This is a genomic window from Photorhabdus bodei (assembly GCF_003287735.1).
GTDB classification, from domain to species: Bacteria; Pseudomonadota; Gammaproteobacteria; order Enterobacterales; family Enterobacteriaceae; genus Photorhabdus; species Photorhabdus kayaii.
The window spans coordinates 57,672-173,014 of the sequence record NZ_NSCM01000002.1 but is presented as its reverse complement, the minus strand read 5'-3'; the positions used below and the strand labels follow the sequence as shown (position 1 = coordinate 173,014).

At 41.8% G+C, this 115,343-nt stretch carries 111 protein-coding genes, 2 tRNA genes, 5 pseudogenes and 1 riboswitch (1 of these 119 only partly in view); of the genes and pseudogenes, 42 read left to right on the top strand and 76 right to left on the bottom strand.

Annotated features, from left to right (window positions below):
- Positions 1 to 103: 103 nt before the first annotated feature.
- The 10 genes and pseudogenes from CKY02_RS02695 to CKY02_RS23465 all read right to left on the bottom strand — a co-directional run bounded on the left by CKY02_RS02695 (position 104) and on the right by CKY02_RS23465 (position 10,960).
- Positions 104 to 1,519, bottom strand: a complete 1,416-nt coding sequence (locus CKY02_RS02695) for a tail fiber assembly protein (protein WP_112894129.1) — start codon at positions 1,517 to 1,519, stop codon at positions 104 to 106.
- 469 nt (positions 1,520 to 1,988) lie between these two features.
- Positions 1,989 to 2,822, bottom strand: a complete 834-nt coding sequence (locus CKY02_RS25465; protein WP_238399028.1) for a gp53-like domain-containing protein — start codon at positions 2,820 to 2,822, stop codon at positions 1,989 to 1,991.
- Between the two features lie 1,084 nt (positions 2,823 to 3,906).
- A complete protein-coding gene (locus CKY02_RS25460; RefSeq protein WP_238399027.1) occupies positions 3,907 to 4,929 on the bottom strand; it encodes a hypothetical protein in 1,023 nt (340 codons plus the stop codon).
- Positions 4,930 to 5,170: 241 nt separating this feature from the next.
- Complete coding sequence (locus tag CKY02_RS02680; RefSeq protein WP_112878655.1) at positions 5,171 to 5,809, bottom strand: hypothetical protein; 639 nt, start codon at positions 5,807 to 5,809, stop codon at positions 5,171 to 5,173.
- 818 nt (positions 5,810 to 6,627) lie between these two features.
- Positions 6,628 to 7,185: a cob(I)yrinic acid a,c-diamide adenosyltransferase gene (gene cobO, locus CKY02_RS02670; RefSeq protein ID WP_112894128.1), complete on the bottom strand. Its 558-nt coding sequence runs from the start codon at positions 7,183 to 7,185 to the stop codon at positions 6,628 to 6,630.
- Positions 7,186 to 7,254: 69 nt separating this feature from the next.
- Positions 7,255 to 7,884: pseudogene (locus CKY02_RS02665) on the bottom strand (NAD(P)-dependent oxidoreductase); the annotation flags it as partial.
- Between the two features lie 19 nt (positions 7,885 to 7,903).
- Complete coding sequence (locus tag CKY02_RS02660) at positions 7,904 to 8,764, bottom strand: GHMP family kinase ATP-binding protein (RefSeq protein WP_146747384.1); 861 nt, start codon at positions 8,762 to 8,764, stop codon at positions 7,904 to 7,906.
- Complete coding sequence (cobD, locus tag CKY02_RS02655; protein WP_112894126.1) at positions 8,757 to 9,830, bottom strand: threonine-phosphate decarboxylase CobD; 1,074 nt, start codon at positions 9,828 to 9,830, stop codon at positions 8,757 to 8,759. Before cobD ends, CKY02_RS02660 begins: the two co-directional genes overlap by 8 nt.
- Before the next feature lie 31 nt (positions 9,831 to 9,861).
- Positions 9,862 to 10,644, bottom strand: coding sequence for a uroporphyrinogen-III C-methyltransferase (gene cobA, locus CKY02_RS02650; protein ID WP_112878671.1), 783 nt, complete (start codon positions 10,642 to 10,644; stop codon positions 9,862 to 9,864).
- Complete coding sequence (locus CKY02_RS23465; RefSeq protein WP_146747383.1) at positions 10,637 to 10,960, bottom strand: hypothetical protein; 324 nt, start codon at positions 10,958 to 10,960, stop codon at positions 10,637 to 10,639. Before CKY02_RS23465 ends, cobA begins: the two co-directional genes overlap by 8 nt.
- Before the next feature lie 124 nt (positions 10,961 to 11,084).
- On the opposite strand from CKY02_RS23465, the gene eutA reads away from it, so the two are divergent.
- Genes eutA through eutC form a run of 3 tightly spaced genes read left to right on the top strand, consistent with a single transcriptional unit; the run spans position 11,085 to position 14,748 of the window.
- Complete coding sequence (gene eutA, locus CKY02_RS02640; RefSeq protein ID WP_112894124.1) at positions 11,085 to 12,497, top strand: ethanolamine ammonia-lyase reactivating factor EutA; 1,413 nt, start codon at positions 11,085 to 11,087, stop codon at positions 12,495 to 12,497.
- A 12-nt stretch (positions 12,498 to 12,509) separates the two neighbouring features.
- Positions 12,510 to 13,871, top strand: coding sequence for an ethanolamine ammonia-lyase subunit EutB (locus tag CKY02_RS02635; RefSeq protein ID WP_112894123.1), 1,362 nt, complete (start codon positions 12,510 to 12,512; stop codon positions 13,869 to 13,871).
- 22 nt (positions 13,872 to 13,893) lie between these two features.
- Positions 13,894 to 14,748, top strand: a complete 855-nt coding sequence (eutC, locus tag CKY02_RS02630; RefSeq protein WP_112878648.1) for an ethanolamine ammonia-lyase subunit EutC — start codon at positions 13,894 to 13,896, stop codon at positions 14,746 to 14,748.
- A 90-nt stretch (positions 14,749 to 14,838) separates the two neighbouring features.
- Here eutC and CKY02_RS02625 read toward each other — a convergent pair whose 3' ends face one another.
- The 7 genes from CKY02_RS02625 to CKY02_RS02580 all read right to left on the bottom strand — a co-directional run bounded on the left by CKY02_RS02625 (position 14,839) and on the right by CKY02_RS02580 (position 21,372).
- A complete protein-coding gene (locus CKY02_RS02625) occupies positions 14,839 to 15,489 on the bottom strand; it encodes a hypothetical protein (protein ID WP_112894122.1) in 651 nt (216 codons plus the stop codon).
- Between the two features lie 1,694 nt (positions 15,490 to 17,183).
- Complete coding sequence (locus tag CKY02_RS26170; protein WP_275658196.1) at positions 17,184 to 17,486, bottom strand: DUF4225 domain-containing protein; 303 nt, start codon at positions 17,484 to 17,486, stop codon at positions 17,184 to 17,186.
- A 17-nt stretch (positions 17,487 to 17,503) separates the two neighbouring features.
- Positions 17,504 to 18,139: a DUF4225 domain-containing protein gene (locus CKY02_RS26165; RefSeq protein WP_112894118.1), complete on the bottom strand. Its 636-nt coding sequence runs from the start codon at positions 18,137 to 18,139 to the stop codon at positions 17,504 to 17,506.
- 7 nt (positions 18,140 to 18,146) lie between these two features.
- The gene (locus CKY02_RS02595) at positions 18,147 to 18,626 is read right to left on the bottom strand and encodes an Hcp family type VI secretion system effector (RefSeq protein WP_011147197.1); all 480 of its coding nucleotides are present in this window, start codon (positions 18,624 to 18,626) and stop codon (positions 18,147 to 18,149) included.
- Positions 18,627 to 19,151: 525 nt separating this feature from the next.
- Complete coding sequence (locus tag CKY02_RS02590; protein WP_112894117.1) at positions 19,152 to 19,466, bottom strand: hypothetical protein; 315 nt, start codon at positions 19,464 to 19,466, stop codon at positions 19,152 to 19,154.
- Between the two features lie 234 nt (positions 19,467 to 19,700).
- Positions 19,701 to 20,750 carry a nicotinate-nucleotide--dimethylbenzimidazole phosphoribosyltransferase gene (gene cobT / locus CKY02_RS02585; protein ID WP_112894116.1) on the bottom strand — a complete coding sequence of 350 codons (1,050 nt, stop codon included), beginning with the start codon at positions 20,748 to 20,750 and terminating at the stop codon, positions 19,701 to 19,703.
- 4 nt (positions 20,751 to 20,754) lie between these two features.
- Positions 20,755 to 21,372, bottom strand: coding sequence for an adenosylcobalamin/alpha-ribazole phosphatase (locus tag CKY02_RS02580; protein WP_112894115.1), 618 nt, complete (start codon positions 21,370 to 21,372; stop codon positions 20,755 to 20,757).
- Between the two features lie 377 nt (positions 21,373 to 21,749).
- On the opposite strand from CKY02_RS02580, the gene CKY02_RS02575 reads away from it, so the two are divergent.
- Both CKY02_RS02575 and CKY02_RS02570 read left to right on the top strand, forming a co-directional pair.
- On the top strand, positions 21,750 to 22,046 hold the full coding sequence (locus tag CKY02_RS02575) for a type II toxin-antitoxin system RelE/ParE family toxin (RefSeq protein ID WP_112894114.1): 297 nt from the start codon (positions 21,750 to 21,752) through the stop codon (positions 22,044 to 22,046).
- Positions 22,047 to 22,055: 9 nt separating this feature from the next.
- On the top strand, positions 22,056 to 22,361 hold the full coding sequence (locus tag CKY02_RS02570; RefSeq protein WP_112894113.1) for a HigA family addiction module antitoxin: 306 nt from the start codon (positions 22,056 to 22,058) through the stop codon (positions 22,359 to 22,361).
- A gap of 43 nt (positions 22,362 to 22,404) precedes the next feature.
- On the opposite strand, the gene cobS is transcribed toward CKY02_RS02570, so the two are convergent.
- From cobS to CKY02_RS02495, 15 genes are all read right to left on the bottom strand, one after another.
- Positions 22,405 to 23,151, bottom strand: coding sequence for an adenosylcobinamide-GDP ribazoletransferase (gene cobS / locus CKY02_RS02565; RefSeq protein WP_112894112.1), 747 nt, complete (start codon positions 23,149 to 23,151; stop codon positions 22,405 to 22,407).
- Positions 23,148 to 23,693 carry a bifunctional adenosylcobinamide kinase/adenosylcobinamide-phosphate guanylyltransferase gene (gene cobU / locus CKY02_RS02560; protein ID WP_112894111.1) on the bottom strand — a complete coding sequence of 182 codons (546 nt, stop codon included), beginning with the start codon at positions 23,691 to 23,693 and terminating at the stop codon, positions 23,148 to 23,150. Before cobU ends, cobS begins: the two co-directional genes overlap by 4 nt.
- Positions 23,690 to 25,228 (bottom strand): cobyric acid synthase, encoded by a 1,539-nt coding sequence (locus CKY02_RS02555; RefSeq protein ID WP_112894223.1) that lies wholly within the window; start codon positions 25,226 to 25,228, stop codon positions 23,690 to 23,692. Before CKY02_RS02555 ends, cobU begins: the two co-directional genes overlap by 4 nt.
- Before the next feature lie 312 nt (positions 25,229 to 25,540).
- Positions 25,541 to 26,254, bottom strand: a complete 714-nt coding sequence (locus CKY02_RS02550; protein ID WP_112894110.1) for a cobalt-factor II C(20)-methyltransferase — start codon at positions 26,252 to 26,254, stop codon at positions 25,541 to 25,543.
- Entirely contained in the window at positions 26,254 to 27,048 is a 795-nt protein-coding gene (gene cbiK, locus CKY02_RS02545; protein ID WP_112894109.1) for a sirohydrochlorin cobaltochelatase, read from the bottom strand. The genes CKY02_RS02550 and cbiK overlap by 1 nt, the downstream gene beginning before the upstream one ends.
- 13 nt (positions 27,049 to 27,061) lie before the next feature.
- Positions 27,062 to 27,847 carry a cobalt-precorrin-6A reductase gene (locus CKY02_RS02540; protein ID WP_112878631.1) on the bottom strand — a complete coding sequence of 262 codons (786 nt, stop codon included), beginning with the start codon at positions 27,845 to 27,847 and terminating at the stop codon, positions 27,062 to 27,064.
- Positions 27,844 to 28,569: a precorrin-3B C(17)-methyltransferase gene (locus CKY02_RS02535; protein WP_112894108.1), complete on the bottom strand. Its 726-nt coding sequence runs from the start codon at positions 28,567 to 28,569 to the stop codon at positions 27,844 to 27,846. Before CKY02_RS02535 ends, CKY02_RS02540 begins: the two co-directional genes overlap by 4 nt.
- Positions 28,563 to 29,624: a cobalt-precorrin 5A hydrolase gene (cbiG, locus tag CKY02_RS02530; protein ID WP_112894107.1), complete on the bottom strand. Its 1,062-nt coding sequence runs from the start codon at positions 29,622 to 29,624 to the stop codon at positions 28,563 to 28,565. The genes CKY02_RS02535 and cbiG overlap by 7 nt, the downstream gene beginning before the upstream one ends.
- Positions 29,605 to 30,378 (bottom strand): cobalt-precorrin-4 methyltransferase, encoded by a 774-nt coding sequence (locus CKY02_RS02525; RefSeq protein ID WP_112894106.1) that lies wholly within the window; start codon positions 30,376 to 30,378, stop codon positions 29,605 to 29,607. The genes cbiG and CKY02_RS02525 overlap by 20 nt, the downstream gene beginning before the upstream one ends.
- Positions 30,371 to 30,940 (bottom strand): decarboxylating cobalt-precorrin-6B (C(15))-methyltransferase, encoded by a 570-nt coding sequence (locus tag CKY02_RS02520; protein ID WP_112894105.1) that lies wholly within the window; start codon positions 30,938 to 30,940, stop codon positions 30,371 to 30,373. Before CKY02_RS02520 ends, CKY02_RS02525 begins: the two co-directional genes overlap by 8 nt.
- Positions 30,930 to 31,532, bottom strand: a complete 603-nt coding sequence (locus CKY02_RS02515; RefSeq protein WP_112894104.1) for a cobalt-precorrin-7 (C(5))-methyltransferase — start codon at positions 31,530 to 31,532, stop codon at positions 30,930 to 30,932. Before CKY02_RS02515 ends, CKY02_RS02520 begins: the two co-directional genes overlap by 11 nt.
- Entirely contained in the window at positions 31,529 to 32,665 is a 1,137-nt protein-coding gene (gene cbiD, locus CKY02_RS02510; RefSeq protein WP_112894103.1) for a cobalt-precorrin-5B (C(1))-methyltransferase CbiD, read from the bottom strand. Before cbiD ends, CKY02_RS02515 begins: the two co-directional genes overlap by 4 nt.
- Positions 32,662 to 33,294 carry a cobalt-precorrin-8 methylmutase gene (locus tag CKY02_RS02505; RefSeq protein WP_112894102.1) on the bottom strand — a complete coding sequence of 211 codons (633 nt, stop codon included), beginning with the start codon at positions 33,292 to 33,294 and terminating at the stop codon, positions 32,662 to 32,664. The genes cbiD and CKY02_RS02505 overlap by 4 nt, the downstream gene beginning before the upstream one ends.
- Before the next feature lie 14 nt (positions 33,295 to 33,308).
- A complete protein-coding gene (gene cbiB, locus CKY02_RS02500; RefSeq protein WP_112894101.1) occupies positions 33,309 to 34,268 on the bottom strand; it encodes an adenosylcobinamide-phosphate synthase CbiB in 960 nt (319 codons plus the stop codon).
- The gene (locus CKY02_RS02495; RefSeq protein WP_112894100.1) at positions 34,265 to 35,647 is read right to left on the bottom strand and encodes a cobyrinic acid a,c-diamide synthase CobB; all 1,383 of its coding nucleotides are present in this window, start codon (positions 35,645 to 35,647) and stop codon (positions 34,265 to 34,267) included. The genes cbiB and CKY02_RS02495 overlap by 4 nt, the downstream gene beginning before the upstream one ends.
- 14 nt (positions 35,648 to 35,661) lie before the next feature.
- On the opposite strand from CKY02_RS02495, the gene CKY02_RS26160 reads away from it, so the two are divergent.
- The 3 genes from CKY02_RS26160 to CKY02_RS02485 all read left to right on the top strand — a co-directional run bounded on the left by CKY02_RS26160 (position 35,662) and on the right by CKY02_RS02485 (position 38,928).
- Positions 35,662 to 35,784, top strand: coding sequence for a hypothetical protein (locus CKY02_RS26160; protein ID WP_255562387.1), 123 nt, complete (start codon positions 35,662 to 35,664; stop codon positions 35,782 to 35,784).
- Positions 35,749 to 35,934, bottom strand: a riboswitch (cobalamin riboswitch). (Overlaps the previous gene by 36 nt.)
- Before the next feature lie 461 nt (positions 35,935 to 36,395).
- A complete protein-coding gene (locus CKY02_RS02490; RefSeq protein WP_112894099.1) occupies positions 36,396 to 36,992 on the top strand; it encodes a molecular chaperone TorD family protein in 597 nt (198 codons plus the stop codon).
- A 421-nt stretch (positions 36,993 to 37,413) separates the two neighbouring features.
- Complete coding sequence (locus CKY02_RS02485) at positions 37,414 to 38,928, top strand: trypsin-like serine peptidase (protein ID WP_112894098.1); 1,515 nt, start codon at positions 37,414 to 37,416, stop codon at positions 38,926 to 38,928.
- A 431-nt stretch (positions 38,929 to 39,359) separates the two neighbouring features.
- Here CKY02_RS02485 and CKY02_RS23455 read toward each other — a convergent pair whose 3' ends face one another.
- Positions 39,360 to 39,539: a hypothetical protein gene (locus CKY02_RS23455; protein WP_146747382.1), complete on the bottom strand. Its 180-nt coding sequence runs from the start codon at positions 39,537 to 39,539 to the stop codon at positions 39,360 to 39,362.
- 211 nt (positions 39,540 to 39,750) lie between these two features.
- On the opposite strand from CKY02_RS23455, the gene CKY02_RS02480 reads away from it, so the two are divergent.
- Both CKY02_RS02480 and CKY02_RS02475 read left to right on the top strand, forming a co-directional pair.
- Positions 39,751 to 40,029, top strand: a complete 279-nt coding sequence (locus tag CKY02_RS02480; RefSeq protein ID WP_011147220.1) for a type II toxin-antitoxin system RelE/ParE family toxin — start codon at positions 39,751 to 39,753, stop codon at positions 40,027 to 40,029.
- Positions 40,029 to 40,319, top strand: a complete 291-nt coding sequence (locus CKY02_RS02475) for a HigA family addiction module antitoxin (RefSeq protein WP_011147221.1) — start codon at positions 40,029 to 40,031, stop codon at positions 40,317 to 40,319. The genes CKY02_RS02480 and CKY02_RS02475 overlap by 1 nt, the downstream gene beginning before the upstream one ends.
- An 85-nt stretch (positions 40,320 to 40,404) precedes the next feature.
- Here CKY02_RS02475 and CKY02_RS25440 read toward each other — a convergent pair.
- Positions 40,405 to 40,661 (bottom strand): annotated as a pseudogene (locus tag CKY02_RS25440) (IS4 family transposase); the annotation flags it as partial.
- Between the two features lie 73 nt (positions 40,662 to 40,734).
- On the opposite strand from CKY02_RS25440, the gene CKY02_RS02465 reads away from it, so the two are divergent.
- The 5 genes from CKY02_RS02465 to CKY02_RS02450 all read left to right on the top strand — a co-directional run bounded on the left by CKY02_RS02465 (position 40,735) and on the right by CKY02_RS02450 (position 43,944).
- Positions 40,735 to 41,034: a hemolysin XhlA gene (locus CKY02_RS02465; RefSeq protein ID WP_112894097.1), complete on the top strand. Its 300-nt coding sequence runs from the start codon at positions 40,735 to 40,737 to the stop codon at positions 41,032 to 41,034.
- Positions 41,035 to 41,509: 475 nt separating this feature from the next.
- Positions 41,510 to 41,638, top strand: a complete 129-nt coding sequence (locus CKY02_RS26155; protein ID WP_274382133.1) for a hypothetical protein — start codon at positions 41,510 to 41,512, stop codon at positions 41,636 to 41,638.
- Between the two features lie 52 nt (positions 41,639 to 41,690).
- Entirely contained in the window at positions 41,691 to 42,041 is a 351-nt protein-coding gene (locus CKY02_RS02460) for a hypothetical protein (RefSeq protein WP_238399026.1), read from the top strand.
- 449 nt (positions 42,042 to 42,490) lie between these two features.
- Positions 42,491 to 43,318 (top strand): phage tail protein, encoded by an 828-nt coding sequence (locus CKY02_RS02455; protein WP_240001979.1) that lies wholly within the window; start codon positions 42,491 to 42,493, stop codon positions 43,316 to 43,318.
- A complete protein-coding gene (locus tag CKY02_RS02450) occupies positions 43,318 to 43,944 on the top strand; it encodes a tail fiber assembly protein (protein ID WP_112894096.1) in 627 nt (208 codons plus the stop codon). The genes CKY02_RS02455 and CKY02_RS02450 overlap by 1 nt, the downstream gene beginning before the upstream one ends.
- A gap of 184 nt (positions 43,945 to 44,128) precedes the next feature.
- Here the strand turns inward: CKY02_RS02450 and CKY02_RS02445 are convergent, their stop codons facing one another.
- Together CKY02_RS02445 and CKY02_RS25435 are read right to left on the bottom strand one after the other, a co-directional pair.
- Positions 44,129 to 44,755, bottom strand: coding sequence for a tail fiber assembly protein (locus CKY02_RS02445; RefSeq protein ID WP_112894095.1), 627 nt, complete (start codon positions 44,753 to 44,755; stop codon positions 44,129 to 44,131).
- Positions 44,755 to 45,801, bottom strand: coding sequence for a tail fiber protein (locus CKY02_RS25435; RefSeq protein WP_240001978.1), 1,047 nt, complete (start codon positions 45,799 to 45,801; stop codon positions 44,755 to 44,757). Before CKY02_RS25435 ends, CKY02_RS02445 begins: the two co-directional genes overlap by 1 nt.
- A 308-nt stretch (positions 45,802 to 46,109) precedes the next feature.
- Between CKY02_RS25435 and CKY02_RS02435 the strand changes: the two are divergent.
- Together CKY02_RS02435 and CKY02_RS02430 are read left to right on the top strand one after the other, a co-directional pair.
- Positions 46,110 to 46,264, top strand: a pseudogene (locus tag CKY02_RS02435) (type II toxin-antitoxin system HicA family toxin).
- 24 nt (positions 46,265 to 46,288) lie between these two features.
- Positions 46,289 to 46,678: pseudogene (locus CKY02_RS02430) on the top strand (type II toxin-antitoxin system HicB family antitoxin).
- A gap of 90 nt (positions 46,679 to 46,768) precedes the next feature.
- On the opposite strand, the gene CKY02_RS02425 reads toward CKY02_RS02430, so the two are convergent.
- Positions 46,769 to 47,512, bottom strand: a complete 744-nt coding sequence (locus CKY02_RS02425) for a glycosyltransferase family 25 protein (protein WP_112894093.1) — start codon at positions 47,510 to 47,512, stop codon at positions 46,769 to 46,771.
- 605 nt (positions 47,513 to 48,117) lie between these two features.
- Here CKY02_RS02425 and CKY02_RS02420 point away from each other — a divergent pair.
- The gene (locus CKY02_RS02420; RefSeq protein WP_112894092.1) at positions 48,118 to 49,095 is read left to right on the top strand and encodes a glycosyltransferase family 2 protein; all 978 of its coding nucleotides are present in this window, start codon (positions 48,118 to 48,120) and stop codon (positions 49,093 to 49,095) included.
- A gap of 259 nt (positions 49,096 to 49,354) precedes the next feature.
- Complete coding sequence (locus CKY02_RS24240; protein WP_158536537.1) at positions 49,355 to 49,513, top strand: hypothetical protein; 159 nt, start codon at positions 49,355 to 49,357, stop codon at positions 49,511 to 49,513.
- 32 nt (positions 49,514 to 49,545) lie between these two features.
- Here CKY02_RS24240 and CKY02_RS23450 read toward each other — a convergent pair whose 3' ends face one another.
- Positions 49,546 to 49,752 (bottom strand): hypothetical protein, encoded by a 207-nt coding sequence (locus tag CKY02_RS23450; RefSeq protein WP_146747380.1) that lies wholly within the window; start codon positions 49,750 to 49,752, stop codon positions 49,546 to 49,548.
- Positions 49,753 to 50,380: 628 nt separating this feature from the next.
- Here CKY02_RS23450 and CKY02_RS02410 point away from each other — a divergent pair.
- The 4 genes from CKY02_RS02410 to CKY02_RS02390 all read left to right on the top strand — a co-directional run bounded on the left by CKY02_RS02410 (position 50,381) and on the right by CKY02_RS02390 (position 55,719).
- On the top strand, positions 50,381 to 51,466 hold the full coding sequence (locus CKY02_RS02410) for a glycosyltransferase (protein ID WP_112894091.1): 1,086 nt from the start codon (positions 50,381 to 50,383) through the stop codon (positions 51,464 to 51,466).
- Between the two features lie 321 nt (positions 51,467 to 51,787).
- Positions 51,788 to 52,543 (top strand): glycosyltransferase family 25 protein, encoded by a 756-nt coding sequence (locus tag CKY02_RS02405; protein WP_112894090.1) that lies wholly within the window; start codon positions 51,788 to 51,790, stop codon positions 52,541 to 52,543.
- A gap of 619 nt (positions 52,544 to 53,162) precedes the next feature.
- On the top strand, positions 53,163 to 54,713 hold the full coding sequence (locus CKY02_RS02395) for a phosphoethanolamine transferase (protein WP_112894089.1): 1,551 nt from the start codon (positions 53,163 to 53,165) through the stop codon (positions 54,711 to 54,713).
- 100 nt (positions 54,714 to 54,813) lie between these two features.
- Positions 54,814 to 55,719, top strand: a complete 906-nt coding sequence (locus CKY02_RS02390) for a GNAT family protein (protein ID WP_112894088.1) — start codon at positions 54,814 to 54,816, stop codon at positions 55,717 to 55,719.
- Positions 55,720 to 55,833: 114 nt separating this feature from the next.
- On the opposite strand, the gene CKY02_RS02385 is transcribed toward CKY02_RS02390, so the two are convergent.
- The 17 genes from CKY02_RS02385 to CKY02_RS02310 form a co-directional block, all read right to left on the bottom strand.
- Positions 55,834 to 56,460, bottom strand: a complete 627-nt coding sequence (locus CKY02_RS02385; protein ID WP_112894087.1) for a tail fiber assembly protein — start codon at positions 56,458 to 56,460, stop codon at positions 55,834 to 55,836.
- Positions 56,460 to 57,845 carry a tail fiber protein gene (locus CKY02_RS25130; RefSeq protein ID WP_112894086.1) on the bottom strand — a complete coding sequence of 462 codons (1,386 nt, stop codon included), beginning with the start codon at positions 57,843 to 57,845 and terminating at the stop codon, positions 56,460 to 56,462. Before CKY02_RS25130 ends, CKY02_RS02385 begins: the two co-directional genes overlap by 1 nt.
- A 2-nt stretch (positions 57,846 to 57,847) precedes the next feature.
- Positions 57,848 to 58,408, bottom strand: a complete 561-nt coding sequence (locus CKY02_RS02375) for a DUF2612 domain-containing protein (protein ID WP_238399262.1) — start codon at positions 58,406 to 58,408, stop codon at positions 57,848 to 57,850.
- 8 nt (positions 58,409 to 58,416) lie between these two features.
- Positions 58,417 to 59,610, bottom strand: coding sequence for a baseplate J/gp47 family protein (locus CKY02_RS02370; RefSeq protein WP_112894084.1), 1,194 nt, complete (start codon positions 59,608 to 59,610; stop codon positions 58,417 to 58,419).
- Complete coding sequence (locus CKY02_RS02365) at positions 59,603 to 59,950, bottom strand: contractile injection system sheath initiator (RefSeq protein WP_112877504.1); 348 nt, start codon at positions 59,948 to 59,950, stop codon at positions 59,603 to 59,605. Before CKY02_RS02365 ends, CKY02_RS02370 begins: the two co-directional genes overlap by 8 nt.
- Positions 59,947 to 60,702, bottom strand: a complete 756-nt coding sequence (locus CKY02_RS02360) for a phage baseplate assembly protein V (protein ID WP_112894083.1) — start codon at positions 60,700 to 60,702, stop codon at positions 59,947 to 59,949. The genes CKY02_RS02365 and CKY02_RS02360 overlap by 4 nt, the downstream gene beginning before the upstream one ends.
- Complete coding sequence (locus tag CKY02_RS02355) at positions 60,699 to 61,655, bottom strand: phage protein (protein WP_112877508.1); 957 nt, start codon at positions 61,653 to 61,655, stop codon at positions 60,699 to 60,701. The genes CKY02_RS02360 and CKY02_RS02355 overlap by 4 nt, the downstream gene beginning before the upstream one ends.
- Positions 61,656 to 61,746: 91 nt before the next feature.
- Entirely contained in the window at positions 61,747 to 62,052 is a 306-nt protein-coding gene (locus CKY02_RS02350) for a phage baseplate plug family protein (RefSeq protein WP_112894082.1), read from the bottom strand.
- Entirely contained in the window at positions 62,037 to 62,642 is a 606-nt protein-coding gene (locus tag CKY02_RS02345; protein WP_046395661.1) for a phage baseplate protein, read from the bottom strand. The genes CKY02_RS02350 and CKY02_RS02345 overlap by 16 nt, the downstream gene beginning before the upstream one ends.
- A gap of 2 nt (positions 62,643 to 62,644) precedes the next feature.
- Positions 62,645 to 64,696 carry a hypothetical protein gene (locus tag CKY02_RS25125; RefSeq protein ID WP_193493035.1) on the bottom strand — a complete coding sequence of 684 codons (2,052 nt, stop codon included), beginning with the start codon at positions 64,694 to 64,696 and terminating at the stop codon, positions 62,645 to 62,647.
- Positions 64,686 to 64,811 carry a DUF6889 family protein gene (locus tag CKY02_RS26150; protein WP_255417038.1) on the bottom strand — a complete coding sequence of 42 codons (126 nt, stop codon included), beginning with the start codon at positions 64,809 to 64,811 and terminating at the stop codon, positions 64,686 to 64,688. Before CKY02_RS26150 ends, CKY02_RS25125 begins: the two co-directional genes overlap by 11 nt.
- Positions 64,812 to 64,888: 77 nt before the next feature.
- Positions 64,889 to 65,299 (bottom strand): phage tail assembly chaperone, encoded by a 411-nt coding sequence (locus tag CKY02_RS02335; RefSeq protein WP_112894081.1) that lies wholly within the window; start codon positions 65,297 to 65,299, stop codon positions 64,889 to 64,891.
- 113 nt (positions 65,300 to 65,412) lie between these two features.
- The gene (locus CKY02_RS02330) at positions 65,413 to 65,853 is read right to left on the bottom strand and encodes a DUF3277 family protein (RefSeq protein WP_112894080.1); all 441 of its coding nucleotides are present in this window, start codon (positions 65,851 to 65,853) and stop codon (positions 65,413 to 65,415) included.
- 9 nt (positions 65,854 to 65,862) lie between these two features.
- Positions 65,863 to 67,332 carry a DUF3383 domain-containing protein gene (locus tag CKY02_RS02325; protein WP_112894079.1) on the bottom strand — a complete coding sequence of 490 codons (1,470 nt, stop codon included), beginning with the start codon at positions 67,330 to 67,332 and terminating at the stop codon, positions 65,863 to 65,865.
- Between the two features lie 3 nt (positions 67,333 to 67,335).
- Complete coding sequence (locus CKY02_RS02320; RefSeq protein WP_420899232.1) at positions 67,336 to 67,884, bottom strand: phage neck terminator protein; 549 nt, start codon at positions 67,882 to 67,884, stop codon at positions 67,336 to 67,338.
- Positions 67,885 to 68,291: 407 nt separating this feature from the next.
- Positions 68,292 to 68,711: an antiterminator Q family protein gene (locus CKY02_RS02315; RefSeq protein WP_112877524.1), complete on the bottom strand. Its 420-nt coding sequence runs from the start codon at positions 68,709 to 68,711 to the stop codon at positions 68,292 to 68,294.
- Between the two features lie 1,245 nt (positions 68,712 to 69,956).
- Positions 69,957 to 70,032: transfer RNA gene (locus CKY02_RS02310), tRNA-Thr, on the bottom strand.
- 729 nt (positions 70,033 to 70,761) lie between these two features.
- Here CKY02_RS02310 and CKY02_RS02305 point away from each other — a divergent pair.
- The 9 genes from CKY02_RS02305 to CKY02_RS02265 all read left to right on the top strand — a co-directional run bounded on the left by CKY02_RS02305 (position 70,762) and on the right by CKY02_RS02265 (position 77,898).
- Positions 70,762 to 71,127 carry a Dabb family protein gene (locus tag CKY02_RS02305; protein WP_112877528.1) on the top strand — a complete coding sequence of 122 codons (366 nt, stop codon included), beginning with the start codon at positions 70,762 to 70,764 and terminating at the stop codon, positions 71,125 to 71,127.
- On the top strand, positions 71,117 to 71,539 hold the full coding sequence (locus tag CKY02_RS02300) for a DUF2000 domain-containing protein (protein ID WP_112877530.1): 423 nt from the start codon (positions 71,117 to 71,119) through the stop codon (positions 71,537 to 71,539). Before CKY02_RS02305 ends, CKY02_RS02300 begins: the two co-directional genes overlap by 11 nt.
- Positions 71,540 to 71,552: 13 nt before the next feature.
- Entirely contained in the window at positions 71,553 to 72,956 is a 1,404-nt protein-coding gene (locus tag CKY02_RS02295) for a phenylacetate--CoA ligase family protein (RefSeq protein ID WP_112894077.1), read from the top strand.
- On the top strand, positions 72,953 to 73,900 hold the full coding sequence (locus tag CKY02_RS02290; protein WP_112894076.1) for a branched-chain amino acid transaminase: 948 nt from the start codon (positions 72,953 to 72,955) through the stop codon (positions 73,898 to 73,900). Before CKY02_RS02295 ends, CKY02_RS02290 begins: the two co-directional genes overlap by 4 nt.
- A 21-nt stretch (positions 73,901 to 73,921) precedes the next feature.
- Positions 73,922 to 74,500, top strand: a complete 579-nt coding sequence (locus tag CKY02_RS02285) for a prephenate decarboxylase (protein ID WP_112894075.1) — start codon at positions 73,922 to 73,924, stop codon at positions 74,498 to 74,500.
- Between the two features lie 56 nt (positions 74,501 to 74,556).
- Entirely contained in the window at positions 74,557 to 75,099 is a 543-nt protein-coding gene (locus CKY02_RS02280) for a carboxymuconolactone decarboxylase family protein (protein WP_112894074.1), read from the top strand.
- 21 nt (positions 75,100 to 75,120) lie between these two features.
- The gene (locus CKY02_RS02275; protein ID WP_167405254.1) at positions 75,121 to 76,068 is read left to right on the top strand and encodes an ornithine cyclodeaminase family protein; all 948 of its coding nucleotides are present in this window, start codon (positions 75,121 to 75,123) and stop codon (positions 76,066 to 76,068) included.
- A 151-nt stretch (positions 76,069 to 76,219) separates the two neighbouring features.
- Positions 76,220 to 76,846, top strand: coding sequence for a LysE family translocator (locus tag CKY02_RS02270; protein ID WP_112894072.1), 627 nt, complete (start codon positions 76,220 to 76,222; stop codon positions 76,844 to 76,846).
- Between the two features lie 380 nt (positions 76,847 to 77,226).
- The gene (locus CKY02_RS02265) at positions 77,227 to 77,898 is read left to right on the top strand and encodes an RES family NAD+ phosphorylase (RefSeq protein WP_112894071.1); all 672 of its coding nucleotides are present in this window, start codon (positions 77,227 to 77,229) and stop codon (positions 77,896 to 77,898) included.
- Positions 77,899 to 77,937: 39 nt separating this feature from the next.
- Here CKY02_RS02265 and CKY02_RS02260 read toward each other — a convergent pair whose 3' ends face one another.
- Both CKY02_RS02260 and CKY02_RS02255 read right to left on the bottom strand, forming a co-directional pair.
- Entirely contained in the window at positions 77,938 to 78,564 is a 627-nt protein-coding gene (locus CKY02_RS02260; protein ID WP_112894070.1) for a DNA-binding protein, read from the bottom strand.
- A gap of 326 nt (positions 78,565 to 78,890) precedes the next feature.
- A tRNA-Ser gene (locus tag CKY02_RS02255) sits at positions 78,891 to 78,978 on the bottom strand.
- Between the two features lie 213 nt (positions 78,979 to 79,191).
- Here CKY02_RS02255 and rcsD point away from each other — a divergent pair.
- Positions 79,192 to 81,882, top strand: a complete 2,691-nt coding sequence (rcsD, locus tag CKY02_RS02250; protein WP_112894069.1) for a phosphotransferase RcsD — start codon at positions 79,192 to 79,194, stop codon at positions 81,880 to 81,882.
- A 4-nt stretch (positions 81,883 to 81,886) separates the two neighbouring features.
- Positions 81,887 to 82,540: a response regulator transcription factor RcsB gene (gene rcsB, locus CKY02_RS02245; RefSeq protein ID WP_112877544.1), complete on the top strand. Its 654-nt coding sequence runs from the start codon at positions 81,887 to 81,889 to the stop codon at positions 82,538 to 82,540.
- An 86-nt stretch (positions 82,541 to 82,626) separates the two neighbouring features.
- Here the strand turns inward: rcsB and rcsC are convergent, their stop codons facing one another.
- Together rcsC and gyrA are read right to left on the bottom strand one after the other, a co-directional pair.
- Positions 82,627 to 85,443 carry a two-component system sensor histidine kinase RcsC gene (gene rcsC, locus CKY02_RS02240; RefSeq protein ID WP_112894068.1) on the bottom strand — a complete coding sequence of 939 codons (2,817 nt, stop codon included), beginning with the start codon at positions 85,441 to 85,443 and terminating at the stop codon, positions 82,627 to 82,629.
- Positions 85,444 to 85,600: 157 nt separating this feature from the next.
- Positions 85,601 to 88,237 (bottom strand): DNA topoisomerase (ATP-hydrolyzing) subunit A, encoded by a 2,637-nt coding sequence (gene gyrA, locus CKY02_RS02235; protein WP_112894067.1) that lies wholly within the window; start codon positions 88,235 to 88,237, stop codon positions 85,601 to 85,603.
- Positions 88,238 to 88,406: 169 nt separating this feature from the next.
- Between gyrA and ubiG the strand changes: the two genes are divergently transcribed.
- The 4 genes from ubiG (at position 88,407) to yfaE (ending at position 93,198) form a co-directional block, all read left to right on the top strand.
- A complete protein-coding gene (ubiG, locus tag CKY02_RS02230) occupies positions 88,407 to 89,129 on the top strand; it encodes a bifunctional 2-polyprenyl-6-hydroxyphenol methylase/3-demethylubiquinol 3-O-methyltransferase UbiG (RefSeq protein ID WP_112894066.1) in 723 nt (240 codons plus the stop codon).
- A 368-nt stretch (positions 89,130 to 89,497) separates the two neighbouring features.
- A complete protein-coding gene (gene nrdA / locus CKY02_RS02225; protein ID WP_112877551.1) occupies positions 89,498 to 91,789 on the top strand; it encodes a class 1a ribonucleoside-diphosphate reductase subunit alpha in 2,292 nt (763 codons plus the stop codon).
- Positions 91,790 to 91,801: 12 nt separating this feature from the next.
- Positions 91,802 to 92,932: a class Ia ribonucleoside-diphosphate reductase subunit beta gene (gene nrdB, locus CKY02_RS02220; RefSeq protein ID WP_036781046.1), complete on the top strand. Its 1,131-nt coding sequence runs from the start codon at positions 91,802 to 91,804 to the stop codon at positions 92,930 to 92,932.
- Positions 92,932 to 93,198 carry a class I ribonucleotide reductase maintenance protein YfaE gene (yfaE, locus tag CKY02_RS02215; protein ID WP_112894065.1) on the top strand — a complete coding sequence of 89 codons (267 nt, stop codon included), beginning with the start codon at positions 92,932 to 92,934 and terminating at the stop codon, positions 93,196 to 93,198. Before nrdB ends, yfaE begins: the two co-directional genes overlap by 1 nt.
- A gap of 115 nt (positions 93,199 to 93,313) precedes the next feature.
- Here yfaE and CKY02_RS26145 read toward each other — a convergent pair whose 3' ends face one another.
- From CKY02_RS26145 to CKY02_RS02205, 4 genes are read right to left on the bottom strand one after another with little or no spacing between them, the layout of a single operon-like run.
- The gene (locus CKY02_RS26145) at positions 93,314 to 93,442 is read right to left on the bottom strand and encodes a hypothetical protein (RefSeq protein ID WP_275658195.1); all 129 of its coding nucleotides are present in this window, start codon (positions 93,440 to 93,442) and stop codon (positions 93,314 to 93,316) included.
- Positions 93,439 to 93,570, bottom strand: coding sequence for a hypothetical protein (locus CKY02_RS26140; RefSeq protein WP_275658194.1), 132 nt, complete (start codon positions 93,568 to 93,570; stop codon positions 93,439 to 93,441). Before CKY02_RS26140 ends, CKY02_RS26145 begins: the two co-directional genes overlap by 4 nt.
- Positions 93,558 to 93,977, bottom strand: coding sequence for a type II toxin-antitoxin system VapC family toxin (locus CKY02_RS02210; protein WP_112894064.1), 420 nt, complete (start codon positions 93,975 to 93,977; stop codon positions 93,558 to 93,560). Before CKY02_RS02210 ends, CKY02_RS26140 begins: the two co-directional genes overlap by 13 nt.
- Entirely contained in the window at positions 93,974 to 94,213 is a 240-nt protein-coding gene (locus CKY02_RS02205; RefSeq protein ID WP_011147275.1) for a FitA-like ribbon-helix-helix domain-containing protein, read from the bottom strand. The genes CKY02_RS02210 and CKY02_RS02205 overlap by 4 nt, the downstream gene beginning before the upstream one ends.
- 136 nt (positions 94,214 to 94,349) lie before the next feature.
- On the opposite strand from CKY02_RS02205, the pseudogene CKY02_RS26135 reads away from it, so the two are divergent.
- Both CKY02_RS26135 and CKY02_RS02200 read left to right on the top strand, forming a co-directional pair.
- Positions 94,350 to 94,460, top strand: a pseudogene (locus CKY02_RS26135) (Gfo/Idh/MocA family oxidoreductase); the annotation flags it as partial.
- A gap of 24 nt (positions 94,461 to 94,484) precedes the next feature.
- Complete coding sequence (locus tag CKY02_RS02200; protein ID WP_275658198.1) at positions 94,485 to 95,111, top strand: Gfo/Idh/MocA family protein; 627 nt, start codon at positions 94,485 to 94,487, stop codon at positions 95,109 to 95,111.
- Between the two features lie 389 nt (positions 95,112 to 95,500).
- Here the strand turns inward: CKY02_RS02200 and CKY02_RS02195 are convergent, their stop codons facing one another.
- The 6 genes from CKY02_RS02195 to CKY02_RS02175 all read right to left on the bottom strand — a co-directional run bounded on the left by CKY02_RS02195 (position 95,501) and on the right by CKY02_RS02175 (position 104,405).
- Complete coding sequence (locus CKY02_RS02195) at positions 95,501 to 96,007, bottom strand: contact-dependent growth inhibition system immunity protein (protein WP_112894063.1); 507 nt, start codon at positions 96,005 to 96,007, stop codon at positions 95,501 to 95,503.
- 163 nt (positions 96,008 to 96,170) lie between these two features.
- Positions 96,171 to 96,671, bottom strand: coding sequence for a contact-dependent growth inhibition system immunity protein (locus tag CKY02_RS02190; RefSeq protein WP_112894062.1), 501 nt, complete (start codon positions 96,669 to 96,671; stop codon positions 96,171 to 96,173).
- A 163-nt stretch (positions 96,672 to 96,834) separates the two neighbouring features.
- Entirely contained in the window at positions 96,835 to 97,341 is a 507-nt protein-coding gene (locus CKY02_RS02185; RefSeq protein ID WP_112894061.1) for a contact-dependent growth inhibition system immunity protein, read from the bottom strand.
- Entirely contained in the window at positions 97,341 to 101,696 is a 4,356-nt protein-coding gene (locus tag CKY02_RS02180) for a DUF637 domain-containing protein (RefSeq protein ID WP_240001976.1), read from the bottom strand. The genes CKY02_RS02185 and CKY02_RS02180 overlap by 1 nt, the downstream gene beginning before the upstream one ends.
- A gap of 189 nt (positions 101,697 to 101,885) precedes the next feature.
- Positions 101,886 to 102,665 carry a filamentous hemagglutinin N-terminal domain-containing protein gene (locus CKY02_RS25430; protein ID WP_240001975.1) on the bottom strand — a complete coding sequence of 260 codons (780 nt, stop codon included), beginning with the start codon at positions 102,663 to 102,665 and terminating at the stop codon, positions 101,886 to 101,888.
- Between the two features lie 60 nt (positions 102,666 to 102,725).
- Positions 102,726 to 104,405 carry a ShlB/FhaC/HecB family hemolysin secretion/activation protein gene (locus CKY02_RS02175; RefSeq protein WP_112894060.1) on the bottom strand — a complete coding sequence of 560 codons (1,680 nt, stop codon included), beginning with the start codon at positions 104,403 to 104,405 and terminating at the stop codon, positions 102,726 to 102,728.
- Positions 104,406 to 104,707: 302 nt separating this feature from the next.
- On the opposite strand from CKY02_RS02175, the gene tyrP reads away from it, so the two are divergent.
- Positions 104,708 to 105,913: a tyrosine transporter TyrP gene (gene tyrP / locus CKY02_RS02170; protein ID WP_112894059.1), complete on the top strand. Its 1,206-nt coding sequence runs from the start codon at positions 104,708 to 104,710 to the stop codon at positions 105,911 to 105,913.
- Positions 105,914 to 105,969: 56 nt separating this feature from the next.
- Here the strand turns inward: tyrP and CKY02_RS02165 are convergent, their stop codons facing one another.
- Positions 105,970 to 106,512: a YfaZ family outer membrane protein gene (locus CKY02_RS02165; protein WP_112894058.1), complete on the bottom strand. Its 543-nt coding sequence runs from the start codon at positions 106,510 to 106,512 to the stop codon at positions 105,970 to 105,972.
- Positions 106,513 to 106,797: 285 nt separating this feature from the next.
- Here CKY02_RS02165 and CKY02_RS02160 point away from each other — a divergent pair, with 285 nt between their 5' ends.
- A complete protein-coding gene (locus CKY02_RS02160; protein ID WP_112894057.1) occupies positions 106,798 to 108,246 on the top strand; it encodes a catalase in 1,449 nt (482 codons plus the stop codon).
- 92 nt (positions 108,247 to 108,338) lie between these two features.
- Here the strand turns inward: CKY02_RS02160 and menE are convergent, their stop codons facing one another.
- From menE to menF, 6 genes are all read right to left on the bottom strand, one after another.
- Positions 108,339 to 109,739: an o-succinylbenzoate--CoA ligase gene (menE, locus tag CKY02_RS02155; RefSeq protein WP_112894056.1), complete on the bottom strand. Its 1,401-nt coding sequence runs from the start codon at positions 109,737 to 109,739 to the stop codon at positions 108,339 to 108,341.
- Positions 109,727 to 110,698 carry an o-succinylbenzoate synthase gene (gene menC, locus CKY02_RS02150; RefSeq protein ID WP_112894055.1) on the bottom strand — a complete coding sequence of 324 codons (972 nt, stop codon included), beginning with the start codon at positions 110,696 to 110,698 and terminating at the stop codon, positions 109,727 to 109,729. Before menC ends, menE begins: the two co-directional genes overlap by 13 nt.
- Entirely contained in the window at positions 110,698 to 111,555 is an 858-nt protein-coding gene (gene menB / locus CKY02_RS02145) for a 1,4-dihydroxy-2-naphthoyl-CoA synthase (RefSeq protein WP_112877582.1), read from the bottom strand. Before menB ends, menC begins: the two co-directional genes overlap by 1 nt.
- A gap of 10 nt (positions 111,556 to 111,565) precedes the next feature.
- Complete coding sequence (gene menH / locus CKY02_RS02140) at positions 111,566 to 112,336, bottom strand: 2-succinyl-6-hydroxy-2,4-cyclohexadiene-1-carboxylate synthase (protein ID WP_112894054.1); 771 nt, start codon at positions 112,334 to 112,336, stop codon at positions 111,566 to 111,568.
- Complete coding sequence (gene menD / locus CKY02_RS02135) at positions 112,333 to 114,027, bottom strand: 2-succinyl-5-enolpyruvyl-6-hydroxy-3-cyclohexene-1-carboxylic-acid synthase (protein ID WP_112894053.1); 1,695 nt, start codon at positions 114,025 to 114,027, stop codon at positions 112,333 to 112,335. The genes menH and menD overlap by 4 nt, the downstream gene beginning before the upstream one ends.
- Before the next feature lie 105 nt (positions 114,028 to 114,132).
- On the bottom strand, positions 114,133 to 115,343 hold the 3' portion of the coding sequence (menF, locus tag CKY02_RS02130) for an isochorismate synthase MenF (RefSeq protein WP_112894221.1). 109 nt of this gene lie beyond the right edge of the window; 1,211 of the gene's 1,320 nt are visible here — the last part of the coding sequence; its start codon lies off the right edge, out of view — the gene reads right to left on this strand; the stop codon is at positions 114,133 to 114,135.

The following is a 115,343-nucleotide window of genomic DNA, read 5'->3' as shown; positions in this document are numbered from 1 at the left end:
ATAATTAGCAACAATAAACAAGCCGATATATACCCCTCTGGCACGAAAAATAAGTCCATCATTCCACAATCCTACATAATCTGTTTATTCAGATCATTTTTCATTATTTCGGCTGATCCGGCCATTCAACATCAGGAGCCAATGAAATGTCAACTTTGCTCAACATTACTCTATATTTCTTCCATTCCAGTAGAACTGCTTTTTCTGCTTCGGAAGCAACGTCCAAATCAACAGCGTCTTGTAGTGGAGCGATAAGATTATTAATTTTAGTCAATAATTGAGACTTATCATGTTCTGCTTGCTGTATTAACTCCTCTTTGGTTGCAGCATAAATACTATCAGATCCTACTGCCGTACTCTCCCCAACAACCTTGTCAGAAGGTTTATTCAACGAGTTATATTCTTGCGCCCAAGGCGTCCACGGATTATCGTGAAATTGGCTACGCGTATATACCCGGCTACTGTTATAAACAAAATAACGTTGAATAACGCCTGCCGCTTTCAACACAATAAGCGAACCAGAAAGCGCTTCAGGGTAATTAACGCCATTTTTAGCATGAGCATTATAATCCTGATAATAAATTCCTGGTGTTTTACAGTGATCTAAATTTACATTATCACCTAAACTAATTGCCTGCCCATTCAAAATATCCTGAGAAGTAATAGTGACATCCGTAACTAAAGATTTTCCATTCACCCTGCGAATTCCCGCAATATATCGAGAATCAGATTCTATTTTTGTATATGCACCAATCTCATCAGCGGTCGGTTTATTCAGCGTATTATATTCTCTAGTCCAAGGTGTCCACGGATTATCATGAAACTGACTACGTGTATATACTCGACTACTATTATAGACAAAATAACGTTGAACGGTCCCTGCCGATTTCAATACAACAAGGGCGCCGGCGAGGAATTCAGGATAATTAAGACCATTTTTGGCATGAGCATCATACTCTTGATGATAAATTCCCGGTGTTTTATAGCTATTTAAATCTGCCTTATCACCTAAACTAATCGCCTGCCCACCCAAAATATCCTGAGAAGTAATAGTGATATCCTCAGACAATGATTTTCCATTAATTTTTCGGTTATTGGATACCTTAGCATTAATACTTTCACGCAATGAATTTACTATTTCCTGAGCAAGCTTTTGCGTAACAGCTAATGTGTCACTATCGCCCAGCACATTAGTAAGCTGAACAACGCCCTTTTGTGCTAATGAGGCATTTGGAACTTCTGTTGTGATTTTTTGTTTTAAAGCCTTATTTAATTGCTCGGTAAGTTTAGCTACATCACCATCATCCAGAACATCACCGCCAGATTGTGTCGCAATAAAATTAGCCACGATAGATGCGATTGTTGACGATTGACGTAATACTTTGTTTAGCAGATTACTAGTAATATTATCTGGTGGAAACCCAACCTGCAAATTCTGATCTTTCTCATATTTCTCTTGACTCACTACATTAGCATTATTACTAATAGAAAAAGCCTTAAAATCATTTTTAGTACTCATATACACCCCTTAGATTAAATAGCATCATCTATACCCGTCATCTTTCAAGTTGCCTCTTTGTTGGCTTCGCTCACTCACCCCGGTCACATGGTTATCCATGCTCCCGGGGATTCGCGCCCTTGCCGTCGCGATCCATCTTGAAATCCATAGGGTATATAATCAATATATTGAATTATTATTAAAGTAATCATTCATAATTTAAAGCAGCCATAGTTTAATTCATAAAAATAATAATAAAACGTTCTTCTAACTTAGAAGAATAATTATTTTTATATCATTAGTGGTAAGAAAAAACCCCAACAACTTTCATCTGTAAATATATTCAAGTCATTCATATTCAATATATAAATTATTTCAACCCGTCATTACTTATTTTTATATTTCAACTTCAGAACAAATAAAACCACAGTATAAATGGCCTGTTTATTCAGGCCATTTCCGTTATTTTGGCTGTTCCGGCCATTCGATATTAGTACCCAATAGCCATCCAATGGACCCAACGTGACCGGAAATCAGTGTTTAGCGCACCAATAGTTGTTGCTGTAAAAGATACCTGCGTAATATCACCCACTTCAACAAAACAACGATGCCCGATCGAAGATAAAGATTTTCTTTTACCATCAGTTGTCGCAACCACAGTTGTACACGCATTAGGAAAACTAATAGGGAAATTCACCAGATAATCACCATCACCCTGTAAAATACCCCACTGACAGATTATTCCTGTATCACCACATTTCCACCAGCCATTTGCAGATTTTAAGGCTGTATTTTTATTACCATATCGAGCATCACATTCAGATTTAGTATAACTCCCCACATCCCCAGCATTCAGGCTAATATCATTCGACAGTACTTTCCCATTCACCTTACGACTATTAGGTACTCTGGTATTAATATCTCCACGTAATGAATTTACTATTTCCTGAGCAAGTTTTTGTGTCACTGCCAATATGTCACTATCACCAATGACATCAGTAAGCTGAACAACGCCTGATAGGGTTAATGAAGCACTGGGAATTTCTGTTGTGATTTTTTGTTTTAATGCCTTATTTAATTGCTCAGCAAGTTTAGCTACATCACCATTATCCATAACATCATCGCCAGATTGTGTCGCAATGAAATTAGCTACAACAGATGATATAGTTGACGATTGACGCAATACCTTATTTAATATGTGCGGGGTCATAGAAGATGGTGGAAAACCAGTTTGCAATTCCAGACTCTCTTCATATCCTTTCTGACTTATAACATTAGCATTACTATCTGTAGAAAAAGCTTTAAAATCATTCTTAGGACTCATATGTCCTCCTTGAGTTAAATAACATCATTTTATAATTAACATATTAAATTATTGTAAGGATGATCTATCAAAACTCATATCAGTTAAAGTCTAGTTCAAAAAACAATAATAGAATTTTATTTTCAATTAAAGTATTGACTATTTTTTCATGATTGGTAGTAATAAATAACGCAATATTTAAAAAATACTCTTCCTAGATTCCTATGATTTTTTCTGATAATGCTTATTAAATTAATTAACTAAAGAAATAAGAATGACTTATTATATCGTAGAGATATTTTTAACATGCCAGTAAGCTCATTTTTTACTTTTTGCCTAATCTTTTATTGGATAAAAATACTCGCTAATCTTTGGAGAAAACCCAAAATACAAGATTGTTTATAGCGTATAACACAGGTGAATGAAAATAAAGATTCGCTCACTTTACCACCTAAAACATTGATGCAAAATTATTTTAATCTTTAAAATAATTTTTAAAAACTGCTTGTACTCTGAAGTTTTTCTGATTAAAATCACAGCCACAATTTAGATTTTCGTGAAACAAATTACATTTTATCAATAAAGAGAGTTCATCATGAAATCTGTTACATCTTTCATATCAAGTGTTCATCGTGTTGTTGTCTATTTGTCAACACCTTGCTTTCTGTAAGTCTGCTTTTTAACCGATGCGTGTAAGGCCAGTTTCCAAGCTGGCTTTTATGTGCAGGACTTAACCCCCAGCCAAATTAAATAAGTTTTCATAATTATGCTCCACTTCCAACCAGCCCTTGTGTACCAAGACATACAGCCTTTTCATCCAAGTGGTCCGTAGAATCAATGAGATAGGCTACAGAACCAATATTGTTCAAAAAGAAAACAAAAGGCATAGGTGTATCGGTATTATGGAAAGCTATTTAACCGGCTAATCCATTTTTTTATTTCCTGATTTCGTTTCAGCATTCTGATAATGGTTGATGGACTTCAGTGCATTTTCCTTTGGAAAAGGAAAGATGTTAAGGTAATAGCAACCCACCTTCCCTCCTGAAAATGCACTTATTAGTTTCGCCGAATCCATTTGTTATTAATAATCCAATGCGTTAAAAATTCACTTCTTCAACAAAGCAACTTCATCCGCATTTTTCTGGCACAACAGAGTAAGATGAGTAATAGAACGGGTAAGATTATCTATAGTACTCTCCAGCTTTTTAATATCCATTTCCAGTTGCTTATTTTTTATATCCAATGCATTCATTCTTGCCAATTCAGCATATAATTGCTGGCCATTCACCGCCTCCGTACTGTTCTTGGAAATATCCCCGGCAGCAACATTCACAATCTTACGTTGATTACCCGGTCTTCCTACAGAAACAACATTCGATTTGCTGGCAACAGAATTTGCGCCTAATGCAATACCCCCGCTTGCTGTTACAGAGGCGTTTTGACCAATCGCAATTCCCTGAGACGCACTAATACTCACCTTTTGCCCCACGATAATAGAAGACGGAGAGCTGGATTTAGAGTCTGATCCTAATACAATACCCCTACTTCCTGTTACAGAAGAGTTTTGACCAATCACAATTGCCTGAGACCCACTGGCAGAAACCTTTTGCCCCAGAGCAATAGAAGACGAGCCGCTGGATACAGAACTGTCTCCTAATGCAACGCTAGCACTTCCTGTCGCAGAGGAATTTTGACTAATTGCGACTGCCTGATTCCCCCTGGCAATCGCTTTTCCCCCCAGAGCAATAGAAGCTGAACCACTGGATATAGAGCCTGATCCCACTGCAACACTCGAACTTCCTGTTGACGTGGAGTTTTGACTAATCGCTACTGCCTGAGTCCCACTAGCAACAACCTTTTGCCCTAGGGCAATAGAAGCTGAACCACTGGATACAGAATCAGCGCCAATCGCAATGGGCCATTTGACTTTATCATTCTTATTCTCTTTCTCTTCTCTACCCGCCAGTTGATTTTGCCCAATAGCAATAGCACCCTCACTAATTGATTTAGAAATTAGTGGTGAAGCACCAATCGCTATAGCGTATATTGCTGGTGCTTCTGCATTCCCAACAACAACGGAATCTTTACCAACTTTTTGATCAGTTATATTCATATCCTCTGTAGACATATATACCTCTTAATTCAGGAATTAAATTATTATCACTTGGTATTTTTCATCAAGAATAATCCAATAATACATTTACCTAAGAAAATGAAGTTAGTATGTTAAATCGAGCAGGAAAATTATTCTATTATTCACTGAGACATATCCCATAAATCATTATCAAACAATAATCCTACCACCAAATAATTCATCATATATTCTCAGCCTTATAGCCAAGAATATATGAAATAACAACCAACAGACATTAATAATTCAATGCATCGAGAAGCCGTTTCTTCAATGATGCAACATCATCCACGCTATTCTGAACCAACAGAGTAAGATTAGCTATATCACTTTCCAGAGATTGGATCTTCTCTTCCAATTCCTTATTCTTTGCATCTAATAATATGTCAATCCTTGCCGATTCAGCATATAACTGCTGACCATTAACCGCCTCATTACTGTGATTTGAAATCTCCCCGGCCGCAACATGTATAATTTTACGTTCATGGCCGGTTTTTCCTACAGAAACAACATTCGGTTTATTAGCAATAGAATCTGCGCCTAATGCAATGCTCCCTTTTTCTGTTGCAGAGGAGTGTTGACCAATCGCCACGGCCTGAGCCGCACTAGCAGTCACCTTTTGTCCCAAAGCGATAGAAGCCAGGCCGTTGGATACAGAATCAGCACCAATCGCAATAGGCCAAACGACTTTCGCATCACCTTGTTTACCCGCAATTTGATTTTGCCCAATCGCAATAGCCGCTTCACTGATTGTTTTAGAATTTCGGGGTGAAGCACCAATTGCGATAGAATGTACTGCTGGCGCTTCCGCATGTCCAAGTACAACTGAATCCTTGCCAGTTGTTTGTTCAGCTACATTGGTATTTTCAATAGACATATTAAACCTCTTAATTTATAAATTAAATAACCATGCGTTGTTTGAAACTTAATAAAATGTGCAACAGAATGTGATATGGATTACGTGAACGCATTTCACATATCAAAACTTAAATTAACGTTATACTTATTCCACCGACAATATTAGATATAAATTCCAACTTGTAAATAAATTAAAATTATTGGATAGTGGAATACATTGCATGGAATTTATTTCATGTATTATCAAGCTTTATAGAATATATATACCCTATGGATTTCAAGATGCATCGCGGCGGCAAGGGAGCGAATCCCCGGGAGCATAGATAACTATGTGACCGGGGTGAGTGAGTGCAGCCAACAAAGAGGCAACTTGAAAGATGACGGGTATATTCTATAAAGTTCATCATAACCAATTAACTAATCACCACAATATTAATTGATTTTTATATATTTAATCTAAGTAAACACAGAAGAAAATTTCATTGTTGATTTTAAATTATTTAAAAAAATAATTATCCAGTATATGTTCAACACTATAAAAATATAATCGCATTTGGTTAATTATAATTTTAATAATAAATACTCTCAATGAAAATTTTTACCACTGATGATTTCGCAGTCTTCATGGATGATAATTCACTAACCAAAGAAATTCCCAATAAGCTGTTGAAAGTTTATAATCTATTGGTCAAAAATTTTCTTAATATCAATGGCAGAGCGTTTTCACAAATCTGGCACAATATCAAATATAACTATGAAAAAAATTAACGTACTGGTTAAACAAGATAAAAACGTGAATCACTCTTTATCTGATGTGATAACTGTAAAACGCATAATTTAAGTGAAAGCATGTCTTACAGATCGCATTTCACTAACCGTATCAGCCAGTTCAATTAATTCAGCAGGGTAATCTTGTCCGGTAATAATCACTGTCTGATTAATTGGCCGTCCGTTTAATGCCTTAATAATTTCATCAAGTAATAGATAACCGTTATTTATCGCGCAAGCCAATTCACTCAGCACTACCAATGATAATTCAGGATCACGCATCATGCGCAACGCATGCTGCCAAACCTCAGTACAAGCGGCAATATCCTTAGCACGACTTTGCATTTCTCCAGTCAAGTTCATTGATATTAGTTGAAATTCTACCCCATGCGGCTGCAACAAAACACGCTCACCGGCTGACCATTCATCCCTAATAAATTGGATAACGCCAGCCTTTAATCCATGACCCAATGCTCGTGTAACCGTTCCCATTGCTGCGGTGGTTCTCCCCCTGCCATTACCGGTATAGATAATGGCAATTCCCCGGTTTTCCTGAGCGGCTGCAACTTGTGCCATAAATCTCTCTTTTTGCCGCTGTTTTCTCTGTTTATATCGCTCCTCACTCATTTGTCCGGCTCCAATATATTAGTCAGTCACAGAACAACTGTTTGTTTTGTTTGTATTCGCTTGAGATGACTCAGAGAATAATGTTTCTACCACCCGATCAACTTGTTGACGATCTTGACTGACCAACGATTGCATTAATCGCTCATTAGTGAAAAACCGCTCCCAAAAGTGACGACGTGCCGCCAAATGATGAAAATGTCGTTTTACCCGCTGGCGAAGTGTTCCACCGTAAGCGGCCAGACGACCAAGATGCATCGGTAGCAGCCGTTCGAGTTTTTCACGCCATAATCTGACTAATACCGGCGCATTCCCCCCGGAGGAGATAGCTATCACCAAGGGTGAGCGATCAATCACTGACGGTGTGATAAAACTGGCTTGCTGTGGCTCATCCACCACATTACAAAAAATGCGGCGCTCCGTCGCACAATCACACACATAGCCATTCACCGCCGCATCATTAGTAGCAGCAATAACCAGCCAACAATGTTCAAGCCAGTGAGGCTCAAACTCACCGCGAATGAGTGTCACTTGGCCGTTATCCCCCCATATCTCAAATTGCGGGGTAAATTCCCGTGCGTTAACTAATAGATGTGCGCCAGCATCTAATAACAGACGCGCTTTACGCTCGGCTACCTGACCTCCTCCAACCAGCAGACAGGTTTTATCCCGGATCTGACAAAACATCGGCAAATAATCCAACATAAGTCTCCTCCTACAGTTAACGCACACCACCCGGTATCATGGTCAGCAAGTGCTGACGAGGATAAAAACGAATTATGTCCTTCTGTTTCAGCCACCAGCATAGGTACTCAACATCATGATGGTGGCGATCACACAATAACCCGACGACACTGCCACTATGAGCAACATTCAACCCATAGATCCCACTCCGCTCCACCAATTCCAACAAACTGTCAAACGCCGGTTTTACCAACAACTTTTGACTGGCCAGTGCACTGAGCGTCGTGGCTTCTCCCAACCGCCAGTAATTCCGAGTCGTCACAGCCTGACAAAATAGTTTCCAAGCATGCTCTAGCACTGCGGCATTTTCCAATAATACCGGATGGCGATCTAAACGGTGATAATCAGCCGTGATCAGGGTTTCCGGGCTTTCCAATAACAAAATGTCTATAGATGGCTGCCAGTCACAAGCAATTTGAGTGGTACCTGTTTGATGATCGAACAAGGTAAGCCGGCTGAACAACGTGCTATCCGTAGGCTCAAGCTGTACGCAAAAGCTAGCCAGTGTCGTTTCATCAAGTGTTTTCCCCAAATAACGCGCCGTCGCCAGCGCTGTAGCGGCAATATCAGCGGTACTACTTGCCAGCCCTTTTGCCATCGGGATCGTGGAAGTCAAGGCGATCCGTAAACCTCGCGCCATCTCCACCGACAAACCAAAATACGCCAGGACAGTTTTCATCACTTGGCGCATACGGGGACGTTCATCTTTTCCCGGCACGCCATCTGTAACAGACACCTCGCTGAACCAATTCACCGGACAAGAGATCAATTTCTCACCACCAAGAATCCACCCTTGGATAAGTTCACCACACGATGCAGGACAACGCGCTTCAGCCATAACCGAATACCTGACGTAACGCCGATACCAGACGGCGATTATCATGCTCGCCCTTGATGGCGACCCGATAATGAGCCGCGTTCAAGCCCGGATAATTAGCACAATGGCGAATTAATATTCTCTGTTTCAGCAATACTTGTTGAAGATCGATTTCTGGGCGCAGGCAACGCAGGAAGATATAATTTGCCGCGGGAGGCCAAACACGTAATGCCGGTAATGCAGCCAATGCCTGATAAAGCCAACGTTGTTGCTCAGCTAACCAGCGGTGTGTTGCTTGAATGTAAGCGTTATCATTAAGAACAATTTCACCAGCCAACGCCGCGAAAGCATTAATGGTCCACGGCTCCCGCCAGCGCTTCATTGCCCGAATCCCCGTTACATCACTGCTAACCAGATAACCAAGACGCAACCCCGGAATAGCAAAAAATTTCGTTAGTGAACGCAGAATATAAAGACGAGGAAAATGCGCTATCTGAGGAATAAATCCAGCAATATCCGGGAGAAAATCGATAAACGCCTCATCAACAATCAACGCAATATTATGCTGACGACAACGTTCAAATATCGCCTGCAATAGCACAGCATCTGGCATCAACCCCGTCGGATTGTTCGGTGTCGCAAGAAACAAACAGTCAGGCCGATGGCGCTCTAATGCCATCAACAAGCGTTCATCAGGTTGATAGCTATCAGCTTCACTCATCACATACTCATCAATCTGACAAGCCACTCGCTGCAAGGCGCGTCGATATTCAGCAAATCCCGGTATCAACAACATGGCTCGGCGCGGCTTAAGATAATTCACCACAGCATAAATCAATTCAGTAGCACCATTACCCGCCATCAGGTTTTCGACAGTGCAATGATGAGCCTGCGCTAACGCTGCATGTAACCGGCGATATTCTGTATCAGGATAGTACTCTGCGCATTGCAATTGGTCGATAATGGCCGTTTTCAGGGATTCCGGCATTCCTAACGGATTGATATTCGCGCTGAAATCAATCATCTCTTCGACTGTAACACCGATTTTCAGCGCCATTTCCAGCACATTACCGCCATGTTCGCTCATCAAATAGTATCCCCAAATGTTAAACAGAGAATCAGAGTGCCATCAGTGATGGAACAGAAGACAACAATAGATGATCCCGGCTAAAAGCCAGTGTTTCCCGCAAACGCACCACATCACCAATCACAATCAATGCTGGTGCAGTCAATCCCTGAGCGGCTACCCGCTGAGCCAAAGTGAGCAGGGTTGCGCTGGCAACCTGCTGTTGCTGATGGCTAGCATACATCACAACCGCCGCCGGCGTTGTCGGCGCTTTACCGCCTGCGATCAATTGCTCACAGATACTCGCCAGTTGAGTCATTCCCATTAAGATCACCAACGTACCTTCCAGCTTTGCCAGCGTCGCCCAATCCTGTGATTCATTTCCCTGACGCAAATGGCCGGTAATAACATGAAAACCTGATGCATAATCACGATGGGTGACCGGGATCCCGGCACAAGCCAGACCACCAATGGATGAACTGATGCCCGGTACCACTTCAAAAGGGATTTTCGCCAGTGCCAAAGCTTCCGCTTCTTCACCACCACGGCCAAACACATAGGGATCTCCCCCTTTCAGCCGGACGACATTTAACCCTTGTTGCGCACACTCTACCAAGATTTGATTAATTTGCCGTTGCGGCACTGGGTGATAGTTCGGCGTTTTGCCGACATTAATCATTTTGCAATCATCAGGTGCTTCGGATAACAGCTCCGGGCTGACTAATCGATCATACACCAGCGCCTCAGCCTGACGGATACAGTGTAATCCTCTGACAGTAATTAGCGCCGCATCGCCGGGACCGGCACCGACCAACCAAACTTTTCCGCTATTCATCATTTTTCTCACCCCGTAACGAAAGTCTGTTGGAAGATATATAACCGATAGCCAGCAACGCGATCTGGTGTAAGATCAATAATTCTTCATTTTTGTTAATGTATTGATGATAACCCTCTGTCCTGACATCCTGGAGCCTTATCTGCTTGTTTCTCTTAGCAACTTCGCCCTGTATCTTGTATCTATACCCTATGGGTTTCAAGATGCATCCCGGCGGCAAGGGAAAGAATCCCCGGGAGCATAGATAACGATGTGACCGGGGTGAGTGAGTGCGGCCAACAAAGAGGAAACTTGAAAGATGACGGGTATACGCCATTTTTATTATAACCCCTAATATTTTTGTGACTACAGTTGACTTTTCGACCAAATTGCCGATATTTAATACTGGTTAATAAAAAAAAATGCCAACATACGCCTTATTGCAGACAAGAGGCGTAGCGATGGAAGCCAAGGAGTTATTTAGTGTCGGTATTGACATCGGCACCACCACCACACAAGTGATCTTTTCGCGTCTGTCACTGGTGAACCGTGCAGCGGTATCACAAGTGCCACGCTACGAGTTTGTTAGCCGCGAGATTATCTGGCAAAGCCCGGTGTTATTTACCCCCGTAGACTTCGCCGGACAATTACGTGAAGACGAACTGTTCAGTCTGATCCAAGCACAATATCAAGCCGCAAACATCGATCCGAAAAGTGTCGATTCCGGTGCAGTGATCATTACCGGTGAAACCGCGAAAACATGCAATGCACGCCCTGCAATTATGACGCTGGCACAAAAATTAGGGGATTTTGTTGTCGCAACAGCGGGACCCCATTTGGAATCGGTGATTGCCGGTTTGGGCTCCGGCGCTCAAGCTCTTTCACAGCAGAAAATGACCAGAGTGCTCAATATTGACATCGGCGGCGGTACAGCCAACTACGCGCTATTCGATGCCGGGCGGCTTATCGCCTCCGCTTGCTTAAATGTCGGCGGCCGCTTATTGGAGACCGATCTTCAAGGGAACGTTTTACGGGCACATCCGCCCGGAGCACTCATCGTTGATTCACTGTTTGGCGAAAACACAGATATTCAACATCTGACAGCCACGCAATTACAGCAAATTGCCATGCGGATGTCGCAATTGTTGTGGGAAGTCGTCACCGGGCAACTCACACCTCTGGCGCAACAATTACTGATGACCGAGCCACTGCCAAACTGTGATCAACTCTACGCCGTCACCCTCTCCGGCGGGGTAGGAGAATGTTATCGTGAAACATCGGATCATGACCTATTCCGTTTTCACGATTTAGGGCCATTGCTGGCACAAGCTATCCATCGTGATAATGATTTCGCCAAACTGCCGCTGCAAATGCCAAAACAAACCGTACGCGCTACCGTCATTGGTGCCGGCGCTCATACATTATCGTTATCCGGCAGCACTATCTGGCTCGATGCACTATCGCTACCACTGCGCAATATTCCCGTCGTCCATCCTGACACAGAAGCCACTGAGTCACTGGCAGAAGCCTGGCAACATGCACTCACACAAATGGATCTGAATGCCGAGCAGGATCTATATGCATTGGCCCTACCCGACGCCTTGCCGGTGAATTATGCCGCCGTGCAGACATGCATTACCGCTTTACAGAACTTTGCCAGACGCTATCCCTCTTCTCACCCGCTGCTCATCGTTGCAGGTCAAGACTTTGGTAAGGCATTGGGTATGCTGTTACATCCTCTGATGGGAGAACGGCCGCTGGCGGTTATTGATGAAGTTATCACCCGCACCGGGGATTATATCGACATTGGCACGCCACTATTTAATGGCACTGTGGTTCCCGTCACTATCAAATCACTGGCTTTTCCTTCCTGAGAGAGCGTAAACATGAAATTGAAAACTCAGCTTTTTGGTAAGACCTATCAGTTTAAAGATGTCAAACAGGTGCTGGCAATGGCTAACGAATTACGTTCCGGGGATGTGCTAGCCGGGGTGGCTGCCGAAAGTTCCCAACAACGCGTAGCGGCTAAACATATCCTCTCGGAAATGACGATTGCGGATATTCGCATGAATCCGATCATTCCTTATGAAGAAGATTGCGTGACTCGCATTATTCAGGATGACATTAATGAAATTGCCTACGCCCGCATAAAAAACTGGAGCATTGGTGAACTGCGTGAATACATACTAAGCGATGATACCAGCGTGGATGATATCGCCTTTTTGCGTAAAGGAATCAGCTCCGAAGTCGTTGCCGCCGTGGCAAAAATCAGCTCCAATGCGGACCTGATCTATGGCGCGAAAAAAATGCCCGTGATCAAAAAAGCCAACACCACCATTGGGACGCCGGGAACGTTCAGCGCCCGGCTGCAACCTAACGATACCCGCGACGATGTACAAAGCATTCTGGCCCAGATTTACGAAGGGCTATCATTTGGCGTGGGTGATGCAGTCATCGGCGTCAACCCGGTAACCGACGATGTAGAAAACCTCACCCGTGTACTAGATACCCTCTATGAGGTAATCGATAAATTCTCCATCCCAACACAGGGCTGTGTCTTAGCCCATGTCACGACCCAGATAGAAGCCATTAAGCGTGGTGCACCGGGTGGTTTGATTTTCCAAAGTATTTGCGGCAGTGAAAAAGGGCTAAAAGAGTTTGGCGTAGAATTGGCTATGTTAGATGAAGCCCGTGCCGTTGGCGCGGAATATTGCCGTCTTGCTGGCGATAACTGCCTCTATCTTGAAACCGGACAAGGCTCTGCTCTCTCCGCTGGTGCTCACTTTGGCGCTGATCAAGTGACGATGGAGGCACGAAACTACGGTTTGGCGCGCCACTATGACCCATTTCTGGTCAATACCGTTGTCGGTTTCATCGGGCCAGAATACCTCTACAATGATCGCCAGATTATCCGTGCCGGATTAGAAGATCACTTTATGGGAAAACTCAGCGGCGTTTCAATGGGATGTGACTGCTGCTATACCAACCACGCAGACTCTGATCAAAACCAGAATGAAAACCTGATGATCCTGCTGGCAACAGCAGGATGTAATTTCATCATGGGAATGCCGCTCGGTGATGACATTATGCTCAATTACCAGACATCCGCTTTCCACGATACCGCCACTATCCGCCATCTGCTCAATCTGCGCCCGTCACCGGAGTTTGAACGCTGGCTGGAACAGATGGGGCTGATGGCAAATGGCCGCTTAACATCACGTGCGGGCGATGCATCGTTCTTTTTCTGATTCTTTGCTGAGATAAATCATCATGAACCAAAAAACAATTGAAGAGAATGTAAGCGAGCGGGTATCTAACCTGAAACCCCATGCATCCCCTGAAATCACTAACGAAACTGAAAGCTGTACGCCGGATTTAGGCTCCTTAGAAGCCAAACAATGGATCGGTGTCCAAAACCCGAACCGGATAGAAGTATTACAGGAATTACGCCGCAGCACTGTGGCGAGAGTCGGTACCGGCCGCAGCGGCCCACGCCCACGTACTCAGGCATTACTGCGTTTTCAGGCTGATCACTCCCGTTCTAAGGATACGGTGTTAAAAGAAGTCCCGGTTGAATGGATAGAAAAACAAGGATTGCTAGAAGTGCAATCTCAAGTCAGCGACAAAAATCTCTATCTGACTCGCCCGGATTTAGGGCGAAAACTCAGTGCGAATGCGGTAGAAACTTTACTGACACAGTGTAAAACAGCGCCCGATGTACAAGTTGTTATCTCCGATGGCCTGTCTACCGATGCCATTATCACCAACTACGAAGATCTTGTACCACCCCTGCTAAAAGGGTTGGAACAAACAGGAATGTGCATCGGCACACCGTTTTTTGTGCGCTATGGTCGCGTCAAAATCGAAGATCAAATTGGCGAGTTACTCAAAGCTAAAGTGGTTGTTTTACTGATTGGAGAACGCCCCGGATTAGGGCAATCGGAAAGTCTCTCCTGCTATGCCGTTTACCAACCGACTGTAGAAAAAACGGTTGAAGCTGACCGCACTTGTATCTCTAATATTCATCATGGCGGCACGCCACCAATCGAAGCTGCGGCAATTATTGTCGATTTAGCTAAAAACATGCTGGAACAGCAAGCTTCCGGCATTGCTCTTAGTCGTTGATGGAAGGGTATATACCCCTTTTACCTCGTTAAGAAAATCATCAATATAAAGATAAAAAATAGGATGGCAGGCCAGAACCTGCCCCCTGATTTATTCATCATAGCCCAACAATAAATGCGATATAACTTCAAGTTCTACATTTTGAACATAGTTACTTATGTTGGTGAATACAATTTTATAGTAATTAATAATATTAGGAGGTGATGCAAGTATTTCAGTCTTACCGGGGGAAATATCAACATAGCTATACATATTATAATTCCCAAGTGGACCAGCCCAAAAATTTACAGCCCTAATATATGCCACGCTATTGTTTTTTATAATTGCGTCAGCGAAATCAGTGGGGAGTATTGCATTACCCTTACTATAAAATTCAAATGGCTCGTTAGAGTTCATATATACCTTTTTTGATGGCATTCCATATTTGTTCCACAAAGGGTCCATTACAAATTCAATTTCTGCATTTTCGGTATTGCTAAGATTGGAGACTACAATTTTATAGCGGTAAAAAAGGTTCTTTGGTCCTACGAATATTTTAAGTTCGCCAGGATAAACATCAACATGACTATACTGCTGATAATCTCCAATCAAACCAGCCCAATAATTGATAGCCCTAATTGGTACCATACTCTTGTTTTTTATAATTGCCGTTGGGGCAACACTTGGCATTACAATCTCGCTATTACTATAAATCTCAACGGTTCCAAGAGGAGCTATAGATATAGTTTTTTTCAATGTCATTATTCTTTCCCTCATTATTTATGTTATTTAGTAATATATATAACCGGTAGTTTTACTTGTAAAATTTAACTTAACACTTTCCACAAATAGTTAAATGTTGAAATTTGTCAGCACAGTGAAAAAATACAGCCAACGAATTCATTATATATAATTTATCATTCATCATGTAATAAATAATAACCGAAATCAGATACTGTTTTTTCCGCTTTATTTATTATGATAACACTTTTTTCTCTCATTTCTATTACAATGGCAGTACCATACTACTGAGTACAACAAATTTTCTAAAAACAGATCTAAAGAAAGCATTTATTAGGTATAATAATATAATAATTATGTTATACTAATTCATTATATCAACAAAATATTATGAGATTGAATAGATGGATTTGGAAAAATTAAGAAAATTAACACTCAGTAGTGGATTCACATTTAAAGAACTTCTTATGCTGCAAAGAACCTTTAAAAATCTTGACGATGATGAAAGAAGATATGTAATAAAGTATTATACAAAAAGCGATAACATTTACAACGTTATAATAGTGCTTGCTGAAGATGCCGGCGATCCCGTGTTGTTTTTTTCTCTCATGTATGTAGGTTGCATAATAATGGAGATTTTCCTCTATGACGAAAATTCAATATCCTATTTATCATTAATATCGATCATTTATATCATTTTAACAATAATATGCATATGCTATAAATCTTTTTATCACCGCTATCGTTATAATTTTTTCACATGCATAAAATTAGTTATTTTATATATTCGTTTAAAAATAAAATAAAACTTCAAACAGTTATAAAGAATAAGTATTTTACGGTAAGCAATTTATAGAGTTAGAAAAATGAGTTTAATTGATTTAAGAAAATTAATATTAAATAGTGGATTCACCCTAAAAGAATTGCTTAGGATAAAGAGAAACTTTATTATCCTACACAAAGATGATCCTGATATTTATGATAAATATCAAAGCAAAACAGATTGTTTTTGTCAGTATCTATTACTTATAGCTGACGAAATAGCCATACCTTTAATATATTTAACCACAATTTATTTATGATATTAGGTATGTTTTTCAGTGATATGGCATATGGAGTGCCATTAATGTTTTCAATTTACTTATTCTTTGCGATCTCTGCTTTTATTTATTACAGATTCTCCGTTAGCTGTAATTTAATTACAGGTTCAAAATTGTTAATTTTCTATATTCGTTTTAAAATAAAAAACAAATTAAATCGTTGAAACAATGAATTAAATATGATAAAAATAACCATATAATCAAATAAATAGAGCCAAAAAAAATGAACCTAACCGACTTAAGAAAATTAATATTAAATAGTGGATTCACCTTAAAAGAATTACTTAAGATAAAGCGAAACTTTATTATATTATATAAAGACGAACCTGATATTTATGATAAATACCAGAGCAAAACAGATTGTTTTTGTCGTTATCTGTTACTTATAGGTGAAGAAATCGCCATACCATTGATATATTCAACACTAATTAACTTATTTATAATATCAGGAATGTTTTTCAGTGGAAAAGCATATGGAATTCCATTGATGTTTTTTGTTTACTTATCAATAACGATATCAGCTTTATTCTATTTCAGCTACTCCGTTAACTGTAATTTCATAACAGGATTAAAATTAGCAACATGCTATATTCACTTTAAAATAAAAAATAAATTTCAATCATCATGAAGTTTATTTATGTCATCTATCAAAAGTTTGACTTTATATCCACTACTTAACACTTGAATGGTTAACATAGGCTTTGGTGTTAGCTGCCATTTTCTGGCAAGATCCGAATTAATATATCTGAACAATTTCCCTGTCCCCGGCTTGACAGAATAGCCTCCTGATATATTATTCTTAGATTTAACCGGTTTAAGCTTGAGCATTCCATACGTTCCATATAAACTTACCGCGAAATCGAATGAACTATACCTGTCATCCTTCAAGTTGCCTCTTTGTTGGCTGCACTCACTCACCCCGGTCTCATAGTTATCTATGCTCCCGGGGATTCGCTCCCTTGCCGCCGCGATGCATCTTGAAATCCATAAGGTATATAAGCAACATCAGCTACATCATCACCATAACCTAAAGCATGAGAGATGTGTCTATATCCCTCCCTAACCCAGCCTATATCTTGATTTTCATAAAGAATCGGACTAATAGATTCATAAAAGTTATTAGCTCCATGAGCAGCCAAAACAACACCTATTGATTGAACTGTCCTAGATTTTACAATTCTCCCTGAATTAATTACAGCAAAACCAGAAACCGCTTGAACAATACCAGCAACAACCCCACCGCCTATTTTTGCGTATTTAACTACGCCCTGATCTTCAAATATATCGGTTACAATATATTTGGTATAATCCTTACGCCTTAAAGCCTGATATTCTTTTTCCGTTATTTCATATTCATCTTTTACTGCATAAACCAATCTCTTTTTTTCATTTACATCAAATGTATTTTTAAATTCACGTGTTTTTATATTAACAAAGTCATCAACCTCTTTTAAATATGACATTCTCAATTGGCTATCTTCTATAAAAAAGCTAGCAGCCAAGTGTGCTTTACGCTTCAATGACGAAGCGTAATTATTTAAATCATAAGAAAGATGAGATATCCCTTTCATAAAATCCTCAGTAAACGTTGTCTTCCCATATGCTATATGCACTGGTGCCGGACATAATATGTTCCCACGTTATTGATTTATACATCAAAGATAAACTCTCCTGTGGCTGACATTCATTATGCGTAGATGAGTTTGGATAAAAGCCATTCAATGCACAGATATATGCACCAGTGAGTTTTATTTTATAATAGAGCTCTAAACCACCTTTAGTGGATGTTCTATAAAAATAAAAAATACATTGTAGCGATTCTTTATTCGTTATAGCCAATCCCAGCAGAGGAGAAGATTTATCTATTGGCTTTCTTATCTCAACCGGCTGATGGTTAACATGTTGACCTCTGGTTATATTGGAAGTCAATTCATAAACAAATATATGGTCTTCATGACCAAGCTGACATGTGTTACCAATAGAATCAACCGTTGAACATCCTTGTGATATCAAACCTTGCTTATCACCCTTAATTTCCAAATAGATTATATTCGCCATAGAAAACCATCAATTAGTCAATATTCAAAAACATGAATATACCCGTCATCTTTCAAGTTGCTTCTTTGTTGGCTGCACTCACTCACCCCGGTCACATAGTTATCTATGCGCCCGGGGATTCGCTCCCTTGCCGCCGCGATGCATCTTGAAATCCATAGGGTATATATATTATCTTGAGAAGAAATATAATATAGATATTGGGTTCATTGTCAAAGAATGTGATAAACCGCATAATAAGAAAAATTCAGATAATCATTTTGTGTTAGGAATAGAATTCAATTACTGTAAATATTCTACTTAAATCAACCTTGAAACCCAAAACAACTACGTATGATGAAAGTCATTGGCAAGAAAATATTACGAGATATATTTACCTGAAATGCTTAAAGTTATTATTCAAGAATAAACAAATCAAAAATAGCGAAATTTAGTATCAACTAAAATAGAGGATGGCAGGTTAAAACCTGCCTCCTGCTTAGTTTGGTAAATAGTGAAACTCTTAAAATATGGTCCATGAAAGTTCAACTACCAATTCCAAAACTGCGATGTAACTTCAATTTCCGTGTTGTAAATAGGATTAAGATTGGTTACTATAATTTTATAGAAATAAACAGCGTTAACAGGTGCGAGAAGCGTTTTCGTCTCACCGGGGTAAACATCAATATAGTTATATTGATTATAATCTCCAATCGGAGGAGCCCAGTAATTTATCACCCTAATGGATGCCGGGCCATTGTTTTTTATAATTGCCTCAGGATAGCTATTGGGAAATATTATATTTCCGTGCTTAAAGATTTCAAAAGATTGATTAGGGTTTATATATATAATTTTCGATGACATTTTATTTCTTCCTTATTATAGCTGTTATTTGTCGGCATATAGGCATATATAACAAGTGATTTTACCTATGAAATTTAACTTAACACTTTCCATGAACAGTTAAATATTGAAATTTATCAGTGAAGTAAAGGAAATACGATATACGAATTCATCGTATACGAGATCTCACTCAACAGAACGGAGGAGTTTCATATTTGCCAGCAATCAATATGGGTTATTAAATTACCCTGATAATTAACACGGCAACACAATATTACTTTCAGCGAGTAGTCCCATATTGTTATACATAGCGCAAGCCGCATCCACCAGATGCATCGCCAACGCAGCGCCACTCCCCTCCCCTAAACGCATGTCCAAATGCAAATAAGGCTCTAATTGCAGGTGTTGCAACGCAATAATTGAGCCTTTCTCTGCCGATAAATGCGAAGGAATTAGGTAATGACGCACATCGGGTACAATTCTGCAAGCGGCCAACGCCGCCGCATAAGAAGGAAAACCATCCAGAATCACTGGCAGCCCGACAGAGGCAGCACCAAGCATTACGCCCGCCATACCCACCAAATCATAACCACCAACCTTTGCCAATACATCGATGCTATCTCTGGCATCAGGCCGATTGATTTCAATCGCTTGTCGCACAACCGCCACTTTATGATGCAGGCGTTCACTTGGGAAGTTAGCCCCAATGCCGACAATCTGTTGTGGATCGTTGTCCGTAAAGACGCTGACCACAGCCGCCGCCGGCGTAGTATTCGCCATACCCAATTCGCCCACACCAAACAGTTGCACGCCATTTGTAATCTGTTCCAGCGTTAAACATGCGCTTGCCAATAACAAATCTTCGGCTTGCTGGCGGCTCATTGCCGGCCCTTGAGCAATGTTGCCACTGCCACGCTCCACCTTCATGTTCACTAATCCCGGCACAGGATCACTGTCAATGCCCACATCCACAACTTTTACATCAGCACCCGCATTTTCCGCCAACACGCAAACACCGGTAATCCCTTTCATCATATTCTGTGCATGAATAGCCGTTGCTGATTTGGGCGATATGGTCACGCCTTCGTCATAAACCCCATGATCAGCGACCATCACAATAATCTGCTTACGATCAATATGATGACCCGATAATCCCCGCATGCCGGCAAGCTGAATCGCCAGATGTTCCAAACGTCCGAAACTGCCTGTTGGTTTAACCAGCCCATTCAATCGAGTAGCAGTACGCGCCATCGCAACGTTATCCAACGGCACAATCGCATTAATGATCGATGAAAGTGTTTGCATGATGTTATTTCCGTGTCTCAAGCTGCCAGTCAGTCCGGTTATTAAATGTTCGCAAGGTAGTAAATCCATGTTGGATTTCCACGACACTGTATGTTCCTTGTTCAAAATGAAAGTGCCACATAGCAGCAGGCGGCATAGCCAGCAAACGCGCCAGCAACAAGCCCAATACCCCCTGATGAGCGACTAATAACAGATTATGCTGACTTTCTTGTATCAGCAGATGCTGAACCACATTTTCTATCCGGGCCGCAAATGCCGGAAAGGTTTCCCCTCCGGTCGGTGCTGCCTGTTGCCAATCCGCTAACCAAGCAGCCCAAGCTTCGGCGTCTTCATGTTGCAAATCGCGGTGATGGCGCATTTCCCATACGCCAAAATGCATCTCATTGAGTTGCGTATCAATGGTAGCTGACAGCGAATGACCGGCCAGAATAATCTCCGCAGTATGACGCGCCCGCCGTAACGCGCTGCTTATCGCTTGCGAAAATGTCACTGACGATAGATAGCGGGCAACTTGCCGAGCCTGATTGATCCCCGTTTCAGTCAACGCCACATCCGTCATACCACAGAAAACACCACTCAGATTCGCTTCCGTCTGACCGTGCCGAACCAGAAATAGTCGCATTGTTGTTACTCTACCTCAGATGTGTTTTAGAGCTGTTAATTCAAACTCGTTTTTTTAGATTGATAGGTGACAACCACTCCGACTCCCCTCCAAGGGAAAAAACTTATTTGAGAATGTTTTTTAACCGGCCAAACATTGCTTCTATAGGATAACGTTTTCTCAGAATGCCCTATCCTAATAGCGATAGCACCTTTTTCATCAGGTGAGCATAAAACGCTGCGAGCTATGTCACTGCTCATTCGCACAGATAAAGTATTTCTGTTTTACAATTCCAGCGTATCATATGTTTTTTAGGGGCATTTTGTTCCTTTTTGGTTTCACTACGCTTCCATTTTGGGTACAATTCTTTTATCAAGAGTGAACTAGAGGAAAGGCCAATGATTGGTAGTTTTAGGGATGGAAAAACAGGCTCATTGGCAAAGTTCTACTTTGACAACATTCGAGGAGGAGACATACCCGCTACTATCATAAATCCTTTACGTAGAAAGCTTTCTCTTCTGGAGGCCTCCACTACAGAGAAATCACTGTTTTCTCCTCGTAGTAATAACTATGAGCGCCTTTCAGGAAACTTAGATGGATGGTCTAGCATTCGTGTATCTATTCAATGGAGGCTCATTTTTCGCTGGCGTGATGGCCATGCTTATGATCTTTATCTTGATCCGCACAAATACTAAGGAAGCTTTATGGATACCAAAACAGCAGAACCTACCACTGTAGGTGAAATGTTGACTGAAGAGTTTTTGAAACCGTTGAAAATAACTCAACAACAGTTGGCGAATGCGATGGGTGTTTCTCGCAAGGTTATTGGCCAAATTGTGAATAATTCCCGTCGCCTATCCGTTGCAGAAGCCACACAATTGGCCGGTTTATTTGAAACGGATGAGGATTTTTGGATTAACCTTCAAGCAGCTCATGATCGCTGGGAAAGTCGCCAGATTTCCGCCCGTAAGCAATATGCACCTATTACTGTTATTCTTTCAGCCAGCTAACACTTAGCGAGAATAGGGGTTGGGTATTTTGCTAAGCAATTACTCACAATAGCGCCAGTAAAAACACCAACTCCCCGACTTCCACTGATGCACCAAGGGTATCACCGGTCTGACCGCCTAAACGGCGGTGCAGATACATTGCCAGCAACCCGATAACCAACAGCGTAATCGCCAATGCCAACACACCAGGCCACCGCATCAGTAGAGCAATCAATATTGCCCCACCTAACAATGTCAATAGTGTCTGATAACCGTTAACCCGACCGATATAGAGATTCCCCAAGCCGCTCCCTTCACGAGCACAACGCTGGCGGTACATTAACAAGATAATCGCACTCCTGCCGGCGACAGACGCGGCAGTCAAAGCCATTAGCATAGAAGCGCCACGCAGAGATAATTCGCTCACTACCAGCACTTTCGCCAAAATAAGCAAGATCAACGCCAACCCGCCATTTGTTCCCAAACGGCTATCACGCATAATCTCTAGCATCCTTTCCCGCTTACGGGCAGAAAATACGCCATCACAGGTATCCGCTAAACCATCAAGATGAAGAGCCCCGGTTAACAACGCCAGCGCTAATACGTAACCCAGCGCCGCCAAAGGCACGCCACTCCAGGGAGCCAGCAAGGTAAAAACCGGCGCTGCAAGCATACCAACAATCAATCCAACCAATGGGAAACTCGCTATGCCACGCACGTACTGATCGATTTCTAATCCCTGTGTCCAGCGCGATGGTACTGGAATGCGGGTCATAAATTGTAAGGTGGCAAGAAACAGACGCAGGCTCATTTAACTTTTACCTCAATCCCCGATATCATCAGAAATACTTCACTGGCAGCCGCCGCCAGCCGCTGGTTAACCCTTCCAGCAATGTCGCGGAAATGGCGGGCCAGACGGTTCTCCGGCACAATGCCCATTCCCAGTTCATTAGTAACCAGATATATCGGGGAAGTCATGCAAGTACAAGCCGCTAACAGATCGCTAATTTGCTGCTGAATCCCCACCTCTAATACAGCAAAGTCCATTTGTTCAGGTGGCGTCTCTCCAGCTTGCTCAAATAATAGGTTGGTAATTAAGGTGGTGATACATTCCAAGATAACCGCTTCTCCCGGTCGGGTTTGCGTCGTGATAACTGCACCGAGATCGCGATAGCCTTCCCATGTACGCCAATGAGCCGGCCGATTTTCGCGGTGCAGTTGTATACGTTCAGCCATTTCACTGTCTGTCACTACGGCAGTCGCAATATACAATACCTGTTCACTCGCTTGTGTCACCAGCCTCTCTGCCAGCGCACTTTTACCACTTCTAGCTCCCCCAGTGATTAAGATCACGGAGCCGAACCTTGTCGATGGGTTTTCATACACTGATAAATCCGTTCTATATCCAGATGTTCACGCATGGCTTTCGCCAGGAGGTCAAACTGCGTCTGTTTGTAGTGAGTATAATCCAATGTTTCCCCTTGATAAGCCGCTAATCCTTTACGCCGACGCAAAGCATTAAGCAGCGCACGGGTAAAATTAGCGCTATCAAATAAGCCATGAATATAACTGCCCATCACATTGCCCTCTCGATTAACCGCACCATCACACCAACCACCAGATTGGCCGTTACGCTCGGTAATACAGGCAAACGGGGTTGCATCCGCTCCCAGTAATGAACTGCCCATATGAATTTCATAACCGCGAATAGGTTGCTCAATGCAATCTGACAACAAGCCCGGCAATGCCAACAAGCAACGACCCTTTATTCTGGTTGTCACTTTTTCATGGGCAAAGCGAGTTTCCATATCCAGCAATCCAAGACCATCCATCTGTTCAATACCCGACTCCACCCCATCAATGATCCGTTTCCCCAGCATTTGATAACCACCGCAGATACCGATAACAGGAACACCAGCCTGATGTGCCGTTAACAAGGCATCCGCTAACCCGTTCTGTCTCAGCCATTGCAAATCTCCCAATGTGTTTTTGCTACCGGGCAAGATAATCAGATCCGACGGCTGCAACGCTGATGGTTGAGTCACATAACGCAAGCGAACATCCGGTTGCACCGCCAGCGCGTTAAAGTCAGTAAAATTAGCAATATGAGGCAAACGAATCACCGCAATATCCAGCGCCTTTTCTGTTGCGCCATCATATTTGCCCGTTTGTAGCGCTACGCCGTCTTCATCTTCCAGATCAATATTCAACCAAGGCATGACACCCAATACAGGCACTCCAGTTAAAGCTTCAATCTGTTCAATACCCGGCTGGAGCAGGCTGACATCACCTCGGAATTTATTGATGATCACCCCTTTTACCCGCGCTTTCTCCTCCGGGCGTAACAGTGCCAATGTGCCATAAATGGCCGCAAATACGCCGCCGCGATCAATATCCGCTACCAGCAACACAGGGGCATCCACCATCTCCGCCATTCCCATGTTAACAATATCTCGATCTCGCAAGTTAATCTCCGCCGGACTGCCAGCCCCTTCCAGCACAATGACGTCATATTCACGAGCCAGACTGTGAAAAACTTCACAAATTTGCTGCTGTAAACTGGGCTTGTACTGGTGATACTCCACCGCATTCATGCTACAGGCCACTTTTCCCATTAACACCACTTGCGCCTTACGCTCGCTGGTGGGTTTAAGCAATACCGGGTTCATCCGTACATCAGGTTCGATACCCGCCGCCTCTGCCTGAAAAATCTGCGCCCTGCCCATCTCTTCACCGTTACTAGTGATACCAGAATTCAACGCCATATTCTGTGATTTAAACGGCGCACAGCGATAACCATCCTGAACAAAGATACGGCACAATCCTGCAACCAGTACACTTTTCCCAACATCGGATGCTGTACCCTGCAACATTAAAGACAAGCCCATCATGCTATCTCCTTTATATTGGTGTAGCAGAGCAAAAAGCGGCTCCTCAGTTTTATACCCGTCATCTTTCAAGTTGCCTCTTTGTTGGCTGCGCTCGCTCACCCCGGTCACATAGTTATCTATGCTCCCGGGGATTCACTCCCTTGCCGCCGCGATCCATCTTGAAATTTATAGGGTATATACCGCAGCGCTCTTAGTTCGCAATCACCCCTTATCTGATGGAAAGGGTTGACCCGGCGAAAATGTATCCAATTAGTCAATATTCGCCGCCATTGCCAACCCAATGAATATTTTTTGCTGCCATACCAGCACTTATTTCTCAGTATGCCACTGTTTATTCACCAGAATGGTGGAGAAATAAGGTAATTTTTGATCGGCGTCTATCTGATCCAAACGGCGCCAGCACTGTTCACTTGGTAATGTAGCATCCGCCATCAATAAAGCATGTTCAAACAAATTCAGGCGCGCCAACAACGCACTCACGGTGGTAAAACGGTTATAAACTTTCATCAGCACCACGCAATCATGCGTTTGCAGTGCCTGCTCCAGCTCGGCTTCCGGCGCAGTACAAGACATTATCGCCATTGATTGCTGTTCCATCGCCAGTGGTAATACGGTACGCGCGGCAATCGCAGCAAAAGAGGTAACGCCAGGGACAATTTCCAGCCACTCTTGCCGACCAATTCGCGCCAGCAAAAAGACCCAAGTACTGAACAACATGGCATCACCCAACGTGATAAAACCCACTTGCCGCCCTTGTGCGACTTCATCTTGTAACTGTTGCGCGACTTCATCCCATACCGCCTGTTTCTCTTCGCCATTACTGTTCATCGGAAAATGGCAGGTGCGAATTTCCGTGTGAGGTAGCAGGTATTCACGCACGATGGAGAGCGCCAGACTATCTCCTCCTTTACGCCCGGCAGGGGCATAAAGCACATCAAGGCCAGCGAGTATTCGCGCTGCACGCACGGTCACCAAGTCACTCGCTCCCGGACCAACGCCTATAGCATAAAGTTTTCCATTCATCACACCACCTCCCGCTGATCTGCCTGTAATGCGTCTGTCAAGTGTTGAACGAACATCTGGCGAATTAATGGATTTTCACCTAATCCCTGTAACCAAGATTGCGTTTTGATTCCAACCGCTTCCAATTGAGAACGCCACGAATCCGGCTCATCCGATGCCATATCGTTAATCGCATGATCGCCAGCCACCATCATTAATGGCATCAAATGTACTTTACGCACCGCCTGTCGCCGCAAGCGGATAATGATATTATCGATTTCCGGGTAGCTCTCCACCGCGCCAACCAATGCCGGGAAATTATGTGAATTCATCAGGTGATCAAGGCACGCGTAAGCAGAAAAGGCATGATGGGTTGCACCATGTCCCATAAACACCACCCGCTCATCCTCGGCTAATGGCGGCATCTGATTTTTCAGGGCAATAAGCAGTTGTTGATAATCGGCAAAACTGTTAAGCAGCGGTGTGCCTACTACTAATCGTTGGAAATGATCACTAAAGGTACGCACTTCACTGACAATCTTTTCATATTCATCACCGTTGATGACATGGAGGGATTGAATAGCCACATCCTGATACCCCTCATTGACCAAACGCTCCAACGCCTGATGTGGGTTATCCACCTGTAAACCATCACGTTTTTTTAATTTACGGATGATCATCTCTGAGGTGAATGCACGATATAGATCGCGATCACGGTAAGCTGCGGCCAATTGTTGTTCACAGACATCAATATTCTTTTGTCGGGTTTGATGATAGCTGGTACCAAAGCTGATGATTAATAATGCTTTTTTCATTTTATTGCCCTCATTATTCCTGCCAATTGGCGAGGTGTTGGACAAACTCATCCAGCGAACTAATCTGCTCTCCGTCATCTCCCTGTAAAGTCTGTGTAGGACGGCACACCACAATACAGGGAATATTGAGTGCCAGACAGGGAGCCACTTTCTGTTGATATCCCCCCTCGGCCCCAGACTCTTTTGTGATCACCACATCAGGGTGACAAAATTCATACACTGCATGATTGAATTCAGCCGTAAATGGCCCACGCAACGCGATAATATGATCGACCCCCAATCCTAACGCTTCGCACTGAATCAATACCTCGGCGGTCGGCAATACCCGCACCAACAACGTTTTTCCCGGTAGTAAACGCTGATACAACTCCAATTGCTTACTGCCGGTGGTGAGCAAGATCCGTTGCCCTAGTGTCCGGGCAACGTCGCAAGCCGCCTCGATACTATTTACTTTGTGCAACAGTGGATGGCTCAGTAAGTCAATCTCACTGGGACGCTGATAACGAGTAAGCCGCAGTGACAAACGACGACAAGCTGTGAGCACGTTTTGGCTTAGTGCATCTGCATAAGGATGAGAAGCATCAATCACCCAACGTACCTTATGCTGATCAAAATAATCCACCATAGCCTCGGCATCCATTCGCCCCACAACTACCTCTCCCTGAATATCACCCGCCAGTTGTTTCCCTGCATCAGTAGCAACAGAGAGACGATAACGTGCTCCTGCTGCGTCTAGTGCCTGACAGAGCAACCGGGCATCGCTGGTACCGCCGAAAACATGGATAGCCGGATGGCTCATAATTCATACCCCCGTGGCGTGATCATCAATCCATCACGGCAATAGGTCGTTTGATTGCCAACGATTACCAGACTGGTCATATCCACCGGGGAGAAATCCATTTCGCCAAACGTGGTAATCCATTTATCCTGTTTTTTACGTCCCGCCGCTTTTACTACGCCAACCGGTGTTTGCGCCGCTTTCCACGGCCGCATAAGTTCAAACGCTTTGGCAAGATGCCCTTCCCGGCCACGGCTACGTGGGTTATAAAAACAAATAACAAAATCGGCTTGTGCGGCGGCAATAATACGTTTCTCAATCATCGGCCACGGCGTTAGCAGATCACTTAAACTGATATGACAAAAATCGTGCATCAACGGTGCGCCCAACAACGACGCCGCGGCAATACTGGCGGTGATCCCGGCGACCAACTTAACTTCAAGATCACACTGTTGCTGGCAAACCAATTCCAGCACTAAACCCGCCATGCCATAGATTCCCGCATCACCGCTGCTGATCAAAGCGACTTTACGGCCGGACAATGCCAGATCGATCGCTTTCTGGCAGCGCTCAATCTCCTTGCACATACCGGTCTTAATCACTTCTTTATCCATCGTTAGATGTTTAACTAAATGGGTGTAGGTTTTATAGCCGACAATAATTTCCGCTTCTTGGATCGCCTCAATGGCCTCCTGTGTCATCATGGATTCATTGCCTGGCCCAATACCGATTACTGTTAACATGATTGTGATACCCCCAAAGTGATAGTGACGCCCTGCTGACGCAAGGTCCGACCAACCAATTTTCCTTCGCTCATCAACCAAGCGACAGGCTGCGAAACACTGCCAACCCCTACCGTCTGGCGGACAAAATCGGAAGCAGGAAAACGTTGTTCATGAAGACTTAACTCATTAACACTGAACAACTCAAACGGTACACGCCAACGCTGTGCAAGCTGATTTAGCGCCGGTTCATCCTTTTTAATCACAACACTGCCAATGGCACGTAACGCCATCAGATCGAAATGGTTTTCCGCCATCTGCTGCTGCAATAGCTCAATCACTGTTTGCAATGGCGTATCCCGGCGACAACCGATCCCGGCCACAACACGCTTCGGCACCAGTTTGTAAACCGGTGGAGACAATTCCGGCAATGAATCTCGCAATGTGATACACACCAGCGCATCCAGCGTTGGTAATGTATCCAGACACGCTACCGGGACAAAACCCCGGGTATCACACCGCTCGCGTTCACTAAATAGTGGCTCATCCCACCACAGCCCTACTTTCTGACCACTGACCAGCATTTGATTTATCACCTTCACCACGTGGCGAAAATCCTGCATATCGGCATCTAATTGAGTGGCAAGGGTGTCCAGTGCCGCCATCCCGTTAACATCCGTGGCGGTTGTAATCACTGGGTCAGCGCCTAACAACTCCGCCAAATGGTGAGTCAATGCATTAGCGCCACCCACATGACCGGATAACAGGCTAATAACATGCTGACCACCTTCATCAATCACCACCACGGCGGGATCATGCATTTTGTCGTTTATGAGTGGCGCAAGCATACGTACCGTGATGCCAAGCGCGGCCACCACCACCAACGCCGAATAGTGTTTAAATGCCGTGCGCAACGTATCGCCAAAGCTGCCATTAAAAGGCGTAAACCCCGGCTCCAACAACTTTTCGCTGGTAAAACAGGTCAGAGGAAGATGAGTTTTCAACCGACGTACCAGTCTGACCCCTCCCGGCGTCAGACAGAACACCGCAATCGACTCATGCCCGGCGATATTCATGGCTAAACCCCGCATCATAAAGCTTGGAATAGTGGTACTCCTCTCCCAAAAAAGCACCGACCAGAATCAAAGCGGTTTTACGAATACCCGCCGCCTGTACTTTTTCAGCGATATCCGCCAACGTCCCGCGCACAGTTAGGCTTTCATTCCAGGTCGCTTTGTATACCACCGCGACCGGCGTCGTTGCCGGATAGCCGCCGGCTTGAAGACGCGCGGCCACATGTCTCATTTTCTGTACAGAAAGATAAATCGCCATTGACGTTTGATGAGCAGCGAAGGATTCCAATTGTTCGAGCGGCGGCACCGGTGTGCGCCCTTCAATTCGAGTAATAATCAAGCTTTGCGCCACTTCCGGTACGGTGTACTCCACCCCTAATTGCGCTGCCGCTCCAAGAAAAGCACTGACACCCGGTATCGAGACAAAACTAATGCCCGCATCGGTCAAAGCTTCCCCTTGTTCGCGTATGGAACCGTACAACGAGAGATCGCCGGTTTGCAGTCGCACTACCAGTTTACCCGCACGTACACCATCGACCATCAGTGCAACAATCTGTTCCAACGTCAGACCGGCGCTGTCATGACACTCAGCCTCCGGCGGGCAATAATCCAACAGTTCGGTATTAATCAGCGAACCGGCATAAATCACCACCTGTGCCTGTTGCAGCAAACGGTAGCCTTTTAAGGTGATCAACTCCTTATCACCCGGTCCGGCCCCGACAAACCACACTTTTCGAGGATCAAAATATTCAGACATCGATCTTCTCCTTGTAACAGGATATTAGATAAGTCGGATTATTCGGTTTGAAATAGTGACCATTACCAAGGGACGCCAGAGTAGATGCTTGTAGCTGTATGCACTCCAAGTTACTGATCTGACAGGTCCGCAAATGTTCCAGTGCATCATTTAGGTTATTCAACAAAATGAAAGTCAGTACCAAACGGCCACCGGGGTACATGTGATCCAGTGCCCAATCGATCAAAGCGGTCAATTGCCCACCGCTGCCGCCAATAAATACGGCATCCGCCATCACATCCAATGCTAACGGAGCCTCTCCTGCAATAATCTCCACATTATGACAACCTAGTCGTTGACGATTCTCCTCAATCAAGGCCAGTGCCGCCGGGTTGCGTTCAATGGCAGTAACGGTCAGCGCCGGGAAGCGTAACGCCGCCTCCAATGCCACACTGCCCGTACCCGCCCCCACATCAATCAATCGGCTAGCATCATTCAGTTCCAGCCGCTCCAGCGCCAATGCACGCACGGGTTCTTTGGTCATCGGCACTTTCTGTCCGCGTAAAAATTCATCATCTCTCATTTAGGATCACCACCACATTCATGTCATAGTCAGTCGCCACCGCTTCCGGCCGCAGACGGTGAATACGCTCATTAGGCAAAGAGAGGTTTTCACCAATAATCAATGTACGGCTCAGACCACGCTCAATAATGGCCTGCGCAATTGCCCGCGGGCCGACGCGCCCATCAGTTACCATGCCTACTTTGTCGTGTTGCAGAAGCCAGCCAAAATCCGGGGTACGCCCGTGACTGCTGGTCAGATAGATATCGTTCATATCCAGTGCAGCTTTGGCACACAGATACTGAATTGAACTGATACCCGGAATGATGCGCAGATCATCTGCGGTAAAATATTCAGACAATAATTTACCAATGCCATATAACAGCGGGTCACCAGACGCTAATACCACAATCCGGCGTGTACTGTTGTTCTGTAGCCAAGCAAGCAAACCAGCAAGATCAGCATCCACTACGCGGGTTTCATGGGTGACGCCGCTAAATATCTCCAGGTGACGTCTACCACCGACCAATACCTCCGCCTCAGTGATATAGTACTGTGCCTGCGGTATCAGATACGCAGTATCGCCGGGACCAATTCCCACTACGGTGATCATCGCATTGCCTCCAAAATGTCATTTAATGGGCGACTGGTGCCAAGTATTTGATTATCAAAGGAGAACATGATGGCATCACAGCGCGGCGGGTTAACCGCAAAACGCAACATTTCACTCATTCGTTCACAAATGCGTTCGGCAATACGGTCATAAACCGCTTGCAAGCCGTGTTCCGCGATCAGTTCCATTGCCGCTTCCGTGGTATCGCAACGACTCACCTCTAACAGCAGTTCCTGCGACGCCCCCATCAGTGCCAGATAAGCAATCAACGTTTCCATGCGGCCATCAGCAATATGACTGTGGGTATGGAAAATTCCTGCGGCCACTTTCACCAGCTTGCCGGGGTGTCCCACCAACATGATATGGCGGAACCCAAGCCGCACCGCTTCCTGCAACATGTAACCCACGAAGTTACTCATGGTTACCACTAGCTGACCATCAAGCCCCAATTGTTCACGCACAAAACGTTCACCATGATTGCCCGGCACCAGAATGACTTTTTCAGCACCCGCCGAACGTTTCATTTCCAGTTCTATCGCCAACGAACGTTTCCAACTCTCTTCCGACATTGGCGTGACGATGCCGGTAGTACCAATGATGGAAATGCCGCCCAGTATCCCCAATCGCCCGTTGTAAGTTTTCTTTGCCCGCTCTTCACCTTCCGGCGCGAAAATTTCCACCTCCGCGCCCCGCAAAGGACCGATAGCCTCCCGTACCGCTGCCTCAATGGTCTGACGCGGTGTACGATTAATGGCCGAGCTGCCTACCGGCAATCCCACACCTTTGCGGGTAACCGTACCCACGCCTTCCCCGCCCCGCAGATGGATCTCACCGTGATCGCACAAGGTGACACGAGCAAAAATCAACATGCCATGAGTGGCATCCACATCGTCGCCACCGTCTTTACGAATAGCGGCAGTCGCCTGCTGTCCTTCAATCAGCGGCTGTTCAACATTAAGGCGTAATGTCACACCAGAAGGGGTAACAATAGAAACGTGATCGATAACTTGCTGACGCAGCACCATTAATGCGGCAACCTTGGCGGCAGCGGTAGCACAGGAACCCGTGGTATAACCTTTGCGATACTGCTTACCGTTATGCCAGATGCTGTCTAGTTGCATGGTGTCACTCATTGTGCCTCCTGCAATCGGTACAGAATGGCATTGATAATCGCCGCCGCAATATTACTTCCCCCTTTACGACCTGCGGCGGCGATACAAGGCAGTTCACTTTGCATCAAAGCGGCTTTCGATTCCGCCGCACCGACAAAACCGACAGGCACCCCAACCACCGCCAATGGTGAAGCCTTCCTTTCCAGCAAACGGAACAGGGCGGTTGGAGCGTTACCGAACACGAAGATTTTGTCCCCTTCTTCCGCCAGTGCGACATCTACCGCAGCCATAGAACGTGTGATACCCTGCGCTTTCGCCATCGCGACCACACGCGGATCACTGATATAGCAGCGGCATTCACACCCCATCTGATGTAACAGTGCTTTGTTGATACCGGACTGAGCCATCGTCGTATCGGTATACAAAGTGCATCCCCGACGCAATGCTTCTGTAATGCGGGCCAGCACACCCGGCGAGAACCATAAAATATCCAACCAGTCAAAATCTGCGGTGGTGTGGATCACCCGTTTAATCACCGCTTCTTGCATCTCATCAACAAAACGGTAATCGGGGCGCTCACTAGCAATAATATCGCCAATGATTGCGAAGCTATTCTGTTCAATTTGCTGAGGTTTCTGGAGGTAGTTCATATTGTTGCCCTTTTTTAAGCCATGCCGACCAACAGTAAGCGCAACAGCGCAAACAACAGTAAGGCCAGTTGCGAAGCTATCATCATCAAATGGATGCTGAGCGGGATATCCGTCAGCGCGATTTTACGGCGTTCATCACCCATCCAGGGTTTATCTACTTGTTCACCAAAATAACAATTCTGGCCGCCAAGGCGGATACCCAACGCTCCCGCCACCGTCGCTTCCGGCCAGCCACAGTTAGGGCTGCTATGCTGATAGCGATCACGCCAGCCAATACGTAGTGCCTGACGAAAATCAAGCCGAATGAAGCAGGCAGACGCACTCAACAACAGCCAACTCAACCGCGCCGGTAACCAGTTTGCTAAATCATCCATACGCGCAGAAACATACCCAATCGCGCGGTATTCCGGCGTTTTGTATCCCACCATTGAGTCAAGGGTGTTAACCGCTTTATAAGCCATTGCCAATGGCGCACCACCAATCATTAGAAAAAACAGTGGAGCAATAACCCCATCAACGCTGTTTTCCGCCACCGTCTCCACCACCGCGCGGGTGATTTGCGGTGCATCCAGTTGGGAAGTATCGCGCCCGACAATCCGTGACAACTGCTGACGACTCTCATCCAATGAGCCTTGTTGTAATACCTCATGTACCTCTAGCGCGGCGTCACTCAGACAACGGCCAGCCAACAGGGTATAAATCATCCACACTTCAACCAGCCAGCCGACCCAAGGATGAATAAGGTTCATCAGCCACAGACACCCCCAACTCACCAACCAAGTCAGCCCCACAACCACTATCCATAGCCCTGCTCCACCAACTTTCAATGCACGTTCACTGTGACAACAGCGCCGGACCGCCCGCTGTACCAGAGAGATCAGCTTACCAATCCAACGCACCGGATGAGGCCAATGCGGCGGATCACCTAACCAGCTATCGAGCAAGAAAGCAGCAAACCAGGCAGCAAGTGTCACAACAGCCTCCTTGCAGACCTCAACCAGCGATCAAGCAGACTAGGGCGCTGAGCAAAATGGATATGAAGATAACTAGCCAGTGTCTGCTGTACCTGATAGCCTCCGGCCCATTGCTGTATTGCCATCCCGTCACGCCATTTAGTACAGTCAAAGACTGAGGGCACTGAGCTGATAAAATCAGAATAATGAAACTCGTGGCCCCGCAAAATCTCACCTTCCGCGGCCAGCAAAGTGTCAAAACGGGCCTGTGCCTGACAGTAACCAAAGCGCATCAACCTCGTACCCATATGGCTTTCCCCCGGCAGAATATCGGCCATCTGGTGGCTCGTCCCCTCGCCATCGGTCAACGATTTACCAAGGTACATCAGGCCACCGCATTCAGCATAAATGGGAACTTGACGACAATGCGCATCCTGTAAAGCTTCCCGCATGGCACTATTGGCGGCCAACTTAGCGGCATGGATTTCCGGGTAGCCCCCACCGAGATAAATCATCTGACAATCGGGTAAACGGCGATCATGCAGTGGACTAAAACGGTGAATACGTACCCCCACCTGTTCCAACATCTCCAGATTATCAGGGTAATAAAAATTAAAGGCTTCATCATCCGCCAACGCTAACGTCAAACCATCAGCCAGTGCGGGATCAGGCAATAATGGTGCCTCACCCTCGGGTAACGTAGGACAGTCACAAAGCGCCAACAGACGATCAAGATTGATATGCGCCTCTACCTGCTGAGCCAGCCGCTGCCAGCGAGCATCATTATCAGCCTGCTCTTGGGCAGGAATCAGGCCAAGATGACGAGACGGTAACGACACATCCTTCATCACAGGCAAACGCCCTAATACCGGCACACCACAATAATGCTCAATCGCATGACGAATAAGTTCGAAATGATTTTCAGAATTGACGCGGTTAACAATGACACCCGCAATCGTTAGAGAGGGATCAAAACGGCAAAAACCCAGAACAGTTGCGGCAACAGAAGTAGATACAGCCTTACCGTCCACCAACAAAATCACCGGGCATCCCAACTGCTTAGCCATTGCAGCGCTACTGCAATAGTTTGGGTTGGTACCATAACCATCGTACAACCCCATCACACCTTCAATGACCGCGACATCAGCATGACGCATATGCTGATTGTAAAGACCATTAAGCGTCGCTGTTGGCAGCATAAATGCATCAAGATTACGAGATGCTACGCCACACACAGAGCTGTGCCAGCCGCTGTCCAGATAATCCGGCCCCACTTTAAACGGCTGGACAGTCAACCCTCTCAACATCAATGCCCGCAAAATGCCAAGGGTAACAGTAGTCTTACCACAGCCACTACCCGTACCCGCGATAACAAATGCCTTCCTACCTGACCATTGCATAGAAAATTCCCGATATGTCGATCGGAAAAGGAGCGCCAATAAGACGTGCCAACACCGCGCACACCACTTGGATGACAACTCGCTTCCCACCGAAGGAGTTAATGTCTCGTGCCTGTCAGGTCGGTCTTCTGGCTTAGCGTCACCCTTCCCCGCAACCTTCCCAGTCTTTCCGACCAGTGGCATCAGCGGAGTTGTCAGCATCACAGCAGCGGGGGCTGCGGAGGATTTTCACCTCCTTCCCAACCACACCATTAAGGTGCGGTATTAACCTAACGGCGGTTTATACCCGTCATCTTTCAAGTTGCCTCTTTGTTGGCTGCACTCACTCACCCCAGTCACATAGTTACCTATGCTCCCGGGGATTCGCTCCCTTGCCGCCGCGACGCATCTTGAAATCCATAGGGTTTATTTATTTTTAACGTGGTCTACTTTTCAAGTTATTAAATTATTAGATAACTAATGATATATATTTATTTTCACCATAATAACCTTATTAAATCCATTGAATTAAAATGCAGATTAAATATATATTTCCCATACCAACAAAGCGGCTAATTTTATTATTTTCGGTGATGAACTTATGCGTTTCATAACAAAAATCACCATCAATCTGGTGATAAAGATAGTAACAACACCGCAACAGATTAATCGTTGATCATAATCAACTATCTATTCATATCGTATAAGCTTATGATGTGTTTATGCTGCTTACACCATCGGTATAACCAAATCATAATGAGAACTTTCCATGTTATTAGATACTACTGTACCTCGCATTATTGGCGCCTGTTTTTATTACTCACCGAAATCAGAACAAGTCCGCCCGCTAATTCCATTGCTTATCGATATTGATAAATTATTTCCCTGGTCAAATAACCGCACAATAGAAAATCTGACGAAAAAGCTCGCTAGCTTCTCAGTCGAATCTCTACAATATGACTACTCCATCTTGTTCGAAGGGCAAGGTGTTATGCCAGCCCCACCTTGGGGATCGGTTTATCTGGACCGAGAAAACTCGTTATCAGGTGAAAGCACGCTGGCTTATCGGGAATTTCTGACAAAACAGAATATCGTCATGTCCAGTAAACAACGGGAACCCGAAGATCAATTCGGTCTGATGCTGCTGGCCTTAGTTTATATTTTAGAACAAGGGCATAAACCTGCTGCACGTACATTGTTAGAACAGCACTTACTACCTTGGGCTTACCGTTATCTGGAATTGATGCAGACAACCAAACTAGAAAATGATTTTTATCCCATTTTAGCCACTATTGCTATTGACTATTTAAAAACACTGCAAACTGAATTAAAACTCATTCCGGCAAGACTAGAATTATTTTACTAACACTTTTATTATTCCACAACAAATGCTCTGGGTGATAAATTTAGTAACAACTCATAAATATATATTCTCCCGGAGTTCAACTCTCATTTAATCAACTCATCCTTTATAACAACGAATTTATACCAGAAAAACCTTTATAGTCAGTTCTCGTTCCATTGAACGTTATAGCTCTATTGCAGTATATAAAACTATTTAGCTGATTTTTATGTTATTTATTATTGGCTATGGATAACAGGCACCCAATAGAATGATCTTATGCGCTAAAAAAACTGTCTATTAATTCATAAATTAGTAAACATTAAATACTCATATAGAGGGTTTATTAAAGCTCTAAAAACCCTTAGCGATAATTTTTTCTTCATTGAATGTCTGTTTCCATTACATGGAAAGATTAAAAATGTAAACAACATGAGGTAAAAACATGAGAAAAATCTTTTTAGCTACACTTATTACAGGGATTGTGTCAACAAGTTATTTCGCACACGCACTTCCCGAAAATAACAGCGAGCATATTGCTAATCTACAAGACAATACCAGTAACGAAGCTCCACTATTAAAATCTACCGATCCGGACGCTGAACGATTTAAGCATGTGGGAAAACTGAGTGGTCGTGGCCTATGTACCGCGACACTTATTGCCGGTTCAGAAACCCCTGATGCCAATCAACAAGCACTTATTCTTTCTGCTGGTCATTGTTTTGATTCTTCATTAGATACGAATGAAGTAATAATTGATCAACCTGTAGGCCCAGGTTGGACATACACGCCAAACTACTTCATTGACTTAATTAACGAACACCAATCTGTTGATATTGATAGGGTTTTATACGCGACAATGAAAGGCGGTGACCTTGCGGTTTTCAGACTTAAAGCAACTTATGGTGAGTTGGCAAATCGCGGAATACTGCCGGTGACTTTACAAAAAGATTATGAACCATCGGTAAATCAGCCGATTGAACTTGCCCATATTCCGGCCAATGGCATAGCGGGTGATAAACGCTATCTACGCTATTCGGCTTGCTCCATTACTGGAAAAACCCCTCTTGTGTATGAAGGTATATGGGCTTGGTCTCCGGTCGTTTCTGTTGATTGCGCCGGTGTTTCGGGAGGAACTTCTGGTTCACCGGTTATATTGAAAGATAAACCCCAGATAATTGGCGTATTAAATACCACCGTCGATCAAAATTACACGGGTTGCGGTCTTAATCGGCCTTGTGAGTTGGTTAAGGATAAAGGTTTTTCACGTGAAGGTGACAGTTATTACATTCCTGTTGATAAAATTGCACGTGCATTTACCCCTGATGGAAAACTGGATTTAAGTAAATTTGATGATGGAAAAGGGATCACTATTAACGCTGGCGGCCCACTAATTACCAAGAGCACAGTTAACAACAAACCTGCCACCTGGAATTTACATCTTGAGGAGCGGGGTTTTAATAATATTCGCTATAAAGGAGGACTTGCGAGTAATACTGATTGTTCAGATCCTAAAGGATACAGCAAACCTATTCCAGTTACGACACAACCGCTGGATAAACTTACCGTTCCTTCCAAAGAAGGAGTTTACGCAATGTGTGTCATTGGGCAACATTCTGCAAATAAACGCTGGCAGAGTACATCTAACGCATCAATAAAATTACGTGAAATTGATAACACCCTTCCGGGAATAAGACCGGATTCAACATTACTTTTTGAAACAGATGATAGTTGGGTTATCGACCTCAGATTTAGACCTTGGGAAGTTGTTGATATACGTTATAAAGCAGGCCCAAGAAAATCGACAAAATGCGATGATTATAAAAATTACTCTACTTATAGAAGAGTACCGATTACGATTAAAAAGAAAGACTCTCCAATACGCTTTTGTATGTATGGCTTAGATCAAGCAGGCAACATAGGTGCTATATTTTTTGAGGACTTTGGCGAACAAAAATAAATTTTTAAAATGGGCCTGCATTTGCACTGAGAAATCCCCACAAACTCAGCGCTAATAAATCAAAGCCCTATTTCGATAGATTTTGGCGAAATGGTTTAATACATTGTCGAGAGCTATCACTAGTAAAATTAGCGGAGAATGTCGTAAGATATTCTCCACCATACCGCTGACAAACCTCGTTGAAAATAACGGGGTTTGTTTCTTTTATTATGAATCATAATGCCATCCATTTTCCTCATTAACCCGATGTAATCCTCCACCAAGGCGTTATTTTCGCTTATCCTGCAATAAAATGCTCGCTCTCCTGAGATAAAAACAACACAACATTGCGACCAGCAAGGCTATCTTCTTAATATTTTGGGCTATCGATAGCAGGACAGCCATTATTGTGGCAATACAATGGGGCAACTCATTCGCGGATAAATTCGAAATCAATAGCGGCATCGACTTGACGGACTATACCCGTTATCTTTCAAGTTGCCTCTTTGTTGGCTGCACTCCCTCACCCCGGTCACATCGTTATCTATGCTCCCGGGGATTCGCTCCCTTGCCGCCGCGATGCATCTCGAAATCCATAGGGTATAAATGATTTTTAGGAACCAGCTCGTCAAGCGAGAGTGTTTCTGGCGGGAAAGTCTGGAGAGTGGGTGTTCTTAACAAGATGGCAAGCCCCGTTTAGTGAACGGCACTGAATTAAAACAGAGTACCGGATAAAAAAACAGCACTTTGTCAATAATCTGATATTATTTCATCAAAAAAATGTTGTTGCGCAATGATCGACACGTGTTATGCTGTCTCTCGTAACGCAACAGGACTCAAACAATGATTAAAAGTTGGAAGCATAAAGGGTTACGAAAGTATTATGAGAAGGGAACCACGGCGGGAATTGTTGCACACCACGCTAACAGGCTAGACCTACTGTTAAACGCATTAGATTTAGCAAGCGGCCTGAATGATTTAAGTTTACCGAGTTTTCAACTTCACCCACTTACAGGAGATCGAAAGAGTATTTGGGCGGTAAGCGTATCGGGTAACTGGAGGTTAACTTTCGAATTTAACGATGGTGATGTTTATATACTGAACTACGAGGACTATCATTAATGACTAAACGTATGCCACCCCATCCGGGGCGCTATATCTCTGACGAGATAGAGCACTTAAATATTAGTCTTAGAGCGCTTGCTCGTGCACTGGATGTCTCACCGTCAACTATTGGGCGTGTTGTTGAAGGTAGCGCGGCAGTAACGCCAGGAATGGCCGTTCGTTTAGCCAACGTGATCGGCAGTACGCCGGAAATGTGGCTGAGACTCCAGGAAGCGTATAGCCTGGCACAAGTTAAACAGGAAATAGATTTAACTCGTCTCACTCCCCTGTTTACGCCAATACCTTAACATGGCGGCAAGCTCCGTCTGGTGAACGGAGCTGAATTAAAACAGAGCGCCGGATAAAAAAACCAGCACTTTGTCAATAATCTGACGGAGAATGTCGTAAGACATTCTCCGTAATATCAAATAAGAAATAACTCGTCTCGATTTAAGGCTATTTGCCTGATATCTCAAGTTAAGGCCCTTTATTTTCAGCATTGTATACTATTAACCAAAGGATTATCGTACTCAGCGTGGCTAATAAACTCAGGATGAGTAAGCGCCCTTCTAAGTGACTATAAAATCCAAAACCAAAAGCGCCACTTTTTCACCATGAAAGTTCTGCTCTATCTGCATTCGGTGACTGTAATGATGATAGATACATCACAAGTTCTTGAGTGGGTAAAACAGAAATACCCTGCTATCATGGGGAAAGATAGCAATGAATAAACGAGATAACGTGGTTCCAATAAGAAGTGATTTGCCATTTAAAACAGGCGGCAATAGTGGTGACGGAGGCAGCAACGATATGCTTGAAATCAGAGTAAAAAAACTTGAAGATGATCTGAACCTCATCAAGACTGATCTCGCAATTATGAAAGCTAATTATGCAACAAAGGAAGATATTGCATCTGTGAGAATTGAGGTTCACCAATCTATTGCAACTCAAACCAAATGGATTGCCGCCACAATGTTAGGAATAACTGGTCTGGCAATTGGTATTGCAAAGCTCGTCTTCTAAAGACATATATCACCTGTTACCCACCCGGTTAGAGGGGTTTTTCTTCTCCTTCTTCCATCAATATCCATAATTTCATTAAAAATCAAATAAGTAAAACAAAATCACACAAAGAAATTGTACTATTAGCACTTTGCAATATTGTACTAATAGTTTAGTTTACTACTATCACATCAAAGGCACACAGTGAACAGGCAACCCGTATGCGGTTGGTTCACTGTCCCTATCGGGCTAATATCTTCCTATGCTGCGTATAAATACAAGAACCCAATAATTAAAATTATATGTACGTTAATAGCATTAGTATTTTTAATTCCTGTAATTGCCGCTTTATTAGGTTCGATGGGATTAGTTGAATTTTAAATAATGACGAAGTTAAAAACCGACCTCGCAAATACGCTGAGGGGAATCCCCACAAACTCAGCATTAATAAATCAAAACCTTATTTCGATAGATTTTGGCGAGATGATTTAATACATTGTCGAGTGCTACCCTATGGATTTCAAGATGCATCGCGACGGCAAGGGAGCGAATCCCCGGGAGCATAGATAACGATGTGACCGGGGTGAGCGAGTGCATTATCAGCCACATATGCACTACAAATTAAAAACTCATCAGCGACAAAGAGTATTACTCTTATTACACAATCATCTAATTGCATGTACGATAGTGGAGATGAAAAAATACGCTTAGAGGCAGGTAAAACCTATCTGGGAAATTTACAGGATAATAATAACTGGATAGATGGATGTACAAATGAAACCAAAACTGTCGATTGGAGTGTTAGTTATATTAATGTTGCCAATACAGACACAGAAAATTGTACACTAACATTTCGGCATGGTCGTGGTCATGCAAATTCAGATGGATCTGGCCCTGAATGGTATGCATTGATTAAAGGGTGTCCTGATATAGTTGAAAATGCTATCTGCGGAGGCCAGATTTGTTATAACAGCCAGGCTTTTTGGGTAAGAAATCGAAGTGTAAATATAGAGCTTTCCGTTAAATAAATTTGGATGTGTTAGTTGAAACTTTATCTAAAATTGGGAGTGACCTGCTTTGATATGGTCACCAAACCCCATACAAGATTACAGGTAACTCTCAGTTTATTTCGTTGTAACAAATCTCCAGAATCAGAATACGCAAAGCAGAAAAAGATAGTGACTGATACAGATCATAGCCAATATGTTTCCACTATGATTGGGAAAGGCACGCATTTTGCCAATATCTGTGCTCTACCTTGACCATTTTTAGGTTATTTTATGAACAATAACTGTTCACAATTAAACCATTTGCAATTCTGTTTCCCATAATCGCCATTTTGGTCATTTATTAATACACAGATATACCCAGTTTTTACCCTTTCAATCCCCATTTAATGCCCCAGCACACTGCTTCAACACGATTTATTGTTAATTTATGAATTCTATAAAACCTTGGTTTGACGGAAACAGTGAGTTTGGCGAAAAGTGCGGTGCCGAGCAGTCGGAAAATTAACGGCAAGGCGTTGAGTGGGGATGTCAGTTTGAATGCCGGGGATGTGGGGGCAGTCTCAGCGACGGGTGGAAATTATCAAGGAACATTTAATTTTTCAGAAATTGCAACAATTGCAAAAGAAAGAAACTCTGTTCAACTTATATCAACAAATGCAGGCGCACCCGCCGGAACACTTTGTTCGTATATGAAAGCTAACTGGTATGGCAATGAGATTGCAGTTGGTGCTGTCCGGGGTGGAACAGTAGATCTGATCGGTGCGGGCATTGATATTAACTCGAAGCGAGCATTAACAATTTATAAAAACGGGATTGTAGTACCCGCAGATTACGGCAATTTTGATGCGCGTTATGACAACATTCCCGTGGGTGTTCCGCTGCCGTATCCGCATAGATATACACCCGTCGGTTATCTCACATGCAACGGACAATCCTTTGACAAATCGCTATATCCAAAATTAGCAGAAGCTTATCCCAATGGCAGAGTACCTGATTTAAGAGGCGAGTTTATTCGAGGCTGGGATGATAGCCGGGGAGTTGATCCGGGACGGGTGTGCGGAACGTGGCAGCCCGACGCAATGCAAGGTCACACTCACAGAGCGTGGCCGAATGCGACAGCTGCGAGCGCAACAGATAGCCCGTCACAGCATGGAGGGCCAGAATACACAGGTCGTATTACTCAAACACATGTTGTCAGTTCACCCGTATCGGACGGAGTGAACGGAGAACCGCGCACAGCAAACGAAACCCGTCCCCGAAACATCGCATTTAACTACATAGTGAGAGCAGCATAATGACAGAACAAAAATACTCTTTAGAACATGAAACAGCCGTATTGGGTGAAGACGGATTAGCAATTCAAGCAGGCTGGATAAAAGTTTATCACTCGAGTCAAATCACGAGAGAATTCACAAACTCTGATATTGAATATGTCATGTTGGGTGTCAGTTTATCAGTGGGTGCTTATCCTGATGCGCCTAAACTTCCCGATTCTGATGACAAAGCGGTCTGTCGTAGTGTAGATGGTAAGTGTTGGCAAATCGTGCCTGATTATCGCGGAAAAATCGTTTATGACACGTTAACACGAGAGCCGATTGAGATAACTGAAATCGGTGAGTTACCGGAAACTATGACATTCAAGAAACCCGACACCGATTATGACACATGGAACGGTAAAGAGTGGATAGTTGATAAAGACCTTCTTAAAGCCCATCAAATCAACGAAGCAAAGCAACAGCAAGCAGCACTATTACAACAAGCAAATGAAACAATCTCCTTGCTACAAGACTCTGTGGACTTGGAAGTCGCTAACGACTCAGAGAAAGAAGCTCTATTGGAGTGGAGAAAATACAGAGTATTGCTTACTCGTGTAGATGTGAATCAAGCGCCTGAAGTAAAATGGCCAGAAGTGCCGAAATAAAAGTGTTGACATATGTTTTTAAATGCGTTTAGCAATAACTTATTACTGTACAAGTAGCTTAGAAATGCTGATTTTTGAAGAGCATGTATACTGCCGAACAGGTAGAAAATTTTATCAATTCAAATGACATGTGAGATTTCTGACTTCGATTGTCATTGGGCTGCATAAGCAGCCCTTATTGTTGTCATTCTGGTATCTCAGGCCACTTAATATCAGGGGCCAATGAAGTGTCAACACGGTTCAGCAATACCAGATATTTTTTCCATTCAAGTAACAGTGTCTGTTCCTCTTCCGAAGCTAATCCAGTATCAACGGCATATTGGAGCAACGTAATGGTTTCATTAGATTGTGTACACAGTGTGTCGCGTAATTGCTTTGCCTGCTCAATCTCACTGTCCTTTATTGCTGCTTTGTCAGTCACCCACTTTGAGCCATCCCATCGATCAAAATGAGTAGCCGGTTGTTCGAATGTCAGGGTTTCGGGTAGTTCACCCAGCTCAGTAATTTCTTGCGGTGAGCGAGTTTGTGTGTTGTAAGCTGTTTTTCCACGGTAATCGGGGACAATTTCCCAGTGATTTCCGTCTGCTGTGCGCCTGACAGCCAGAGAATCGGATTCAGGAAGTGTCGGAGCATCTGTATAGGAACTGGCCGGTATTCCTATTCCTTCCATCAGGTATTCTGGTGTTGCGCCGATAAATTCCCTTGAATGAGGCGCTGCATGGTAGATTGTCAACCAGCCCGCTTTTTCTGCTAATCCATCTTTACCTAATATTGCTGTTTCTGGTTCTAAAGAATATTTTTGTTCAGTCATTATGCTGCCCTTACTATGTAGTTAAATGCAATATTGCGGGGGCGGGTTTCATTGCCACCGGTTTTATTAGTTGGGTCGAGACCCCTTGCGTTACCATTACCCCGACCAACATGACTACCCCATGAGCCTGCATCATCTCCATTCAAAGTATGGCTATGGGATTTAAACTCGTCAGCTTGCCATGACAAAACCCCTCGGCCACTATCTACACCGCGCCCATCATCCCAACCACGGATAAATTCACCGCGTAAATCAGGAAGCGCACCTGATGGATAAGCCATAGCTAATTGTGGATATAGCGATTTATTAAATGATTGGCCGTTACACGTAAGATAACCTGATGGAGGATTTGGTAGAGGCCAAGGGATGGGCGAGCCGACAGGAATTCCATCATTCTTTCTGCTAAAATTATTGTTTATATAACTATGTAAGTCACCGCCCCATATTGATCCCGTAGTGTTCCCATCGTAATAGTGTATTGCATCACCAATATGAATTGTCCCTTTTGTGAAAATATCGCCATTACGCGTATTAAAAAAAATTCGTGTCTTCTGATCTATTGTTGCTCTCAACCCGATACCAAACCACGATATAAGTTCAACATTATTCCCATCAAAACTAGCCGCATCTTTTGTACCTGCTTGCATACCGCCGCTACCGGCAATAAATGATTGAGCAATAAATTGTGTGGTATTTACTTTCCCGTCCGGTGATACGGTTAACACACGCTTCGCATTAATATCTACAGCATATCCCAAGGTATCTACGCTACCACCACGCACAATACCCGTTTTAATATAATTGTCGTACCAGGCATAACTTGTAAATGCAACCATCGTACTTGTCGGTTTCCCTCCAGATTCAGAAACTAACATCGTTGCGTTACGTTCGTTTGGAATCGTCTCGACTTGTTTAAATCTAAAATACTCTGGATAATTTCCACCATTGGTCGATATTGCCCCCACATCTCCGGCATTCAAACTGACATCCCCACTCAACGCCTTGCCGTTAATTTTCCGACTGCTCGGCACCGCACTTTTCGCCAAACTCACTGTTTCCGTCAAACCAAGGCTTTCTGTAGTTCATTAACTGACGGCAATCTTTGTCAAAGCAGCTTTTAAAGGCATTCAATGGGACTCAATATGGTAAAAATTGGGCAGATCTGAGTGCCAATAAATAACCAAAATAATGATTGAGAAAGAAATATATTAACTATGATGGAATTACGAACAATAATTGAGTGGAAAACATACAGGAAATTAGCATCACTTTGCGTTTTAACGCAAGTTCATTTGAGATAAATAAATTTACTTTGTGTGTATGCGTGCATATGCTTATGTCAGGTTGGGAGGATATGAAATCAACCAACCTGATAAAAGAGCTGATTGCTGTTGGACGCGAACTTAGAAGGAGTTACCAATAACCGGAAAGACATTTCCAGTTACGCATCCCAAAAAAGATCTGCCTATCGGTATTGTCAAATCTATAAAGAAAATGGCGAGAGTTTAATCCCCGACGACTTTGGAGGTCATCATGTTTTTTTCAGTAGGTGTTGAGTTATCGAAAAATGAAAATACAGCGTATGGTTTGGTCATTCCTGCGCTATGTGCCGAAGATTATGGCTGTTTTTCTGCCGCTAATAATAAAGAAGACATTGCGATAATGGCGCGTGAGGCTATCTTGTTAACAGTAGAAGATATGGTTGCGAATAATAGAACAGTTGAACATATTCAGGATGCTGGCTATCTGGTTTATGCAAAAAACGCAGAATATCAATACATTGATAGTTGGTTTGTTATTGATGTTGATTTATCTGAATTTTCCGGAAAGCAGTAGCGTATTAATATCTCACTGCCTGATACACTCATTCAGTACATTGATAATCGTATCAAAGAAAGTCCGGCACAATACGATATTAAATAACAAAGTAACTTTAAAAGATAAGCTAAATAAAAATACTATTCTGTAAGTCATAGTTATACATATCTTAATTGTGGCCGTAATCATAAAAAATTATGGCCTGACTTTTTTAACCCACGAACGAACAAATACACGCCAAAACATCAAACGCAAAGCTGTTAAAAATTTGCGTTTTCTTTTTTGTATATCTAGCTCGTTTACTGTTGAGTGACCTTCATTTCCTATAGATGAGTTGCGGGAATGTTCTGTGAAATTTATAACGGAAGGCACAACAGCTTTAAGTTTGATTACATTATTTTCTCTAAGCAATTTCCACTCGTCTGCTACTAGCCATACAGGACGTAAAAAATCAAGTAAGCGTTTTGCAGCAGATTTGTTTACAACATAACCATGAGTTAAAGCCGCATCGATAACACTAACTAAATGGTAATCTTTGATGAGTGGTTTTTTGAAAGTGTCTATGTACTCATTAACTTTACTTAATAAAAAAATATTTGGTTTATGGAGATTCTTATTGTCTATAGTTATTAAAAAATCCAATATTTCCCTAATATCTCTGCCTATTTCAGCATCATCTTCCATAATCAAAGCGAGTTGTATATTTTCTTTAACCATTTTTTCGTAAATTTTTAAATGGCTCAAAGAACAACCTAGCTCACCCAAAGTCATTGAACTTTTATGAAAATCTGGACAAAATAATTTAATTTCATCTTGTGATAATTCTCGGCCATTCACAGCCTCAATGAACTCAACATCAAGCTCTAATTTTTCAGATTGATGCTGTATGGATTTTTTTCGTTCTATATCTTTCTTTAGGTTAACGATAAATATTTTCATATATTTTTATTCTAGATGATTTTTTCAGTAATGAATATCAACATTATAATTACATTGTGCAATCGATTTTACATGGTGAAAAATAAGTCTACAGTGTAATTCTCATTAGTAAAAAATATACTAATTTTTTTATACAGAAAATATTGCTGCTCTATAAACCTGAATTCGGATAGCTATTGTTAATCTTACAGTAATTACTAGCCTATAGGGAGCTATATTCCTAAATTGTACTAAAACTAATATCTGAGCCGATATAACAGCAAAAATGCAGCTTAAAAGCCATAAAAAGATGATGGAAGTGTGATGATACAGCACTGATCTATCAGTGAAGGAGTAATAATGTTGCTAGATAGAGAACATTTTTCACAGTAAATCTTTACTTTGGTAATGAATTGATACAATTAATGAGGAAAAGAGGTATAATACCCTATATCAATCATATTGATAATCAATTAAATACCTTTAAATTTGACAATTAGGAGCAAGAATACTGATGTTAGTTCAATTCACACATGTATTTATATCAGAATATATATTCAATATTAAAAGCTCTTCATTGAATAAATCCAGAAAATTCCTGTAGATAACTGGAGGATTGTACTATTATGAACAACGATATATTAGTTTCAATTATCATCCCGGCCTTTAATGTCGAAGATATTATAGAAAATTCTATTAATAGTGTTCTTAATCAGACATATAAAAACACTGAGATCATCATTGTCAACGATGGATCAACTGATGGCACAATGGATGTTCTTAACCGGTTGTCTGAACAATACTTCAATATTGAGGTATTTTCTCAAGAAAACAGAGGGATTTCCGCAGCAAGAAACGTTGGCTTAAGTAAAGCCAAAGGGGATTATGTCACTTTCCTAGATAGTGATGACTCTTTTGAGCCTTCGTTTATTGAATCGGTGTTGCGAAAAAATAGTGAGACAAAGAGTGATATTACTTTTTGTTTGTTCAAGAATGTTTATATAGGCAAAGAGATTTGTTCTAAAGATTATCGAGATTTAAATAATCTGGCATTCAATTTTTTGAATTTTGATTATTTTGGTATTTGTTGCATGTTAATTAAACGTGATTTTTTGCTAGGAAATAAAATTTGGTTTGATGAAAACCTAATTGTAGGAGAAGATATTTCATTTATTTTGTTATGTATCTGTAAAGCAAAATTTTCTTACATCCCAGAATATCTTTATAACTATATTTACCGAAATGACTCCATCATGAATAAGAAGTGGGATGTAAAGAATTATATAGATGAAATCCAAGCTTGGGACACGATTTATCAAGATATGGACACGCAATACCATAACGAAGATCGTGAAATCTTTATGAAGAAAGTTAAATCAAAAGCTTTAAGCCTAAAAGGCCAGCTAATGTGGAAAATGCTAGCATCCAAAAGATTTGATGAGCTTTCTTCTTTTTTATCCGATTTTTCTTATCAAAGACAAGATGCTGAATTTATTCGGAAGAGAAATAAGTTTTTATTTAGGCTAAAAATAATTAATTCTAAAAATAAAATAATTTGGTTGTTGGCTAATTTATTACTGACTAAAAGGAAAGATAAAATTTAATTTTTATATAATCATGACAACAATCTAAATGGCCTGTAAAAACAGGCCATTTTAGACTGTTAATAAGCTTTATATTTTTACATTAACAATTTTTCATAGTATGAAATTCATTTAGAAATTTTATCTTTTTTTACTGGTCAATTGTTTGTATTTTTTAATGTACTTTATTTTGGCGAGAAAATTGCTGAGATATAGCAATTGACGGCTTATCTTAGAAAATGCACAATTTAAATTACAGGCTAGATAATTCATTGGCTTGATGGAAACGGTGGAGTTGGAGAAAAATGCGGTATCAGCTAATGGTGGGAATTATCCAGGAGCATTTAATTTTTCAAAAATCACAACAATTGCAAAAGAGCGCAATTCTGTTCAACTTGTATCATGTGCGGAACAAATCTTTTTATTTTTACAGAGTTAATATTTTGCCAATTAGTTTTTGAAGTTTTTTCATCAATTTAGGTTCGAAAGCCCACTACGATTACGAAGTGTAGAGAATTCAAAGCTCTTGATCAAAGTTGGTTCATTTAACTCACACTCTCTAGTATTATTAAGCCGTGTTGATGTTTCATTAGTACCAAACATTAACTGACCTGAAAAACTATCCCCGTCATCTTTCAAGTTGCCTCTTTGTTGGCTGCACTCACTCACCCCGGTCACATAGTTCTCTATGCTCCCGGGGATTCGCTCCCTTGCCGCCGCGATGCATCTTGAAATCCATAGGGTATATATTCACATGTCAATCGATAACCAAAACGACGATTTAAAGAGAAAGACATTAACCATTCAGGAATTACCAGCAAGTTCTGAGTGATAAATCAGCGAATTTACACGGTTTATTTTCGTAAATCATACAACTTTTTATCTTTTCAGTTCTTGGGATGATAAGCAGATATTACAACTGATGCTTTGATATTCCACTCTCCTTTGTGAGTTATATATTAGTGTTATAGCTAATGCCTTCTAGTAACTCACAAGATAACTGGTGATAATAACAAGCTAGTAATATATTTTTTTAAATAAATTCATATACATTTCCCTATACCAGAAAATCATAGTTATATTTTTATACCATGTTAATTCTCTTTCGCTTTAAGTATTCAGGTTTTAAAAAATTCTTGAATATTCTGATTCACATTATGAAAAGCATGTAGTATGGTGCTAGTGAATAGCTTGAATTTTGGTTCTTTTTTTCATAATACAAGCTACCTTTTACCGTTACATGAATATGTTATTGATATAGAGATATGAAATTCATAAAAACCCATATAAGAAGGTTAGATTAATTATGAAAGCTAAAAAAATCATTATCGTAGGCTATGACATGCCTGGTTTTGGAGGAAGGGAAACTGTATGCAAAAAATTAGTAGCTTTATTATCAGAAGATTGCCCAGCGTCAGACGTCAGTTTCTTCTTTATCAATGATATCCGCCAAGAATCTGTTGAAATAAATGATGATTGGTTAAATGGAATGTCATTTCATCGCATCCGTTCTAAGATATATAACACAAAAGCTCGCAGAGTACACTTTGCCTTTTTATTCTCTAAATTTATGAGAAGAGAAAATCCGGATATCATTATTGCGATAGATCCACTAAGTTGTTACATAACAAGTCTGGCAAAAAAATTAATCTTTTCTAAAACTCCTCTATTTTCATGGGTTTATTCTTCTCTTGATCAATTGTATAAAAATATTTATGCAACAAAAGCCGATTATCACCTTTCTATTAGTTCAGGTATAACTCAACAATTTATTGATAGAGGTGTTAATCCAGATAAAATTTTTACTATCTTCAATCCTGTTTCTCAGAAAAGCGAAACAATCCCTCAACCAAACGGGAATATAACTAAATTTCTATATGTAGGCAGATTAGCCGACGGTCATAAGAACATTAGTGGTATGTTTAAGGCATTATCGCAGGTTCATGGTAATTGGGAATTAAATATTGTTGGCAGTGGTTGTGATGAGAAAATATTACGCAGTGTAGCGGATAATCTAAATATAACCAGTAATATAGTATGGCACGGGTGGCATAAAGAACCGTGGTATTATATTATGAATGAAATTAAAGAAATTACAGCACTGTTATTAACTTCAGATTTTGAGGGGTTTCCTATGGTATTAGGAGAAGCTAATGCTCAAGGTATATATTGTATAAGCTCTGACTGCAAAACTGGCCCTGCTGATATCATAAAGAATGAAATTAATGGTGAACTATATCCTGTTGATAAACCATCTGAATTAATAAATAAATTGCAAGATATAGTTAGCGGAAAAAAACTATCTGACAGTAATACAATAAAAATGGCAATTTCCAATTTATATGATTCAAATTATTTAAAAAGAGTAAAATCAGCACTTAATATTTTATGATATGCACTAAATAACACAAGAGAGATTATAATACAAAATCCACATTAAGGAGTATTCTAACTCTGTCTATCAGATAGTAAATAACCTTTCAACACTAATTTTATATTAAATCATAGTGTTTAATTTGGTTTTAAAAGAGTATTTATGAAGATAAGAAAAAATAGGATTTCAAAGAATGGAAAATATTTTAGCCTTTCATATGAGGAGATCTTGGTGCTGTAGCTAAGTAAAATATCAATTTATATTATTTTAAAATTAAGTGGCTATAAATTCCATAGTTTATTTTTTACTTAAATCTTCTCATAATTTTACCAGAAAAAAATGAAAATTTTTATAATTAACTTAGAATCAGATATCGAAAGAAAATACTCGATGTTACAGCGAGCATCATCCTTAGGATTAGATGTTGAAATAATCAAAGCGGTAAATGGCAAACAACTTTCCAAAGATGAGGTGATGAAACTTAGCCGCGACTTTTACAGTAATGGAATGACTCTTGGTGAGTTAGGATGCTCGTTAAGCCATCTATCTGTTTACCAGAGAATTGTTGGTGAAAACATCCCTTTAGCTCTTATCATGGAAGACGATGTAGAAATCAATAAAAATATCTCTGATGTACTGAGCGCATTGGATAAATTCAACGCCAAAAATCTTAACAAACCCAACGTCATTCTACTGAATAAAACCAATGAATATATTGACACGTTCAAGAAGAATATAACGGGTCAGTATTATTTAGTTAATGTGATTGAAGCAGCCGGTGCTTATGGTTATGTAATTAATAATCACGCTGCACAATGTTTACTTGATTTTCTACAGCCCGTTTGGCTTGAAGCTGATAAGTGGCGTTTTCTCAATGAAAGACGGATTATAAAAGTGAAAGCAGTGATACCTCCCGTCATCTCTACAATGCCGTTATATATTCAATCAAATCTGGAGCCAGAAAGAAAAAAACAAAAGCAGCGTAGACAAGAATTTTTCAATATTCAAAGAAGAAGACGATCATTATACTTGAAATTACATACAATGTTGTGGAGAATATTTGTCCGTCTATGGGTGAAACGGATAAAGCCATAAATATTGTATTGGGGGTATTAGGAAATTAAGATTTAGGTTTAATATATGATCTTTTACTAAAAGGTCTTAAAATGAAGTCATTTTTTCTGACACTATGAAAGTAGAGGTTTGTTTTTGTGATATCAAATAATAGTGAATTTTATAAAAGTCAATGAGTAAGTATTATGTTATTTTCTGATTCAAGTGATGTTACCCTGGTCATTACAAGTTGTGGCCGGTTTGCTTTATTAAAGCAAACTATTGAGTCGTTTGATAAGCCAGTTTTCCAAAATATTCAATAGGAATAAATACGGTAAAATTTAGCCACACATATATTTGATAACTGTTTTGTTTACTTTATCCTGTTACTATAATTTATTGGCGCGTAGCATGATATGTGTATTTTCCTATACTGGGGGTTATGGTGATACTTCTGCATTATATGGTTCCTTTTATATTGCAAGTAAAGGATTCAGGTTTAAATCCTAACTAAAATTTATTTTATTCACATAGCGAAAAATACATAGTATAGTACTAATAGAAAATCTGGATGGATGAAGAAATTGAATCTCCGTTTTTCTTGTTTTTCGAGAGCTAAACTACGTTTTACTATTACATGATGCCCTATTGATAGATAAATATGAAACTTACAAAAAACCACCTAATCAAGCTGCTACCAGTTGTTGCACTTTTCATCTTTTGCCTTTTAGCCCATATGGCTTTAGGTTATCGCTTAAAAATAGCGTATGTATTCGTTATATTCTTTACTTTTCTTTTGCTAAACAAAGTCACTGTGGTTTACAGGCCCCTGCTTATTGTTCTCGGTATAGCAACTCTCGTTTATGCCCCTATAGGGCTTACATATGGCTCACCAAACTTCAACTTAATTCTTTCGTTATTCTATACAAACGAACAAGAAGCCAGTGAATTTATCTCTTCTATTCCAGTTGAATATTATCTCTTTAGTGCATTTATCCTGATCTTTTGTTTGTTCTCTCTGAAAGTAAACATTAATCTGCATAAAAATATTAACGTTCTTCTATTCTCTTTTGCGTTAATAACGATAATACATCACCCTTTAAAAGCATTTATACAGGGTAAGGAATTCAATATTCTTGACTCTGGGCTTCCTGAAATTAGAGCCATCAAAGATGTCACTATCAACTTTATAAGGGTAAAAAGTGAATATAAAAAAATGCAACAAATACTAAGTGAGAAAGATACGTGGGGAACGGTATCGACAGAGCCAAAATATAGCACCTACATTGTTGTGATTGGAGAAAGTGTACGTAGAGATTTTATGAATGCATATGGATTCCCGATACACAATACTCCTTTTATGAGCGCTGCCAATGGGACGCTTTTTACAAATTATATCTCAGCAGGTCCATCGACCCAGATATCATTGGCAAACTCACTAGCAATGGTCAAAGATGGTAAAAATATTTTAAGCAATAATATTGTGACATTAGCAAAAAAAGCTGGTTTTTATACCTACTGGATATCAAATCAGGGTTCTATGGGGATATTTGATACTCCGGTAGCCAGTATGGGAGCAAGGGCTGATTCTCCATTATTTATTAAAAAAGGTGAGTCCAGTTCTGGTCTTAATAGAAATATGCCCGACACAAATATAATACCAATTGTGAAAAAAGCTCTAGAGGATAAGAGAGAAAAGAAGTTAATTGTTATTCACTTAATGGGGTCTCATTCTCCTGCTTGTACCAGAACAAATTATGAATACAAGGTATTTTTTAAATCAGAGCAGGTTTCTTGCTATATACAGAGTATTGAAAACACTGATGATTTGTTATCAATAATTACTGATGAAGCACAGAAAAATGAGAAGAGCTGGTCTTTGATGTATTTTGCTGATCACGGAGGTTCTTTCTTTGAGAAAGATACTAAGAAGATGAGGCTTGCTCATAATGATAAATATAAGCAGAATTATCAGGTTCCTATGTTTATTACCTCTTACGATGATACGTCACGTAATATTATTAACGTTCAACGCAATTCAATGAACTTCTTAACACTATTTTCAGATTGGACAGGTATTAAAGAGTCAACAATATCTGATAATTGTAAAATGTTGTCTAATAAAATATGTGAAAATCAAGATGATGTTCTGAACTTTAGTAATAAGTTCATGAAATATAGTTCATTACCGGAAGATAAAATTCCCGAATGAATTTCATATTATGAAAAATATAGATAGGATATGTGTCGGACTTGATTTATAAATACGTGAGCGCTGTTATTATGAACTATTTAATGGATAAATTTTTTAGATGAAAACATTATTATCTCTGTTTGGGTGGAAAGAAGCTAGCATTGATGATTATCGTCAATGCTACAGTATGTACGGTGGGGGATTAGCAACACACCCCGTTGTTTTAGATTTCATTCATAAACATTTTAAATGTGATGAAAAGTACTATGTACAGAAAGATTCTAATGGGCTATTGACTGCTGCCATATGCATATGGGGAGAGCGATTTCTTGCAAACGATCCTTGTACTCCATTATCGAAATATATCCGTATAGCTATTCCTAATGACGAATTAATCATACCCGCTTCTCCGGAAGCTAAATTTGTATTGCCTATTAAATCAAAATTTATTTCTCCTTTAAATAGGAAAAATTTGATTAATTCAACATATATATTTAATGCCAATAGAAGAGTGTGCATTGCTAAAGAATTAGGTAACGGTGGAATATCGACAAAATCCCAGAAAAAATATAAAGACCGATTGAAGCGCTTTCTAAAGATTGGAGGAAAAGTCGTAGATTGTGAATCTTTCAACCCAAGAGAAATAGCAAATATTTATTTCTCTCTTACCGAGAAAAGATGGGGTTCTTGTTGTGTTGATGAGGCGCTAACTCAAGAATTATTTGAACTAATTCAACCTCTTATATGGGGAAATATATTATTTTACAAAGATGAGGCATGCGCATTTCATTTTATTACAAAGACATGTACTTTTGAACACACTATCTTTGAGTTTATCCAGGCAGGAATGGATACTTCAGATGAATTGCAAAAGCATTCTATTGGCTCTTTACTAATTTGGAGCAATATAGAAAGAGCTTATTCTCAATATGAAAATGCCAGATATTCCTTCGGCTGTCCATCCAGAGAATACAAACTCAGATGGTGTAACCTACAACCCATTGGCAGAATATTGAGTCTGTAAAATTAAAAAGATCTATCCCGGTAGATTGCAAAATAATAGCATAATATTTCGAAGATAGACTAAATAGAATGCTTTACAATTGTCATTGGGCTGCATAAGCAGCCCTTATTGTTGTCATTCAGGCATCTCAGGCCATTTAATATCAGGGGCTAGTGAAGTATCAACACGGTTCAGCAATACCAGATATTTTTTCCATTCAAGTAACAATGTCTGTTCTTCTTCCGAAGCTAATCCAGTATCAACAGCATATTGGAGCAACTTAATAGTTTCATTGGCTTGTGTGCACAATGTACCGCGTAGTTGTTCTGCCTGCTCAATTTCACTATCCTTTATTGCCACTTTGTCAATCACCCACTTTGAGCCATCCCATCGATCAAAATGAGTAATAGGTTGTTTGAATGTCAGGATTTCGGGTAATTCACCCAGATCAGTAATTTCTTGCGGTAATCGAGTTTGTGTGTTGTAAGCTGTTTTTCCCCGGTAATCGGGTACAATTTCCCAGTGATTTCCGTCTGCTGTACGTCTAACAGCTGTAGAATCGGATTCAGGAAGTGTCGGAGCATCTGTATAGGAACTGGCCGGTATTCCTATTCCCTCCATCAGGTATTCTGGTGCTGCGCCGATAAATTCCCTTGAATGAGGCGCTGCATGGTAGATTGTCAGCCAGCCTGCTTTTTCCGCCAATCCATCTTTATCCAATACAGTAGTTTCATATTCCAAAGAGTATTTTTGTGTATTCATTATGCTGCTCTCACTATGTAGTTGAAAGAGATATTGCGAGGGCGTGTTTCTGCGCCACCACTATTGTTAACCTGATATTTTTGTCTTCCAAGAATAACACTAGTCCCAAAAAAATCTCCCCAGACTGAATTTCCTGTTGCGTTCCTTAGTGCTTCAAATTCATGAAAATGGGATTTAAACTCATCAGCTTGCCACGACAAAACTCCACGACCATGATCTACACCGCGCCCATCATCCCAACCACGGATAAATTCACCGCGTAAATCAGGAAGCACACCTGATGGATAAGCTATAGCTAATTGTGGATATAGAGATTTATTAAACGATTGACCATTACATGCGAGATAGCCAGCAGGCATATTCGGTAACGGCCACGGAATTGGAGCACCCACTGGGATGTTATTTTTAGCAACAATTGCTGCATCAATGTCATCGATTGTTGCTAATGTGCCAGATTTCTTTTGCAAATTAACGGCATAAATATTATTACCCGCTGCATTCCTATAGTAGATTGTGAGTGGGCCTTGTCCGTCCGGGTTCGTTGATATCTGAGAGTAATATCCGTCTTTTTTTATCAATCTCAGGCCCGCATAATTATGTCCGGCATCTACATCTAAACTGCCGCATGTAAAAGTTTCACGCGATTTTTTCCGCGCATATGTGCTATCTGCATCTGTTTTAGGCACGGCACTTTTCGCCAAATTGACGGTTTCTGTTAAACCAAGGTTTTTTATAAACTCACTTTTATTAGGGATATCTGCGCCATTTTGGTTTTTTGCCAATCTGCTATTAGCATTATCTGTAGCCCTGTTTGCTTCATCATGAGCATTTTTAGCTGCTACGTTTGCTGTATTTGCAAAATCGTATGCTTCTTTAATTGCCTTCGGCGTCGCCGCTAAGGTTTCATTTGTGCTATTTGTCGCACTACTCAGTTGTACAATCCCCTTCTGAGTCAATGAGGCATCAGAAACACCACTCAATTTGCTTTCAGCAATTTTTCTAACGTCATGAACCGCTTTCGGAGTCGCTGCTTGGTCTTCTCTGTCAGAATTTGTCGCGCTGTTGAGTTGCGATATGCCTTTCTGCGTCAGTGAAGCAGCAGGGATTTCCGTAGTAATTTTATGTTTTAATGCTAAATCCAATTGCGCTACGAGTTTCTCCAGGTCTCCATCATCCATAACGTCTTCCCCGGTTTTTTCCGCAATATATTTCCCTATCACCGCGGCTATAACCGAAGATTGGCGCCAAACTTTATTTAAGCGCTCACTCCTTGCTATTCCTGATTTAAAACCCTCCTCAATAAAATCTGAACTTTCATATTCTTCTTGTGATAAAGTATTCGCGTTTTCACCAATGGCAAATGCTTTAAAATCATTTTTAGCCATTTCTAACCCTCCACTATATGGTAATTAACCGTTATCCCCATAGGTTTAAGCGAGAGATAACCCTGATGGATGATTTCTTTAGTAATTGTACTGATTGATTTACCTTTAATAGTCACTGTGAATGACATATCCAAGTTATCTTCGAAAGATACCGATAGGCCATTATTTGAATGAATAAAACTCAGGATGTTATTAAATGACCCAGCCGTTCCATCCCAGTTATTCGCGCCTATTTTCGCTTTAATGACAACCCGATAATTATCATCATCCAGTTTGATATAACTTTTATCACTGTCAAATCGCCCTTTCCATTGTCCACTATCAAATCCCAAGTCAGTAATATCAAAGGAGAAGTAATAGGATTCAATTGGAGTTTGGATCATTCGATTTCTTCCTACCCATTCTCCAATAATATCAAGCTGTTTGCCCACCGCTTTATCAAGGTCAAAACTGCTAATCAAGAAATCTGTTGTCAGCGCATTCTGGTTGAAAATATCAGTCACAGCTTCAAGCATCCTGACATATTTTTTACCTTCCATGTGATATGCAGGAATTAGCTTCATATATCTGTTCATTCAAGCACCGTTACTATTTTTATATTTTCAGGTGAGCACGTCGGCGCTTCATTAAATGCTATGTCAATGTTCGCCGTTCCGGTTGTCGATGCTGATTTACCCACTATCACAGATAATACTTCATATGTCTGTCCACCGTTTTTATTGCATAAGTTTGCCGGTACAAATAAACGAGTCACATATACTCCATCACCAATATAAAGGGATTTTATATAGTTAGATATTTCATTACGAATATTATTGCCAATATCTGATGTATATCCGATAAAGGGTTTAATGTGTATTTCAACGTAAATTGGCACCAGTGTAGGACGATAGAAGTTTATCGTTTTTTTATTGCCATAATCATCGGTAATCGTTTCAGAGGTGGTGCCAAATGTCGGTATGCCCGGCGTTTTTTTCACTAAGATAGTCCGGGCAATCTCTTTCGAGTCTCCACCATCAATGACAAGTGCAATGCTATGAGCGGGTATGCCATTCTCATCCGTTTTGTCCGAGTCGTTGTCATATCCCCGGTAACGTGAAACCCCATGCAGGTTGGCAATTGCTCCCATCAGTCCATCTATAATAGTTCTCGAAGGCAGCGCAACGGAAACCGCTTGCCGTATTCGCAGTTCTACATCGGTTTCAATTCCCCGACCAAGTGTAGCCGCAACCGGGTTCGTCACGGTTTGCCAGCCCAATGTTGGCGTGGCAATTTGATTAACCGTGTGAGGTAATGCGCCGATCGCACCCGATTTTTGACAAATCGCGGTCACAATAGCCTGCCCGTGTGTATCTATAATGACTTCATCCGGTAGTGACCAAGCGTTTCCCGCATCATCCCGGACAGAAGCGTTACGGATAACCGTGCCTGCTCGACCAGTAACCAAAATATCCACTGTTGAGTTACTGGCGCTTTTTCTGGTGATGCCGTTGATTTTGACATTGCGGGAAAGCCCTTCGCCCACCGCGGTTGCCGGGCTAAATGAGTTATAGGAGGCAATGGTTGCGTTGTTACAACCGTGAATAACGTATGCTATTAGCGATAAAAAAACACCGTCTTTACTGTCAGATTCAATGTAAATATCGCCCCCATAAATATCCCTGAATATCGTCTTCCAGCTATTCAAGATGGTTTGATAATCAGGAGCATTGATCCCATTTTTATCAATAGCAGGTAACATTGTGTTGATAATACTTTCATACATCAGCAGTTACTCCTGTCTGTCCATAAATCGTGTCAATCGTGGCTGTAATGGTGATTTTTCTTGTTTCCGGGTTTCTTTCACTACGGTATTGGGTAATGCTCTCTACACCCGGCGTTTGCAGTATTCGCTGTCTAATAATCAGGTCATAAAACCCCGATGTGCCTTTACCCAACACGTCGTCGTAATCTGTCCCCTCTCGGTTATCAAGAAACCATTCGCCACTGCGCAACATCAGGCGAGTTTTCACTGCCTGTGCGACCGCTTCCGGTGAGTTGATAAGAAAACCCGCCTCTCCACGACCAAATACATAGTCGTTGTCAATTTCTCTTCTGTATCTCATTGAGGTTTCCCCGTCTTACCGCCACCTGATTGCACACCACTATGTACATGGTTTTTAAGGCTAATCCCTGCCGCTGTCACATCATTACTCACCGTGACCGGGCCTTGCATGGTTGCGGTGCCACCACCAGCGCCCATGCCCTGTGATAAGTTGCCGTTAATGGTGACGTTGCCATTTAGGATGATGTCAGGTGAAGTGATTTCAGTACCGCCATTGGCTGTCGCGATAAGTTTTGCCGATGTGATAATCGTGACGTTATGGCTGTTGGGATCGAGTTCGATATACGCCGCTCCATCATCACTTCTCAACTGAGCAGCGTTTGTGCTGATACCCGATATTTTTTGTTGCTGGGATTGTGGGCCAATAATGGCAAATCCATCAGACAGGTTGTGCTGTCGAGGATCCACCGGCTCCTGCACACCGCCAGATTGCCACCAATAATCAATGCAGCGATCAGCAAATACGACCAGGCATTCATCACCGGCTTTTATCGGGAAGGTTAATGTCACACCACCGCCCCTTGGGAATATAACCGGCACATCCACTAACAGCGGTAAGGATACCGATTCCAGTTCCCCATCTTTTTGCCTGATTTTCCATCTAATGGCCGGTTGCGCGGTGATGGTTACCGCATCAGCATTAAATGATTGAATAATGCAAGGCAAGGAGACATACAATCCGGCGCTAATGACTTCTTGCATGGCAAAAAAGACCGCTTCGGGTCTATTGAGTCGTTCGTCAGTATTTATCATTCGCTCTCTGCCTTATCCTTATTGTGAGTTGATTGATTCAGCAAAGTATGATCGCTCTTGGCGATACACATTATTGTCATGTACCACTCTGTTTCGCGGGTATCGCCGGAATACTCCACATTGAAGACAATGTAATCACCATCAGCATCCAACATTGCCGGTTGTGCTTTTGCATCCTTATGATCACCAGATTGAGCAGCTTGTTTAGTCGCCGGATCAACTGGTTTGATTGAACGGTTATCCAGTCGGATTAATGTCCCGGGGCGGATATTCGGATTAATTAAGCATGTAACGTTAATACCGGAGCCAATAGTTTGTTCAGGCATACCGATAAGGCCTGTTTTTGATGTAAGGACAATGGCTTCAGTTAAGTATTTATTTTTGGGTACAATGTGTAGTTTGTTATCTTCATAGCGCCAATTAGCATCACATTGTTTTGCCAGATTAGAAACTTCATTGCGGTGCATGCCAAAAAGTACTTTTCCCCTGGGTGATGCTGATTTACTGAATTCAGGGCGTAGACCGGCGGTAATGCCATATTTGGCAATATCACGCATTAGCAAATGATCTAAATCTGCTTGCGAATATCCAGCCGCAATGGTGGTATTCACGGTCGCGTAATTGTGTGCTTCATCCCCGTCCGCTGCATGAATCACAACACAAGTATCCGTTGCGTTGTCTCTTTTTACATACGTGTACTGAATTTGGCCTGAGAATATTTGTCCTGAGTTCTCCTTGTAACCCGCCACAAATTTAATCTTTTTAAATTCATTTTTACGTAATTTATTACTGGTTTCGTTATTGAGGTTATATATAGTAAAAATACCAGTAGCAGGATTGGAAGATTCCGTTCTGCTAATGTTAAATGTGATTTTCAGGTCTGATAAATTTACTTTTTCGCCATCTTTGTCTACAACGATAAGGTGGCATTCTCTTATCCATTGTTTTGACATAATTCACCTAATTAATAGAAATAAAAGAACCGCAATTAAGCGGCGTATGTAATAAATTATTACAGAATATCTTATCCTTCCTCTCATCAAGTTAACTTATTACAAAGTATAACCTGTCCTCTTTACCAAGATTATTCCTGAAAGGTTTCTCCTGATTTATATCACCATAAAAAATTAATGAGCCGTTAAAACCAAGATGGCGATATTGTTCCAGTAAGTCAACCCCAAAAACCAACGGCAAACCTGTAACGATAAATTCACTGTTCGGCGTCATAATATCCAAAATCCAACCCCCGATATCACGCCACATTAATCTCATTTTATAGTTAATGCCATTTAGCTGAATATCGAATTGCTGATTTTGCGGTGATAAAGGAATTTCTACAACCCTAGCCATTTCTTACCTCGCTCTATAATAAAATCAAGAATAATTTTTGGCATTGATGGCTTCACCGTGACTTTGGCACCCATATTAACTACAGGTGCGGTATCTTCAGGATTTTTCATATTTTCCGCCGGCGCGGCCTTATTCGGTGACGTTTCAACAATAACAATTTCACGTAGGTTTAAAACCACCGATAAAACATTTTCACTGGTTTTATCTGTTGTGACACTGATATCTTTAATCAACATGTTTTTATATAAGCGCTTTCCCGTTACGACATCAAACGGTTTATGTGATGCCCTTAGGTCAAGTAACTGTTGATATATATCACGCGGACTGGTTCCAAGGCTTAGCCCGGTAGAAATATCAAATACCTTTGTTGTATCAATAATATCAAGCAGCGAACCACCACCGGCGAAACCTAAATCCATTCTCACTTCCGATGGGCTGTCATAAGCATGATCACTGAATGTCACCCCCTGCTGGACCGGATGATCGGTGATATTCGATACATCCGTATGTGTTTCTGAAATAACGACACTCGGTACAATGACACCTATTTTTCTCTTTTGCTGAGAAAACATGACTGATAATATATCCATTGTTATCTCACCTGTGTTTGCATATTTCGAAGGAGCATACTGTGAGTGCGTTCTACCGTTTCTCCGGTCAGTCTTGCTGCTTCTCTAGGAGATTCAACACCGTTGACTTCAATATGATAATTTACTTCTCCTATTCCCGGCATATTATTGCTGGCAGATATTGGCGCACAATGTAATAAAGCGGGAGTCAATTCCTGATGGTTCATCATACTGTTGATATTGGTTACCGCACCATTGATCATTCGGTGATCAATGGAAATATTCTGCAAATAATGGGCTACATTATTTAAATGTCCAACTAATTTTGTTGATTTATTCGCTGGCGATGGTACTCCGATAATCGCTGTTTTGGTATGCTCTGATAAATAAGGATTATTACCACTTACCCCTACCATCATGTTATCAACCAATCTTTGTATCACATCAGAATTAGCCAATTTTATCATTCTGACTTTAGGATTATCTTTATTAAGTAGTTGATTATTTTGCCCATCTGCTGCCGTCTTATCTGGTTTATGCATGACTACAGGAGCATTACCAGGAATATCTGCCGCAAACTGAGAATATCCTTTCGGGAGGGTGCTTTCTCCACGTTTATCTACCCAATTCCCTTTTTTATCCCAATAGGCATTACCTTCCCCAATCAGAGCAGCACCAAAATCATGCCAAGTTTTCGCGGTCCTAATTCGCTGAAAGTAGTCATATCCACCAAAAGTCCGATTAAGTGCTTTATCGATATATGGCTCTGATGCAACAGCAACGGCCCCTGAAATTCCCGCTTTACCTAATATTCCCCCTCTGGCGACAGATTTTGACACTTTAGCCAAATTAAGAATCGCACTTGTCACACGGGATATTCCTTTGATCATCTTCACAGCCCATGCAACTGCAATGAAGGTCGCAAATCCTTTTAATACATTTTTCCAACCGCCAACGGCCTTAGCTCCTTGATTTATCCAACCAGAGATTTTTTCAATGGCTTTAAGAAATTCATTAATAGAGGGTTTCCATTTATCCCAATCAATAAAATGCTTACCACCCTCTTTCCAAACCTTGTAGTCTTCATAAAGCAAGAGCAACGCCGCTGCCAGTGCAGTAATCATCCCTATTGGCGAAGTCATAAAAGCCGTATTTAAGATTTTCCACGCAAATAGTAAGCCACCTAGTGCTTTAATAAGCGTTTTTGTACTATTATCCAGTCTGTCCCACCAGCCAATTAAATCACTAATAGCTTCACCGACGCGACTGACCAATAATGTTATGTCATCAGCCAAATTCAGTATGACATTCAATACACGATTAATAACCTTTTCTATTCTAGGGAAATTAAGCAGGATAGTTTGTTGAAATGATTCGACTCGTCCAGTCAATCCCCCCGCCAAATCCGCACCTATTTTTTCTTTTATCATCCCAAACAAATTATCTAAGGCATTCATGCGCACTATAAATTGGTGAGATTGCTGCGTTGCTTTAGTCGGGTTATAACCTATGGTTTTCGTCATGTCCTGATATTCAGCGACATATTGACCAATCCCACGACGCATAGCCATCGAGGTATTTTCATCAATATCCAGTTTGCGGGCGTATCGATTGGCCCGATCCATCGGCATTTTCGATAACTGCTCACCCACCTGTGCCACCAAAGATGCTGTATCCCGAAGGTTGCCATTTACATCTCGGGTTTGAACACCAATGTTCCGCAATAATCCCTCACCACCTAGATTTTTATGTAGGAAATTAGCAACGCCCTCAAGAGATTGATTAAACCCTTCAACACTTCCGCCTGCTTGACTGACGGCATAACCAATGGCTTTAATTTTTTCAGCCGTTGCGCCTGTTTTCTGTGACTGCCAGTAAAGTTTATCCAATCCGTTAGCAACTTGAGTGGTGAAATTAATAACCTCTAGTGCTGCGTTTTTAATTTCCTCCCCCATTTTGAGAACATTAGCCGTGACTTCGGTGATAACAGCCATGAATTTACTCTGTCCGGCTTCATCAACATCAAACTTAAGCGATCCCAGGAAATCTTTAGTTGTTTCAACGTTATTGCTCATTTCGCCACCTCTCTATCATGGCCTCATTTTCCGATTTAACATCAAGGGCATCATTCATCAATGCAATATCAGCCAGATCAAGAACGCTATTTTTCAACGATTCATAACGGCACATGCCCGCAATGACCGGGCGTAATAGATAATCACGCCCTTTCGGAAGGGTTTCAAAATTTAAACTGGCTTGCCCTGGGATTACACTACGCTCTCTAATGGGGCGGGAAAAAAATTTCCCAATGAGTCTCGAATAATAAAACCGACAATTTTCAGCAGTTCGAAGCCGTTGATGTCATCGAACATCAATACCTGTCCATCAGGTTCATAAATCCGGTTCCAGATACCATTCTGTTCACGAGAAACTACTGATAAGCAAATATCATTAATTTCATGTCGGTTGGATTTTCCTAATGCATTGATGGATTCCACCAAATAAGGGAGCACTTCTTCAAAGCCCGTCACTCCATCATCACTTTTAGCTGTCACCATCTTTTTCATCAGCGGTCCAAGTGCCGGAATAGCCGGAGCCAAAGCCACCGCTAAATCTTGTTGCTGAAAAGCGTTCAATTTACCACTGCGATATTTTTTGCCATCAATTTCAAATTCCATGATCACTTATCCTCAAGCTCGCTCAAACTACCGCAGCATAAGTCCGACGTAAAAATAGAGACAAATGCTGCGGCAAATTTAAAGGTGATTTAAATGGTTGTGAAATAAGCTGGTTAGAATGTGCCTAACATGATGTCGATTTTTCCGCAATCAAATACCCAGGAAACGGTACCGCCTGCTTTGTTATTCTGCAAATCCGGTTGTTTCTGAAAGGCGACAGAGCGAGCAACAGCAATGTCATTACTTTGTTTATTGCGAATAACAATCACGTTATTACCCCATGCCGCTGATGAAAGCGATTGTGTGCTGAGCATCGCGTTCAATTTGGCGTTGACTGAGCTGGTCTTAAGTAAATTAATCGTGATGGTTCCTGACTTGGTCGCATGCAATGAATGCATGACTTCTCCGTCTGCGCCGGTGGTCATGGTGTTTTTACTCTCCGACATGGTGACTGTAATTCCCTCATCAGAGAGCGCGGCACCGTTACCAAGATCAAAAGAGCCGCCAACTCCGGTAATAGAAGCGGAAACATCAAGAAAAGAATATGTAGCCATTTTCAACCCTTATCTGTTTACATTAATAATGACATCAGCATAGTGAACAGCACCTGCTAATTTGATTGCACACTGAATAACCGGTGCTTTTCGGGCTTCTCTATCAGCCTGTGCCTGCGTTGCAATTGGCGGTGCGTAGACGTAGTAACCTTTGGTTAATGTTGCACCCGTATCCAGCGCTCCAATCGGATCGCCGCCCCATACACCATGAGCGATTAATCCATTTGTCGCCGCTTGAGCCAGTGACTGTTCAACATTGGTGATTAGCCGTGTCACACCTTCATCAGTCTGTGGGATCTTGCTAGTACTGGTGTAAAGCAGGTTATAAAGATTGTTCTGAACGTAGTTCTGCAACCAATCCAGACCGTGGCGCTCATCAATGAAATCCCCATTCGCCATGACACCTTCCTGAATAATGGCCGTATCATTGCTGTATTTAACAAAAACGTTGCCATTCATCCTTTTCAACACATTGGCTTGCGTTGCGGTGAGGTTTTCTGCGGTTACAGCGGGTTCCTGTTTAAATTTCAAGGTGATGGTGGTGTTATTGCCGTTGAAATTGACGGTAAACATACGGCCCAACAGCGAAGCAACCGTGTAGGGTTTACCGGTTGAATATTGCCAAAGTGTGCGTTGATAGTTTCTCTCTTTTAATTTTGAACCGATATCAGTTTTAACATCAGCATCCAATACGTCTGCTTTTTGCACTGTATGTCCATAGATACGGGAAACAGATGCGGACTCAATGTAATCAGCAACAGAGAGAATATCTTCATCCGTCAGAGAGTCATCAGCGATAACCAACCCATACCAGCCACTGGACACCGATCCCAGTGCTGCCACCGCCTCGGCAATGGTTTCTGCTTTGGTAGATTCGATAGCGGTAGCACCCGATATTTCGTCCAGCTTTAATAAATCACCAATATAAGTTCCCGTCGTTGCCGGTGAAACATAGCCAACCGCCCCTACAGAATTCGACATAATAGCGAAACGCGAAGAAGAACTATCATATATGACTGAACAATCTTTTAACTTATCTGCTATCCGTTGGGCCACACCATTAAGATTGGCCTCTTTACTCAAATCGACGCCGCTGTATACCGTTTCTTTACCGTTAATCGTCAATTTAAAAGAGCCATCGGTGACAGCAATAAATTTGCTCATCATTTGCTGCTGTTTAGTCAATACCGCCCCTTGTAAAGAGGAGACCACATTGTCCTTAGCCCACCGACCAATATATAAATCAACCGGACGGGGTGACTGGGAATAATAAAGCGCCGCGGCCTGATACTCTGGTGAACTCAATCCAAAATCAGCACCGACACCATCGATATCCGAATACCGGCGTAAACGTTCATGAGGGTTGATCACGTTACTTGCACCGATGATCAGTAACGCCCCAAAGTTCCGGGATTGAGCCGCATGAGGAGCCATATTCAACGTGACATTGATAATGTTTGAAACAGGTAAACCCTGCATAATTTAATCTCCTAAGAATTTGACAGGCGCTTCCACCAGTGATTTAACACCGTATTCACGCACCACTTTTCGCCGCAAGGTGATCGTCATGTCATAACGACGCACCCTCTGGTTATTGATAAGTTCCGGTAGCAAAGTCAGCCGGCTGAGTTTATCGACTGAAAGACCGAAACGTTCCAATTCGTCATTGTTCTGACTGACCGCCACTCCATCACGAAAACGGGCACCGTACCGCTGGCTGTTCGGGCCATAAAAGGAAATCAAGCACACAATTTCCTCATGACGCCATAACTGGGTTCCTTCATCAGTCTGGTTCTCAAAAGCCGGCGAGGCATCCGAAATAAAATCCGTTATGTCAAAATCACACCCGTCATCATCTGCCGGTAACTGGGACAGTTGTGCTGATGTCCATCGAGAACGCACTTTATCGTCAGGCAAACCAGAAACACCTCCCAGCCAACGACTCAGTATGTGCTCCAGCTCATCATCGTACTCAGGCCCAGGCGTGACAGGTGTTAACCAACCCGCTTTATCACTACCGTTGCTCATCAAAAATACCTCCATCAAACAGCAATAACTCACCCTGTGCTTGGGTAAACCAAACTTTGCTGAAGGCTTAGCTCCCAACACCGAGTGATGATTGATTTAATCGGGATACCGACCACGAAAAAGGTAAAAAATATACGTAAGCGATTCGCGACGGCAAATACGAAAAAGGCCGCAACACAGTGCGACCTTCGACAATTATGATTTAAATTTTCACTTATTTATCAGAGTACAATAGAAGAAACTTGAGATTCATTCGTACCAAACAGAGTTCATTGGATAGCATGAATTTTTTAAACTGAATTTGATGGGTTAAGCCCTATTTTCCCCATTACCTGCAAATATTCAAATGAAAAAAGCCCCGATATTTCTATATTTCATTTCTATCGGGGCTTATTCGCAACTTTAACTGATTAGTACACTACCATAGCTTTTTGCGTACGCGCAAGCTTTTTATGTTTTTGTACTTCATCATCCATTTCTAACTTAATATCAAGCATAGCCAAACATCCCTGAACAAAACTTTCTCCCTTTTGCAACCGGGAACGTACTTCAATATCAGGTACTTTAATTAAACGCGCGATGGACCGTTTGGAAAGCCTTAAAGCGTAGTACATAAATAAAACTTCAATTTCTTCAGATTTATCTACCGTCTGCAACTTTGCGATACAAGCATCAATGATTAAGCCATCGTTATCACAGCAGGAAGGACGTAATGAACGAGTTGACGCAATCAGACCTTTAAATCCAGCAGCGATCGGTGGCCAATTAACACCAGTGGCATCATCAACCCAACCGCCCCAACACTCTAAAACTTGTTGAATATTGCGCATATATTTTGACCTTAACTTTTAGTAACAAATAGTAGTAAAAATTATTTTCATGATGGTCTCATGCATCCATGCATTCGGCATTATAACAAATTTCTCATTCTCTATTTTTGTGTTTCTCTGTTACGTAACTACATCGTTTAAATACATCTGTTTACTTAGTCTATTAAATACAAATAGTAAATAACCCCTATTCTTGACCAAGCTTAGTTTCAGAGGAAAACACATAAATATCGTTATTAATACGGATGACCATAAAGTGCTCCTCTTCCTCATCTACGTATTTATTATACAAATTTATAATCTTCATTTAATCCTCTAATGTACCTTCCTTTAAAACACTTAGCACCTAAAGCAACACGCATGTTCTTTATTATTTATCAAAAGTTTTCAAGCAACATAACACCCCCTTTTTATTATGAGATGAAAAATTCATTAAATAAAAAATAGCACAGATTTTTTATCTCATGGATATTTGAGTGTAAAAAATATTTTTGATCGACGTTGAAATCCGTCATAAAATGCCGATTAAGAATGGTGTCAACACCTATGCCGAAGACACTGAAATCGGCCTGTTTACAAGGTGATGGACAACGAAACTGGTGCAAATGTGAGATCGCAACAACCCTATTCGCAATATCGCCAGCAGATCAAGCAAAACATTTAAGATATCCACAGAATTAATGTTGCTAACGATAAATTACCGATTATCAGGTAAATATCTACGTGAAAAGTTTTAACACTGTCAGATATATCCGCTTCTAACCAATGTGATTTTTAAACTCACACTCTTCAGTAGATAGTTAGCAAAAATATCCTTCTGAGCCGAAATTGCTTTTATCTGATACACTTTTACAACATCAATATCTTCTGCTATTTTCTACTCACCCTATCCCATCTTATTTTCAGCTCTCGCCAGACGAATAGATGGATACACACCTATAGCAAATATTTTTTCATGTCTGGAAAACAGATATCCCAAACGCTAATATTTTTTTCTGTTAGTTTTTACCAGCGAAAATAAATCCGTATTATCTAAAAATTTGCCATCCTATATTTCTAGCTACATGGTTTTATTTCGACCCGCCTGACAGTAAATTTAACCATGCCATGAATTCAGAAACTCGTTTTAGCGGGAAATTGTACTGGAAAATAGCAGAATTAACTGGATATATAAACAGCATCATCTATTATCAAGCAAGAAAAAAGCCGTTATCTTCTGAAAAGATAACGGCTTCTTATTTGATTTGGTGCCGGCTACCGGAGTCGAACTGGTGACCTACTGATTACAAGTCAGTTGCTCTACCAACTGAGCTAAGCCGGCGTGTTTCAGGGCTAGCCCCCGAAAGCGAGCGCAGTATATTACAACCCATTGCAAACAATCAAGCATAAATAATAGATAATTTAAAAATATCACCAAAACACTCATCATTAGTGACATGCTCAACGACATACCATGGCTTGAAAGCCCATTAATGCAAGACTACTGCCTCGAATCCTCTGAATTGCTGTAGTTTCTTATCAAAATACAGCCGATGAGCGAGTTATTTTCAACATCAAAAAAACTGGTCATTTACTGACAAATCAGAAATAACAACAAAATGTTTTATTATCTTTGCTACCTATTAGAAAATAGCCACTGGTCGTAAAATAGCCTGATCGTCTGGCAGCAGTGGAAGATAAAATATCCAAAATAACCTGTCTCCAAACAATATAAGGATCGGTTAACATGTTAAAAAACAAATACTCAAAATACGGTAGAACACAAGGCGACAAAATATATTTTCAAGGCGTAAACGCAATCAAATTGAGCTTGTTTTTTATAAGCCAAAGGCAAGCCATAACAGCTTTCTTATCATTGTCAGAACCACAATATTCCCACTCTTTTTTAAATTATTACCATAGGGAAATAGTTGACTGCTATAAATGCAATGTGTTATTTAAATTAGACGCAAATCAAAAAAACTAAATCAGGCATGCGCTAATATTAGGTATAAATCAGATCGTTTCTATAGGTTATTATAACTCAAAATCATTAATTATGAGGTAAATTATGTTGGGCAAAAATAACTTAATTGCACACCAAGTCTTATTTACCTTCAAGGATGGAATAAGCTGGGATAGTGAAAAGGCTATATTAGCAGAGAAGGTGACTTTAAATCATATAAATGAGATAAGTGAAATAAAAGGATGGTTTTGTGGTCGAAGTACGGTAGACAGAAAGCAATCAGTTGACTTTAGTTTAATTGGTTACTTTGAAAGTTACGAAGACCTGGACATATACATGCATCATCCCGATCATATAAAAGGCGTGGTGCTATGGAAAGAAATAAGTACATGGACAGTCTCGGATATTATTATCGATATAAATAAGTTGATAAATTTCACTCAGTTAATAGGAAAGTCGTATGGAATTTGACGAAAACCTACATAAAAGTGTCGTCGTTATCGCTGATAGTCTGCCACTTGGGTTAGCCATGAATGCACTGAGCGTCATTAGTGTTTCAATTGGTAGAAATATCAACGGGATTGTAGGACACGATGTCTTTAGTAAAGATAGCATTTGTTATCCCGGTGTCATTAAAACGCCTTTGCCTGTTTTGAAAGCTAGTCATGATGTACTGGCCGCTATTCATAATGAATTAAAATCTAACGATAATTTTAAATTGAGTCCTTTTTCCTGTTTAGCGCAATCATGCAGAACATATGAGGAATACGAAGGAAAATTATCTGCTGAACATTCGGATGAATTGAAGTTATCTGGAATTGGCATAGTTGGACCAAAGAAAGATATCAATAAAATCACTGGCAACTTACCACTTTATAAATAACCAGGTAATATATATGTATTCCATTTTTAGAAATGAACTTCATGAATTAGGTATGAAATACCTTACCGAGTTAAAAAAATATCTGTCTGGCGAGATAAATATCTCCTCATTGGAAAAAATACAATACGAAAAATTAAAAGAAATCATAAATTATACGAAAAATGGGTCAGCTTTCTATCAAGATCGTCTAGACGCAATAAACCCAAATGATGATGAAAATTTATCCTCATTGATTGAAAAACTTCCCTTTACTACAAAATCAGATCTAAGTAAGGCGGGAAACACGATATCTTCAGATAGCCTAGGTAACGCTTGGGTATATTATGAAACCACAGGGACGACTGGGCCATCAACACCTTGTCCTCGCAATGAAATAGACTCTTTAGTGAATAACAGTTTTCTGACTCTGCAATATGAGTCTATTTTCAATCAAGAAGGCAAACAACACATTATTGGCGTGATGGGTCCAACGGAATTGCACTCCACTGGCGATACATTTGAAGATGTATTTCGCAGTTTAGGGCATACCGTTATCAAAATGTGGCCTCGTTCGCCCGTTGTTGGTATGCACAGAGTACTCAGGCTGATACAAGACCTCAAAATAACCGCCTTAGTTTGCACACCTGCGGTCGCCGCTGAGTTGCTAAAATATTGTCGGAACAATGCATGTGATGCAAAAGAACTAGGTATCGAGATCATTTTGGTGCTTGGCGAACTTATTACCCCCAATAGATTAAGAAACTTATCTCGGAATTGGGGCGCTAAAATTTACAACTGTATGTATGCCTCACAAGAAACGTCAATTCTGGCGGCTTGTGACAATACCAATAAGCTTATTACTATTCCATACAACAATTATTACGAACTCATTTGCCCTTTTACTCAGCAAAAACTCAATGTTGGTGATAATCACGTTGCTGGTGAATTAGTGATTACCCATTTATATAAAGGGAATAAACCTCTGATTCGATACAAAACAGGGGATATGGTTCGGTGTAAAGCAATAGGCTTAAATCAATGGGAAATAGAACCCATCGGCCGGGTAAAAGATGTATTAGTATTAAACAATGCCAATGTGTATGCTTTTGATATTGAAAATGCCATCTTTGAAGAACTCGAATATTGTTTTGAATACTTTATTGAAATCAACAACACAGCCGGTACAGATGAGCTCAAGATCACTTTAGAACCGAGTGACGAATTAAATGATGCGTCACTCATTAGTAAGATAAAGCAAAAAATGGAATCCAAATTCAATATGAATGTCGACATCCATGTCGGAGATGTCGGTGGACTGATTGGAACCGCGGCAATGGTAAGTTGGAAAGCAGCACGGATCCATGATCTGAGAGATGATACCAACAATATTGAGCGAAATTCGGCTTTAGAAATTATGAACAAGAGGGCCAATAAATGACAAACAATATCGTTAGCCCGGTTAATAAAGATTGGATCGTATTTCTAGACGGGGAATATCTCAATTTTAGCAATGCGACCTTTCTTGCCAATACACAAGCGTTAAATTATGGCACCGGTACATTTGAGGGGATCCGGGCTTATTGGGATCAAGACAATAACCAACTTAATCTATTTAGAGTGCATGAGCACTATGAACGGTTAATTCAATCAGCTAAAACATTAAAAATTGAATTACCCTATACCAGTCAGGAGTTAACCGATATTACTAAAAACATCATCATTAAAAATGGTTTCAAGCAAGATATTTATATCAGGCCATTAGTGCTTAAAAAGTCATTAATGCCGGGTGAGAAATTTGGCGTTAAGCTAAGTGGTGTAAATTCAACCCTCTGTATTAACGCTTTACCTATGGGCGCTTATGCCAAAAAAGCAGCGTTTACATGTCTTATTTCAAAATGGCGACGTGTATCAAATGCGGCAATTCCATCATCTGCCAAAATTACCGGCACTTATGTTAATTCCGCACTTGCTCATGAAGATGCCAAAGAAAACGGATTTGATGATGCTATCATGTTGAATGAACAAGGCATGTGCGCAGAAGCAAGTACATCAAATGTTTTTATTGTAAAAGATAATTGCGTTATTACACCATCGCTTAGCGCTGGCATTCTTAATGGAATAACCAGACAATCTGTTTTCGATATTTGTCAATTCCGCAATATTCCCTGTATTGAGTCAGAAATTCAACAAAAGGATCTCTATGAAGCAGATGGCTGTTTTTTAACAGGCACTGGCCTTGAAATATCAATTGTGTCACAAGTAGACAATGTGTCATATAGACAAAAAGAAGATTCTATAGCCAATGTTATTGCCCAAGATTATCAAGAAATAATCAGAGGCAGAGTAGATAAGTTCTCACATTGGTTAAATCCGGTTTATTAGTGTAATTCCAGGAGAGACATCATGGAATGTGTTTTTTTTAGTTTCTACAAAGATACATTTGATGTTCTAAATATTGCTACCTTAGGCCCGTCAGGCACAAGTAGCGAGCAATCCGCTATTCGTTTTGGTGAATTTGCCATTAAAAATAATGTCGCCAAAAGTTACCAAGTTGTTTTATGTAATACTTACGAAGAAGCAAGTAATCAAATTATTTTAAATAACTGTCAGGCATTGGTGGTAGCCAATGCTTATTACAATATCAGTGAATTTTATATGGATAACAGGTTTAACTTGTCATCCGCATTTTTAAATTACACGCCTAATTATGGTATCGCTATTCGTGATGAATTAACTACAGATAATATCGTCATTGCAACCCATCCGGCACCAAAGGCTTTAATCCCAGAGTTGTTGCCTGATAATCTAAAAATTGCAGATATCATTTTTAAAGACTCAACCAGTTCAGCCGCAAAAGCAGTCGCTAACTCAGAGGTAGATGCCGCACTCACGACAGAAGTGGCAGCAAAATTACACAATTTAAAATTTATTTCTCATATTCGACCAATTCAAATGCTTTGGTCAGTATTTACAGCCGTATAAAAGCTAATGTTGCTTTAAAATAGGCAAATATATAGATCTAATATACAGAGGTTATTATGTCTTTACTTACTCTACACACCATTACTACCACACCTGAAAAAAGTAAAAAATTACTTCAAAGTTCTATTAATGATTTCGGCTGGATACCTAACCAAAGTGGTTATATGTCAGAATCTCCTTCACTATTAGCCGCTTACCAACGAGCACACGACCTATTTATTGATAGTTCACTGAATGAAGAGGAAAAAGCGGTGGTGTGGATTACAACCGGAATAGAAAATGGTTGTAATTACACGGTTCAGGCACATGGCTATATTGCAATTCATAATGGTGTGGATAAAAAAATAGTTAAAGCATTGATTGAAAAAACCGACGATCTCTCTCCACGATTATTGGCACTACGTGAATTTACCATCGAGGTTATTTACTGCCGAGGACAATTGAAAAGAAGTGCTATTGATCTATTCCTAAGCCGTGGTTTCAGCAAAGAGAATATGCTGGATGTTGTGTTAGGGGTTTCTCAAAAGAATATGTCGACAATTCTCAATAGCATTGCCGGAACCGAGATTGATGATAAATTCAAGCTGGACGACCTTTAACTGATATTGAAAGGCATCAATATGCTTTATGTCGATAAAGAAACCGTTGCGCGTTATTTGACGATGGAACTTAGTCTTAAGCTAAGTGAAATAGCATTTAAATTGCAATCGGAAAGAAAAGTAGAGCAACCTTTGCGCAATATCGTTAAAGGTGAAGACGGCTTAATGGGCACCATGCCGATTTATATTAAGGAGGGGCCATACAAAGGGTTTGGGTTAAAGTCGGTGGTAGTGAGGTTTCAAAGCAATAGCGATAAACCTTCACACATCGGTAGTGTGCTGGTTTACGACGAGCCAGGTGTTTCAGGGATTGCCGCGGTGGATGCCGGCGCTATCACAGAAATCCGCACCGCCGCCGCTTCTGCTTATGCAACTCATCTTCTTGCCGCAAAGGATGCTAGCCGGTTAGCGATACTTGGCACGGGTTTACAAGCAAAAGCACATTTGCAAGCCATGTTATATGTACGCCCGATTAAAGAAGTCACTTTATGGGGTCGTAATGCAGAAAGATGCCAAGAATTTGCTACATGGTGTGATAAAACGCTCAATCTTCCTATTTCGATCAAAGCCTCACCTGCTGAGGCTGTACTCAATAGTGACATCATTTGCACAACCACGGCATCGCGTGACCCTATACTCAATAGAAAAGAGCTACCGGTTAAATGTCATGTCAATGCCATTGGCGCTTCGGCACTGGGATTCCAGGAACTCAGCGAAGATATGTATAGCAATACAACCCTATTTACTGATTCCAATGAATCGGTACTTGCCGCCTCTCAATCTGTTATTAAGGCAAGGGAGAAAGGTATTCTTAGTGGGTCAAACATTGGGATAGAAATTGGTACCGTTTCTCAATCTCATTCCAATTTGTGCGATCAGGGGGTGACTATCTTTCAATCCGTTGGTTTGGCCGTTCAAGATATGGTATTTTCTCGGGAAGTCATTCGACAACTAATAAAAATGTCTTAATTATTTTGGATGAAAATATGCCAAACTTAAGACGTTCAGTATTAGAAAAATGTCGTTATTGTCTATAATAAAGAGCCCTATTTGTCACTTGCATACGCAAGTGACATTTTTATGTTCTGTTACTTCAAAGTGTTATTTTGAGAGGAAAGATATGCTAGAAGTGTCACAAATAGTAACCTATACAGCGGCACTGACTGTTGCTGCGGCGATACCAGGCCCTGGAATGGCAGCATTGGTTGCCAGAAGTGTGAGTAATGGCGCGTTAGCGGGATTTAGTGTGTTGTTTGGCCTGATTATTGGTGATCTCACTTATTTGTCCTTTGCTGTTTTTGGCTTGTCCATTATCGCGAGCAGCTTTGACACTTTATTCGTTGTAGTGAGGTGGGGTGCCGCCTTATATTTGGGTTATTTGGCGTGGCAGTTTTGGTTTGCCAATCATCAACCCATTGATGAAGACCAACCCATTAAGAAAAAGGAGTTGGCTGCGGCCTGGTTATCTGGTCTCACTCTAACGTTAAGCAATCCTAAAACCATTGCCTTCTATCTCGCTCTATTACCTTTGGTAATTAACATGGAATCTATCTCGTTGCAAAACTGGGGGCTCATGTTAGTACCACTGACGGTTTTTGTCTTATTCAGCGTAGGCGCGGTATTTATTCTCGGTGCTCTCAGTATTCGACATCTGTTATCAAGCCAACGGGCACAACGGATTTTATTTAAAGGTGCGGCTGTCATTATGTTCGTAACCGCTGTAACTATGCTGTTCAAAGGCGATTAAAAAAGTTTAATTTCTTACTATTTCCACGGTTTTATTGAATAAGAATCCGTCCTGGAAAACCATTCTTACCAATAAATCGTGGACACACAATAAACTACAAACACAACTCGCCCCCAGAAACCACAGCACATATTTATCATCGGAAATGCAGTTAAAAGTTATATAATTGTTTTGTCATTAATGACATTTACAGCGCTAATGAGCAAGCGCTCTGCGCTTTTTCACCCGATAGGCAAAAGCTTTCGATGTAGGTATAAAATGCTACACAAGGAGATTCTGTATCCCGATCTAGAAAAACAAATTCGGGAAATCTATAAAACCCACACCATTCCGACTTATACTCCCGGTGACTGGAATTTAAAACGTTGGCAAAGGAAAGAATGGCCGTCCGCTCTGAACTTCAATTTTGGCGATGGGCGATATATACCCTATGGATTTCAAGATGCATCGCGACGGCAAGGGAACGAATCCCCGGGAGCATAGATAACTATGTGACCGGGGTGAGTGAGTGCAGCCAACAAAGAGGCAACTTGAAAGATGACGGGTATAATTCCCCAGATAATTCTTTCCGAGTATGTTATATGGCCGACCGAGCAGTTACAGCCCTGGCAGAAAGCTATGGAAGGCTATGGCATAAGGAAGGGTTACGATTTATTGATGAATCTGAGATCCGTACTGCAAGAATGTGCAACATTCGTTCATTAAGGAAATTAGTTTTTATCGATATTGCTAAACTTATTGGGATGTTACATATCCCGTTAAGTGTTATGGTTGATGAAGATTATTCAGTGACAAAAAGAGCTATGGCTTGCCTCTATGAACTCTTAAATAACGAAATGGATGGTATTTGCCACATATCTCGCCACTGGCCTACAGACTTCTGTTATGCAGTGTGGGAGAAGCGGGAAGATCGGTTTGTAGACGCAGGGATGCAAAGCTTGGTTAATTACAGGGATTCAGAATATATGCCGAGTACATGGAATGAACCCGACATATCAGCAGATGAATTATTGGAAGAAGTGCTTAACTTCAAAATTATCCGACTTGAATGATATAAAGTTGCCCCCTCGAAACAGGGGCTCTTTTTTATTTTAGCTTGCGATCTGATGACCCACTTGTGATGCAGCCCTCAGCATCAAAGCCAGTTCGTTTTCTGAAGCATTGTTTTTCATCATAATGTCAAGAGGTGTTCTATTGCAGGACAATGGTGTTGTTAAAAAAGACATTTTAGATACTGGGTTAATGTCCACACCCATCGCTTTCATAACATCTTCAAAATAAGGCAAGACTCCGCCGGTAGTGAACTGGAATGTAGGGAAAACGTAATCACTGTTTTTTCTAAAAGCAAGCAACTTTCCACTTTTCACTCTCATGTTAACAGCCTGACGACTTATGCAGAGTATCTCTGCAACGTCTCCAGCTTTGATAGTTCCGCCCATTTTATCAAGTTCCTGATAGAACAGAGCTAAGTTTTCAGCACGGCGTTTAAGCTTACGAAGTTCACGCGCTGGAGTTCGGACTTTGTGTTCAAGTTGAGTCGTATATAATAGTTCAAGTAGTTCGCTATCACTTAGCACAAGAGCATTTATGGCTTGCGCTTTCTCTTTAAACTCAGGCATCAATGACGTGAGCAATTTGTCAAATCGCCGTTGCAAAAGGGATTGGTACTCATTAAGAGTATCAGCATTTTTGCTGTGGTTTGTCAGTATCGTGTTCATAGCTCCTCCTTACTTGCTTGACGATTATTGTGTTCTCACATTATGGAATCGTCAAATTGATGCTTGGAGGCAGATGGGTAAAGGAAAGGCTCTAAAAGGTCACGAAGTAAAAGGCTCTAATCTTCATAGTTTAATTTGCTGAGTTGTTCTCCCCTCGCTCAGTGGCAAGGCTTCTATAATTGCTATGAGCTGTACCCTATCAGTAATATTAGCATTATGACCCCAGCCATAATAAACATACCCGCAACATTGAATATACCCGTGCATAATGAGCCTCTGCACAAATTAAAAAACCCTACGCACTTTCTGTGCGTAGGGTCACTATTTGGCGGAAGGATAGAGATTCGAACTCTAGGATGGTTTCCCATCGGCGGTTTTCAAGACCGCTGCCTTCGACCGCTCGGCCATCCTTCCATGGCGCGAGATTATGCGCCTAACATGATAATATGTCTAGTCTCTATCGTAAAAATTCTGTGATTTTTTTACTATTCGCTCAATCCTCAATCTACAATATCCTTTTCAGCCCTGATCCTGCTAAAATTAGCCTAAATAGATCGAATCATAAGATTCACCAATTTAACGAGCTCGCTAAACAGCCAAGCAATTATTAAGGCTTTTACTCAACGAATGTATAACAAACAATTTTCTATTAATTCATCGACCATAAACCGTTACTACGGTCTGTTCATTATTCTGCTTTTTGTTTCCCTGTTTTTATACAGCTATAACTACTTCAATGCCTGGCTAATGGGGAAAAAATATGCGCTAAATAGTGTTGCAACCAAAATAGTATTACAGATAGAAGATTATCGTTACCACGCTAATTCTATCTTTAAACAAGCCAATAGCTCATCTTTTAAACCACCAGAACTCGTCACACCGATGAAGCTACGACCTGATGTTTACTGGCTTGAGAATAGTTATCAAACTATCGACACGATTATTTTTGGTCACCACAACACTGCAAGTGTAGAGTTGGCACAGCGCCTTTCCAACTATATGGAGATTTTGTGGGGCACCCGCAATGAATACAACTCCATGTACTACCTGAATGGTAAAGATAACAGTCTGTTTCTGATAACCACTCACTCTATTCTTAAACCAGAATTGAGGTTTAAAGAAAGTTATCTAACACTGACTGCCGAATCAAAACGTTCAGAAATGCTGATGCAATCCACCGCGTTAGATGAACGGGAAAATATTTCATCAATCCGTAAGTTAAATGGCGAAAATATCCATTTTTATACTTATCGGGCGACGTTCAATTCACCGGGTCAATTGGCAACAGTTATCGCTTTTGATTTGCCTATTTGTCATCTTCTTCCCATGGATATGGCAGCGGCCAACTTCAGTCTATTGTCGGATGACGAGCAACCCCCTAATGAAATTAATAAAGTCAATATTTCACAAAATGGTTTCTGGCTCGAATTTTCTCAATCGCTTAAAGGTACGCAATACAAACTGCTGTATCGGATATCACTCAAAGATTTGCTAATCGATTTGTTATACAGAAACATCTGGTTGTTACTGGCTGATTCAGTATTTATTATCCTGTCCTTAGGTGGGCTTATTTACATTCGTAGAAAATATATCGCGCCAAATGCCCTGATGAGCCACCAGCTACAAATCAAGGATGCGTTAAGTCACGATATTATCTCCAATATTCCGATTGGCTTATTGATTTATGATTTCTCAGTAAATCAGATAATTATGTGCAATAATATCGCCGATCATCTGTTGCCAAATGTCGATTTAAACAAAATTAAGATGATGGCAAAGCAACATCATGGTGTCATTCAAACCTCAATTGATGATTCAGTCTATGAAATTAACATGTACAGCATTCGCCTGTTGCCAGAAACTTATCTGTTTTTACTGCAAGATAAAGATCAGGAAGCATTAATTAGCCGGCGTCTACAACTTGCCCATTTGGAATACGATAAGAGTGTACAAGCTCGGCGTTTTATGTTGACCAACATTCGTTCTGAATTACAACAACCAATAAAGGAATTAGATCATATCGCTTACCAACTGAAACAAGTTCTTATAGAAGAAAATAGTGTTCGTATCGTCGATAATTTATTAACTAAATCTGAATATATATCCGACTGGATCGAGAATATTTCATTACTCAATGAATTAGAATCAGGTGAATGGCAAGCAAAAAATGAATCGTTTTCATTATCAGTCATTTTAGAAGATATTATTAAAAAAGTGTTTCCTAAGATGAATAATAAAGGATTGAATTATTATTATCATTGCAATATTAATCCTGAATCACTATTTATTGGCGATAATACTGCCATCAGTAAGATCGTCCTGATGTTAGTCAATTATGCAATCACGCTTACATCTTATGGCAAAATATCTCTCATCGTTAATTATTCTCAGGAATACAAAGAACAAATTCAAATCGAAATTATAGATACAGGAACCGGACTTAATTCAACAGATTTAACAAACTTGAATTATCCATTTTTAAGCAAAGCCACAGGTGATAAATATCAATCCAATTCAGGACTGACCTTTTATCTATGTAACCAATTATGTAGAAAATTAAATGGTCATTTTACTATAAACAGCAAACCCAGCCTGGGTACGCGCTATGCTATCAGTCTGCCCTTAATAATCGGCCAAGACCAATGCCCGCCGCTCCTGGAAGACATTACTGCCTTGCTGGATATCAGCAATACGGAGATCCGTAAGATAGTGCAAAATCATCTGCATCATTATGGCGCTGTTTACTTCGATAAAAAGCCAGAAAATATGGATCGAGAATACGATATCATGTTGACGGATAAACCCTACGATTCGGCAAAATCGACTATATTACTGGTTGATAATCTGGCCGGCTTTGAGCAGATAAAACCTGACTATATTCGATGTAACTACAATCTGAGTGAAGCGGTTATCAATGCCATTTCGTTATTAATTGAGAGAAGTTTCAGTTTTAACGAATTCACTGCAAATTTAGAAATGTCAGCATTTAACGATGAAAGCAACGATTACGATTTTGGCAATGTTATAAATAGTTATCAAAAACAGCTAACTGATAGCGATTACCGACAATTATTTGTCGAGACAGTACCGATAGATATTAATAAGCTGTATACTGACATAGAACAATATGATCTGATATCGCTTTCGCAAACAGCACATCGCCTGAAAGGCGTCTTTGCTATGTTAGACCTAGAACTCCTCAAACTTTCTTGCGAAACACTGGAACAACACATAACAGACAGTAATGAAATAGAGATTAAGAATAGCATTGGCCGTATTGAATCCTTCACCAAAAGGCTATTGCAGCAGGGTAACTAATAAGATGAATAACCTTAACGTCATTATTGCTGATGACCATCCGATTGTCCTGTTTGGCATCCGCAAATCACTTGAGCGGCTTGAATGGATCAACGTCGTCGCTGAGTCTGAAGACTCGACCACATTGATCAACAATCTGTCCTGTATTAAAGCAAACGTACTGATCACGGATCTGTCCATGCCTGGGGACATATACGGCGATGGGATCAATTTGATTAAATACATCAAACGCCATTATCCCAGGCTATCCATCATTGTTCTAACCATGAACAATAATCCAGCAATTTTAAGTGCTGTACTCGAACTTGATATTGAAGGCATTGTCTTAAAACAAGGAGCACCAACAGATTTACCTGATGTATTAACGGCCCTGAAACAAGGGGAAAAATTTATGCCAGAAAGCGTTTCTGAACTGTTGAAAAAAGTGACGAAAACCCCCTATGGCGATAAACCGTTATCACAAAAAGAGAGTGAAGTTATACGTCTATTTGCCCAAGGCTTTTTGGTAACAGACATTGCCAAAAAACTTAAACGCAGTGTCAAGACTATCAGCAGTCAGAAAAAATCGGCCATGGTAAAACTGGGGGTAAATAACGATATTGCATTACTCAATTATCTTGCTTCTGTCACTATCGGTACGAACAATCACGTTCAGTAAATATCGTTCGTTATTTTAACCTGAAAGTCGTCCTGATGCCCGGTAACTATTTGTTTGTACCGGGCATTATTTTATAAATCATCGTTTCAAATCATTTTCGTCAGTGTCTGTCTGAGAGTCACCAGAGAAACCGGTTTAGACAAACAATCATCCATTCCTGCATCAATACAGCGTTGTTTTTCTTCCGCCAGTGCATTTGCCGTAATACCAATAATCGGCAGCTTACACCCATCATTCCGTAAATACATTGTTAACGCATAACCATCCATATTGGGCATATTGACATCCGTCAGAATAATATCAATCCCCCCGTTCTTCAAATATTCCAACGCATCTAATCCATCATTTGCCACCGCTGTTTGAAAACCAATGGATTTCAACTGATCGGCCAATAAACGGCGGTTGATAGGATGATCATCCACCACCAGAACCACAATAGTATTAAACCGGGTGTTTGCCTGAAAAACAGGTGCGGCGGTATTCAATACCACATTATGATTCGATGAAATCAGCCGCTCAATCATTACCGACAAATCATGTAAATGGTAAGTGTTATGTAACCAATAGTTTTCTCTGATTTGTTCCGGTGAGCCAATATAGTCCGTCGATAATTCAATATAAGCGTATACAGGGGAAATAACCGCATCAGGAAAATCGCTGATAATAATTTCACTACCCTCTGTGTTTTGCTCACTGTATAAAACAGTGTGTAAACCATGATGAACCAGAAAACGCTGTAAAAACTCCTCCAGATAAAGATTACGTATAGCCAAGATGATTTTTCGCTGATACTCATTTATTAACTGAGTTTTTGGCCTATATTTCGCACCATATAAAGGTAAACGAATAGAAAACATACTCCCTATCTGTGGTTGTGAAATGACTTCAATATCACCATCCATCAGATTGATCAGTTTTTCACAAATCGCCAAACCAAGCCCTGTTCCCTGAGATGAACTTTCCGTATTTGGCATAATCTGAAAAAATGGATCAAACAACTGAATAAGCGCTTTATCAGAGATACCGACGCCAGTGTCCTTTATTCTGACGTATAAGTAATCTCTATCAACTGTCACATGGATAATCACACATCCGGTATCAGTGAATTTAATCGCATTATTTAATAGATTAGATATAACTTGTTGTAATCGAACCGGATCATTGCAGATATAATCTGGAACATCCGGTTCAATATAGCAATACAAGGTCAACGGCTTTTTCACTACTAACGGTAGATAGTTAGAAATAACATGAGAGATAACTTCCTGACAGGAAAATTCTCTAGACTCAATTTTAAGCTGTTTAGATTCAATCTTTGAAAAGTCGAGAATATCACTGATGATTTTTAGCAACAGCGCTGAGGAGTTATTCATCGTTGATAACAAACGGACAGATTCAGCAGGCAATGAATGTGCTTGTAATAACTCCAGGTTGCCAATAATACCGTAAAGCGGCGTTCTCAACTCGTGACTGACGGTAGCCAAAAACATAGATTTAGAATAGTTAGCCTGTTCTGATGCCAACGCCATTTCCTGTAATGATTTTTCCATCCGCACACGGACACTAATATCAACCAAGACACAAATTGCCACCTCTTCATTCCTGTAGCGGGAATGAACAAAACTGATTTGCAAATGATGATTATTACTGGTTACAACATCAACATAACTGCTGGTTCTGTCACAAATAATATGAATAATCCGTTCCCGATCTTCGTGCGTTAGCATTCTCAAATAATTATGTGCCAACTCATTACTCAGAATACTACTGCCATCACTGACCCGCAATATACTGATCCCAACCGGCGCTGAAGCCACAATTTTATGATTAAATTGCTCATGTTCTTCCAGGCGAATGGCATTCTCTTCAGCCGGAACAAACATTTTCCGTTCAAACAGATACACCAAGATAATGATGACAAAGGCAGATAATACATTAAGCACAAAACTGCTAATAATCTGTAGCTTAAAACCTTCAAAAATAGTTTTCAGTGGCAGTGCATAAATGATACTGAATGAAGATGGCATTAACCGACGTTTTAACAGTAAATCAGTAAAATTATCATCATAGCCAAAATAAGGCGCTTCCAACTGATAATCAGCATAATGAAGTTTATAGTCATCATTTACTGGATAATGCAACACCGGTTGATTACTGCGATTCAACAACGTTATTGAAATTGGGCGGTCTTGTCTCTGAATAAAAGAGTCCAATCTGATGAATTGTTCAATGCCTATCATGGCAACCATCTCACCATTGACATATACCGGAGCCAACACGTAGAGATGGCCGCTATCAGATCTTGCGCCCGGTATAACCCAATAAACATTTCGTTCTTTACCTTGTTCTTTCAGGCTGATAAGCCTACGTGAATTTTCATAAACTATTTTTTTCAACGTATCGGGTTCAGTCGTGGTATTACGGATGGAAAAATTCACCATACACATACTTTGTGTCCCCACCAGAAAAACCTGATTCAACCCCTGAGGCGCAGCAAGATTATCTTTCCAATAGAAGATAAGGTTATTCAACGAATTTAAATAACTATGAGTATTGTTGCGAAAAGTACGACAGTCAGCGCTTTGGTTCAAAGGATGGTAAGAAAACGCCGGGCTATTATGTGGAAAATCAAAAATAGCATTTTTTCCATTAGAATTCAGTAAATGCTTCTCTGTCATATATTGGATATCCCGCAGAACACTTGCTGTATGACGCACATAAGAGAGTGCGGAATCATAATTAGCATTGTATTCTTGCCGAATATCCGACTTGACTTCATTAAAGATATTAACCAGGTAAAAAGCTGTTAATAAAGCGCCTAACGCCCACAACATTAAGCCAAGCACCCGGAAAAGATAACGGGATATTTTCAGCGATGTACGAAAAGAAGAAAGATATCTCAAAAGGTTACCTGATAAAAACCAGCATCATTCAACGTCATTAATGACAAGATATACCAGAACTTAAAGATTAAAAAGGCCCATCTGTTGCATATTTCGATATTAAAAAAACAGGCACCGAAGTACCTGTTTCTTAAATTAAGTGAAAAACTATCCTCACTTAAACCGGATCAACTGACTCGCTGCTGTTAGCATCAGGTAAATCGGTGCTATCACTTTTCACTTCTTCCCCTTCTGCTGCCAACCCATCTTCATCATCTTCATCATCTTCGGGCTCAGCAACCCGCTGTAAGCCAACAACTTTCTCATCTTCAGCGGTACGAATAAGTGTTACGCCTTGAGTATTCCGGCCAACAACGCTGACTTCCGACACCCTTGTTCGTACTAATGTGCCAGCATCAGTAATCATCATTATTTGATCGGTTGGTTCAACCTGAATTGCCCCGATCACATTACCATTACGTTCGCTGACTTTAATCGAGATAACCCCCTGTGTTGCACGGGATTTAATTGGATACTCGTTTTCAGCGGTACGTTTACCATAACCGTTTTCAGTGACCGTTAGAATTTCTCCTTCTCCACGCGGGATAATCAGAGAAACAACTTTATCTTTACCATTTAGTTTAATACCACGTACACCGGTAGCTGTACGCCCCATTGAACGAACCGCTTCCTCTTCAAAACGAACAACCTTCCCTTCCGCGGAGAACAACATAACTTCGTTACTACCGTCAGTCAGGTCAACGCCGATCAGCTCATCACCTTCATTGAGATTAACGGCGAGAATACCCGCACTGCGCGGACGGCTGAAATCTTGCAACGCGGTTTTCTTCACGGTCCCACTGGCGGTAGCCATGAAGACATACAGCCCTTCTTCATATTCACGCACCGGCAGAATCGCCGTAATTCTCTCATTTTGCTCTAACGGCAACAGGTTAACAATCGGACGACCGCGCGCGCCACGGCTAGCCTCCGGTAATTGATAAACCTTCATCCAGTACAGGCGGCCACGGCTGGAGAAGCAGAGGATCGTATCGTGAGTATTGGCAACCAACAACTTGTCAATAAAATCTTCTTCTTTAATACGCGCCGCGGATTTACCTTTACCACCACGGCGCTGCGCTTCATAGTCAGACAATGGCTGATATTTGACATACCCTTGATGTGACAAGGTGACAACAACATCTTCCTGATTAATCAAATCTTCAATATTGATATCAGCCGTATTTTCCGTGATTTCAGTACGGCGGGCATCACTGTATTGCGCCTTAATTGCCAACAACTCTTCACGGATCACTTCCATCAAACGCTCAGGATTTTCTAGAATGAATAGCAACTCGCCGATTAATGTCAGCAATTCACGATATTCATCCAGCAGTTTTTCATGCTCCAAGCCGGTCAGTTTCTGCAAACGCAGATCCAGAATGGCTTGAGCCTGTTGTTCGGTCAGATAATATTTACCGTCATGCACACCATATTGTGGTTCCAGCCATTCAGGGCGGGCGGCATCATCACCGGCACGTTCCAACATGGCAGCAACACTACCTAATTCCCACGGCTTAGCAACCAATGCAGCTTTTGCCTCGGCTGGTGTCGGAGCAAGACGGATAAGTTCGATGATAGGATCGATATTCGCCAGTGCCACGGCCAATGCCTCAAGAATATGGGCACGTTCACGGGCTTTACGTAATTCAAAGATGGTACGACGAGTGACCACTTCACGGCGGTGGCATACGAAGGCCGAAATAATATCTTTTAGATTCAGCAACTTCGGCTGCCCTTGATGCAGGGCCACCATGTTTATACCAAAAGAGACTTGAAGCTGAGTCAGGGAGTAGAGATTATTCAGAACCACTTCCCCCACCGCATCCCGTTTCACTTCAATCACAATCCGCATGCCGTCTTTATCGGATTCGTCACGAAGTGCACTAACCCCTTCGATGCGTTTTTCTTTCACCAATTCGGCAATTTTTTCAATCAGACGGGCTTTATTGACCTGATAAGGAATCTCGTGCACTAAAATAGTTTCACGACCATTCTTCTCATCCACTTCAATTTCCGCACGAGCACGGATATAAATTTTACCGCGACCAGTACGATAAGCCTCCTGAATACCGCGACGACCATTAATAATCGCAGCAGTAGGGAAATCTGGGCCAGGAATATACTGCATCAGCCCTTCAATGCTGATATTTTCATCTTCTATATAAGCCAGACAACCATCAATAACTTCGGACAAGTTATGAGGAGGAATGTTAGTCGCCATACCCACTGCGATACCGGAAGAACCGTTGATCAGCAGGTTTGGTACTTTCGTTGGCATCACTTCCGGGATCTGTTCTGTACCATCATAGTTTGGCACAAAATCGACGGTCTCTTTTTCCAGATCCGCTAGCAGTTCATGGGCAACTTTCGCCATACGCACTTCGGTGTAACGCATAGCGGCGGCTGAGTCACCATCAACTGACCCAAAGTTACCCTGACCATCAACCAACATATAGCGCAAGGAAAATGGCTGAGCCATACGAACAATCGTGTCGTAGACTGCACTATCCCCATGTGGGTGGTACTTACCGATGACGTCCCCGACAACACGGGCAGACTTTTTGTAGGGTTTATTCCAATCATTTCCCAGTACACTCATGGCATAAAGTACGCGACGGTGTACCGGCTTTAGTCCGTCTCGAACATCTGGTAGTGCGCGCCCAACAATAACAGACATCGCATAATCCAAATACGAGCTTTTCAGCTCTTCTTCGATATTGACCGGGGTGATTTCTCTGGCAATGTCGCTCATGGAGCCCACTATCCCTCATACATTCCGAATTCAAAGGTTTAGAACTATACCACACCCCAACAGTTTTATAAAAATCAGATACGGGTATTTAAAAATTAAGCCGTGTATACTATCTCAGAACTGAGTGAATCCGCCTGTTTAAAGAAAGTTTAAGGAGCAACAACCGCTGATGAACATCAAAACCCCTTCCACCCCAAACAATGTTGATCAACAGGAAATAGAAAAATTTGAAGCGATTGCTTCTCGCTGGTGGGATTTGGAAGGTGAATTTCAGCCACTGCACCGGATTAACCCACTACGCCTGAATTATATTTTGCAGCGTTCTGGCGGCATTTTCGGTAAAAAAGTGTTAGATGTGGGCTGTGGTGGCGGTATTTTGTCAGAAAGTATGGCCCGTGAAGGGGCTAATGTGACCGGACTGGATATGGGTACGGAACCACTTCAGGTTGCCAGACTGCACGCCCTTGAAACAGGTATCCCCGTGACCTATGTACAGGAAACAGTAGAAAGCCACGCCGAAAAATATCCACAAGCTTATGATATCGTCACCTGTATGGAAATGCTGGAGCATGTCCCAGATCCACAATCGGTCGTTCAGGCTTGTGCTCAGTTAGTGAAACCCGGCGGACACGTCTTTTTCTCTACCATTAACCGCAACAAAAAAGCCTGGCTTATGGCGGTAATCGGCGCGGAATACATTCTAAAAATGGTACCGAAGGGAACCCATGATGCGAAAAAATTTATCCGGCCATCAGAGTTGATAGGCTGGATTGACAGAACATCCCTGCGGGAAAAGCATATTATCGGCCTGCATTACAACCCGCTAACGGATAAATTTAGCCTTGGTCACAATGTAGACGTCAATTATATGTTACACACCCAGTATGTCTGACATGTTTATCTGACAGATTAATAAAGCGGCAAATAAATCACATTTTCAGGAATTTTTTTACCCATTTTTGCCGATGTTTCTGTCAGAGCAACCGCTAGTAATGATGCAGGCTTCCGGCTTTTTAATAAATTTTAGTCCTCAAGTTATCCACAAGAATCCGCATTTTTGTGCACTTGATAAAAGCTGCTTTTAACATTATCTTGTTGTCATTATTTAGTGTACCCCCTACATATTGTGTTCCTTAACATTCCATTACCACTACTCTCTCGTGGGTTTCTTCGCCACTGAGAGGGTTATGTTTTGGTCTAAGTCAAAGACACAAAGCAGGTGGGAGCGAATCTGAAAGTAAATGTAAGGTATGCCTGTCCATGAACCATAGTCTGCTAGTAACAAAGCGTGATGGCCACAAAGAACGAATTGACCTTGATAAAATCCACCGGGTTGTTAACTGGGCAGCCGATGGACTGAAAAATGTCTCGGTATCACAAGTAGAACTGCGTTCTCAAATCCAATTTTACGATGGCATCAAAACCTCAGATATTCATGAGACGATGATCAAAGCTTCCGCTGATCTTATCTCCGGTGATGCACCTGACTATCAGTATCTGGCCGCCCGCTTGGCAATTTTCAACCTGCGTAAAAAAGCTTACGGTCAATTCGAGCCACCCGCACTCTATGACCATGTATCCCGTATGGTGAAAATGGGCAAATATGGCAAGCACTTGCTTACAGACTACTCGAAAGAAGAATTCGAGCAAATGAACGAGTTTATTGACCATTGGCGTGATATGAACTTTTCTTACGCGGCGGTCAAACAGCTTGAAGGTAAATACCTGGTTCAGAATCGCGTTACCGGTGAAATTTATGAAAGTGCCCAATTCCTCTATATTCTGGTCGCGGCTTGCCTGTTCTCCGGTTATCCGAAAGAGACACGTCTGGACTATATTCGCCGTTTTTACGACGCAACTTCCACATTTAAGATTTCTCTGCCTACCCCGATCATGGCAGGTGTACGCACCCCGACGCGTCAATTCAGCTCCTGTGTGTTGATTGAATGTGATGATAGCCTGGATTCCATTAATGCGACTTCCAGCGCGATTGTAAAATATGTTTCTCAACGTGCTGGTATTGGTATCAATGCAGGCCGTATTCGTGCACTGGGCAGCCCAATCCGTAATGGTGAAGCCTTCCATACCGGCTGTATTCCTTTTTATAAACATTTCCAGACCGCGGTCAAATCCTGCTCTCAGGGGGGCGTTCGTGGCGGCGCTGCGACACTGTTCTATCCATTATGGCATCTGGAAGTTGAAAGCCTGCTGGTACTGAAAAACAACCGTGGCGTTGAAGGAAACCGTGTTCGTCACATGGACTATGGCGTACAACTTAACAAACTGATGTACGAGCGCCTGATCAAAGGTGAAGAGATTACCCTGTTCAGTCCATCCGATGTTCCAGGGCTATATAATGCATTCTTTGCCGATCAGGATGAATTTGAGCGCTTGTACACCAAATATGAGCAGGACAGCAATATCCGCCAGCAACGTCTGAAAGCGGTTGATCTCTTCTCCCTGATGATGCAAGAGCGTGCTTCTACCGGCCGTATCTATATTCAGAACGTAGATCACTGCAACACCCACAGCCCATTTGATCCTTTAGTCGCCCCGGTGCGCCAATCAAACCTGTGTCTGGAAATTGCACTGCCAACCAAGCCATTGAATGATATCAATGATAAAAATGGTGAAATCGCACTGTGTACCTTGTCCGCATTCAACCTGGGGGTAATTGAAAATCTTGATGAGCTGGAAGAACTGGCTACTCTGGCGGTCCGTGCCCTTGATGCCCTGCTTGATTATCAGGACTACCCTATCCTTGCCGCCAAACAAGGGGCAATGGGTCGCCGTACATTAGGCATTGGTGTCATCAACTATGCTTACTATCTGGCGAAACACGGTGTACGTTACTCAGATGGCAGCGCTAACAACCTGACTCACAAAACATTTGAAGCTATCCAGTATTACCTGTTGAAAGCCTCTAATGAACTGGCGAAAGAACAAGGCGCTTGCCCGTGGTTTAAAGAAACCACCTATTCTAAAGGTATCCTACCTATCGATACCTATAAAAAAGCGCTGGATACATTGACCAATGAACCGCTGCACTATGACTGGGAAGCATTGCGCAACGATATCAAACAATATGGTCTGCGCAATTCCACATTATCTTCTTTGATGCCGTCAGAGACCTCTTCCCAGATCTCTAACGCCACCAACGGCATTGAACCGCCTCGTGGTTATATCAGCATCAAAGCATCAAAAGATGGCATTTTGCGCCAGGTTGTGCCGGAATATGAGCGTCTGAAAAGCGCTTACGAACTCTTGTGGCAAATGCCGGGCAATGATGGCTACTTGCAGTTGGTTGGTATCATGCAGAAATTTATCGATCAGTCGATCTCTGCCAATACCAACTACGATCCAACACATTTCCCGAGTGGAAAAGTGCCGATGAATCAACTGCTGAAAGATTTGCTGCTCGCTTACAAATATGGTGTGAAAACATTGTATTACCACAATACCCGTGATGGCGCGGAAGACATTCAGGATGACCTGGAAGAAGTCGTGGAATCTGCTGATTCCGATTGTGAAGGCGGCGCGTGTAAGATTTAATTTGAGGAAGTTATGGCCTATACCACTTTTTCACAAGTCAAAAACGATCAGTTACAGGAACCAATGTTTTTTGGTCAGCCAGTAAACGTAGCCCGTTATGACCAACAAAAGTATCCGATTTTCGAGAAATTGATCGAAAAACAGCTCTCTTTCTTCTGGCGCCCGGAAGAAGTCGATGTGTCTCGCGATCGCATTGATTACAATGCGCTACCGGACCATGAAAAGCATATTTTTATCAGTAACTTAAAATATCAAACGCTGCTGGACTCTATTCAGGGCCGCAGCCCGAACGTGGCTTTTCTGCCCTTGATCTCCATCCCTGAGCTGGAAACCTGGGTTGAAACTTGGTCTTTTTCTGAAACGATTCATTCACGTTCTTACACTCACATCATCAGGAATATCGTTAACGATCCGGCGGTTGTGTTTGATGATATTGTCACCAACGAAGAGATTCTGAAACGGGCGAAAGATATTTCCGCTTATTACGATGATCTGATTGAGATGACTAATCACTACCAACTATTTGGTGAAGGAACACATCAGATTGCCGGTAAAACCATCACGGTAAGTCTGCGTGAACTGAAAAAGCAACTGTATCTGTGCCTGATGAGCGTTAACGCGCTGGAAGCGATCCGCTTTTACGTCAGTTTTGCCTGTTCATTTGCCTTTGCTGAACGCGAATTGATGGAAGGTAACGCGAAAATCATCAAATTGATCGCTCGCGACGAAGCACTACATCTGACCGGCACACAACATATGCTGAATCTGTTGCGCTCCGGTCAGGACGACCCGGAAATGGCAGAAATTGCCAAAGAGTGTGAACAACAGTGCTATGACCTGTTCGTTCAGGCGGCGGAACAAGAAAAAGAGTGGGCAGATTACCTGTTCAGCGAAGGTTCCATGATTGGCTTGAACAAAGATATTCTGTGTCAATATGTTGAGTACATTACTAACATCCGCATGCAGGCTGTCGGGTTGAAACTGCCATTTGAAACGCGCTCTAACCCGATTCCGTGGATTAACGCCTGGCTGGTGTCTGATAACGTTCAGGTAGCACCACAGGAAGTTGAAGTCAGTTCATATCTGGTTGGTCAGATTGATGCTGAAGTTAACCCTGACGACCTGAGTGATTTTGAACTCTGATGACAAGCTATAAAGTAACCCTGCATGGTATGCAGGGTTATCATATCTACAGCTCTCCCGAACTGCATAACAGTCTGCTAGAGGCATTGGAACAAGGTAGAGTTCAAGCTGAATACCAATGCCGCGAAGGTTATTGCGGTTCCTGTCGTGTCAAATTGATAAAAGGCAAAGTCGGCTATCGACGCAAACCTCTGGCTTTTGTTAATGACGGCGAAATTTTACCCTGCTGCTGTCATCCGCTTAGTGATATTGAGATTGAGCTTTAACAATTAAAATTAGTCTTCATGGTGGGCAGATAATGCAGATAATAATGATTATTTGCTCATTATTACACGCACCAAGAACGTAAGCCCATAAGTAATAACATATACCCTATGGATTTCAAGATGCATCGCGACGGCAAGGGAGTGAATCCCCGGGAGCATAGATAACGATGTGACCGGGGTGAGCGAGTGCAGCCAACAAAGAGGCAACTTGAAAGATGACGGGTATATACCCTATTGATTTCAAGATGCATCGCGGCGGCAAGGGAGTGAATCCCCGGGAGCATAGAGAACTATGTGACCGGGGTGAGCGAGTGCAGCCAACAAAGAGGCAACTTGAAAGATGACGGGTATAGTTGTTATTAGCCCTTCCAAGGGTTGATAACAGTAAGCCCGGCAGCTTCAAAAGGTGATGTGTCGCGGGTTGCAACAATCAGCCCATTCGCCGCTGCAATAGCCGCAATATACCCGTCAGCCTTCCCAATGGCTTTCCCCTCGCTCTTCGCTCGCGCCATGATCTCGGCATAAGCTTCCGAAGCGGCCGCATCGAATGGCAAGATACGACCGGTAAATAAAGGAACAACACTCCGTTCTAGGTTTCTATGCAGGGTATCTTTGCGCTTACCATTGGACAGCGCTGCAACCCCAAAGCGAAGCTCAGCCAAGCTGATCGCTGCCAAGTAAAGCGTCTCGACATTCTGTTCATCTATCCAGGCAACCACAGCGGGGTGGCCGCTGAGCCGCAGTGGCTCGGAAACCACGTTCGTATCTAGCAGTATCATTCAAAACTCATCGGCTCGGCAGGTGTCTTATCACGCTCGATCTCAAGATCGACGCCCTCCGCCTCTCGGCCGATTTTTGCCAGCAAGGAACCCAGCTTGATGCGCCCCTCCGGTTGTACGGCGTTTTCCAGAATAAACCGGATTTCGGCCTCAGCACTACGGCCATGTGTGGCTGCGCGTACCCGCAAGGCACGATGCACTTCGTCCGGTACATTTCTGACAGTAATGGATGGCATAGATTCATTTCCTCATTTAGCATGCATTGCAATCAATATATATTATTGCAATCATAGCTGCAAGCATGTGGGATAGAAAGAGAGCTAATTGCATTCAATCAAAATCCATTAGCAAAGAGTTGGAAAGAAATCAGCGGCTAAATCAGGTAAAGCTGGTAAAGCAATATATGTAGAAAAACCTATGGCATTAACATTCGAAGAATGTAATGAGATGATCGCGACTTGTAAATCCCAAAATGTTCCCTTATTTGTAGCTTATTACAGAAGAGCATTGCCAAGATTTTTAAAGATCAAAGAATTAATTGAGTCAGGCGCGATAGGAACACCAAGGATAGTAAACTGTATACTTTATAGAGAGATAGAGAAATGTTACCAAGATCCTCATCATTTACCTTGGGTTGTTAATCCAGAAATTTCCGGTGGTGGGTTATTTGTTGATTTAGTATGTCATACTCTTGATATATTAGACTTTCTTTTGGGAAAGATTATTTCTGTCAAAGGACATGCAAATTCACAAGGGAATGCTTATCCCGCTGAAGATTGTGTATCAATGTCATTTATGTTTGAAAATAATATTCAAGGTGTGGGTATATGGAATTTTGTGTCGAACTCTAGAGGAGATAATGTTGAAATAATTGGTACTAAAGGAAAAATATCTTTCTCTACATTTGGAAATTCAGCCATTTCATATTATGACGAAAATAATAAATTACACCAATTTAATATTGATAATCCAAAGCATATAGAAATGCCATTGATTAATACAATAATTAATGAATTACAAGGAAAAGGATTTTGCCCATCAACAGGAGAATCAGGCTCACGAACCAGTTGGGTAATAGACCAAGTATTAAAAGACTATAGAATTAATAATTATTTACAATATAAAAATGAATAAATTAGTTTTTAGAGGAAAATAAAAACCAAATATATATGAGCTCATTAAAAATATCGGAAGTTAATAAATGACTTAAAAGACTTTATTAACTTCTTTTTATTACCATTTTTATCAACTAAAACAGTTTTACTATTCATAAGATTTATTCTTAACAGAACAATGCCATATATTCTGTTTACTGATGATTTTATATAATGGATATCGCTATGATCAGTTACGAAATAAAACTTACTGCCTATCCCAATAGAGCTATTTTATTTGCCATTTTGAACCTGGGCAGTGCTCAAAATCCTCACGTACTACGTGTACGCTCCGGTTTTTCCGCGCTGTCCGTGTTCAAACTGTCTGCAACAATTACGCCTATTGAGATAGGCTCTTAGGTTCTTTAATCAAACATAACTCCTACAACGCGAAAAAGCCAGCCGTAATGCGGCACCCACTTCCTCCGGGGAACTGTCTGCTGGAATAATGACATAATCAGCTTTAGAAATGCCATCTTCAGACCAACCCTCCAATTTCTCATGGCGGGATGGCCGGATCGTTATTTGACCATCAAGCATACAGATACCACAGCTTAACATTTTCTTAAATAACTGCCGTTTTGAACGGTAATCATAAGATCCCATCATCTCGGTGATCCAATTTTTATACTGTTCAGCATTTGCATCATGATCAAAATAGTCCCCATACTTATCCAGTGGGATTACTCTACTTTTTGATAAAGCCTCAAGCACAGCCTTTCCCAACTCTTGATCAGATACAATTGGCTGTAATAAATAGTTACTTCCTGAAGGATCTGCTCCCAATAATCCATTGCCTGAATAGGTTTGTACTGAATAGAAATCACCATTAAATTTAACTCTTACATTTAACCCTTGTTTAAAATCTGCGCTCATTATTTCACCACTGTAATTTTAACGGTAAGGCTCATTTAATAACTATTTGAATCTTTTCGAGATAATTAGCGGACACATAATAGCTATTACGTGTCCACTTTAATTAATTCTCTAAATCAAAGATCATGAATAATCAATGTAAAAACAAACTGTTACCTTATCGTCAAACGTAACTTCTACAACGAGAAAAAGCCAGTCGTAATGCGGCACCCACTTCCTCCGGGGAACTGTCTGCTGGAATAATGACATAATCAGATTCGACAATACCCTGCCCTGTCCAAAGCTCAAGTTTTTCATGACCAGAAGGTCTAATAGTTATCACACCATCTAACAACTGAATATTACAACTGTTCATCTTCTTAAATAGTTGACGTTTTGAACGGTAATTGTAAACTTTCATTAAATGCTCAATCCACTCTTTATATCGTTCAGCTGCCCTTTCGTTGTCGAAAAAATCATCATCAGGATCGACCAACCGACTTTTAGAAAGTGAATCTAAAACGGCACTACCCAATTGGCTATCAGTTACATCGGGAGATAGAACATGTTCGTGACTTTGAGGATCAGCTTTAAGCAGGCGATAGCCAGAATAAGTTTTGACAGAGTAAAAATCACCATTAAATTTGGCACTCGCATTCAGTCCTTGATCAAAATCTATATTCATTATTTCACCACTGTAATTTTAACGGTCAGGCTCATTTAATAACTATTTGAATCTTTTCGAGATAATTAGCGGACACATAATAGCTATTACGTGTCCGCTTTAATTAACTCTCTAAATCAAAGATCATGAATAATCAATGCAAAAACAAACAGTTACTTTATAGTTAAACATAACTCCTACAACGTGAAAAAGCCAATCGTAATGCCGCACCAACTTCCTCAGGAGAACTGTCTGCCGGAATGACGACATTATCAGATTCTACAATGCCTTTCCCTGTCCAAAGCTCAAGTTTCTCATGACCATAGGGCATAATAGTTATGACACCATCTAACAAACGAATATCACAACTGTTCATCTTCTTAAATAACTGACGTCTTGAGCGATAGCGATGAAATCCCATCATCTCTGTAACCCACTGATCATATCGTTCTTTTCTTTTTTCATTATCTAAAAAATCACCAAGACTCTCATAAGGAATAAATCGACTTTTAGAAAGAGCATTAAAAACCACAGCACCTAATTCTTCATCAGAAGTATCAGGAGATAACATATGGTTACCCCCTAAAAGGTCTAAATTCAGTGAACGATAACCCGAATAACTTGTTATTGAATAAAAATCACCATTAAATACACATCTGGCATTCCGCCATCGTTTAAAAGTCTCACTCATTATTTCACCACCGTAATTTTGACACTTACATTTTTCTCTGCACCATAAGTAATGGCTCGGTTGATTTGTTCCCATTGGTCAGGAGTGGTAGTTTTAGGTATTGCAATTCTCACTTCACGCTTAGATATCATGTCAGCAGTGACAGTTACACCTGCTTTTGTTTCTTTAGTGAAACCAACGGTATCATCAATATTTCCTTTCATGGAAATATACAGTTGTTTTGGATTTTTAATTTTTGAAGCAGTACGTGTATCCAATGTTTTTACACTAGTAGCCAAACCTGTTTTTTCATCATAAAAATCATATACCTTGAAATTCTTTGGCAACCGAGTACCTTTAGGCATCTGCGTAGCAACAAAATCCTCAAAAGGATACCCTTGCTTATAGATATCTCCTCCCCACTCCATTTGAGTTTTACTACCATCTTTTTCTACCCGATATACATGCCGTATGTCTACTGTTGGGTGCGGATCTTTTGAGATGACTTTCGACAATTTAGATGTGGCAGATGTAGACCCTTTGACTGCACCAAAGCCACCACCGACCATACTGGCAATTCCAGTAACCAGTTTTCCTATTTCCAGACCCGCATTATAGGCCCCCTCAGAACCCGCTTTTTCATATTCAGCTTTGACAATATCAAGCTGCTTGAGATAACTATCCTTTGTTGCCTGCCAGATAAAGCCAGGCATATCCTCCTGAATCAACAGTGTTCTAAGCGATTCAATGACTTCCGAAGGATTAGATACCGCTCCGACAATTGCCATCACACTATCATAGAGTTCTGATGGAATACCGGATACAAATCCCGCAGCCAGATAGCCATCTTGAGTGTGACTAATCAAACCCCATTTAGCAAAAATCTGCGCTTTTTTAAGGTAACTGGACTCGGCGGCAAGCTCTTTTTCCATTAACTCCCGTTGATGATGGGCCAAGTAGTTATAGCGGAAAGTGTTTTCTGCACTGCTTGCTCCGCTGTAAGCGCCATCAGCTTTACCGGTAAACACTGCGCCGGCAAAGCCGCCAAAAACACGGGCAATTTGCGCCTGCCGTTCAGATGTTCTCTGCCACTCTTCGGCTTTAATGAGATTATCTCCCATCATGACGCCTGCCAGTTCCGCAGCCAAAGCTCCCGCCATTGCGCCTTTAACATTTCCTCTGCCAATTTCAGCGCTGACCCCTGCTACAACTGCGTGGCTTAACATTTTACCCGGTATTCCCAATACCTCGCCGTTGTCACCAATCAATCTGGCGCCTTCCGCATTAATCTGGCTGCCAATATTAGCCAACAGAGCCGTAGTCAAATTATCTTTAAAGCTGCCGCCGTTAATGGCAGTATTCAGACTGGAACTAATAATGGATTGACCAGCGACCCGTTGGACGACTTTGTTCCAATCACCATTGTTGATTTGAGGTAATTTCGCTTTTGTGGGATCTAATTTAGTACCATCAGCCGCTTTATCCCATCCCATGTAGGAATCAAATCCGGCCAATGCGCCACCAATCGCCATTGAGGTAATGGTTGATTTAACCGCATCACTGCTACCTAATACTTTTAGCGCTTTGGATATGTCCCCCTGATTATCCACAATAGCAACGGCCGCCTGTGCCGCCAGTGATGACATTCCCGCAGTTAACGCCCCACCCGCAACGCTATTACCCGCATAAGATGCAACAGATGCCGCTAAAGAACTGCCTGCGGTTGCCGCCGCCGCTGCAATCGCAATTACCGCAGAAACCACTGGATTCAAATGCTGGCTCTTGTGATCCCAACTGTCATAAGCGTCTTTGACCACATTCCACTGGATATCTTTATTTTCTCGAAGCCCTTTCAACCAAGCTGTTTCTGGCGTATTTCCCAATACGGCTAATACATTTTGCAATGACTGACCATTTTTAGCTTTAATATCAGCACTAACACCGTTGGCTGCTTCCACTGTCAGTTTTCCACCAGTGAAAATCTGTGGTAATACCCATTGGGTTTCGGTATAACCTTTATCCCTTTGCTTAATATAAAAGCCTTTGGAATAGGTAATAGTCTGTTCAAAAGCGGTATTTTTTACTGCTTTAAAATTAACTTTACCGTGAGTGCTGGTCAGTTTGGCGTTTTTATTAGTCGCAATTTTACTGGCTTCGTAAGTGCTATCATCCCGGCTTAACAGGTTAATATCACCACCCGCAGTAAATTCAGTGACTTTATTAGTGACATCATGACGGGTACGTTTAATGGTTTTCTTTTTGCCATACCACTTACGTTTGGTTTCTGTTTTCTCATAGTGGCTAGATTCTTCCATTGCCTGAGCGTACAGATAACCGCCTTTCGCCGCGACGTCCATCGCACCTTTGGCAGTCAGTTTAGTGGCCTGGAAAAGAATACTGCCATTTGAAATAACAGTTAATATACCGCCACTAGTCAATACAGTACCTTGCTGTGTGACTGATTCGGTGAATTCCCTGCCTTTTTCCCGATAAGCGTGATTCTGCACTGATTCAAAACGCATATTGCCGCCGGAAGAAATCGTTGTATTTCCGCCTGAGCTTAATGTAGCGCCTTGGGTAATCAGCGTTCCATTAGCAGCTAAGGTAAGCTGTTTTCCACCATTAACTACAGCAACGATATGGCGATCATCTTTATTGTTATCGTTCTTATTATCAATAGCGGAATAGCCCAGAGCTAACAAGTTAATATTCCGACCTGCTGATAATAATGTGTTACCTTTGGCGTTAATTTGAGCCGCCTTGCCATTGATATCTGCACCACTGATAATATTGATATTATTTCCTGCGGTTAATCGGCTACTTAATTCACCAGAACGGGATGTGGAAAATAGTTTATTCAGTGAAGGAGATAATTCACGGGGAGCGAGATCAATGTTTTTTGCAGCGGTCAAGTTGATATCTTTTACCGCTGAAACATTAACTCCCTTAATAGATAAATTTCCGCCAGCATTAATCACAACAGAACTTTTAGCATCAAGTTTACCTATTGTAGATAACATCTGATTAAACAGCGTTTGTTCTTTATTTTCAGCGTTCACATCCCCCATTCGTTTATGTGTCAATAACTCACTGTTATTATCAATGGTAATATCATGATTTGCAGTTAAAGAAATATTATGACTTTTCGTTAAGAAAATATTGCGAAGAAGAATATTTTTACCTGCATGTAAGAGTAAATCACCCGTAGCTTCCAAGCTGCTTATTTTACGCGTATTATCAGGATTAAAATATCCTGGCTTACTACTACTCTGAAACTGAACATTCCCGTTGCGGCTGATAATAGTTACATCTTTGGCTTTTAGTTCACCTTGCAAAGCATTAATATTATTAGTTGCTGTCATAGATAAGCTATTTGATGAAATCAATGCTGCATTATTAAGATTAATATCATTCTCGGAAATAATATTTAACCCATCAATAGCCTTTAGTTTATCAGTGATATTGATTTTACCTGCGTGAAGCAAAATGTTTTTTGCTGATAATGTGTCAGGTCGGGCAGTTACTGTTATTTCTGACAGATTTTTTGCATCATCAGGAATCAACGTTCTGATATTTAAGTTATTTTTAAAATCCGCTACTAGATTTTTTTCCGCACTAATTGAAGACGATATATAACTTTCTTCTCCCCAAGTATATAACTCTCCTTGCTTAGTATATTCTGCATCTTCATAAACATAAAATAAATCCCAATCACCCGGTGGTGCATCATCATCTTTGAATTCACTGCCAACCATAGGGTTTGATGTAGTATAATGCCAAAATATATTTTTCTTACCTAATTGACGACTGATAATATCAATATTTTCCCCGGTGAGAATAAGATCCTTTTTCGCATATATAGATGAAACATCATTTCGCAAATTAGTTGCATTAATATAAGCATTACCACCAGAAATAATATTCCCTGCTGGGCTTATCGCCTTTATTGAAAATCTATCCTGTTTAATATTGATAAAGTTATTCTTTAATAAATCGATAATACCAAACCATTTATCCCGATTAAAATCTTTCAATTTTACAGCCAATGTAATGACGGAATCAACACCTTGCCTGATACCATAAAAACTACCAGCCCATTTATTAATTCCTACGGAGTCAGCCGGAATGGTTTTCCATTCAGTTATGGTTTGATCTCTTATATTATCCAGTTTATCAGTGCGAACAACCAAATCCCCTTTCACAGTCTTTATCGTTGCAGACTTGTTTTCAATTAGATCGCTCTTATTCCCCTGAGCATCCTTCTGTAACCACATATTATTATTGGCTTGCAAAAGTGCTTTATCACCGGTATTACGCAAGGTATCACCAAATACCCGCATATCCCGGCCCGCAATTACACTGCCTTTATTATCCAATTTGGTACTTGCCAGAGTAATATCCCGTTCTGCCTGTACCTTGACATTAGGGGCAATATGAGTTTCTCTGGCACTGAGGTTAAAATCCGTTTTGGCTTTGGCATTTCCCAGCTCAATTTTGCCATTAACGTTTAAGGTAATATCACGCTGATTGCTGATTAAATCCTTAAGATTAACACCGACACCATCTTACGTAGCAACCAAACGGATTTTATTGGCATACATGCCGCCTAATGCTTTGGTATCAACGGCTAATTGAGGTTTAACACCTTCTCCAGTGATTTTTTTCACTGTGCCATCGTTAAAATCAATCCGGTTAGCTCCCTGCGTCAGGGATAAATTATTAGCTTGAATTTTTCCATTTAATTCAGTCACTCGGCTGATAATATCGATATAATCCGTTGTCTTACCATCCAACCCTTTGCCACCAATAGTAATCTGGCCTTTTTTAACCTCCAATGCTTCCAACGCACCTTGTTTATCAAATTGAGGTTTACCCGTGGTCAATGTTGCACTGCCAGTATTGATAAAACCACAACCATCACAAATAATGCCATTAGGGTTGGCAATCATCACATTGGCTTTATGACCAACTATCTCTAGTTTTCCTTGAAGATCCGATCGACCACTACCGGTGACTTCATTAATAATCAATTCAGCCGATTTACCATTCAAGTTAGGGTTAGCGTTAAGTTGCCCGGCTAATTGTGATTTAGCAACCTGAGTGGCGTTATTTAATACGGCACCCTGAGTGGCAATATTAAACTCTTTATAGGTGTTGTGAGATATTCCTGCACCATTAGACGTAGCAATATTTACGATCGGCACATTACCCTGGTTTTGTACCTGTGTTCGGTTATTATCTGGCGTGATCCCGGCCGCAATAGCAGGATGAAGGGGATATATGGCAGTAAGATAAATTAAAAGATAACAGGCGCCCCTTGCCATAGGGCCGTTACGTCTTTCCATTATTCTGTCCTTTCTTAATTTGAGTACAAAGTTATTGGTATAAATATCCGTATTACATCGCTAAAAAATCAGTGATACAGACCAGTAAACTACCCAGTTATCCGGTTTCAGGTGGTCTGGATAAATCAGAGGTGTTCCCAATGTCATCGTTTGATTGAACTTGCTGTGCGTCAGTGATATGCCAAGCGCTGTACCGGTAACATTACCGCCATCGATTTGCTTGGTTTTTCCCTGTAACCAACCCGTATCCAGCGCCCCCGTTAAGGCCAATTCACCCAGCACAGGCAGCTCCGAAATTCGCCAATTCAATTCATTACGCCAATACCCACCGCGATTGCCGGTCAGATATTGTTCTTTAAATCCCCGAACAGAATATTGCCCGCCTAACGAGAGACGCTCATTGGCATAAAGGTTGTGCGGTGTGGTTTGACCGTAAGCAGATGAAAGGTAATAAAGCGAGTCGGAGATCGGGACAAAATAGCTAGCACTCAGGCTGAATTTGCGAAATTGGCTACGTGGAGCATCCGGGAAATGCGGATCATCTTTTGTTGCGCCTAACACGGGTAGGCCATAACTCAATGCAGGGTTGAACGTGATATAGCCACCCGCCAGTACCGAACTGTAATTAATACCAAGATTGGCAACACTTAATGTCGGGCTGCTGATGGATAATTTCTTTCCTGCAAACAAATTAGCCGTCTGACGATGTGTTATTCCTGCATTCAAAGTCAGTTTCTGCTCACCGTCACGATATAACGTCCGGTTTATTGCTAGCCGGTGAGTTTGATTGTCACCTTCATAACGGTAGGTTTGTGAGCCGATCGGAATCTCCTGAAAAGAATCGTTCCACGCATATTGATAATTGAACAACCAGTCACCATAAGGAATCGTCACATTGGAAGAGAGACTTCGACTACGGTGGTTATTACGAAAATCGTTGTTGCGACTGACAGATAATGACCATTGGTCTGCAAGATGTAATAGGTTATCTACATTCACACTGGCGTTGATTTGCCCGGCACCAGTACTTTTTTGACCACTATTATCTATCCCCAAACTAGCGCCAACCGGCAAACGAGTCGATATTCGTTTTAAGATAACCGCAGAATGACCGGGCTGTTTTCCTGGCTGAATATCAATGGTTATCTGTTGGGAAGGAAGCCGGTTCAGTTGTTCCATCCCCTGTTCAATATCCCGTAGATTCAATGTCTTACCAACCATTCCCGGAAAGGCCATTTTCAATGAAAGGGATGTCTCACCATCAAGCGTGATTGATTCAACTTTGCCCTCACTCACGGTAATAATGAGCGTACCGGTGGATAAATCCTGTGCTCTGAGCCCAGCCCGAGAAGTGACATAACCTCGCTCGATATAGGCATTCGATACTTTACGCACCAGTTCATTAATATCTGGCAAGGTTAAGCAACGGGTTAAATAAGGTTGTATTAGTTTTTCCCTTACTGATTGGGAAAGGCTCTCAACACCTTCAAATTGAATATAGCGGATGGTATGACAAACAGATTTAGCACCATCAGTTTCGGGCTCTAAAGCTGGAGACAAAGTGATGTTGTTACGTAACGCCTCCCGCTGCTGTTGAGCCTGCTGCAATAACGCTTTCTGTTGTTGAGTGATAACCTCTTGATCCGCCGGGCCAATAAACGCTGAAGCATAAGCTTGCCCCGATAGAGCGAATAGAACAGATACAACTAATGTCCTAAAACAAACAGATATTCTTTCCATTGATAATTTTTATTTCACCATACGTTAATTGTTAAGATAATGAATAACGTCTTATTTTAATTGGCAATCTAGATGAAAATAAAAAACTTTCTTATTTAAGTGTGAATAATGTCTGGTTTTTTAAATACTTAATAGAATAAGTAACTTTTTATATTTAATGAAATACATCATTTCGATCATGCAAAAACACAATTGTAATTATTTATTTACACTAAGTGTAACTATAATTTGACATGAATAAATTAATCCTTTAGCCTGCCTTTCCATAACGATTTCAATCAGTTCAGAAACTAGGGGAAAGCGTGAAGAATCGTACTCTTGGCAGTATTTTTATCGTAGCGGGCACGACAATTGGCGCAGGAATGCTGGCTATGCCTCTGGCAGCAGCCGGTGTCGGTTTTGGAACAACCTTCGTGATGTTAATCGCTCTTTGGGTTTTGATGAGCTATACCGCTTTATTGCTGGTGGAAGTTTATCAATACAGCCCGGCCGATACGGGCCTGGGAACGCTGGCGAAACGTTATCTTGGGCGAGGAGGCCAATGGCTCACCGGTTTCAGTATGCTCTTCCTCATGTATGCTCTGACAACCGCTTATATCAGTGGCGCCGGTGAGTTGCTGTCAGGCAGCCTCTCTTCATGGCTGGATAAACCTGTTTCTGTCTCATTTGGCGTACTAATTTTCACCCTTGTCGCGGGTTGTGTTGTCACTATCGGTACTCAATCCGTCGATATGATTAACCGCCTGCTATTTACGGCAAAAATTATCTTTCTGGTTATTATGCTGACCGTCATGATGCCCCACATCAAAAGCACTAACCTGATGTCAATGCCTTTGGAACAAGGTTTGGTATTATCGGCTATTCCCGTGGTATTCACCTCTTTTGGTTTTCACGGCAGTGTGCCAAGTATCGTCAATTATATGGGGGGCGATACCCGTAAGTTACGCAAAATATTTGTTATCGGCAGTGCTATCCCATTAACTGCCTATATCCTATGGCAATTAGCCACTCTGGGTGCCATCTCTTCCCATACTTTTGTCGGGATCTTAGCGGAGCAATCAGGGCTGAATGGGCTGTTAAAAGCGGTGAGAGAGGTTGTCGCGACACCTCGTGTAGAGCTTGCTGTCCGTCTATTTGCTGATTTGGCGCTGGCAACCTCATTTCTTGGGGTCTCCTTAGGTTTGTTTGATTATATGGCAGATCTGTTCAAACGCCGTAACAACGCGACCGGTCGCCTGCAAACCGGTATCATTACTTTTGTTCCACCATTGCTTTGCTCTCTGTACTATCCAAACTTTGTCATGGCATTAACTTTCGCCGCAGTCGCACTGTCCATTCTCGCACTGTTACTACCTTCCATGCTGGCATGGCGTAGTCGTCAAATTGAGCAACGAGCCTATCGGGTAAAAGGCGGAAAACCCACTCTGATTCTGGTATTTCTTTGCGGCATTACGGTAATTGCTATCCAGATAGGTATTGTCAGTGGTTTACTGCCAGAAGTGGGTTAATTAAGAAGCCAAAACTGTCCGCATCAGCAATGGTGCGGACAAAATGCAAAAGTAAATTAGAAATTCAAACCAGCACCGATATAAAATCCATCAGCCAGTTTGTTATCCCTATTTCCCTCTTTCCCTCTCATGTTCATAACCCGGTAACCGGCATCCACCGTCAACGGTTTAAATACGGTAAAACGTAAACCACCCGCGGCCTCAGCATAAGAATCAATACCCGAAGTTAATCTGGGTGGCGCACCGTAAACTTCACCGTACAGAGCTAAAGAGGGCATAACAGTCCAGCTCAAACCCACACCTGCTGCTAATGCCTCACCATTTTTCCCATCTTTAGGGGATAAATAGAGAGCCTTACCGCCAATGCTGGCCGTCAATGGGCCAACAGGCAGGCTAAATGCGGTTCCCAAACTTCCCAACTGCCCATTATGATCACTGCGTGCCCAGTTGCCATTAAAGGATAATCCAGCACTGTTATCACCAATTGCCGCAGAAGTATGGGTGAAATGGCGGCCAGCCTGAACATTCACGGAAATTGCATTCGCTGATTCAGCAATCAACAACAAACCGGTTGCTACCGCGGCAAGATAAACCTTCATGATATTTCCTCTTTATTTACTTAATGTTAAACATCTTACGTAAATACAACTAAACCGATAGACAACAAAAAGAAATGAATCATCTATACTTACTAAATATGTGTGAATTTTTCATTTCATTTGCTTAATAATTAATTATGTGAATAGTTTTATTTTAAACAATAAACAAGAAAATAATAAATAAATTATAAAAAAACACAATATTTGCATTTCGCCATTTGACCAGAATGTTTTTCTTAATCAGCGATTCCGCTGTTTTTTTTCATGTAAAACAGGAGAAGTGTGATGAAAAAGAGAGGACTTACAACGAATGCTGGTACCCCTGTCGTTGACAACAATAATGTCATGACTGCGGGTCAACGTGGTCCTATGTTGTTACAAGATGTTTGGTTCTTAGAAAAGCTTGCCCATTTTGATCGTGAAGTGATCCCAGAGCGCCGTATGCATGCCAAAGGTTCCGGAGCTCATGGCATCTTTGTGGTTACTCACGATATTACTAAATACACCCGCGCTAAGATTTTTTCTGAAATAGGCAAAAAAACCGAGATGTTTGCCCGTTTCTCAACCGTCGCCGGTGAGCGCGGCGCAGCAGATGCTGAACGTGACATTCGTGGTTTTGCGCTTAAGTTCTATACTGAAGAAGGGAACTGGGATTTAGTCGGCAACAATACCCCGATATTTTATCTTCGTGATCCGCTGAAGTTCCCAGATCTTAACCATGTTGTTAAACGCGATCCTCACACTAATTTACGTAATCCGGCCTATAAATGGGATTTTTTCTCTCATCAACCTGAATCACTGCACCAATTAACGATTGATTTCAGTGACCGTGGCGTACCTAAATCTTTCCGTCATATGCACGGTTTTGGTAGCCATGCTTTCAGCTTTATCAACGAAGATAATGAACGTTTCTGGGTGAAATTCCATTTCCGTTGTCAGCAAGGCATTAAAAACCTGATGGACGAAGAGGCAGAAGCGCTGGTAGGTAAAGATCGTGAAAGTTCTCAACGTGATTTGTTTGCAGCAATTGAGCAAGGAGATTATCCACGCTGGAAATTAAAAGTTCAAATTATGCCAGAGAAAGAAGCTAATCTGTTACCGTACAACCCATTTGATTTGACCAAAGTATGGCCTCACGGCGACTATCCGATGATTGATGTCGGTTATTTCGAGCTAAACCGTAATCCTGATAACTATTTCTCAGACGTTGAACAGGCAGCTTTCAACCCCGCTAATGTCGTGCCGGGTATCAGTTTCTCTCCTGATAAGATGTTACAAGGCCGTCTGTTCTCTTATGGTGATGCTCAACGTTACCGTCTTGGCGTTAACCACCATCAAATTCCGGTCAATACACCTCGCTGTCCGTTCCATAATTACCACCGTGATGGGGCAATGCGTGTCGATGGCAACAGCGGAAACACAGTGACTTATGAACCAAACAATGCAGGCTTGTTCCAGGAACAGCCTGAATTCAAACATCCATCATTAGCTTTAGAAGGAGATGCCGACCACTGGAACCATCGTCAAGATGAAGATTATTTCAGCCAGCCTCGTAAACTGTTTATGCTAATAAACCGTAAAGAGCATCAGCGTATGTTTGACCGTATCGCCAGTGAACTGTCACAAGCACATGAAGATACTCAACGCCGTCAGGTTGAGCTATTTAGAAAAGTTCACCCAGAATATGGTGCTGGTGTTGAAAGAGCGCTACAAAAATTAAAGACTGATTGCTAACAACACCGTATCATTCATTATCTCTGCCCATGACTCCATTAGTGATAATGGGCAGAACGAAATCCAACATATTGATAGCAAATCAAAATAACTCAAGAGCAATCGGATAAATCCAATACCCATTTTTTGATCTGCTGACGGGAAATTTTAATACCGTCGTTTTTAAATTGCTGAGGTAAGAGATAGTAAGCTGTCGGACGCTGAAAAGCAGCCAGTTTATCAACTAACCATTCAGGTAATAAGTCAATAATTTCAGGCGAATTACTATCAATGACAACGACAGGGCGATAACCAAATTCAGGATCGGGCACAGGAACAGCAAAACTTTGTTCTACCTGCGGATAGGTATTAATCATTCGTTCAATCTCTTCCGGTTGAATGCCTTCTCCACCGCTGAAAAACTGATTATCCATCCGGCCAAGTATTCGTAATTCACCCTGTTGTATCACTCCCCGATCACGGGTATGAAACCAGCCATCACGATCAACCAACGGTTGTAATTTACCATCCAGCCAATATCCACAGGCAAGGCTGTCAGAACGAATTTGAATCTCCTCCTTGATCAACCGAACTTCCTTGCCCGGTAAGGGATTTCCCACGCCAGGCAACTCATCGGCCCGTTTAACGCACACTGTTGAAGCCAGTTCGGTCAAACCATAACTACACCAGCAACGAATACCTTGCCGCTCCGCTCGTTGAGTCAATTCAACGGGGATCATCGCCCCACCCAGCAGTACTTCTTTCAAATTCGGAGGCTGATTTTGCGACTGCTCCAGTAACCGCCAGAGCTGGGTCGGAACCAATGAAGCGTGAGTACAATCGGCTAAAGCACGCTCCAGTGGATTGATATTTTTCAATACCAGAGAAGCCCCTTTCATTAACCAACGCCAGATAATCCCCTGACCAGAGACATGAAACAACGGCAATGAGAGCAACCAGCTATCTTGCTGCTGAAAATTCATCACAGAAAGGACGTCCCGTGCACTGGAAAGATGCGCATGAATTGAGTGAACAGCCGCTTTAGGCAATCCGGAAGAGCCGGAGGTCAGTATCATACTGGCCGGGCGCATAGCATCCCATGCCACTGAATTATCATCAGAATTTAGTGGTTCACTTTGCCAATCGAGGGATTTGGCATTTATCACAAGCAAGTTGTCACCACAAAAATCAGCCACAAAATCGATATTCAAATGTGGCAGTAATTTAGCCAAGAGCATTTCAGGCAGTTGAGGATTCAGTGGCAATACCCGCGCACCACACTGTAGCGCGGCAAGATAGCAAAACAACATCTCTTCACTGTTCTTCCCTCGCAGCATTACACCACTGCCTTCAACTATCCCCTGTTGGCGAAAATTGGCCGCTATCGTATCCAAAGAGATAATTAATTGATGCCAGGTTAGGGAGCGATTACGCAACTTGACAGCAATATTTTCAGGGCTAAACGCTGCCCAGTAGCACCACGGCCACTGGGTAAATGAATCTAACTGCGCCATACGATTGCTAACTCGTCCAATCTTGTTACTGGCATTGTGCTACCCGGCCAACAGCGTACTAACTGAGACTGAATCAATTCCAGCGTATCCAACCCAGGAATAGTCGCTGGCGTCAGCCAATGAGCAATACGGGCAAGCTGAGTCAAACCAAAGCTGGTTTCAATACTGGAGCTGATCACCGCCTCCAATCCAGCATTGTGCGCGGCTGAAATCAACTGACAGCAACGGGCAAGGCTTCCTATCAGAGTGGGTTTGATCACAATAGCCGTCACCCCTGCTTGTGCCTCTACGTTAAAACCTTCATCACGGACGCTTTCATCCCATGCAATGGCAATCCCTGTATCACGGGCAAAAGCGAGCGATTGTTCCGGGGTTTGACAAGGTTCTTCCAAAAAGGCAATTCGGTTGCGGTAATCAGGATTGACATACTTAGCGAAACTGTCCGCTTTAGCACGGCTCCAACTACGGTTAGCATCCAACCGCAAAGACAAATCCGGTACCGCTTCCAGCAAAACGTTAACGACTATGCCATCACGTACAGCTTCATACAGCCCAATTTTCACTTTGGCAACTTTTTGACCACTCATGTTACTGAGACGAACAATCAGTTCATCAGGATCGCCATTACACAATGGCGCTTTCCGGTAGTCAGCATCTTGCGGTAATTTACCCTGCAATTCAGCTAATGCGCAGCTAATCCCAAATGCGACAGAAGGTAATTCACTTTCATCAGGTTCAGCGCCAAGATGCCACTGTCTAAGCCATGCCATCGCTGCTTCACCTGCCTGTTCAACAGTTTCTTTGCTGAATTCCGGCAGTGGTGCAATTTCACCCCATCCCTGTTGACCATTTTCCTGTAAGTGAATCAAAAAACCATCACGAGTTTTAAGCCGCTGATATCGCAGGATAACGCCTGCCTCCATTGGCAATCTGAACCGATATAAAGTTGCAGTACGCATTATGGGTTACGTTTAAATTTACTGAAATCAGGGTGGCGTTTCTCAATGAATGCATTACGTCCCTCCTGACCTTCTTCTGTCATATAGAAAAGCATGGTGGCGTTACCTGCCAGCTCTTGCAATCCAGACTGACCATCACAATCCGCATTTAGAGCGGCTTTCAGGCAGCGCAGAGCCATTGGGCTATTTTTCAGCATTTCACGACACCAGCGAACGGTCTCTTTCTCCAGATCCGCATAAGGCACAACTGTATTAACCAGCCCCATCTCCAACGCTTGTTTAGCATCATATTGACGACACAAGAACCAGATTTCGCGGGCTTTTTTCTGACCAACAATTCGAGCCATATAAGATGCCCCCCAACCGCCGTCAAAAGAACCCACTTTAGGTCCGGTCTGACCGAAAATAGCATTATCAGCCGCAATGGTCAGGTCACACACCAGATGCAGTACATGACCACCACCAATCGCATATCCAGCAACCATAGCAACGACGGGTTTTGGACAAGTGCGAATTTGGCGTTGGAAATCCAAGACATTCAGATGATGCATGCCGTTGTCATCCTTATAACCACCATGATCACCACGGACTTTTTGATCACCACCAGCACAAAAAGCTTTTTCACCCATTCCCGTGAGGATAATCACCCCGATATTGTCATCATAACGGGCATCATCCAATGCCTGCATCATCTCTTTAACCGTCAATGGCCGAAATGCGTTACGTACTTGTGGGCGATTGATGGTGATTTTAGCCATACCATCCGTGGATTTGTGATAAAAAATATCTTCAAACCCTTCAGAGCAGTCCTGCCATACAATTGGGGCATAAAGTTCTTCTTCGCTCGGGTAAATCATATTCGTATTCCTATACATTAAAGAGTGATAAAAAATGGTTTACTACCGCAGCAAACGCCGCCGTGTCCGCTCGGTGAGCATTATGCCCAACATGTGGAATAGTTTGCAGCGGCAAAGCGCAACGTTTTGCCAATTGTTGGAATTTCTTATCATTTTCTCCACACAGATAAACAAAAGGTAACGCCAGTTGTTGCAATACCGGTACTAACCAAGGTTGACGTCCAAGTGAGGTATTTTCCAGCATATCAGCCACACCATTGCCATTATTACGGTGACGTACTTTGATCAGTCGCTGACGCTGTGCAGGTAATAGATCAGAAAAAACGGGCTGCTGATACCAATCAGATAAAACCTGTTCAATCGGCTGGGAACGAAAACGTCCGGCCCAATTTCTATCGCGTTCGAGACGATTATTCCGCTCCTGTTGGGAAAATAACCCAGGATTTCCCCCTTCAACCAGCAATCCGCATAATCCCTGATTATCACCATAACAAGCATGATGCATGGCAATGCGTCCACCCAAGGAGTAGCCAATCAGCCAGTATTTACTAATTTGCTGCTCTGCTAATGTTTCAGATAAAAGACAACTCATCTCCAGAAGATCTTTTACCCGCACGTCAGTGGAATCACCGTGACCAGGTAGATCGATAACCAATGAAGGGTGCTGAGCACACAGATTCACTAATGGCAACCATTCATCACCACAGCCCAATAATCCATGCAACCAAACCAGCCACGGGCGGTCATTGTGACCGTTAAACTTACGACAAGCGAGGCTCACAACATAGCCACCTGTTTTAACAGTTGTTGCAAACACTCAGCCCCTTCTCTATCCGGCACTTTTAGCTCAATCAATGTGGTTTCATTTTGTTGCCATGCCTGTTCAATACTTTGTTGCAATTCCATCCAATTTTGTGGGCTGGCATATTTCAAGCCGAACATCGCCGCCGCATGATTAAAATTAACGTATTGAGGCATACAGTAAAAACGCTGCCTTGCTTCTTCAGGAGTGGGTAGTAAAGAGAAAATCTGCCCGCCGTTATTATTTACCACAATTAATACCATTGGAGCGGAAGGATGACGCAACAGTGCCAAGCTATTGAGATCATAAAGCGCCGATAAATCACCGATAATAGCCAAAGTGGGCTTTGCTGTTGCCCGTTGCACACCCGCCGCAGTGGAAATTAATCCATCAATGCCGCTAGCGCCCCGATTACTATAAACCGGATACCCAGCCGGTAATTGCCCCAGTGCATCAATCAAACGAATAATCAGGCTGTTACCGACAAACAGCTGCCCGCGTTCAGGCAGTAATTCACATAATCGATAGGCCACCGTTGCTTCACAGAATTTCCCAGCCAATTCGGTTCTGACACAGTTAACTGCTTTTTCTGACCAGACTTTGAGCTCTTCTGCCCACAATGTACATGATTGTGCCCACGGTATACGCGGCTGTGCCGGATGAGCCAGTAACCAGTCAGCAATATGACAGGTCAATTTTTTACCACGATGATTGGCAGGATCAAGCCGGCCTGGTATCGGATCAATAATCCAAAACTCCTGCGGCTGGCATTTCGCCTGCCACTGTAACAAGCGTTTCCCTATCAGGCTGGAACCAAACTGCACTACCAGTTGTGCTTGCGCTAAAATCTCCTGCACATGAGGATTATCCAACCATAAATCGGCACAAGGCAATGGCTGCCCAGTTTGTGAAAGCACATTGCCAATCAACGGCCAGCCCAATGCCTTTGCCCATTTACCAACATTAACTCCCTCTTCGGCACTCATTCGACCAGCCAATACAACGCCTTTTTTCTGTTGCCAACAGTCCCAATCCGCTACTTCCGCCACAACATTAGCTACTGGCTGGCTCAACCAAGGTGTTTTACTTTTCCACCAATCGCCTAACTGCTGCTGCCACTCATCATAAACAGGCTCTTCATTACCATATAATGGTTCGGCAAATGGGCAATTAATATGCAAGGCCCCATGCCGCAAATTCGCCATACTATGATCTATGACAGAAGCCAGCCAGCTTGCCGGTATATCTACGGTCGGTCTTGGCAAAGAAATTGTTTGGCATGGATGAGAAGCAAAAATACCATTTTGACGAATAGCCTGACTCGCACCACAATCCATCAATTCTGGAGGCCGATCAGCCGTAAGGAAAACCATTCGTTCACCCGTTAAACTGGCTTCAATTAATGAAGGATAGAGATTTGCCACTGCGGTTCCAGAAGTCACGATAACGGCAACCGGCTCTCTGCTTGCTTTGGATAATCCCAGTGCCAGATGTCCTAATCCGCGTTCGTCAAAATGAGTATGACAAATCAGTTTGTTATTTGCTGCGGCAGCTATTGTCAAAGGCGTGGAGCGTGAACCGGGCGCAATGCAAACATGACGTAATCCGTGGCGAGTAAGTGCTTCCAATAAAAGTTCCGCCCAGCGGCGGTTAAATGTGCTGTTTGACATATTTTACTCAAAGAATTTCTATAAAAGCTGGCCATTAGCCTAACGGCACCGATAATTATTTCTTTATCCTAGTTCAATGAATTGCCATTTAATCGGAGATTGTTTTCATTCACCTTTCAGCAAAGTGCGCAACCCGGCAGCTTTATTCTCTATCTCTATCCACTCCTGTTGTGGATCAGATCCCATCACAATCCCCGCACCGGCATACAGTGAAAGTAAATTGTTGTTAATTTGTGCGCAACGTAGTGAAACCGCAAACTCACTCTGTTCACAGGAAAGATATCCTGCGGACCCGGCGTACCAATCACGACTGAATAACTCGCTATCACGAATAAAATCACGCGCCGCTTCACGAGGTAATCCAGCAACAGCGGCCGTTGGTTGTAAACGATGCAAGCAGTCACTATCACTGGCACTCTTTAGTTTTCCCTGAATTCGGCGGCGCAAATGCTGAACCTTTCGCAAACGAATCACATCTGGCGGAGCAACATCGACAGAAACCACAGCGTCTTGAAGACGCTGGCAAATATCATCAACAACTAGCAGGTTTTCATGCTGATTTTTTTTATCACCTAGCAACCATTGCCCCAATTTTTCGGCTTGCTGAGCATCATCAGAATTAGCAACCGTCCCCGCCAGAGCCTCTGTATAAAGCTGAGTCTGCTTACGGTGGTAAAGCCGTTCTGGTGAAGACGCCAAAAATGCCTCATGCTGATTAAAAGCTAGCATAAAATGATAACAACAGTGATTTATCTGGCGACTCGCTGCCATAAACTGTGCAGCCGCTAAAGATTCACTCAGTTCTAGTTGCGTCTTACGCGCCATCACGACCTTCTCCATCTTACGATGGGTAATAGTGTCCAAAGCCTGCTCAATCAAATCACTCCACCGGGCGCGTTCCGGCATATTCTCCGCATTCACTACCACCGCCTGTAACGCAGAGAATTCCTGGTGCGGAACTAATTGTTGCAGAAATTCCCGTGCATTCCTTACATCCTGCGGACCAGCTATATTCAGATACAACCAGCTTTCATCACGGCAGCGGCGTAATTCGATACGGGGCAAAAACAGATAACCCGTTTCCCCTGCTTCTGATTGCGTAATACGGGCTGGTTGAATCCGATCCCAAGCATTCAGCCCCCAGATCCGTATCTGTGGAAACTGACGGTTTCTCTGCAAAAAATTTTCGGCTAAAGCGATATCACTGAAAAGATGGATTTGCCCACAAGCAGCGACTTCTTCATGGCCCTCTCTGTGATGCCAATAGAACTGCGGATAATGAGACTGCGCTGCCAGCCATTCCAACCAGTAAGTGC

What these genes read in the sequence shown, in the direction of transcription:
- CKY02_RS02635 (WP_112894123.1), top strand. Translation starts at nt 12,510, where the DNA reads ATGAAATTGAAAACTCAGCTTTTTGGTAAGACCTATCAGTTTAAAGAT.
- CKY02_RS23465 (WP_146747383.1), bottom strand. Translation starts at nt 10,960, where the DNA reads ATGGCGTATACCCGTCATCTTTCAAGTTTCCTCTTTGTTGGCCGCACT.
- CKY02_RS02625 (WP_112894122.1), bottom strand. Translation starts at nt 15,489, where the DNA reads ATGACATTGAAAAAAACTATATCTATAGCTCCTCTTGGAACCGTTGAG.
- CKY02_RS02325 (WP_112894079.1), bottom strand. Translation starts at nt 67,332, where the DNA reads ATGCAGGGTTTACCTGTTTCAAACATTATCAATGTCACGTTGAATATG.
- CKY02_RS02315 (WP_112877524.1), bottom strand. Translation starts at nt 68,711, where the DNA reads ATGCGCAATATTCAACAAGTTTTAGAGTGTTGGGGCGGTTGGGTTGAT.
- CKY02_RS02495 (WP_112894100.1), bottom strand. Translation starts at nt 35,647, where the DNA reads ATGCAATGGTCAGGTAGGAAGGCATTTGTTATCGCGGGTACGGGTAGT.
- nrdA (WP_112877551.1), top strand. Translation starts at nt 89,498, where the DNA reads ATGAACCATAGTCTGCTAGTAACAAAGCGTGATGGCCACAAAGAACGA.
- CKY02_RS02450 (WP_112894096.1), top strand. Translation starts at nt 43,318, where the DNA reads ATGACAGAACAAAAATACTCTTTAGAACATGAAACAGCCGTATTGGGT.
- CKY02_RS02425 (WP_112894093.1), bottom strand. Translation starts at nt 47,512, where the DNA reads ATGAAAATATTTATCGTTAACCTAAAGAAAGATATAGAACGAAAAAAA.
- CKY02_RS02420 (WP_112894092.1), top strand. Translation starts at nt 48,118, where the DNA reads ATGAACAACGATATATTAGTTTCAATTATCATCCCGGCCTTTAATGTC.
- CKY02_RS25130 (WP_112894086.1), bottom strand. Translation starts at nt 57,845, where the DNA reads ATGGCTAAAAATGATTTTAAAGCATTTGCCATTGGTGAAAACGCGAAT.
- CKY02_RS02595 (WP_011147197.1), bottom strand. Translation starts at nt 18,626, where the DNA reads ATGGCGAATATAATCTATTTGGAAATTAAGGGTGATAAGCAAGGTTTG.
- CKY02_RS24240 (WP_158536537.1), top strand. Translation starts at nt 49,355, where the DNA reads ATGGAAACGGTGGAGTTGGAGAAAAATGCGGTATCAGCTAATGGTGGG.
- CKY02_RS02350 (WP_112894082.1), bottom strand. Translation starts at nt 62,052, where the DNA reads ATGGCTAGGGTTGTAGAAATTCCTTTATCACCGCAAAATCAGCAATTC.
- CKY02_RS02275 (WP_167405254.1), top strand. Translation starts at nt 75,121, where the DNA reads ATGCTTTATGTCGATAAAGAAACCGTTGCGCGTTATTTGACGATGGAA.
- cbiG (WP_112894107.1), bottom strand. Translation starts at nt 29,624, where the DNA reads ATGAATATCGCCGGGCATGAGTCGATTGCGGTGTTCTGTCTGACGCCG.
- CKY02_RS25465 (WP_238399028.1), bottom strand. Translation starts at nt 2,822, where the DNA reads ATGAGTCCTAAGAATGATTTTAAAGCTTTTTCTACAGATAGTAATGCT.
- gyrA (WP_112894067.1), bottom strand. Translation starts at nt 88,237, where the DNA reads ATGAGCGACATTGCCAGAGAAATCACCCCGGTCAATATCGAAGAAGAG.
- CKY02_RS02475 (WP_011147221.1), top strand. Translation starts at nt 40,029, where the DNA reads ATGACTAAACGTATGCCACCCCATCCGGGGCGCTATATCTCTGACGAG.
- CKY02_RS25460 (WP_238399027.1), bottom strand. Translation starts at nt 4,929, where the DNA reads ATGTCTACAGAGGATATGAATATAACTGATCAAAAAGTTGGTAAAGAT.
- CKY02_RS02660 (WP_146747384.1), bottom strand. Translation starts at nt 8,764, where the DNA reads ATGGCTGAAGCGCGTTGTCCTGCATCGTGTGGTGAACTTATCCAAGGG.
- CKY02_RS02360 (WP_112894083.1), bottom strand. Translation starts at nt 60,702, where the DNA reads ATGATAAATACTGACGAACGACTCAATAGACCCGAAGCGGTCTTTTTT.
- CKY02_RS02480 (WP_011147220.1), top strand. Translation starts at nt 39,751, where the DNA reads ATGATTAAAAGTTGGAAGCATAAAGGGTTACGAAAGTATTATGAGAAG.
- menB (WP_112877582.1), bottom strand. Translation starts at nt 111,555, where the DNA reads ATGATTTACCCGAGCGAAGAAGAACTTTATGCCCCAATTGTATGGCAG.
- CKY02_RS02540 (WP_112878631.1), bottom strand. Translation starts at nt 27,847, where the DNA reads ATGAGCCATCCGGCTATCCATGTTTTCGGCGGTACCAGCGATGCCCGG.
- CKY02_RS02555 (WP_112894223.1), bottom strand. Translation starts at nt 25,228, where the DNA reads ATGGGCTTGTCTTTAATGTTGCAGGGTACAGCATCCGATGTTGGGAAA.
- CKY02_RS26160 (WP_255562387.1), top strand. Translation starts at nt 35,662, where the DNA reads ATGTCGATCGGAAAAGGAGCGCCAATAAGACGTGCCAACACCGCGCAC.
- CKY02_RS02185 (WP_112894061.1), bottom strand. Translation starts at nt 97,341, where the DNA reads ATGAGTGAGACTTTTAAACGATGGCGGAATGCCAGATGTGTATTTAAT.
- CKY02_RS02375 (WP_238399262.1), bottom strand. Translation starts at nt 58,408, where the DNA reads ATGAAGCTAATTCCTGCATATCACATGGAAGGTAAAAAATATGTCAGG.
- CKY02_RS02300 (WP_112877530.1), top strand. Translation starts at nt 71,117, where the DNA reads ATGGAATTTGACGAAAACCTACATAAAAGTGTCGTCGTTATCGCTGAT.
- CKY02_RS02175 (WP_112894060.1), bottom strand. Translation starts at nt 104,405, where the DNA reads ATGGAAAGAATATCTGTTTGTTTTAGGACATTAGTTGTATCTGTTCTA.
- menD (WP_112894053.1), bottom strand. Translation starts at nt 114,027, where the DNA reads ATGTCAAACAGCACATTTAACCGCCGCTGGGCGGAACTTTTATTGGAA.
- CKY02_RS02190 (WP_112894062.1), bottom strand. Translation starts at nt 96,671, where the DNA reads ATGAATATAGATTTTGATCAAGGACTGAATGCGAGTGCCAAATTTAAT.
- cobS (WP_112894112.1), bottom strand. Translation starts at nt 23,151, where the DNA reads ATGAGCCTGCGTCTGTTTCTTGCCACCTTACAATTTATGACCCGCATT.
- CKY02_RS02520 (WP_112894105.1), bottom strand. Translation starts at nt 30,940, where the DNA reads ATGAGAGATGATGAATTTTTACGCGGACAGAAAGTGCCGATGACCAAA.
- CKY02_RS02345 (WP_046395661.1), bottom strand. Translation starts at nt 62,642, where the DNA reads ATGGATATATTATCAGTCATGTTTTCTCAGCAAAAGAGAAAAATAGGT.
- CKY02_RS25125 (WP_193493035.1), bottom strand. Translation starts at nt 64,696, where the DNA reads ATGAGCAATAACGTTGAAACAACTAAAGATTTCCTGGGATCGCTTAAG.
- ubiG (WP_112894066.1), top strand. Translation starts at nt 88,407, where the DNA reads ATGAACATCAAAACCCCTTCCACCCCAAACAATGTTGATCAACAGGAA.
- CKY02_RS02165 (WP_112894058.1), bottom strand. Translation starts at nt 106,512, where the DNA reads ATGAAGGTTTATCTTGCCGCGGTAGCAACCGGTTTGTTGTTGATTGCT.
- CKY02_RS02355 (WP_112877508.1), bottom strand. Translation starts at nt 61,655, where the DNA reads ATGTCAAAACAATGGATAAGAGAATGCCACCTTATCGTTGTAGACAAA.
- CKY02_RS02390 (WP_112894088.1), top strand. Translation starts at nt 54,814, where the DNA reads ATGAAAACATTATTATCTCTGTTTGGGTGGAAAGAAGCTAGCATTGAT.
- menC (WP_112894055.1), bottom strand. Translation starts at nt 110,698, where the DNA reads ATGCGTACTGCAACTTTATATCGGTTCAGATTGCCAATGGAGGCAGGC.
- CKY02_RS02160 (WP_112894057.1), top strand. Translation starts at nt 106,798, where the DNA reads ATGAAAAAGAGAGGACTTACAACGAATGCTGGTACCCCTGTCGTTGAC.
- CKY02_RS02305 (WP_112877528.1), top strand. Translation starts at nt 70,762, where the DNA reads ATGTTGGGCAAAAATAACTTAATTGCACACCAAGTCTTATTTACCTTC.
- CKY02_RS02260 (WP_112894070.1), bottom strand. Translation starts at nt 78,564, where the DNA reads ATGAACACGATACTGACAAACCACAGCAAAAATGCTGATACTCTTAAT.
- menE (WP_112894056.1), bottom strand. Translation starts at nt 109,739, where the DNA reads ATGGCGCAGTTAGATTCATTTACCCAGTGGCCGTGGTGCTACTGGGCA.
- CKY02_RS02695 (WP_112894129.1), bottom strand. Translation starts at nt 1,519, where the DNA reads ATGAGTACTAAAAATGATTTTAAGGCTTTTTCTATTAGTAATAATGCT.
- CKY02_RS02570 (WP_112894113.1), top strand. Translation starts at nt 22,056, where the DNA reads ATGGATACCAAAACAGCAGAACCTACCACTGTAGGTGAAATGTTGACT.
- cobD (WP_112894126.1), bottom strand. Translation starts at nt 9,830, where the DNA reads ATGAGCGAACATGGCGGTAATGTGCTGGAAATGGCGCTGAAAATCGGT.
- eutA (WP_112894124.1), top strand. Translation starts at nt 11,085, where the DNA reads ATGGAAGCCAAGGAGTTATTTAGTGTCGGTATTGACATCGGCACCACC.
- CKY02_RS02270 (WP_112894072.1), top strand. Translation starts at nt 76,220, where the DNA reads ATGCTAGAAGTGTCACAAATAGTAACCTATACAGCGGCACTGACTGTT.
- CKY02_RS02290 (WP_112894076.1), top strand. Translation starts at nt 72,953, where the DNA reads ATGACAAACAATATCGTTAGCCCGGTTAATAAAGATTGGATCGTATTT.
- CKY02_RS02280 (WP_112894074.1), top strand. Translation starts at nt 74,557, where the DNA reads ATGTCTTTACTTACTCTACACACCATTACTACCACACCTGAAAAAAGT.
- yfaE (WP_112894065.1), top strand. Translation starts at nt 92,932, where the DNA reads ATGACAAGCTATAAAGTAACCCTGCATGGTATGCAGGGTTATCATATC.
- CKY02_RS02385 (WP_112894087.1), bottom strand. Translation starts at nt 56,460, where the DNA reads ATGAATACACAAAAATACTCTTTGGAATATGAAACTACTGTATTGGAT.
- CKY02_RS02550 (WP_112894110.1), bottom strand. Translation starts at nt 26,254, where the DNA reads ATGAATGGAAAACTTTATGCTATAGGCGTTGGTCCGGGAGCGAGTGAC.
- CKY02_RS26150 (WP_255417038.1), bottom strand. Translation starts at nt 64,811, where the DNA reads ATGTGCCGTTATGAATCGTTGAAAAATAGCGTTCTTGATCTGGCTGAT.
- CKY02_RS02465 (WP_112894097.1), top strand. Translation starts at nt 40,735, where the DNA reads ATGAATAAACGAGATAACGTGGTTCCAATAAGAAGTGATTTGCCATTT.
- CKY02_RS02410 (WP_112894091.1), top strand. Translation starts at nt 50,381, where the DNA reads ATGAAAGCTAAAAAAATCATTATCGTAGGCTATGACATGCCTGGTTTT.
- CKY02_RS02265 (WP_112894071.1), top strand. Translation starts at nt 77,227, where the DNA reads ATGGCCGTCCGCTCTGAACTTCAATTTTGGCGATGGGCGATATATACC.
- CKY02_RS02330 (WP_112894080.1), bottom strand. Translation starts at nt 65,853, where the DNA reads ATGGCTACATATTCTTTTCTTGATGTTTCCGCTTCTATTACCGGAGTT.
- CKY02_RS02525 (WP_112894106.1), bottom strand. Translation starts at nt 30,378, where the DNA reads ATGTCTGAATATTTTGATCCTCGAAAAGTGTGGTTTGTCGGGGCCGGA.
- CKY02_RS02285 (WP_112894075.1), top strand. Translation starts at nt 73,922, where the DNA reads ATGGAATGTGTTTTTTTTAGTTTCTACAAAGATACATTTGATGTTCTA.
- CKY02_RS02460 (WP_238399026.1), top strand. Translation starts at nt 41,691, where the DNA reads ATGTACGATAGTGGAGATGAAAAAATACGCTTAGAGGCAGGTAAAACC.
- CKY02_RS02580 (WP_112894115.1), bottom strand. Translation starts at nt 21,372, where the DNA reads ATGCGACTATTTCTGGTTCGGCACGGTCAGACGGAAGCGAATCTGAGT.
- CKY02_RS02590 (WP_112894117.1), bottom strand. Translation starts at nt 19,466, where the DNA reads ATGTCATCGAAAATTATATATATAAACCCTAATCAATCTTTTGAAATC.
- CKY02_RS02490 (WP_112894099.1), top strand. Translation starts at nt 36,396, where the DNA reads ATGTTATTAGATACTACTGTACCTCGCATTATTGGCGCCTGTTTTTAT.
- eutC (WP_112878648.1), top strand. Translation starts at nt 13,894, where the DNA reads ATGAACCAAAAAACAATTGAAGAGAATGTAAGCGAGCGGGTATCTAAC.
- CKY02_RS26165 (WP_112894118.1), bottom strand. Translation starts at nt 18,139, where the DNA reads ATGAAAGGGATATCTCATCTTTCTTATGATTTAAATAATTACGCTTCG.
- CKY02_RS02535 (WP_112894108.1), bottom strand. Translation starts at nt 28,569, where the DNA reads ATGTTAACAGTAATCGGTATTGGGCCAGGCAATGAATCCATGATGACA.
- cobO (WP_112894128.1), bottom strand. Translation starts at nt 7,185, where the DNA reads ATGAGTGAGGAGCGATATAAACAGAGAAAACAGCGGCAAAAAGAGAGA.
- CKY02_RS02370 (WP_112894084.1), bottom strand. Translation starts at nt 59,610, where the DNA reads ATGTATGAAAGTATTATCAACACAATGTTACCTGCTATTGATAAAAAT.
- CKY02_RS02445 (WP_112894095.1), bottom strand. Translation starts at nt 44,755, where the DNA reads ATGACTGAACAAAAATATTCTTTAGAACCAGAAACAGCAATATTAGGT.
- rcsB (WP_112877544.1), top strand. Translation starts at nt 81,887, where the DNA reads ATGAATAACCTTAACGTCATTATTGCTGATGACCATCCGATTGTCCTG.
- CKY02_RS02680 (WP_112878655.1), bottom strand. Translation starts at nt 5,809, where the DNA reads ATGTCTATTGAAAATACCAATGTAGCTGAACAAACAACTGGCAAGGAT.
- CKY02_RS02205 (WP_011147275.1), bottom strand. Translation starts at nt 94,213, where the DNA reads ATGCCATCCATTACTGTCAGAAATGTACCGGACGAAGTGCATCGTGCC.
- rcsD (WP_112894069.1), top strand. Translation starts at nt 79,192, where the DNA reads ATGTATAACAAACAATTTTCTATTAATTCATCGACCATAAACCGTTAC.
- CKY02_RS02295 (WP_112894077.1), top strand. Translation starts at nt 71,553, where the DNA reads ATGTATTCCATTTTTAGAAATGAACTTCATGAATTAGGTATGAAATAC.
- cobT (WP_112894116.1), bottom strand. Translation starts at nt 20,750, where the DNA reads ATGCAAACACTTTCATCGATCATTAATGCGATTGTGCCGTTGGATAAC.
- CKY02_RS25430 (WP_240001975.1), bottom strand. Translation starts at nt 102,665, where the DNA reads ATGGAAAGACGTAACGGCCCTATGGCAAGGGGCGCCTGTTATCTTTTA.
- CKY02_RS02335 (WP_112894081.1), bottom strand. Translation starts at nt 65,299, where the DNA reads ATGGAATTTGAAATTGATGGCAAAAAATATCGCAGTGGTAAATTGAAC.
- CKY02_RS02485 (WP_112894098.1), top strand. Translation starts at nt 37,414, where the DNA reads ATGAGAAAAATCTTTTTAGCTACACTTATTACAGGGATTGTGTCAACA.
- cbiK (WP_112894109.1), bottom strand. Translation starts at nt 27,048, where the DNA reads ATGAAAAAAGCATTATTAATCATCAGCTTTGGTACCAGCTATCATCAA.
- CKY02_RS02575 (WP_112894114.1), top strand. Translation starts at nt 21,750, where the DNA reads ATGATTGGTAGTTTTAGGGATGGAAAAACAGGCTCATTGGCAAAGTTC.
- CKY02_RS02405 (WP_112894090.1), top strand. Translation starts at nt 51,788, where the DNA reads ATGAAAATTTTTATAATTAACTTAGAATCAGATATCGAAAGAAAATAC.
- CKY02_RS02515 (WP_112894104.1), bottom strand. Translation starts at nt 31,532, where the DNA reads ATGATCACCGTAGTGGGAATTGGTCCCGGCGATACTGCGTATCTGATA.
- nrdB (WP_036781046.1), top strand. Translation starts at nt 91,802, where the DNA reads ATGGCCTATACCACTTTTTCACAAGTCAAAAACGATCAGTTACAGGAA.
- CKY02_RS02505 (WP_112894102.1), bottom strand. Translation starts at nt 33,294, where the DNA reads ATGAACTACCTCCAGAAACCTCAGCAAATTGAACAGAATAGCTTCGCA.
- cobA (WP_112878671.1), bottom strand. Translation starts at nt 10,644, where the DNA reads ATGAATAGCGGAAAAGTTTGGTTGGTCGGTGCCGGTCCCGGCGATGCG.
- CKY02_RS02210 (WP_112894064.1), bottom strand. Translation starts at nt 93,977, where the DNA reads ATGATACTGCTAGATACGAACGTGGTTTCCGAGCCACTGCGGCTCAGC.
- CKY02_RS02195 (WP_112894063.1), bottom strand. Translation starts at nt 96,007, where the DNA reads ATGAGCGCAGATTTTAAACAAGGGTTAAATGTAAGAGTTAAATTTAAT.
- cbiD (WP_112894103.1), bottom strand. Translation starts at nt 32,665, where the DNA reads ATGAGTGACACCATGCAACTAGACAGCATCTGGCATAACGGTAAGCAG.
- CKY02_RS02365 (WP_112877504.1), bottom strand. Translation starts at nt 59,950, where the DNA reads ATGAGATACAGAAGAGAAATTGACAACGACTATGTATTTGGTCGTGGA.
- CKY02_RS02395 (WP_112894089.1), top strand. Translation starts at nt 53,163, where the DNA reads ATGAAACTTACAAAAAACCACCTAATCAAGCTGCTACCAGTTGTTGCA.